The 115,343-nt window shown below is 60.1% G+C and carries 99 protein-coding genes, 1 pseudogene and 1 other annotated feature (1 of these 101 only partly in view); of the genes and pseudogenes, 27 read left to right on the top strand and 73 right to left on the bottom strand.

Annotation, left to right across the window (positions count from 1 at the left end; all coding sequences use genetic code 11):
• Positions 1-210: 210 nt before the first annotated feature.
• The 6 genes from BCM02_RS28705 to BCM02_RS28680 all read right to left on the bottom strand — a co-directional run bounded on the left by BCM02_RS28705 (position 211) and on the right by BCM02_RS28680 (position 7,163).
• On the bottom strand, positions 211-2,487 hold the full coding sequence (locus tag BCM02_RS28705; RefSeq protein WP_148932574.1) for an arylsulfatase: 2,277 nt from the start codon (positions 2,485-2,487) through the stop codon (positions 211-213).
• Between the two features lie 42 nt (positions 2,488-2,529).
• The gene (locus BCM02_RS28700; protein WP_148932573.1) at positions 2,530-3,312 is read right to left on the bottom strand and encodes an ABC transporter permease; all 783 of its coding nucleotides are present in this window, start codon (positions 3,310-3,312) and stop codon (positions 2,530-2,532) included.
• A 16-nt stretch (positions 3,313-3,328) separates the two neighbouring features.
• Positions 3,329-4,117 (bottom strand): ABC transporter ATP-binding protein, encoded by a 789-nt coding sequence (locus tag BCM02_RS28695; protein WP_148932572.1) that lies wholly within the window; start codon positions 4,115-4,117, stop codon positions 3,329-3,331.
• 223 nt (positions 4,118-4,340) lie between these two features.
• Complete coding sequence (locus tag BCM02_RS28690) at positions 4,341-5,396, bottom strand: ABC transporter substrate-binding protein (RefSeq protein WP_148932571.1); 1,056 nt, start codon at positions 5,394-5,396, stop codon at positions 4,341-4,343.
• Between the two features lie 67 nt (positions 5,397-5,463).
• Positions 5,464-5,958 carry a MarR family winged helix-turn-helix transcriptional regulator gene (locus BCM02_RS28685; RefSeq protein WP_148932570.1) on the bottom strand — a complete coding sequence of 165 codons (495 nt, stop codon included), beginning with the start codon at positions 5,956-5,958 and terminating at the stop codon, positions 5,464-5,466.
• Positions 5,959-6,371: 413 nt separating this feature from the next.
• Positions 6,372-7,163 carry a class I SAM-dependent methyltransferase gene (locus BCM02_RS28680; RefSeq protein ID WP_148932569.1) on the bottom strand — a complete coding sequence of 264 codons (792 nt, stop codon included), beginning with the start codon at positions 7,161-7,163 and terminating at the stop codon, positions 6,372-6,374.
• 381 nt (positions 7,164-7,544) lie between these two features.
• On the opposite strand from BCM02_RS28680, the gene BCM02_RS28675 reads away from it, so the two are divergent.
• Positions 7,545-8,018 (top strand): PilZ domain-containing protein, encoded by a 474-nt coding sequence (locus tag BCM02_RS28675; RefSeq protein WP_148932568.1) that lies wholly within the window; start codon positions 7,545-7,547, stop codon positions 8,016-8,018.
• Between the two features lie 18 nt (positions 8,019-8,036).
• Here BCM02_RS28675 and BCM02_RS28670 read toward each other — a convergent pair whose 3' ends face one another.
• Positions 8,037-8,744, bottom strand: a complete 708-nt coding sequence (locus tag BCM02_RS28670; protein WP_148932567.1) for a DNA alkylation repair protein — start codon at positions 8,742-8,744, stop codon at positions 8,037-8,039.
• Between the two features lie 150 nt (positions 8,745-8,894).
• Between BCM02_RS28670 and BCM02_RS28665 the strand changes: the two genes are divergently transcribed.
• The 3 genes from BCM02_RS28665 to BCM02_RS28655 are packed head-to-tail and all read left to right on the top strand — an operon-like array spanning position 8,895 to position 12,797.
• Positions 8,895-9,884: a substrate-binding domain-containing protein gene (locus BCM02_RS28665; protein ID WP_246183599.1), complete on the top strand. Its 990-nt coding sequence runs from the start codon at positions 8,895-8,897 to the stop codon at positions 9,882-9,884.
• 3 nt (positions 9,885-9,887) lie between these two features.
• The gene (locus BCM02_RS28660) at positions 9,888-11,441 is read left to right on the top strand and encodes a sensor histidine kinase (RefSeq protein ID WP_148932565.1); all 1,554 of its coding nucleotides are present in this window, start codon (positions 9,888-9,890) and stop codon (positions 11,439-11,441) included.
• Between the two features lie 3 nt (positions 11,442-11,444).
• Positions 11,445-12,797 carry a response regulator gene (locus tag BCM02_RS28655; RefSeq protein ID WP_148932564.1) on the top strand — a complete coding sequence of 451 codons (1,353 nt, stop codon included), beginning with the start codon at positions 11,445-11,447 and terminating at the stop codon, positions 12,795-12,797.
• Between the two features lie 122 nt (positions 12,798-12,919).
• Here the strand turns inward: BCM02_RS28655 and comJ are convergent, their stop codons facing one another.
• A complete protein-coding gene (gene comJ, locus BCM02_RS28650; protein WP_148932563.1) occupies positions 12,920-13,405 on the bottom strand; it encodes a competence protein ComJ in 486 nt (161 codons plus the stop codon).
• Between the two features lie 59 nt (positions 13,406-13,464).
• On the bottom strand, positions 13,465-13,911 hold the full coding sequence (locus BCM02_RS28645; protein WP_148932562.1) for a NucA/NucB deoxyribonuclease domain-containing protein: 447 nt from the start codon (positions 13,909-13,911) through the stop codon (positions 13,465-13,467).
• A 360-nt stretch (positions 13,912-14,271) separates the two neighbouring features.
• On the opposite strand from BCM02_RS28645, the gene BCM02_RS28640 reads away from it, so the two are divergent.
• Positions 14,272-15,651, top strand: coding sequence for a sugar porter family MFS transporter (locus BCM02_RS28640; protein ID WP_281288250.1), 1,380 nt, complete (start codon positions 14,272-14,274; stop codon positions 15,649-15,651).
• A gap of 614 nt (positions 15,652-16,265) precedes the next feature.
• Here the strand turns inward: BCM02_RS28640 and aroC are convergent.
• A complete protein-coding gene (aroC, locus tag BCM02_RS28635) occupies positions 16,266-17,321 on the bottom strand; it encodes a chorismate synthase (protein WP_148932560.1) in 1,056 nt (351 codons plus the stop codon).
• 101 nt (positions 17,322-17,422) lie between these two features.
• On the opposite strand from aroC, the gene BCM02_RS28630 reads away from it, so the two are divergent.
• Together BCM02_RS28630 and BCM02_RS28625 are read left to right on the top strand one after the other, a co-directional pair.
• The gene (locus tag BCM02_RS28630; RefSeq protein WP_342791373.1) at positions 17,423-18,343 is read left to right on the top strand and encodes a LysR family transcriptional regulator; all 921 of its coding nucleotides are present in this window, start codon (positions 17,423-17,425) and stop codon (positions 18,341-18,343) included.
• Between the two features lie 48 nt (positions 18,344-18,391).
• Positions 18,392-19,507, top strand: a complete 1,116-nt coding sequence (locus BCM02_RS28625) for a DUF4303 domain-containing protein (protein WP_148932559.1) — start codon at positions 18,392-18,394, stop codon at positions 19,505-19,507.
• A 114-nt stretch (positions 19,508-19,621) separates the two neighbouring features.
• On the opposite strand, the gene BCM02_RS28620 is transcribed toward BCM02_RS28625, so the two are convergent.
• Together BCM02_RS28620 and BCM02_RS28615 are read right to left on the bottom strand one after the other, a co-directional pair.
• Complete coding sequence (locus tag BCM02_RS28620) at positions 19,622-20,677, bottom strand: S-layer homology domain-containing protein (protein WP_187434457.1); 1,056 nt, start codon at positions 20,675-20,677, stop codon at positions 19,622-19,624.
• A gap of 333 nt (positions 20,678-21,010) precedes the next feature.
• Positions 21,011-22,426, bottom strand: coding sequence for an MFS transporter (locus tag BCM02_RS28615; protein WP_246183598.1), 1,416 nt, complete (start codon positions 22,424-22,426; stop codon positions 21,011-21,013).
• 156 nt (positions 22,427-22,582) lie between these two features.
• Here BCM02_RS28615 and BCM02_RS28610 point away from each other — a divergent pair, with 156 nt between their 5' ends.
• Positions 22,583-23,074, top strand: a complete 492-nt coding sequence (locus BCM02_RS28610) for a GNAT family N-acetyltransferase (RefSeq protein WP_342791372.1) — start codon at positions 22,583-22,585, stop codon at positions 23,072-23,074.
• 54 nt (positions 23,075-23,128) lie between these two features.
• Here the strand turns inward: BCM02_RS28610 and BCM02_RS28605 are convergent, their stop codons facing one another.
• From BCM02_RS28605 to BCM02_RS28595, 3 genes are all read right to left on the bottom strand, one after another.
• Entirely contained in the window at positions 23,129-23,959 is an 831-nt protein-coding gene (locus tag BCM02_RS28605; RefSeq protein ID WP_148932686.1) for a YitT family protein, read from the bottom strand.
• Between the two features lie 123 nt (positions 23,960-24,082).
• A complete protein-coding gene (locus BCM02_RS28600; RefSeq protein WP_148932557.1) occupies positions 24,083-26,128 on the bottom strand; it encodes a molybdopterin oxidoreductase family protein in 2,046 nt (681 codons plus the stop codon).
• A gap of 285 nt (positions 26,129-26,413) precedes the next feature.
• On the bottom strand, positions 26,414-27,076 hold the full coding sequence (locus BCM02_RS28595) for a PaaX family transcriptional regulator C-terminal domain-containing protein (protein WP_187434456.1): 663 nt from the start codon (positions 27,074-27,076) through the stop codon (positions 26,414-26,416).
• Between the two features lie 258 nt (positions 27,077-27,334).
• On the opposite strand from BCM02_RS28595, the pseudogene BCM02_RS28590 reads away from it, so the two are divergent.
• The 3 genes and pseudogenes from BCM02_RS28590 to BCM02_RS28580 all read left to right on the top strand — a co-directional run bounded on the left by BCM02_RS28590 (position 27,335) and on the right by BCM02_RS28580 (position 29,091).
• A pseudogene (locus BCM02_RS28590) lies at positions 27,335-28,029 on the top strand (metal-dependent hydrolase).
• Between the two features lie 427 nt (positions 28,030-28,456).
• Positions 28,457-28,744, top strand: coding sequence for a hypothetical protein (locus BCM02_RS28585; protein WP_148932555.1), 288 nt, complete (start codon positions 28,457-28,459; stop codon positions 28,742-28,744).
• A gap of 236 nt (positions 28,745-28,980) precedes the next feature.
• Entirely contained in the window at positions 28,981-29,091 is a 111-nt protein-coding gene (locus tag BCM02_RS28580) for a PEP-CTERM sorting domain-containing protein (protein WP_148932554.1), read from the top strand.
• 238 nt (positions 29,092-29,329) lie between these two features.
• Here BCM02_RS28580 and BCM02_RS28575 read toward each other — a convergent pair whose 3' ends face one another.
• The gene (locus tag BCM02_RS28575; RefSeq protein ID WP_148932553.1) at positions 29,330-30,277 is read right to left on the bottom strand and encodes a VanW family protein; all 948 of its coding nucleotides are present in this window, start codon (positions 30,275-30,277) and stop codon (positions 29,330-29,332) included.
• A gap of 26 nt (positions 30,278-30,303) precedes the next feature.
• On the bottom strand, positions 30,304-31,404 hold the full coding sequence (locus BCM02_RS28570) for a hypothetical protein (protein ID WP_148932552.1): 1,101 nt from the start codon (positions 31,402-31,404) through the stop codon (positions 30,304-30,306).
• Between the two features lie 183 nt (positions 31,405-31,587).
• Here BCM02_RS28570 and BCM02_RS28565 point away from each other — a divergent pair, with 183 nt between their 5' ends.
• Positions 31,588-32,553 carry a TolB family protein gene (locus tag BCM02_RS28565; protein ID WP_187434455.1) on the top strand — a complete coding sequence of 322 codons (966 nt, stop codon included), beginning with the start codon at positions 31,588-31,590 and terminating at the stop codon, positions 32,551-32,553.
• A gap of 74 nt (positions 32,554-32,627) precedes the next feature.
• Here BCM02_RS28565 and BCM02_RS28560 read toward each other — a convergent pair whose 3' ends face one another.
• Entirely contained in the window at positions 32,628-34,364 is a 1,737-nt protein-coding gene (locus BCM02_RS28560; RefSeq protein WP_187434454.1) for a protein kinase domain-containing protein, read from the bottom strand.
• Between the two features lie 206 nt (positions 34,365-34,570).
• On the opposite strand from BCM02_RS28560, the gene BCM02_RS36415 reads away from it, so the two are divergent.
• Positions 34,571-34,696: a hypothetical protein gene (locus BCM02_RS36415; RefSeq protein ID WP_281288249.1), complete on the top strand. Its 126-nt coding sequence runs from the start codon at positions 34,571-34,573 to the stop codon at positions 34,694-34,696.
• A gap of 57 nt (positions 34,697-34,753) precedes the next feature.
• Here the strand turns inward: BCM02_RS36415 and BCM02_RS28555 are convergent, their stop codons facing one another.
• Entirely contained in the window at positions 34,754-35,179 is a 426-nt protein-coding gene (locus tag BCM02_RS28555; protein WP_148932549.1) for a hypothetical protein, read from the bottom strand.
• Positions 35,180-35,416: 237 nt separating this feature from the next.
• Between BCM02_RS28555 and BCM02_RS28550 the strand changes: the two genes are divergently transcribed.
• A complete protein-coding gene (locus BCM02_RS28550; protein ID WP_148932548.1) occupies positions 35,417-37,330 on the top strand; it encodes a copper amine oxidase N-terminal domain-containing protein in 1,914 nt (637 codons plus the stop codon).
• Positions 37,331-37,388: 58 nt separating this feature from the next.
• Here BCM02_RS28550 and fucU read toward each other — a convergent pair whose 3' ends face one another.
• The 10 genes from fucU to BCM02_RS28500 form a co-directional block, all read right to left on the bottom strand.
• A complete protein-coding gene (fucU, locus tag BCM02_RS28545; RefSeq protein WP_148932547.1) occupies positions 37,389-37,823 on the bottom strand; it encodes an L-fucose mutarotase in 435 nt (144 codons plus the stop codon).
• Entirely contained in the window at positions 37,817-39,244 is a 1,428-nt protein-coding gene (locus BCM02_RS28540; RefSeq protein ID WP_148932546.1) for an alpha-L-fucosidase, read from the bottom strand. The genes fucU and BCM02_RS28540 overlap by 7 nt, the downstream gene beginning before the upstream one ends.
• Positions 39,245-39,722: 478 nt before the next feature.
• A complete protein-coding gene (locus BCM02_RS28535; protein WP_148932545.1) occupies positions 39,723-42,791 on the bottom strand; it encodes a peptidase domain-containing ABC transporter in 3,069 nt (1,022 codons plus the stop codon).
• A gap of 1 nt (position 42,792) precedes the next feature.
• Entirely contained in the window at positions 42,793-43,569 is a 777-nt protein-coding gene (locus BCM02_RS28530; RefSeq protein ID WP_148932544.1) for a peptidylprolyl isomerase, read from the bottom strand.
• A gap of 236 nt (positions 43,570-43,805) precedes the next feature.
• Positions 43,806-44,225: a PaaI family thioesterase gene (locus BCM02_RS28525; protein ID WP_148932543.1), complete on the bottom strand. Its 420-nt coding sequence runs from the start codon at positions 44,223-44,225 to the stop codon at positions 43,806-43,808.
• A gap of 98 nt (positions 44,226-44,323) precedes the next feature.
• Entirely contained in the window at positions 44,324-46,012 is a 1,689-nt protein-coding gene (locus BCM02_RS28520) for a long-chain-fatty-acid--CoA ligase (protein WP_148932542.1), read from the bottom strand.
• A gap of 31 nt (positions 46,013-46,043) precedes the next feature.
• Positions 46,044-47,825, bottom strand: coding sequence for an acyl-CoA dehydrogenase family protein (locus BCM02_RS28515; RefSeq protein ID WP_148932541.1), 1,782 nt, complete (start codon positions 47,823-47,825; stop codon positions 46,044-46,046).
• A 359-nt stretch (positions 47,826-48,184) separates the two neighbouring features.
• Positions 48,185-49,366: an acetyl-CoA C-acyltransferase gene (locus BCM02_RS28510; protein WP_148932540.1), complete on the bottom strand. Its 1,182-nt coding sequence runs from the start codon at positions 49,364-49,366 to the stop codon at positions 48,185-48,187.
• Positions 49,367-49,390: 24 nt separating this feature from the next.
• A complete protein-coding gene (locus BCM02_RS28505) occupies positions 49,391-51,787 on the bottom strand; it encodes a 3-hydroxyacyl-CoA dehydrogenase/enoyl-CoA hydratase family protein (RefSeq protein WP_148932539.1) in 2,397 nt (798 codons plus the stop codon).
• 323 nt (positions 51,788-52,110) lie between these two features.
• A complete protein-coding gene (locus BCM02_RS28500; protein ID WP_148932538.1) occupies positions 52,111-54,252 on the bottom strand; it encodes a heterodisulfide reductase-related iron-sulfur binding cluster in 2,142 nt (713 codons plus the stop codon).
• A gap of 447 nt (positions 54,253-54,699) precedes the next feature.
• Between BCM02_RS28500 and BCM02_RS28495 the strand changes: the two genes are divergently transcribed.
• Genes BCM02_RS28495 through BCM02_RS28485 form a run of 3 tightly spaced genes read left to right on the top strand, consistent with a single transcriptional unit; the run spans position 54,700 to position 57,096 of the window.
• Positions 54,700-55,284, top strand: a complete 585-nt coding sequence (locus BCM02_RS28495; RefSeq protein WP_148932537.1) for a fatty acid metabolism transcriptional regulator FadR — start codon at positions 54,700-54,702, stop codon at positions 55,282-55,284.
• A gap of 36 nt (positions 55,285-55,320) precedes the next feature.
• A complete protein-coding gene (locus tag BCM02_RS28490) occupies positions 55,321-56,091 on the top strand; it encodes an electron transfer flavoprotein subunit beta/FixA family protein (RefSeq protein WP_148932536.1) in 771 nt (256 codons plus the stop codon).
• Positions 56,092-56,121: 30 nt separating this feature from the next.
• Positions 56,122-57,096, top strand: a complete 975-nt coding sequence (locus BCM02_RS28485) for an electron transfer flavoprotein subunit alpha/FixB family protein (RefSeq protein WP_148932535.1) — start codon at positions 56,122-56,124, stop codon at positions 57,094-57,096.
• Positions 57,097-57,227: 131 nt separating this feature from the next.
• Here BCM02_RS28485 and BCM02_RS28480 read toward each other — a convergent pair whose 3' ends face one another.
• The 8 genes from BCM02_RS28480 to BCM02_RS28450 all read right to left on the bottom strand — a co-directional run bounded on the left by BCM02_RS28480 (position 57,228) and on the right by BCM02_RS28450 (position 63,155).
• Positions 57,228-57,782, bottom strand: coding sequence for an NADPH-dependent FMN reductase (locus BCM02_RS28480; protein ID WP_148932534.1), 555 nt, complete (start codon positions 57,780-57,782; stop codon positions 57,228-57,230).
• Positions 57,783-57,916: 134 nt separating this feature from the next.
• Positions 57,917-58,387, bottom strand: coding sequence for a hypothetical protein (locus tag BCM02_RS28475; protein ID WP_148932533.1), 471 nt, complete (start codon positions 58,385-58,387; stop codon positions 57,917-57,919).
• Positions 58,388-58,390: 3 nt separating this feature from the next.
• A complete protein-coding gene (locus BCM02_RS28470; protein ID WP_148932532.1) occupies positions 58,391-59,770 on the bottom strand; it encodes a DUF5808 domain-containing protein in 1,380 nt (459 codons plus the stop codon).
• 23 nt (positions 59,771-59,793) lie between these two features.
• Entirely contained in the window at positions 59,794-60,183 is a 390-nt protein-coding gene (locus BCM02_RS28465; protein ID WP_148932531.1) for a GntR family transcriptional regulator, read from the bottom strand.
• A gap of 190 nt (positions 60,184-60,373) precedes the next feature.
• Complete coding sequence (locus tag BCM02_RS28460) at positions 60,374-60,976, bottom strand: carboxypeptidase-like regulatory domain-containing protein (RefSeq protein ID WP_148932530.1); 603 nt, start codon at positions 60,974-60,976, stop codon at positions 60,374-60,376.
• Positions 60,976-61,113, bottom strand: a complete 138-nt coding sequence (locus BCM02_RS35490; RefSeq protein ID WP_187434453.1) for a hypothetical protein — start codon at positions 61,111-61,113, stop codon at positions 60,976-60,978. The genes BCM02_RS28460 and BCM02_RS35490 overlap by 1 nt, the downstream gene beginning before the upstream one ends.
• A gap of 483 nt (positions 61,114-61,596) precedes the next feature.
• Positions 61,597-62,730, bottom strand: coding sequence for an NADH-dependent flavin oxidoreductase (locus tag BCM02_RS28455; protein WP_148932529.1), 1,134 nt, complete (start codon positions 62,728-62,730; stop codon positions 61,597-61,599).
• 53 nt (positions 62,731-62,783) lie between these two features.
• A complete protein-coding gene (locus BCM02_RS28450; protein ID WP_148932528.1) occupies positions 62,784-63,155 on the bottom strand; it encodes a hypothetical protein in 372 nt (123 codons plus the stop codon).
• A 324-nt stretch (positions 63,156-63,479) separates the two neighbouring features.
• Between BCM02_RS28450 and BCM02_RS28445 the strand changes: the two genes are divergently transcribed.
• Entirely contained in the window at positions 63,480-64,619 is a 1,140-nt protein-coding gene (locus BCM02_RS28445; RefSeq protein WP_246183597.1) for a winged helix DNA-binding domain-containing protein, read from the top strand.
• A 156-nt stretch (positions 64,620-64,775) separates the two neighbouring features.
• Here the strand turns inward: BCM02_RS28445 and BCM02_RS28440 are convergent, their stop codons facing one another.
• Positions 64,776-65,432, bottom strand: coding sequence for a type 1 glutamine amidotransferase domain-containing protein (locus BCM02_RS28440; protein ID WP_148932527.1), 657 nt, complete (start codon positions 65,430-65,432; stop codon positions 64,776-64,778).
• Between the two features lie 151 nt (positions 65,433-65,583).
• Between BCM02_RS28440 and BCM02_RS28435 the strand changes: the two genes are divergently transcribed.
• Positions 65,584-66,519, top strand: a complete 936-nt coding sequence (locus tag BCM02_RS28435; RefSeq protein ID WP_148932526.1) for a LysR family transcriptional regulator — start codon at positions 65,584-65,586, stop codon at positions 66,517-66,519.
• A complete protein-coding gene (locus tag BCM02_RS35485) occupies positions 66,491-66,655 on the top strand; it encodes a hypothetical protein (RefSeq protein ID WP_187434452.1) in 165 nt (54 codons plus the stop codon). Before BCM02_RS28435 ends, BCM02_RS35485 begins: the two co-directional genes overlap by 29 nt.
• A 50-nt stretch (positions 66,656-66,705) precedes the next feature.
• Here the strand turns inward: BCM02_RS35485 and BCM02_RS28430 are convergent, their stop codons facing one another.
• The 6 genes from BCM02_RS28430 to glpK form a co-directional block, all read right to left on the bottom strand.
• Positions 66,706-67,680, bottom strand: coding sequence for an aldo/keto reductase (locus tag BCM02_RS28430; protein WP_148932525.1), 975 nt, complete (start codon positions 67,678-67,680; stop codon positions 66,706-66,708).
• Between the two features lie 96 nt (positions 67,681-67,776).
• Positions 67,777-68,700 (bottom strand): phosphotransferase, encoded by a 924-nt coding sequence (locus tag BCM02_RS28425; protein ID WP_148932524.1) that lies wholly within the window; start codon positions 68,698-68,700, stop codon positions 67,777-67,779.
• 156 nt (positions 68,701-68,856) lie between these two features.
• The gene (locus BCM02_RS28420; RefSeq protein ID WP_148932523.1) at positions 68,857-69,849 is read right to left on the bottom strand and encodes an aldo/keto reductase; all 993 of its coding nucleotides are present in this window, start codon (positions 69,847-69,849) and stop codon (positions 68,857-68,859) included.
• A gap of 161 nt (positions 69,850-70,010) precedes the next feature.
• On the bottom strand, positions 70,011-71,687 hold the full coding sequence (locus BCM02_RS28415) for a glycerol-3-phosphate dehydrogenase/oxidase (RefSeq protein ID WP_148932522.1): 1,677 nt from the start codon (positions 71,685-71,687) through the stop codon (positions 70,011-70,013).
• 707 nt (positions 71,688-72,394) lie between these two features.
• Positions 72,395-72,526, bottom strand: coding sequence for a hypothetical protein (locus BCM02_RS36410; protein ID WP_281288248.1), 132 nt, complete (start codon positions 72,524-72,526; stop codon positions 72,395-72,397).
• A gap of 88 nt (positions 72,527-72,614) precedes the next feature.
• A complete protein-coding gene (gene glpK / locus BCM02_RS28410; RefSeq protein ID WP_246183603.1) occupies positions 72,615-74,090 on the bottom strand; it encodes a glycerol kinase GlpK in 1,476 nt (491 codons plus the stop codon).
• Positions 74,091-74,316: 226 nt separating this feature from the next.
• Here glpK and BCM02_RS28405 point away from each other — a divergent pair, with 226 nt between their 5' ends.
• Positions 74,317-77,130 (top strand): PAS domain-containing hybrid sensor histidine kinase/response regulator, encoded by a 2,814-nt coding sequence (locus BCM02_RS28405; protein WP_148932520.1) that lies wholly within the window; start codon positions 74,317-74,319, stop codon positions 77,128-77,130.
• A 262-nt stretch (positions 77,131-77,392) separates the two neighbouring features.
• Here the strand turns inward: BCM02_RS28405 and BCM02_RS28400 are convergent, their stop codons facing one another.
• The 15 genes from BCM02_RS28400 to ilvB all read right to left on the bottom strand — a co-directional run bounded on the left by BCM02_RS28400 (position 77,393) and on the right by ilvB (position 95,922).
• Positions 77,393-78,046: a sulfite oxidase-like oxidoreductase gene (locus tag BCM02_RS28400; protein WP_148932519.1), complete on the bottom strand. Its 654-nt coding sequence runs from the start codon at positions 78,044-78,046 to the stop codon at positions 77,393-77,395.
• 54 nt (positions 78,047-78,100) lie between these two features.
• Positions 78,101-79,768, bottom strand: a complete 1,668-nt coding sequence (leuA, locus tag BCM02_RS28395) for a 2-isopropylmalate synthase (protein WP_148932518.1) — start codon at positions 79,766-79,768, stop codon at positions 78,101-78,103.
• Positions 79,769-79,845: 77 nt separating this feature from the next.
• Positions 79,846-80,102: a binding site (T-box leader), on the bottom strand.
• Between the two features lie 801 nt (positions 80,103-80,903).
• On the bottom strand, positions 80,904-82,421 hold the full coding sequence (locus BCM02_RS28390; protein ID WP_148932517.1) for a leucyl aminopeptidase: 1,518 nt from the start codon (positions 82,419-82,421) through the stop codon (positions 80,904-80,906).
• Between the two features lie 69 nt (positions 82,422-82,490).
• Positions 82,491-83,864 carry an ATP-binding protein gene (locus BCM02_RS28385; protein WP_148932516.1) on the bottom strand — a complete coding sequence of 458 codons (1,374 nt, stop codon included), beginning with the start codon at positions 83,862-83,864 and terminating at the stop codon, positions 82,491-82,493.
• A 1-nt stretch (position 83,865) separates the two neighbouring features.
• Entirely contained in the window at positions 83,866-84,282 is a 417-nt protein-coding gene (locus BCM02_RS28380; protein ID WP_148932515.1) for an ATP-binding protein, read from the bottom strand.
• Between the two features lie 472 nt (positions 84,283-84,754).
• A complete protein-coding gene (locus tag BCM02_RS28375) occupies positions 84,755-86,380 on the bottom strand; it encodes an anti-sigma-I factor RsgI family protein (RefSeq protein WP_148932514.1) in 1,626 nt (541 codons plus the stop codon).
• A complete protein-coding gene (gene sigI / locus BCM02_RS28370; RefSeq protein ID WP_148932513.1) occupies positions 86,377-87,186 on the bottom strand; it encodes an RNA polymerase sigma factor SigI in 810 nt (269 codons plus the stop codon). Before sigI ends, BCM02_RS28375 begins: the two co-directional genes overlap by 4 nt.
• Positions 87,187-87,296: 110 nt before the next feature.
• Positions 87,297-87,722 (bottom strand): hypothetical protein, encoded by a 426-nt coding sequence (locus BCM02_RS28365; RefSeq protein ID WP_148932512.1) that lies wholly within the window; start codon positions 87,720-87,722, stop codon positions 87,297-87,299.
• Between the two features lie 328 nt (positions 87,723-88,050).
• Entirely contained in the window at positions 88,051-88,599 is a 549-nt protein-coding gene (locus BCM02_RS28360; protein WP_148932511.1) for a peroxiredoxin, read from the bottom strand.
• A 138-nt stretch (positions 88,600-88,737) separates the two neighbouring features.
• Positions 88,738-89,817, bottom strand: a complete 1,080-nt coding sequence (gene leuB / locus BCM02_RS28355; RefSeq protein ID WP_148932510.1) for a 3-isopropylmalate dehydrogenase — start codon at positions 89,815-89,817, stop codon at positions 88,738-88,740.
• Positions 89,818-90,183: 366 nt separating this feature from the next.
• Positions 90,184-90,852 carry a response regulator gene (locus BCM02_RS28350; protein ID WP_148932509.1) on the bottom strand — a complete coding sequence of 223 codons (669 nt, stop codon included), beginning with the start codon at positions 90,850-90,852 and terminating at the stop codon, positions 90,184-90,186.
• 36 nt (positions 90,853-90,888) lie between these two features.
• A complete protein-coding gene (locus BCM02_RS28345; RefSeq protein WP_148932508.1) occupies positions 90,889-92,241 on the bottom strand; it encodes a sensor histidine kinase in 1,353 nt (450 codons plus the stop codon).
• Between the two features lie 267 nt (positions 92,242-92,508).
• A complete protein-coding gene (ilvC, locus tag BCM02_RS28340) occupies positions 92,509-93,501 on the bottom strand; it encodes a ketol-acid reductoisomerase (protein ID WP_148932507.1) in 993 nt (330 codons plus the stop codon).
• 190 nt (positions 93,502-93,691) lie between these two features.
• Positions 93,692-94,180 carry an acetolactate synthase small subunit gene (ilvN, locus tag BCM02_RS28335; protein ID WP_148932506.1) on the bottom strand — a complete coding sequence of 163 codons (489 nt, stop codon included), beginning with the start codon at positions 94,178-94,180 and terminating at the stop codon, positions 93,692-93,694.
• A complete protein-coding gene (gene ilvB, locus BCM02_RS28330) occupies positions 94,177-95,922 on the bottom strand; it encodes a biosynthetic-type acetolactate synthase large subunit (protein WP_148932505.1) in 1,746 nt (581 codons plus the stop codon). Before ilvB ends, ilvN begins: the two co-directional genes overlap by 4 nt.
• 502 nt (positions 95,923-96,424) lie before the next feature.
• Here ilvB and BCM02_RS28325 point away from each other — a divergent pair.
• The gene (locus tag BCM02_RS28325; protein ID WP_148932504.1) at positions 96,425-96,889 is read left to right on the top strand and encodes a GNAT family N-acetyltransferase; all 465 of its coding nucleotides are present in this window, start codon (positions 96,425-96,427) and stop codon (positions 96,887-96,889) included.
• Between the two features lie 24 nt (positions 96,890-96,913).
• On the opposite strand, the gene BCM02_RS28320 is transcribed toward BCM02_RS28325, so the two are convergent.
• The 9 genes from BCM02_RS28320 to BCM02_RS28285 form a co-directional block, all read right to left on the bottom strand.
• Complete coding sequence (locus BCM02_RS28320; protein ID WP_148932503.1) at positions 96,914-97,318, bottom strand: hypothetical protein; 405 nt, start codon at positions 97,316-97,318, stop codon at positions 96,914-96,916.
• A 425-nt stretch (positions 97,319-97,743) separates the two neighbouring features.
• Complete coding sequence (locus tag BCM02_RS28315; RefSeq protein ID WP_148932502.1) at positions 97,744-98,133, bottom strand: VOC family protein; 390 nt, start codon at positions 98,131-98,133, stop codon at positions 97,744-97,746.
• Positions 98,134-98,444: 311 nt separating this feature from the next.
• Positions 98,445-100,559 (bottom strand): methyl-accepting chemotaxis protein, encoded by a 2,115-nt coding sequence (locus BCM02_RS28310; protein ID WP_148932501.1) that lies wholly within the window; start codon positions 100,557-100,559, stop codon positions 98,445-98,447.
• Between the two features lie 226 nt (positions 100,560-100,785).
• The gene (gene rplT, locus BCM02_RS28305; RefSeq protein ID WP_148932500.1) at positions 100,786-101,145 is read right to left on the bottom strand and encodes a 50S ribosomal protein L20; all 360 of its coding nucleotides are present in this window, start codon (positions 101,143-101,145) and stop codon (positions 100,786-100,788) included.
• A gap of 59 nt (positions 101,146-101,204) precedes the next feature.
• Positions 101,205-101,405: a 50S ribosomal protein L35 gene (gene rpmI / locus BCM02_RS28300; protein WP_148932499.1), complete on the bottom strand. Its 201-nt coding sequence runs from the start codon at positions 101,403-101,405 to the stop codon at positions 101,205-101,207.
• Positions 101,406-101,432: 27 nt separating this feature from the next.
• Complete coding sequence (gene infC, locus BCM02_RS28295) at positions 101,433-101,930, bottom strand: translation initiation factor IF-3 (RefSeq protein ID WP_148932498.1); 498 nt, start codon at positions 101,928-101,930, stop codon at positions 101,433-101,435.
• A 497-nt stretch (positions 101,931-102,427) separates the two neighbouring features.
• Complete coding sequence (locus tag BCM02_RS35480; protein WP_187434471.1) at positions 102,428-102,604, bottom strand: hypothetical protein; 177 nt, start codon at positions 102,602-102,604, stop codon at positions 102,428-102,430.
• A gap of 193 nt (positions 102,605-102,797) precedes the next feature.
• A complete protein-coding gene (locus tag BCM02_RS28290; RefSeq protein WP_425466210.1) occupies positions 102,798-104,039 on the bottom strand; it encodes a glycosyltransferase family 2 protein in 1,242 nt (413 codons plus the stop codon).
• A 339-nt stretch (positions 104,040-104,378) separates the two neighbouring features.
• The gene (locus BCM02_RS28285) at positions 104,379-105,551 is read right to left on the bottom strand and encodes a glycosyltransferase family 4 protein (protein WP_148932497.1); all 1,173 of its coding nucleotides are present in this window, start codon (positions 105,549-105,551) and stop codon (positions 104,379-104,381) included.
• A 239-nt stretch (positions 105,552-105,790) separates the two neighbouring features.
• Between BCM02_RS28285 and BCM02_RS28280 the strand changes: the two genes are divergently transcribed.
• Positions 105,791-106,348, top strand: coding sequence for a phosphatase PAP2 family protein (locus BCM02_RS28280; RefSeq protein ID WP_148932496.1), 558 nt, complete (start codon positions 105,791-105,793; stop codon positions 106,346-106,348).
• Here the strand turns inward: BCM02_RS28280 and trmB are convergent.
• A complete protein-coding gene (trmB, locus tag BCM02_RS28275; RefSeq protein ID WP_148932495.1) occupies positions 106,267-107,049 on the bottom strand; it encodes a tRNA (guanosine(46)-N7)-methyltransferase TrmB in 783 nt (260 codons plus the stop codon). The two genes, BCM02_RS28280 and trmB, sit on opposite strands and share 82 nt — an antisense overlap.
• Before the next feature lie 337 nt (positions 107,050-107,386).
• Positions 107,387-107,587, bottom strand: a complete 201-nt coding sequence (locus BCM02_RS28270) for a hypothetical protein (protein WP_148932494.1) — start codon at positions 107,585-107,587, stop codon at positions 107,387-107,389.
• 649 nt (positions 107,588-108,236) lie between these two features.
• On the opposite strand from BCM02_RS28270, the gene mnmL reads away from it, so the two are divergent.
• The 4 genes from mnmL (at position 108,237) to BCM02_RS28250 (ending at position 111,253) form a co-directional block, all read left to right on the top strand.
• Positions 108,237-109,199 (top strand): tRNA modification radical SAM protein MnmL/YtqA, encoded by a 963-nt coding sequence (gene mnmL, locus BCM02_RS28265; RefSeq protein WP_148932493.1) that lies wholly within the window; start codon positions 108,237-108,239, stop codon positions 109,197-109,199.
• Entirely contained in the window at positions 109,200-109,781 is a 582-nt protein-coding gene (mnmM, locus tag BCM02_RS28260; protein WP_148932492.1) for a tRNA 5-(aminomethyl)-2-thiouridylate-methyltransferase MnmM, read from the top strand.
• A gap of 24 nt (positions 109,782-109,805) precedes the next feature.
• Entirely contained in the window at positions 109,806-110,207 is a 402-nt protein-coding gene (locus BCM02_RS28255) for a VOC family protein (protein WP_148932491.1), read from the top strand.
• Between the two features lie 77 nt (positions 110,208-110,284).
• On the top strand, positions 110,285-111,253 hold the full coding sequence (locus tag BCM02_RS28250; protein ID WP_148932490.1) for a type I phosphomannose isomerase catalytic subunit: 969 nt from the start codon (positions 110,285-110,287) through the stop codon (positions 111,251-111,253).
• 328 nt (positions 111,254-111,581) lie between these two features.
• Here the strand turns inward: BCM02_RS28250 and BCM02_RS28245 are convergent, their stop codons facing one another.
• From BCM02_RS28245 to BCM02_RS28235, 3 genes are all read right to left on the bottom strand, one after another.
• Entirely contained in the window at positions 111,582-112,637 is a 1,056-nt protein-coding gene (locus BCM02_RS28245; RefSeq protein ID WP_148932489.1) for a hypothetical protein, read from the bottom strand.
• Between the two features lie 180 nt (positions 112,638-112,817).
• Positions 112,818-113,807 (bottom strand): L-glyceraldehyde 3-phosphate reductase, encoded by a 990-nt coding sequence (gene mgrA / locus BCM02_RS28240; protein ID WP_148932488.1) that lies wholly within the window; start codon positions 113,805-113,807, stop codon positions 112,818-112,820.
• Positions 113,808-114,080: 273 nt separating this feature from the next.
• Positions 114,081-115,343, bottom strand: partial view of a B12-binding domain-containing radical SAM protein gene (locus BCM02_RS28235; protein WP_148932487.1) — the 3' portion only. It continues 543 nt past the right edge of the window; 1,263 of the gene's 1,806 nt are visible here — the last part of the coding sequence; its start codon lies off the right edge, out of view; its stop codon occupies positions 114,081-114,083.

The raw sequence follows: 115,343 nt of genomic DNA, 5'->3' as shown, positions 1-115,343 counted from the left end.
ATGCCAGGCGAATGCGCGACAGGCATTCCTTACCAATCCTTCTTATTATAACGGAAGAAGGGCAAATGATCCCGGCGCTAATTTTCCGACAGCACCCCATCGTCCGCCGCGCAAAAAAAGAGACCGCCCCGCCGTCACCGAACCGATGACCGCGAAGCAATCTCTTCTTTAACCTCTGTCTCGCACGCCGACCGGCATGCCGTTCCCGATTTACTCTGTCGCCAGCTCCACCGCCAGCTGCGATTCCAGGCTGTTCGAGTAGCCGCCTAACGTGAAAATAACGCGCTTCAGCTCGCCGCTGAACCGGAACGGCGACGCGTAGGTCTCGCTGACCGGCGTCGGATCGTTCTCCCCGACGCGGAACTGCTCCTTGGTAAAGCCAAGCACGCCGGCATGGCCGATCTTGCCTTCTCCGATGCGCGTCCCGTTCGCGTAGAGCGTCCCGACGCCCTCGTTATCGCCGGTGCGGGCGAAGCGGAAGGCCAGCGTCAGTTCGCCAACCGGCAGCGCCGTCTCGGACGTAATCGTATATTGCACGCCCCAGGCGTAGTTGTAATGGAACGTCAGCCGGTTGTGCTGCACGAACAGCGCATAGCCGCCGAACCGTCCGCCTTGGGCGACGAGCACGCCTTCTTCTTCGATCGAGGATCGGTTCACGATCGCCCGGATCTCGAACGGCTTGTTGCGGACGTCCGGCTGCTTGGCGAACGGCAGGCCGAACGAGGACGGATAGAACACGCGCTCGGTTACCGCCGGCTGCGGCGCGCCGCCCTTCGCCTTCTCCACGCCGCGCACCTTCGCCACGATCGAGCGCCCGTCGAGCGGCAGCACGCCGTAACGGCCGGCCTCCGCCCACCACAGCTCGATCAGCTCCCGCAGCTTCTCCGGATGCGCCTGCGCCAGATCGTTCGACTCGGTGAAATCCTCGTCGACGTGATACAGCTCCCACACGTCGTCGCTGAACGGCGTGTCCGGCTTGTGGGCCGCGACCGCCTTCCAGCCTTTGTGCCAAATGGCGCGGTTGCCGACCATCTCGAAATGCTGCGTCTCCTTGCGCGTCGGCTCCTCGCCGCTCGCCAGGGTATACGCCAGCGACGTGCCGTGCACCGGCTGCTGCTGCACGCCTTTGTAGACCTCGGGCGCCTGAATGCCCGCCAGCTCCAGCACGGTCGGCACGATATCGGTCACGTACGAGTATTGCGTGCGGACCGCGCCGCCATCCCGAATGCCCGCCGGATAGTGAATGATGAGCGGATCCTTCACGCCGCCGGCGTGCACGAACGACTTATACCACTTCAGCGGCGTATTTCCGGCCTGCGCCCAGCCGATCGCGTAATGATTGTTCGCCGTGTCCGAGCCGATCTCGTCGATCCGCTGCAGCTTCTCGTCCAGCGTCTCCTTGACGCCGAAGCCTTCCGCCCACGAATGGATCGTGCCCTCTTGGCCGCCCATCGCGCACGCGCCGTTGTCCGACAGCAGCACGAGCAGCGTGTTGTCCAATTGGCCGATCTCGCGCAGGAAATCGACGATCCGGCCGATATGGTAATCCGTATGCTCGAGGAAACCGGCGAACGCCTCCTGCTGGCGGGCGTACAGCTTCTTCTCCGCTTCGGGGAGCGACGCCCACTCGCGCACGTTCGGATTGCGCGGCGGCAGCACCGCGTCCTGCGGGATGACGCCGATCGCCTTCTGGCGGGCGAACCACTCCTCGCGCGTCACGTCCCAGCCTTTATCGTACTTGCCTTTGTAGCGGTCGATATATGCGTTCGGCGCGTGATGCGGCGCATGAGTCGCGCCGTAGGCGACGTACGCGAAGAACGGCTTATCCGGCGCTGCGTTCTTCTGGTCGCGGATGTATTCGATCGCCTTGTCGGTCAGATCTTCGGTCAGGTGGTAGCCTTCGGCGACCTTCTTCGGCTGCCGCACCCGGCGGCTGTCTTCGACGAGATCCGGGTTCCATTGATTCGTCGCCCCTTCGAGGAAGCCGTAATAGCGCTCGAAGCCGCGGCCGAGCGGCCAGTTGTCGAACGGGCCCGCCGCCGTATGCTCGGCCGCCGGGACGAGATGCCATTTGCCGACGGCGAACGTGTTGTAGCCGTTCTCCGCGAGCATTTCGCTCAGCAGCGCCGTCTCCTTGCTCACCTTGCCGCGCGTGTTCGGGAAGCCGTTGTCGAAGCCGGAGACGAACGAGACGCCGGCCGCGTGCGGATTGCGCCCCGTCAAGAGCGCCGCCCGCGTCGGCGAGCAGATCGCCGTCGTATGGAAATTGTTGTACCGCAAGCCGCCTTCGGCCAGCGCGTCGATGTTCGGCGTCGCGATATCCGAACCGTAGCAGCCCAGCTGCGAGAACCCGAGATCGTCGAGCAGAATGACGACGACGTTCGGCGCGCCCTCCGCCGCTTGCGCCGGCCGCGGCCAGCTCGGCACCGAATCTTCTACCGTCTTGCCGATCGTGCCGGCGAACGTTTCTTTGCTCCAACTTGTCATGAATGCGCCTCCCCTTGGAAAATGATCTTGCCTCGTCTCCCCTTACGCCTTGCGCGTCAGCGAGCCCGTGAACACGATGCCGTAGCGGTACAGCAGCTTGCGCCCGACGAAGCCGAGCAGCCGGTCGGTCGCGAAGCCCATCAGGCCGAGCGCGATGACGCCGACGAAAATCCAGTCCGTCTTGAAATACAGCCGCGCGTTCCAGATGAGGAAGCCGACGCCTTCGTTGGCCGCCATCATCTCCGCGCCGAGAATCGCCATGTACGACGTGCTCATCGCCAGGCGGACGCCGGTGAAGATGTACGGGATCGTCGCCGGCACGATGACGTGGCGCATAATTTGCCGCTCCGTCGCGCCCATGCTGCGGGCGGATCGGATTTTGTCCTCTTCGACCGCCAGCACCCCGGTCATCGTGTTGATGATGACGGTGAAGATCGTGCCGTACATGACGAGGATGATTTTGGACTGCTCGCCGATGCCGAACCAAAGCATGAACAACGTCACGAACGCCAGCGCCGGGATGAAGCGGACGAAGTTCAGGATCGGCTCGGCGAGCGCCCGCACGAAGCGGATGCGCCCCATGGCCAGACCGACCGGAATCGCGATCAGACTGCCGATCAGCCAGCCCGTGAACACGCGGTAGAAGCTGTATAGGATGTAGGTGAACAGGGAACCGTCCTTGGACAGCTCGATCGCGCCTTGCAGCGTCAGATAGGGGCCGGGCAGGAAGTCCGGCTCCGACGCCCAAGCGGCCAACTGCCAGACGATCAAGGCGGCCACCCAAGGCAGCACGCCGTATTGCAAAATTCGTTTTCCTCTGCTCATCGCGCGGTTCATCTCCTTACTCGTCGAAGTGGGATTCAATTGTGCCGAGCAGATCGAGCACGTTCGGGTCGGACAGATCTCGCGGATAGGCGAGCGGAATATCGTATAAGTCCGTAATGCGCGAGGAGGGCCCGACCGACATAATGCCGATCCGCTGGCCGAGCAGAATCGCCTCTTGAATATCGTGCGTGACGAAAATGACCGTCTTCTTCGTCTCCCGCCAAATGCGGATGAGCTCCTTCTGCATCGTCCGCCGCGTCATCGCGTCGAGCGCGCCGAACGGTTCGTCCATGAGCAGAATCGCCGGATCGTTCGCGAGCACCCGCGCCAGCTGCACCCGCTGCTTCATGCCGCCGGAGAGCTCCTTCGGGAATTTGTTCTCGTGGCCCGCGAGGCCGACGAGCGCGATGTAGCGGTCCGAGATGGCGCGGCGCTCGGCTTTGGCCACCTTTTTCATCCGGAGGCCGAACTCGACGTTCTCCCGCACCGTCAGCCACGGGAACAGCGACGCGTCCGCCTGCTGGAACACCATCGCCCGCTCCCGGCCGGGACGCTCGATCTCCTGCTCGCCGAGCGCGATCCGCCCTTCGGTCTTGCCGATGAAGCCGGCGATCATGTTCAGCAGCGTCGATTTGCCGCAGCCGCTCGGGCCGAGGAGGATGAAGAACTCGCCGCCTTTGATCGTCAGATTGACGTCCTTGATGATATAGTGCGGCTCGCGGCTTACGGCTCCCGCGCCGGCGCCGAACGATTTGCGCAAATTCTCGATCCGGATCGCGTGGGCGCCGGCTGGTTGGGTGGTCATAGTGGGGCCTCCTTGGGCTATAGGAGGTGAAAAGCTGATCCGTACAAGCGGATGCTTCGCATGAGAGCTGATCTTCCGATCGCTGTTGTTCGCGGATTCCTTGAAAGTTGAAGGTGTGGGGGGAATCCGCTCACAAAGGCGAACGCTGGCGCTTCTCCAGATTCATCTCTCTTGCTCCGCCATTTGTTGGATCATAATTTTCAAAGTCCTATAGCCCGTTTTTTTATTTATAAGTAACAAGATCCGGGAACGCTTGCTTCAGCGGCTCGAGCGCGAGCTTCTCCTTCAGGTCGTAGTCGACCTTTAGGATGCCTTTGTCCATGATGAACTGCTTCATCTCGGTCAGGTGGTCGAAGTCTTCCTGCGAGAAACCGACCGTGTACGTCAGCTGCTCGAGGTCCTTCAGCACGCCTTCCTTCGGCAGCTTCACTTCGTCGAAGGCCAACTGGGCCGTCTCTTCCTTGTGATCCTTGATATACGCGATGGAATCGTTCACCGCCCGCAGAATGCCCGCGACCGCTTCCGGATGCTCCTCGACGAATTTGGTCTGCACGACGAAGTAAGAGGAGATGCTCGCGTTTGCGTCGGACAGATCGCCGATTTTGTGCGCGCCCTCGAGGCCGAGGAACTTATCGATGAAAATGCTCGCCGCGATGACCGCGTCGATCTGCCCCTTCTGCATCCCGACCAGCCCTTCGTCCGGCGTGCTGTACGGGACGTATTTCACCTTGCTCTCGTCGATGCCGGCGGCCTCCAGATATTTGGACCAGATGTACTCGTACACCGTGCCCTTCGCGACGCCGAGACGCTTGCCCTCCAGGTCCTTCGCGCTCTGAATGTCGTCGCCCTTGGCGATGACGATCGAGGCGGAGGCGGACTCTTCCGTCTCGCGGCTGAGCGTGCTGACGATCTTGAAGTCGCCCTTGGACAACGAGTTCAGCAGCGCGTAGTCCGCCGCCGAACCGGTATCGGCGCGCTCGACGAGCATCGCGTTGATCGTATCGATGCCGTACGCGAAGTTGGATACCTCCGCCTCGATGCCGTATTTCTCGAAATACCCTTGCGCTTGCGCCGTGCGGAACTGCAGCGAGCCCGTCGCGACCGTGTCGAGCGCAAGACGCACCTTGACCGGTTCGCCCGCAGCCTCCGCTTTGCCGCCGCTCGCCGGCTCGTTCGCCGCATTGCCGCAGCCGGCAACTAGCGCGGTCGCCAGCGCCAGGAGCAGTCCCCCCGCCGCGCGGAATCCGAATCGTTTGCGTGTGTCTTTTGCTTGTCTCATCTTCTCATGTCCCCTGTCTCTGAATTTATGGCGCGGTCCGCTTGCCGTCGCCCTCGGCCTCCTCGTCTTACCGCGGTCCCTCTTGCCCGTCCAGCCGCTCGGTCAGCCCATGCAAGCTGTCGAAGAAAGGGCGCATATTATCCACGATCCGTCCGCAATACGCCAGCAGGTCGCGCAGCTCCGCTTCCTCGAAGCCGTCGAACAAGCTGAAGCGGTCGTGGTCCTCCTGCTCATGCAGCCACTTCATGAACGCCCGTCCTTTCTCCGTGATGTGCAGCAGCACGGTGCGGCGGTCATCCTCGGGTCGCGTCCGGTAGATGTAGCCGCCCTGCACGAGGCGATTGCACAGCTGCGTCGTCGCCCCCGACGAGAAATCCGTCTCCGCCGCCAATTCCCCGGCCTTCTGCGGGCCGTCCCGCAGGAGCTTACCGAGCACGACGATCATCGGCAAGGACACCTCGCCGTGAATGAGCACTTTGTCCCGCTCGCCCACGAATTTGCGTATCATTTTGCGAAAGGCGTCATCCAGTTCGTACAGCAGCAGGTTGTTTCGGTCTGTCATCGTTCCTCCTCCGGCTTAGGCAAAACAAAAAGGCTCCCGACCGCATCGAAGAGGCGCCCGCCGCCCTCGCATGGAGATGCGTCGGGGAAGCGGAAATCTTCGATTCGTCAGAAGCCATTGGTTATCCAGTAGGCCTATTCTCTTTTTGGAAAGATATTTTGTATGAAGATAAATTATCATAATAATTCCAACCTGTAAAGTAGGTATTAAATTTTGCTGACAGCGGTAGTACGCCAAAAAGGCCGCCAATCCGGCGACCTTCCTATTCCTTCCATCACCCGCGGCAATCCGCGTGCGTCTCCCTCTTACCCGAGCCGTTTCACGAGCACGACCCGATCGCCGCCTCGTCCGTCGTAATCGACGGCGACGGGCAGCCCATCTCCGCATCGCAGAGCTTTCTCCAGATCGTTCTATTAGACGGGAACGCCCACCCAATCGGATCGCCCGCCCGGCTTAACCGCCGTTAGCAGAAAACGGTGCTCCATGGTCGTGATCCCGCCTCCGCGCTCCGCCTCTTCGTGCAGCTTGCGCAGCGCGCCGAAGCAGCGTTCCACCGAGAAGCCGGGGAACTCCCACTCGATAATACGCGCGAAATAGACGAGGGCGCCGACGTCGAGGAACGTCAGCTCGGGGAAGCATTCCTCCGCTTGTTCGACCGCGAAGCCCGCCGCCTCCACCGCGCGCGCCGTCCACGCCAAATCAAATTCGGGGTCGGTCAAGCCGACGTCCTCGCCCAGCAGCGTCCGGGCTAGCTCCCTGTTGTTCCGTCCACCAACCTGCTGCGTGATGAAGCGACCGCCCGGCTTCAGCACCCGGAACGCCTCTTCGGCCGAGAACGACTCGTGCCGGTTGATGACCAGATCGAACATGCCGCACGGGAAGGGCAGCTTGTCGTCCTCGTATACCTGTCTTACCTCGATGCCGTAAGCTGGCAGCGTCCGCCGGCACAGCTCCACGTTCGGCGGATACGCTTCCGTCGCGTACGCGCGCCCGGCCGGCGGATGCAGAGAACGGAGAAACTCCCCTCCCCCGGTACCCATATCGAGCAGCGTCGTCTTCTCCCCGAGGCTCGCCTCCACGATCGCGCGATAACTCCACGGAAGCCGCTGCTCCTTCGTCCGATGTTGGATATACCCGAAGTCCCATCCTTGAAAGCCTGCCTTCTCCTCGGCTTCCCACAATGCTTTCAACTGCCGATCATTCATTCCAATCCCTCCACTTTCGGTTAAGCGTGGCCGGGAGTTGGCGCAGTCGACTGATAACACATTCCCGTCAAGCCCGGCCGCATCTGTTACCAGCTTCGCTTCGCTGCGCCGGGCCGTTATCGAGTTTCCTCGCCGCTTTCAAAATTTGCTCGCCTCTCTTTCTAGGGTTACCGCCCTTCCTCGTCGTCCGCCCATTCTTCCTCGTCGTCCGATCGATACGTCATGGAACAACCTCCTCGCAGGCGAAAGGCTTTCGTTCGAAACCATAACAAATTACGGAGCGACCCGGATAAAAATTCCTCTTTTGACAACCCTATTAAAGTAGGACTTTTGGTGTATAATAAATTGCTGTAGAATTTCGATCTTGAGGCTGATGCGAACATGCAACCGTCCAACAAACGGGCTTTCTTCCGAGTCAATCTTAAAATTCCGCTGTCGGCGCTGCTCAAGATTATCGCCGTGAGCGGCACGAAGACGGACACCAAGCATTCCCGAATCGCCATTAAAGATATCAGCGCCGGCGGGATCCGAATGCACTCCAAGCTCGATTTGCCCATTCACGTCAATCTGGTTCTCGAATTCACGTTCCAGCTGTTCAACGAACCGGTCAAGGTCATCGGGGCCATTACGCGCAAGACGAAGCTGGACGATTCGCTCTTCGAATACGGCATTCAATTTTATCTGGACGTCAACAAGGAACGACAGCTGATGGCTTACCTCAACATGCTGTCTACCCGGCTTCGCGCCCAGAACGTGCTCGGCAGCTGCAGTTTCTGCTCGGACGACGATCTCGACGAGTTTTATAACGAAGACATGAAGAACAAGCTTATCCACGGACCGGTTCCCGAGGTCTGATAAGGTTGTTCTCTTTTTTTAGCAAATGCACGTCTTCTTCTTGCGGCCGGTCTTCCCCATCGCTTCGGTCTTATCGATGTACGCGTACGCGAGCGGAACTTTGCAAGCCGTGTCGCCGAGGTTGACCGAGACCGCTCCGATCGCTTCGGCCACGCGCCGCGCTTCCGCTTGCAGCGGCAGCACGTACACGCCTACGGCGATGACGAAGCCGTTCATGACATAGCGGACGTAGTTGCGCTCGCCATGGACGTCCGCCTCGATGCGCTCCAGCATGCGCGCGATCTCCTCCAAATCCAACTCCTCGTCGGGCTTCATCGACAACCAATTGGCATAGGTGCTCCAGCCGCAGACGGCGATCAACTCTTCCGGATCTTCGATCCATTCCTTCGCCAGTTCATGTCCGTGCGGACTCTCGGCGGCCAGCCATGCGACGGTATACTCCGCGAGCATGTGCCAATACGCCTGGCGGACCCACTTTCGGAGCGTCTCCTTGTCGAGCTCTCGCGCATTGACCGTCAGCCCCGCCAAATACATCGCGTCGCTATTGCCGGATTCGTATAACGCGCGCGCCAGCGGCTGATCCTTCTTCACCGGCTTCACCAGTTTCTTCATGTCCCCGATTCGAACCCCGAAGAACGGCTCCTTCGCCCCATGGCGGAGGAAGGTGCGCTTCGTCTGCTCCGTGCCCATCGCTTCTAACTGTGCCATGACTTCCTCGTATGTCATCGTCGATCCCCTTCGGCTTTTTCTCGCATTATACCATAAGGAGGGATATCAAGGCGGACAGGCTGCGTGTTTGGGCAAGCCGCGCCGATTCGGTATAATGGCATCTAGACGATTCGCGATTATAGCGGATTAAAGGAGTGATGGATCCGGGTGGCGAACCGAATTTGGAATGCGGGCATTCTGCTCCTGTTGTTGCTGTTGGCCGCGCTGCTGCTGCAGTTCGTTCGCGCCTCCTCCGCCATCGGCGACCTGTTCCCGAGCGGCGGAACGAGCGGGACGGCCTCAATTCGCAAGCAGATTGCCCTGATCGCCCAAGAGCGGGACAACCCGTTCTGGCGTTCGATCGAGGAAGGCGCCCGGGAAGCCGCCGAGACGGCCGGCGCCGAGCTCGTCTATATGGGGCCGGCGCGCATCGATCCCTCCGAGCAAATCCGGCTGCTGAAAAAAGCGATCGCCTCCAAGTACGACGCGATCGTGCTGCAGGGGCTCGGCGGACAGACGGAATTTCGCCAGCTCATCGTCGAAGCCGCCGCCCAAGACATCCCCGTGCTCGTCCTGGATACGGACGAACCGGGGAGCAAGCGTCTCGCCTATGTCGGCACGGATAATCTGGCGGCCGGCGCGCTGATGGGCGAGCTCATCGCGCAGCGGACGGGCGGCCAAGGACGAATCGGCGTGCTAATCGGCAGCGAGACGGCCGCGAACCAGCAATTGCGCCTCGCGGGCTTGCGCAAGGCGATCGGCGCCTATCCCGGCCTGTCCGTGCAAGCCGTGCGCGCGACCGCCATCTCCCGGCTTCAAGCCCAGCGGGAGGCCGAGCGGATGCTGGCGGCCGGCGATAAGCTCGACGTGCTCGTCGGCTTCAGCGCGCTGGACGGCGAAGGCATGATGGCGGCGGCGGAGCGCCTGGGACGAACGGACGCGCTGCTGCTCGCCTTCGACGATCTGCCGGCGACGCGGGCAGGCATCGCGGACGGACGGATCGCGGCTTCCGTCGTGCAGCTCCCAAGGGAAATGGGCGCGCAGGCGATCGCGCTGCTTCGGCGCCATTGGGCCGGAGAAGACGTCGACGGCGAGCATTATACGAAGGTATACACGCTCGATTCGCTCAACGTCGATAGCTTGCCGGAGGCACGGTAGCCCATGAGCATCCGGAAGAAACTGCTGCTCTTCATCCCGCTGCTCGTGCTCCTCGCCAATACCGTCGCCTTCTTGCTGTTCGAGAGCGCCCACGTCGTGCAGGACAGCTACCGGATCCTGCTGGACCGGGTGCTCGGCATCCGGCGCTGCGCCGAAGCCGCCGAATCGCAGCTGACCGCGATGTACCGGTATCTCGCCGATCCGGCCCCCGCCGCCCGGTATGCGCTACGCCAAGCGGAAGCCGCCTCGTCGAAGGCGGCCGACGAGTTGGCCGCTTCCGCGGCCGAGCCGTTCGGCAACGAAGCGGCGTTCGTCGCTTACGGACGCTTGCTCGCCACGCTGACGGAGCAGACCTCGGCCGCGCTGACGGACGAAGCCGCCGGCGGCGAGATCAGCTTGAGCCGCTACGAGGCGGCAGAAGAGACGGCGGGCTTCATTCGCGAAGCCGGTGCGGAGCTCGTCGATCTGGAACTGGCCGCCTACGAGCCGCTCTATACGGAAGCGCAGCGTCAGAGCGAGCGGATGAACCGGCTCGGCCTGGCCGTGTTCGCCGTTCATACGCTGCTCGGCATCGCGCTCGCGCTCTGGATTTCCCGCAGCGTCTCGCGGCCGGTCGCCCGGCTCGTCGACTGGGCCGGACGCATCACGGCGAGCGGCGCGGCGGAAGTTCCGCCGCCGCCCTCCGACGCGCGCGACGAGATGGGCAAGCTAACGGACGCGTTCGGACGGATGCTCGGCGCGCTGGAGCGCTCGTCCCGCATCGAGAAGGAAGCGGCCGAGAAGGACCGGCTCGTGAAAGAGCTCGAGTTGGCCGCGCTGCAAAGCCAGATCAATCCCCATTTCCTGTTCAACACGCTCAACGTGCTGTCCAAGCTGGCGCTCATGGAAGGCGCCGACCGGACGAGCGATCTGATCGTCTCGATGTCCAGCATGCTCCGCTACAATCTGCGCAGCCTCGATCAGCCCGTGCGCATCCGAGACGAACTGGCGCACGTGCGCGAATATATCGTCATCCAGCAAGCCCGCTTCCGCGACCGCGTGCGGTTCGAGGTCGGGGCGGACGAAGCGGCGCTCGACCTGGCCATTCCCGCGCTGACGCTGCAGCCGCTGCTGGAGAACGCCTTCATGCACGGCATCGAAGGGTTGGAGCGCGGAGCCGTAATCAGCCTGCTTATCCGCTGGGACGAAGGCGGCGCGCGGATTACCGTCGCGGATAACGGCCGCGGCATGCCGCCGGAAGTGCGGGCGGCGCTGCTGCAAGCCAGCGGCGGGGAGCGCGGCGGGGAGCGCGGCGGCGAAGAGGATGAGCGTTCAGCTGAGGAGACGTTATCCGGCAGCGACGGGATCGGGTTAGTCGGCTGGACGCGACCCGCCGACAAAGTGAAGGCGGACGGGAGTGCCGGGCCTGGCTCTATCGCCTCTACCGGTCTCGGCACGCGCAACGTGTTCCGCCGGCTGCGACTTTTCTACGGGGAAGCGGGACTGGTCGAGATCGACAGCGAGCCGGCGCAAGGCACGAGAATTAAGCTGCGCATACCCGCGCGCGGGAAGGAGTAACCGATGTACCGATTATTAATCGCCGACGACGAGGCGCTCGAGCGCGAAGGACTGGAGCTGATCATCGGCAGAATGCTGCCGGATACGTTCGAGATTATCCACGCGGAGAACGGCCGCGCCGCCATCGAGCTGGCCGAGGAGCGCCGCCCGCATATCGTCTTCATGGACGTGAACATGCCCGGGATCGACGGCCTCGCGGCGCTGCGCGACATCCGCGCGCGGCTGCCGGAGACGAAGCTCGTGCTCGTCACCGCTTACGACTACTTCGCTTACGCGAAAGAAGCGCTCACTCTGGGCGTCAAAGAATACATCGTTAAGCCCGCGGGCCGGGAGCAGATCGTCGCCCTCCTGCGCCAGCTGCTCGCGGAGCTGGAACAGGATCGCCAGCGGCGAGCCGGCGAGCTGCGTCTGCGCCAGCAGGTGGCCGAGCTGCTGCCGCTGGCCGAGAACGAGCTCGCGCTCATGCTCATGGTCGACCACGTCCAGGGCATCGGCGCGGCGCGGCTGGCGGAATGGATCGACTTCCCGCTCGACGCCAGCCGCGCGTACGTCGTCGCGCTGCCGGAGAAGACGGATGCCCCGCTAACCCGCAAGCTGTACGACACGATCCGCGGCTTCGCCAAGAGCGGCGGCCAGCCGTGCCTCGTCAGCTCCGCGATCGATCGCCACATGGCCATCTTCGTGCGGGAGCAGAACGGCGCGTCCACTGGCGGCTACGCGGCGGCCAAGCGTTTCGCCGAGCAGATCGCCGAGCTGGCGCGGCGCCAGACCGGCAGCCCGGTCACCGTCGGCATCGGCTCCCGGCAAGAGGGCGAGAGCGGGCTGCGCCAGTCGTATTTCGAAGCCGTCTTCGCCTCGACCTGCTGCGCGGAAGGGACGGGCATCTGCCTCTTCGACGAGCTGCGCGAAGGCAAGGCCGACCTCCAATCGAGCGTGTTCGCGGGCGTCGGCAGCGCCGGCGGCGAGGCCGGCGGCGCCTACGTGCTCAGCGCGCTGCAGCATATCCGCGAGGAGCGCGAGCACCAGACGCTGACCGTGCTCGACAAGGCCAAGCGCTATATCGGCGAGCATTTCACCGAAGAGCTGTCGCTTGAAGAGGTCGCCGATTTCGTGCACCTGAATCCCCACTACTTCAGCAAAGTGTTCAAGCAGGGCGTCGGCGAGACGTTCATCGATTACGTGACCGGCCTGCGCATCGAACGCGCGAAGACGCTCATCGCGGATGAGCGTCTCAGCTTGAAAGAAGTATGCTTCGAGGCCGGCTACCGCGACCCGAACTATTTCAGCCGCGTGTTCAAGAAGGTGACCGGCGCTACGCCGACGGAGTACAGGAGCGGGCTTAGGGGCGCGGAATAGCCCCGCCCCGCCGGCCGGCTGCTGACGGGAGCCGCCGGCAGCGCACACCAAAAAGGCGTCGCCGGTCGAATCGACTCGCGGCGCCCTATTCGCGTTGCTTCTCCTAGCAGCCCCATGCTGCTTCAAATCGCCGGACTTGCCACCATCAGCAGCGTTTTGCCCGGGTCCAGCTCCGCGTCCCTTTTCGCGATGCGCGCCTTCGGATCCCCGCACGGCACGAACGTGAACAAGTAGCGCGTCCGGTTGCCCGCCGCTTCCGGGGGAGCGGGCACGATCTCGCACCATAACTCGTAGCTGCCCTGCGGAACATCGTAGCCGTAAGCCTCGGACAATATGCTGCTGACGATCACGCCTCCCTCTCCCGTCTCGAACGGCACGACGATCGCCCGGATCGCGCCGGGTTCCGGCGCGGCTTCCTTGCGCACCGCGACCTCGATGATGCTGCGCTCGTCTCCGATCGCGCCGAACGAAACCGCTCCTTCCCGCCACGTAAAACCTTGCCGGATATGCGCGTCGGTCCAGTCCGAGAACGGATGCTCCGTCTCCTGGTTATAGACGGTCAGCTGCGAATACGAGATCGTGAGCTCCTGCTTTGGCCACTGCTTCATGCGTTGCTCCCCCTTGAACGGATAAGCGCCCCGGCAGCCGGAGCGCCGCTCATCTGCGTTTATTCGTACGACATGACGAACTTGATGCGTTTGCCGTTGGCATACTTGGACAGTTGGTTGCCGACCCATGCGCCGGCCCCGCGGTTATCCGAGGACGGCACGTAGCGCACGTCCGCGCCATAGCCGCCTTCGGCGCACATCGCCATCGGCCATTCGTCGCGGTCGTGGCCCGACTTGGTCGGAATGCCGGCCAGCGACTCCTTCCGGTTCTGATCGGCGCCGGCGCGGTCGATCGTACAGATCGCGGATTCCCCCGCCGCGATCGCATCGCGGATATGATCTCCCGTCAGCGGATAGCGGTTGAACGGAAAATAAATGACCGCGTCGTAGGACGCCGCAGCATCCGTCTTCGCGGGCGGGAACGCCCAGAATCCCCCGGCGATTACCGCCACCAAGAGCATAAACGACACCAACGCCGTCTTGCGCCGAGCAAGAGCCTGTAACATTAAACTTCCTCCTTTGTATGCTGGAATGACGGCGCGTGGCTTGTACCATCTCGCTATGCATCGTACGCCCGGTTTATTCGGGCGGCGTTAGGGTGTTGTAGAGATTTCGTAGCGCCGCGATGAAGAGTCTGTAAACGGCCGGAGTCGCCCCTCCACCCGTCCGTACCCGACCGAGCGCCAGCACTATTTTCGCCTCCACCTCAAAATAATGCTAGCCCGCCGTCATCTCGGAAAGCGCCGCCGCGGCGACCGCAATTTATTGCGGCAACTGCCCGTAATAGTGCTGTTTATGCGCCGATTCCGCCGCGCCACCGCATGCTATAATGGCCGAGCCAGCTTAATTCGAGAGGAGTCACAACCGTGGAAGCAGCTATTCAACCTCCCGCTACGGAGCGGGTTAGCATGAAATTCGTCACGCTAGTTTCGATCGTCGCCGCGCTCGGCGGCTTATTGTTCGGCTTCGACACGGCCGTCGTGTCGGGGGCCATCGGGTTCATGGAGGAGAAGTTCGCGCTTAGCCAGGTGCAAGTCGGCTGGGCGGTGTCCTGTCTCATCGTCGGCTGCGTCGTCGGCGCCGCGATGTCCGGCGTCGCGAGCGACCGGTTCGGTCGCAAAAAGGTGCTCATCGTCGCCGCCTTGCTGTTCGTCGTCGGCTCGGTCGGCTCGGCGTTCCCGACTACGTTCACCGGCTACATCATCGCCCGCATGATCGGCGGCATCGGCATCGGGTTCACCTCGACGCTCTGCCCGCTCTATAATGCGGAGATCGCGCCGGCCAAATACCGCGGCCGTCTGGTTGCGTTGAACCAGTTGGCGACGGTGACCGGCATTTTCATCACCTACTTCATCAATTCCGCGATTGCCGGCTACGGCGATCACGCCTGGGATATCGAGAACGGTTGGCGCTGGATGTTCGGCGTCGGCGCGATTCCCGGCCTGCTGTTCCTCGTGCTGCTGTTCTTCGTGCCGGAGAGCCCGCGCTGGCTCATCAAGCAAGGCCGCGCGGCCGAGTCGCTGCCGATACTGGTCCGCATTCACGGCGAGGAGGGCGCGCGCCAAGAAGTGCTCGACATCAAGGCGTCGTTCAAGGAAGAGAACTCTTCGCTGCGCCAGCTGTTCAGCCCCGGCCTGCGCCTGGCGCTCATCGTCGGCGTCGTGATCGCGGTGCTGCAGCAGGTGACCGGCATTAACGCCGTCATGTACTACGCGCCGGAGATTTTCAAGGAGACGGGCGCCGGCACGAACGCGTCGCTCTACCAGACGATCCTCGTCGGCCTGATCAACTTCCTGTTCACGATCCTGTCGCTGTGGCTCATCGACAAAGTCGGCCGGAAGGCGCTGCTGCTCGTCGGCTCCGCGTCCATGACCGTCTGTCTCGCCGTCATCGGGATGGCGTTCCATACGGGCCACACGTCCGGTCCGCTCGTGCTAATCTTCATCCTGTTGTACGTCGCGTCGTTCGCGGTGTCGCTCGGCCCGGTCGTCTGGGTCATGCTGTCGGAGATCTTCCCGAACCGCATCCGCGGACGGGCGACGGCCATCGCCTCCATGGCGCTGTGGGCGGCCGACTACGTCGTCTCGCAATCGTTCCCGCCGATGCTCGACTCGTTCGGCGCAGCCTCGACCTTCTGGGTATTCGGCTTCATGTCGCTGTTCACGGTGCTGTTCACGTGGCGCGTCGTGCCGGAGACCAAGGGTCGGTCGCTGGAAGAGATCGAGTCGCTGTGGGCGAAGAAATAAAAGAAGGCTTGAGATAGGCGTGGTGCCGGTCTCGAGCCTTTTTGGCGTTGCGGGATTGTGGTGCTGTTGCCGTTACTTCATCACAGATAACCCGCCCCGCTTTCTCGTGTGCTACGGTTCAAGGACGACGTAGTAACCTTCCGAGGCGCTAAAACCATAACGTCCATCGTTCTCCTCTACCGATTGGATACTATCGCTTACAACAAAGATCAAGTAATCTACGATCTCCGTACACTTCTCGCATGGTTCGGCTACCCCATCCAAAACAACCTTTCGAAGTCCCTTCCTCCCGATATCGTTGCCGCCCCATTTTATCTCATCCTGCACTAGATATTCGTAATCCCATGTATCGCCAAACTTGAATTGGATCTTGATTTGGGTCTCTTGTTGACACCTGTAACAGCGGGATTGAAGAGATAGGGTATTGTACGCGCTTATTGGGAAACCCTAGCCATCGCCTATTATCCCAGCACGCCCAGGGCCGCTTACTAATTTTTACAAATAAAAGCGAATTCCCTTCTGGAATTGCGAAATTATTCTTTCTACTCTATAAATAGACGCAAAAAAAAGCCGGCCCGGCAAGCTCTCGCTCCCCAAACCGGCTCTCTTCTGTCTTAGTCGTGCAGCGCCGCCTGCCGCTTGTACATGTCCTCGAGCACGAGGCACGCCATCGCCTCGACGACCGGCACGATGCGCGGACAGATGCTCGGATCGTGGCGTCCGTGCGTCTCGATCGTTTGCTCCTGGCCGAAAATGTTCATCGTCTGCTGCGGACGCGAGATCGACGACGTCGGCTTGACCGCGATGCGGAAGACGATCTCGGCGCCGTTGCTGATGCCGCCGATAATGCCGCCCGCGTTGTTCGTGCGGTAGCCGTTCGCGTCCATCTCGTCGTTATGCTCGCTGCCGTTCATGCCCGCCGCCGCGAAGCCCGCGCCGAACTCGATGCCTTTCACGGCGCCGATCGACAGCATCGCCTTCGCCAGCTCCGCGTCGAGCTTGTCGAATACCGGCTCGCCAAGGCCCGGCTTCACGCCGCGAATGCGGCATTCGACGATGCCGCCGCAGCTGTCGCCGACGGCCGCCAGCTCGTGGATCTTGCTAATCATCCGCTCGGCCGCGACCGGATCGCAAGCGCGGACCGGATTCTCCTCGATGACGCTCTCGTCGAACGTCTCGCATTCGATGCCGCCGAGCATCTTCGTGAACGCGACGATCGAGACGCCGCGGCGCTCGAGCAGCTTGCGCGCGACGGCGCCCGCCGCGACGCGTCCCGCCGTCTCGCGACCGGATGCCCGGCCGCTGCCGCGATGGTCGCGGATGCCGTATTTCTCGAGATACGTGAAATCCGCATGGCCCGGACGGAACGCGTTCTGAATGTCGCTGTACGCTTCCGGACGCATGTCGGTGTTCTGCAGAATAATGCACATCGGCGTGCCGGTCGTTTTGCCTTCGAAAATACCGGATACGATATTGATCGTGTCATACTCCTTGCGCGGCGTCGTCACCGACGACTGCCCCGGCTTGCGGCGGTCCATCTGCTTCTGGATGTACGTCGGGTCGAGCTCGACGCCCGGCGTGACGCCGTCCACGATGACGCCGACCGAGATCCCGTGCGATTCGCCGAACGTCGTCACTTTGAATACCTCTCCGTATGTGCTGCCTGCCATTTGTTTCTTCCCCCTAAACGTCCTTTACCTGAATGGTTATGTCCATTATAATTCGGTTTAAGACATTTAAGAAATTGAAATTCAGAAGCCTTTCCATAGAGGTGATCTATATCAATCGGATGATCAGCACGGAGTGGTACCGGATTTTTCTTGCGACCGCAAAGCTCGGCAATTTGACGAAAGCCGCGCAGGAGCTGCATATTACGCAGCCGTCCGTCAGCTACGCGATCAAGCAGCTCGAGAGCACGCTGGCCGTGAAGCTGTTCGACCGCTTGCCCAAGGGCGTGTCGCTCACGACGGAGGGCCGGGAGCTGCTCGACTACGTGGAGAAATCGTTCGCGCTGCTCGAAGCCGGCGAGCATAAGCTGCGCGCACTGAAAGATCTGGCGAGCGGCGAGCTGCGCATCGGGGCGAGCGGCCCGATGATCAAGCACCTGATTCTGCCCGCGCTCGACCGGATGCGCGCCGATTATCCCGGCATCCGCATTCGCCTCTCCCAAGGCAGCACGCCGGATATCCGGCAGCGGCTGAAGAGCGGCGAACTGGATATCGGCTTCGTCCACTTGCCGCTGACCGATCCGGAGCTTACGGTGACGCAGCTGCAGACGGTGCAAGATTGTTTCGTCGTCGGTCACGCATACCGGGAATTAGCCGCGAGTCCCATGACCGCCTTGGAATTAACGCGCGTGCCGCTCCTCCTGTACTCGCCCGGCAGCAGCACCCGGCGGTTCGTCGACCAGTGGCTTGCTTCGCACGGCCTCTCCGCGGAAGTCGATATCGAGCTGAACTCGCTCGACATGCTGATCGAGTTGGCCGAGCGGGGCTACGGCGCCGCCTTCCTTACGCGCGCCTATGTGGAATCGCAGCTGGAGGAAGGAAGGCTGTTCGAGCTTCAGGTGAAGGAGCCGATTCCGCCCCGTTCCGTCGGCATCGCCATACGAGCGGAACAGTCGCTTCCGGTCGCGGCGGAACGATTTCTTGCGATGCTGGGCAGCGGATCTGAGGATAGCGAAAGAACCTGACCTTTGTTTATTGGCGTTTCCTATTCTACATAGAGAGGAATCATCGTAATGAATACCTATTATGTACAGCTAGGCATGTTGCTGGAAGAACGTATTCCAGCAAAGCAAGAGGGCTATTATATCCTGCATGTTGATGACGAACAGATTAGTTACGACTTATCCGTTCCTGATGGCATACGAATTATTACGGCTGAGGACTTCGTGCATGCTTTAGCGGAAGGATGCAAGCAAATCTTGAAAGATTTCTCTCAAAGTTCCGTAAATGAAGAGGTGTATGTTTTCGTTCTCCATCCAGAAGAGCAGTATGGTTTCTCTGTCTATCTCAACACTACGAGCTGGTTTTCTACGAACCTTTCACGATATACGGAGCCAGACTCTGATTATGTCGCTTGGATCAAGTACAACCCTGGCGATTTCGCCTTTCAATTTGGAGAGAAACATATGGGCGACTACGGTAAAGTCATCCAGCAATTCGTAACCATCGGCATCTCCAGATTCGGACATCCGGATGGCTACCCAAAACCTGGTGGAGTTTCCAGTGTACCTCAAGTAGCGTTCGAGGCAGGCATTATTGAAGAAGGTTACCAACTTCTTGCCTTGCAAGCCGTGAAGCGTCTCATTCGAGAGGAAGCTTTCGCCTCGCTCCATAAAACAAAGAATTTCATTGCCTATTCCGTCACAGAAAATGAAGATTTAGATTACGCCATAACAATTCGGCAGGCGATTGGTTCCGGATTGTTTTACGAGGTGTTTCCGCAGTTACAAATGCAAGACGATTACTGTGAACGAGAGGTTGAGAGATACCAAAAGTCTACGGTTGGCGAATGTTTGGATCACTGGATGGCCGCCGTTCACGATTCCTATTATAAGAACGTTAAATCTTATGCTTTTAGCAAGATCGAATATGGGGTCTTTCTCTCTTTGAAACGTTTTGGCAGTGACTTTGCACAAGCTGCTTTAGAACGGCTAATCGCTTTAATGGACCATGCCATATGGGGTAATGAAGAACATTATGAGTTCGAGTATTACATGCAATGCGTCCGTAGTTCCGACATTCTGACGCCTCGACTACGTAAGATGTGTAAAGAATTAGCAACGAGCATACGAAATCATCCAGGCTTTGATGACGATTACGTCATAGAATTAGGGAATCTTGCTAAGTAGCCTGACGTTAATTGCAAGTCCTTTATGTTGTGGTGAGCACAAACAAAATTGCCATATGATTACAAAAAGCCTCCGGCACGCGCTTTCCCAAGCGGACCGGAGGCTTCTTCGCATTTATTTTGTCGCCTTGATATACTCCACCGCGCCGACGAGCATGACCGCCGCTTCGGCCCGGCTCGCCTGATCGAGCGGCGCGAAACGGTTGCCCGCGCTCCCTTTGACGATGCCGGCTTTCACCGCGGCCGCGACGCCCGGCTTCGCCCATGCCGCGATTTGGTTCGCATCGGCGAACGTCGGCTGCGCGGCGGGATCCGTCGCAATGCCGGCCGCACGCACGATAATGGCCGTCATCTCCGCCCGCGTGATCAGCTGATCCGGCCGGAACGACCCGTCGGCATAACCCGATACGACGCCGGCGGCCGCCGCTTCGGCGATATACGTGCTGGCCCAGGGCGGGATCTCTCCCGCGTCGGCGAACTTCGGCGTGACGCCGTTCGTCGGCTTCAGCGCGAACGCCCGCGTGATCATCGCCGTAAACTCCGCCCGCGTCACCTTCGCCTGCGGTCGGAACGTGCTGTCATCGTAGCCCGTGATGATGCCGAGCGCGGCAGCCTTCTCGATGGACGCTTTGGCCCAATGCCCCGTAATATCCTTGAATGCGATCGCCGCGCCCGTCTTCGCCGAGATCGGAAGCGTAAGCTCCGCGCCGGCTTTCACCGTCACCGAGGTCAGGTCGCTCTTGACCAGCTTCACGTCGCCGAGCGATAGCTTCGCCGAAGCCGCCGCTTCCCCAAGCACGTCGAACGTGACGGTTGCCAGTTGGACGGTGCCGTTGTCACCCGCTTCTTTGCCGATTTTGACGTGGGCGAACATCAGTTTCCCGCTCTCCTCCGCCTTCGGCACGGAGAAGCCCGCGATCGGACTGACCGTCTTCACGTACTTCAACAGCTTCGGATCGTAAGCGACGTTCAGCTCGAAGCCGTACAGATCCGTCAAATTTTCGCCCGTGACGGTCACGGTTGCTTGTCCGCCCGCAACCGGTTTCTCCGGACTAAGCGTTAGCTTGAATACAGGCTCGCCCGCGGCGGCCATCGCCGAGAACGGCGCGAGCGCTAAACATAACAAAAGTGCGACTAACCCCAATGATACGATCCGTTTCTTCGTGCCCAAGCGAGACATCCTTTCCGTCGGTGGTATACCCTTCATAAGTTACGGTTAATGCCGGGATAGCGGTCTAATGCTGCTTGGAACCGTGTCGAAAGTCCGTCCGCCAACTTAATTATATTATTAGCTACGTAATGTATCAATAAATTGTTTGTGAAATGTAACCGCTTAATCACTTGCGTCGCAAGGCGTTGCCGAAACGGGACGCTAGTTGTGCGATAATCGCGAATGGATATACAAAAGGACCATCGGCCCCCAGTCCTATTGGCTGGTTGCTGAGCACAGCCAAAAAAGCCGCTCCTGCTGCGAACGTCAGCATGAGCGGCTCTTCTTGTTTGATTATGCGCCGTCCGTCCGCGCGGCACGGCCGGAGAAGCGGCGGACCGAGACGAACAGCGCCAGCAGGCAGATGCCCGCGGCGGTCCAGAACACGGCGTGCAGCGCGGTCAGCATCGCGCCGCTGTCCGGCTTAGCGGAAGCTTCGCCGCCCTGCCCCGTCCAATGGCCGAGCACGGACGAATAGAGCGAGACGCTCACCGCGATCCCCGTCACCATCCCGATATTGCGCACGAGCGCGTTCAACCCCCCTGCGGTGCCGAGCTTCGGCTTCGGTACCGCCCCCATGACGCTCGCATTGTTCGGCGATTGGAATAAACCGCCGCCTAGCCCGAACAGCGCCAGATGCGCGGCAAGCACCCACGCGCTCTCGTCCGCCGTCAGCGTGTTCAGCAGCGCGAATGCCGATGCGTTGATGAGCAGGCCCGCCGTCGTCAGCCAATTCGGCCCGAATCGGTCCGACAGCCGGCCGGAGATGGGCGCGATGACCGCCATCGTCAGCGGATTGACCATCATCGTATAGCCGGTCTGCTCGGGCGAGTAGCCGAGCACGTTCTGCATGTAGAACGGCATCATGACGTTCATGCAGAACAACGCGACGAACGAGAGCAGCGCCGTCGTGTTCCCCACGGCGAAGGCGCGGATGCGGTAGAGGCTGAAGTCGAGCATCGGATACGTCAGCCGCCGCTCGTATAGATAGAACGCGGTTAGCAGTAACACCGAGCCTAAGCCGCCGACCAGCGTCAATCCGGATCGCCAGCCCCAATCTTGTGCATTGGGGAGCACATACAGGAATAACACCATGCCGGTCATGAACAGCACTGAGCCCGCGTAATCGAAAGGCTCCCCTTTCTTCGCGGCCTTTGCCCTGGGCAGCAGGTACAAGCCCGCCAAGAAACCGATAATCCCGATGGGCACGTTAATCCAGAAAATCGATTCCCAGCCCAGCTGCCCGACCAGAATGCCGCCAAGCGCCGGTCCCGATAGCGAACCGAGCGATACCGTCGTGCCCGTGATCCCCATCGCCCGGCCGCGCTCGTTCGCGCCGAACGCCTCCGCCACGATCGCTTGGCTGTTGGCCATCAGACAGGAAGCGCCGAGCGCCTGAATGATCCGGGCGACGATCAAGAGCGCGAGCGAGTCAGCCAGCGCGCACATCGCCGAACCGATGGCGAAGGCAACGAAGCCGTAATTATAAATTCGGCCCCGTCCGAACAGGTCGGAAATTTTGCCCGCGATCGGCAATGTCGCGCAGATGGCCAGCAAATAGCAGGTGAGCACCCACTGCACGACATGGATCGGCGCGTCCAGCTCCGCCGAGATCGTAGGCAGCGCCACGTTGGCGATGCTGCCGTCCAGCGTCGCCATGAAGGTGCCGACCGATACGTTGGCTAGGATCAGCCACCGGTTGCGAGTCATTCGGATCCTCTCCTCTCTCAAGCCACCGCGAATCAGGTGATGGCGTAACAATGGGCCGTTTGCGCGCATCGCGATTGTCCTTGCCAATTTCGTCATTCCTCGTTACCGTTATCATCAGGAAGAGCAGAACCGATTTTAACGAAACGAGGCGTTGCGATGATGACAACCTACACGATCCGAGAAATCCAGGCAGCCGATGCGTGCGACATTTATGCGCTGAATCAAGACTTCAACCCGAATTTCCGCGCTTTCGGCGAAGAGCAGGTCAGGCGGAAGATCGACATCATTGCGAAGAAGACGAACGATAAAATCTTTGTATTTGAGCAAAACGGCCGCGTCGTCGGCTACATTCACGGCAGCCCGCACGAATTGCTGTTTGCCGATTCCCTCGTCAACATCCTCGGTTTCGTCGTCAGCGCCGAGCTTCGCAATCAGGGGATCGGCGGCCGCTTGATCGCCCATCTCGAACAGTGGGGCGAACGATCCGGCTACTCCGGCATCAAGCTCCTTACCCATCCGAGCCGAGCGGCAGCCCACCGATTCTATGAACGACGCGGCTATGTTTTTACGAAAGATCAGAAGAATTATATCAAAGCCTTCGAGAATGGCGCTAAGACACCAAAGGCCCTCAATGAGAGGGCCGAATAACACGGTCTGCCATACATCGAAATCCCCGTACGACATCGCAAGCGAGAGGTTGCCCTAACTCCAACCTTTGCCCACCACCTCGTGCGCGTCGCTGAAAATGACGAACGCTTCGGGATCGGCCTCTTTGACGATGTTCTTCAGCTTGCCCGTCTCGTTGCGGCTGATGACGCAGTACAAAATCTCCTTCGGCTCCCGCGTGTAGGCGCCTTTGCCGCTGAGGAACGTGACGCCCCGCTTCATCTGCCGCAGCACGGCGGCGGCGATTTTGTCCGGCTCGTTCGAGATGATCGTCACCGCTTTCGCCGAATACGACCCTTCCTGCACGAAATCGATCAGCCTCGCGCCGACGGTAATCGCGATCAGCGTGTACATCGCACGCTGCAGGTCGAGATAGATAAGCGACAGGACGATGATGATCATGTCGGTCAGAAACAGCGTTTTGCCGAGGCTCCATCCCCAGTACTGCCGGCACAGCAGCGCGACGACGTCCATCCCGTCCGTCATCCCGCCGTAGCGGAACACGATGCCCAGCCCGATCCCGACGAAAGCGCCCGCGTAAAGCGACGCCAGCAGCGGATCGTCCAGCTTCTTGGAGGCGAATTCGAACGCATACAGGAAAAACGACAGCGATACCGCGCCGATGATGGCATAGATGAAGCTCGTCCTCCCCATCACCTTCCATCCGATGAGCAGCAGCGGAATGTTGATTAGAAAGCTGGAGAGGCCCGGATTCCAGCCGAGCAAATAGTTCAGGATGAGCGATACGCCCATAATCCCGCCCTCGGCCAGCCCGTTGGCGATATTGAAATAATTAATGCCGAACCCCATGATCGCCGCCCCGATCACGATGGCAATGACATTGAATAGCTTGATGTTCTTCACGATCTCGCTCCTACCGGTTATGGTTCTTCTACTAAAATAACCCCGGTTAGCCGCAACTAACCGAGGTTCCCGAACTTGTAAAATCACGCCGGAGAATATCTTCCTCTTCTCCGATAGCCTTTCTCCTTACCCGACCTTCTCCACGTCCACGCGGCCGGAGAAAAAGGTGGCGCCGCCGCCCATGTCGGCGACGCGGGCCGGGGTGAGCGCGTTGAGCGTGTCGCCGCCGCGCTCCGGATCGTCGGCCCACAACCCTTGGCTCAGCACGACGCCCGGCAGCAGGTCCGCGCCGACCGCGGCGGTCAAGACGCAGGAGCCGCGATCGTTCCACACCCGGATCCGGTCGCCGGTTGCGATGCCGCGCGCCGAAGCGTCCGTCTCGTTCATGTGGAGCTTCGGCGTCTTCTCCAGGCGCACGTGCTTCTCGTTATGCGAGAACGTCGAGTTCAAGAAATTGTGGTTGGGCGCCGGGATATACAAGAACGGCAGGTCGCCGTCCTCGACGAGCGGCGTGTACGTGGGCAGCGCCGAGTAGCCTCTGCGCGCCATCGTCTCCGACTTCAGCTCGATCTTGCCGCTCGGCGTCGGGAAGCCGGTCTCGAGCAGCGGACGCACTTGGCCGCGGACGAATTGATGCTCCACGAGCGACTCGTACGTTACGCCCGCAAGCACCGGATTGCCCGAATCGGCCAGCGACTGGCGAATCAAGTCCTCGTCGGAATCGTACAGCGCCGGCTCCTCGAAGCCCATCGCCCCGGCCAACAGCCGGAACACGGCCGTATTCGACTTGCTCTCGCCGTAGGGCAGCATGACCGGCTCTTGAATCTGCACGTAGTGATGCCAATACGACGCGTAGAAATCCAAGTTCTCGTACGAGGACGTCGCCGGCAGCACGATGTCGGCATACTTGGCCGTTTCCGTCAGGAACAGCTCGTGCACGACGGTAAACAGATCCTCTCGCTCGAGTCCCTGCCGCACCTTGTTCGCATCCGGGGCCACGACGGCCGGGTTGCTGTTGTACACGTACATCGCGCGCACCGGCGGATCCAGCTCCGTCAGCGCCTGGCCGAGCAAATTCATGTTCACGCGCCGCGCCGACTTGTTCTTGCGCAAATCCGGCCGCTGCAGCGCGCGCACGTTATGCTCGAGATAGCCGCCGTTGCCTTTGATCGCGCCGCCGCCTTGATGCCGCCACGCGCCTGTCACCGCGGGCAGGCAGGCGATCGTCCGGATGCACATGCCGCCGTTGTCGTGGTGCTGCGGCCCGTTGCCGATCCGGATGAACGACGGATGCGTGCCGCCGTACAAGCGGGCTAGCTTGTAGATATCCTCGACCGACACGCCCGTGATCGACGAAACCAGCTCCGGCGTATAAGGCTTCACCTGCTCGCGCAGCTCCTCCGCGCCCACCGTATATTGCTGCAGGAACGCCTCGTCCGCCATGCCCTCCGCGAACAAAATATGCATGAGCCCCAGCGCCAGCGCGGCGTCCGTGCCCGGCAGGATCGGAATGAACCAGTCCGCCCAGCGGCCCGTCTGGTTTTTGTGCACGTCGATAACGACGATCTGCGCCCCGTTCTTGCGCGCCTTCTCCGCGAGCATGACTTGGTGCATGTTCGTGGATGCCGCGTTGATGCCCCACATGACGATCAGCTTCGCGTTCACCGTCTCCTCGGGGTCGGTGCCGACGCTGCCGCCCATCGTGTAGCCATATCCTTGCGATCCCGCCGCCGAACAAATCGTATACTCGAGCTGGGTGGAGCCCATGTAGTGGAAGAACCGGCGGTCCAACCCCTCCGTGCCGATCATCCCCATGTTGCCGTAGAACGAATACGGCATGATGGACTCCGGCCCTTCCTCGGCGATCAGCGTCTTCCACTTGCTCGTAATCGTCTCGATCGCTTCATCCCACGTGATGCGCTCGAAGTTGCCTTCGCCTTTCTTGCCGACGCGCTTCATCGGGTATTGCAGACGTTTCGGATCGTATAGCCTCTCCGCCACGTTCCGTACTTTATTGCATATTTTGCCCTGCGTCACCGGGTGCGAAGGATCTCCTTCGACCTTGACGATCCGGCCGTTATCTTTATGAATAAGCAGCCCGCATTGATCCGGGCAGTCCAGCGAGCACACCGAAGGGAATACTCCCGTCTCTTGTTCCGCAAAACGCGTCATCGTCCTCGTTCCTTCCTCTCGCCTACTGCGAAGTCATATTGGCGCTTTTCGGTGTAAATATCGCAACAATGTATCTTCTATCCTACCATATTTCGCCCCGGCAGGGCATCGTCAAAATCAGGCTGCGGCGCGCCGGAAACGGAGAACCGCGCCCCTTCAAGGAAGGAGCGCCGCCTCGGCGGTCTCTTGCCAGAGACGAAAACCAAATGGAAAGAAGGCCGCCCGCAACGGGCTGCGGCCAACCCGCAAGATACGCGGGCGATCCGTGCTAATCCGATGAAAATTTCACACGAGGAATGGATAATAGATTGAAGAACTGGGGATGAGCGTGGCGAACGTCTGAAACGAACGATACAACTCGGCGATTACGCGATGACCCATCCAATCGTCTGGAAGCAGAGCCAACGGAAGCATGGGGTCCCTAAGGCTAATCTCGCTGATCACCTCTCCGACATGCAAATAAAGGACAAACAGCTCCAAGGGATCCATCGCGCCTCTGATTTCCTTATCTAAAGCCGGCACGAATTCGTTTTGATACCACTGCCGCTTTTCCTGATACAGGCGATGGATGTCGGCCAGAGGCCAAATATCGGCTGCCCGCTCGGAGGTAATATCCCTAAACAAGATGGACGCTTCCGAGATCGTGACGTATTCATCCATGGAGGCCGCATGAATCAAGGACAACAGCTGCTTTCTATAATCCCAAGGGGAGACATATACGCCTTTATATAGTTGACCGAAGCCTAGCTGCATCAGCTGCATTCGGAATAGATCCCTTCTTTGCCGCTCCGGCTCCGGTACCTCGAAGTGCACGAAATACCATTTGCGGTTCCAGTCCACATCGTATTGCAGCGGTTTCCGGTTCACGAAGGATAGGAACTGCTCCCCTTTGTCCATTAAGGAATACAGGGAGCGCTCTTCCGCATGAATATACTCTTCTTTCTTCATTCGTGATAAAACGTTCCGGATCGACTGCTCTTTATATCCGCGCTTCGTATAAATTTGTATTAATTCTTTCGCATGCATGCAACGCTTTTTTGTCAGCAGGAAAAGTATCTGCTTCTCGATTGAAAGCATTCGGTCTTGATCTCCTCCCAGAATCCTTACTATCGTCATTTTATCTTAATTTGACAAAAAAAGAAACAAAGAATATACTCAAATCGTCGTCAATCGACTAATAACGAGTATAAGTGGGGGAGAGAACAAATGAACCTTATTTTTCACGGACACTCTTGCATTCAAATCTCGGATGGAGAGCACTCGATCGTCATCGATCCGTTCCTGAGCGGCAATCCCGTTGCCAAAGCCAAGCCGAGGACATTCAAGTTCAATACATCTTGCTCACGCACGGACACTCCGATCACACGGCCGACGCGGAAGCGATCGCCAGAGCTAACGATGCGACCATCGTCGCCACCTTCGAGCTCGCTGCCTATTATGCATGGAAGGGCTTGAAGACGATCGGAATGAACATCGGAGGAACGGTGGACTTGGGATTTGCGAAAGCAAAGCTTGTTCACGCCTTCCACAGCTCTTCCATTATCGATGACGCTACGCAAAGCATCGTCTATGCAGGCATGCCCGGTGGATTCGTCTTGGATTGGAACGGAGTTACGCTTTATCATGCCGGCGATACGTCGTTGTTCGGAGATATGAAAATGTTCGGCGAGCTTCATGATATTGATTACGCGGTACTGCCGATCGGGGATTTTTACACAATGGGACCTAAGGATGCCGTGATTGCCGCAAAGTGGCTGCAAGCAAAGAACGTGATCCCGGTTCATCACAGCACATTCCCAGGCATCGTGCAGGATACGGAAGCCTTCACCGCACAACTGAAGGAGCAAGGAATCGAAGGCCTCGCTCTCCAGCCGGGAGAACAGCTTGCGCTTGTGAAATAAAAGGCGTCATCGCGATACATATCGACTAGGATAGCACGATTCGTGTTTCGGCCGGGTTTTGGCTTAAGGAGCCGCTGATCGCAGCATAAAGCACGAAACCCGCGGCATCGCCCAAGCCACCTTCGAATTCGCGTCGCCCAGCCAAGAACAGGCGGTACAAACCGAGGAAGTTGCCGCGGCCAGAGATAAGCTTGCAGCTATCCGAGCGTCTAACCCGGCACGCTTCCGCCTTGCAATAAGCAAGTCCTCTACGCGCTGTCCGCCGAATTTGCGGCCAGCGCTTTTTTCGACAAAATCCCTCATATTTCATCCATTTACAACCGTCGTTCGCCGAGATACAATGTACTCCATGGTTTCCAAAACCCATCGAACCTCGCTCCCCGCAAGGCCGCGAATAATCCGAACCGTAGGAGAATCCACAACCCTCATGACCACCGTTTCCACTTATCTAAGCTCTCCTTACACGTACATCGCCGGCGAGAACTATTTGCTCGTCGTGGATGCCGATTACGAAGTGATCGAGCTTATTCCGTACCTCGACATGCGCTTGTCGCGAAGCGGCGCCGAGGACGCGCCGTCTTCCGCCATCGCCGTCACCTTCTGCTCGCGTCAGCAAGAGCCGTTCCTGATCGCAAGCAACGGCGAAGCCGACCTGAACGCGTTCCACGAGTCCCTGCTTGCCAAATCGAAGGGCCGCTGTCCGGCTTCCGCCTAAGGCTCCGGCCCGTTTCGCCCTCGTGTTGGGCCCATGCGGTCCCGCTTGCACCACGTTATTTGCGCCGCCGCTCGTCCCGTGACAGTCGTTTCTTTCCCGCACCGCCCTATCCCATCCCATGCGTCCCTTCCTCCTTGCCCAACATGCCCGTGAACATTACCGCCTTCCGCTAGCATAATTGGCGACTTTTTGGACAACCTCCATAGGGGTAATGTTCGATAGGAGGAGGGATTTCCATGAGCTTGTACCATTTGTATTACATTATCATCTTCAGCGTTCTGCTCGCGCTCGGCATCGGAGGCATGGCCTGGTTCGTGTTCCACCGCCGCAAAAGAAAGGCGCGCTGACCTGCGGTCCCGCATAAGCCTTCCGGTAAATCGCCGAACCCGCGCATGAACGATCATGCGCTTTTTCGCATGAACGCATTGGGGGGGCCGGCATGGACATGCCCGCATCCTTAGTATGCGACGCCCGACCAGCCCGCCCTCCCCGGCCAAAGCCGAACAAGCGCGAACCGGAACGGCGCGCGCTTGCTAGGCTTATTTGATTTGCGGCTTGGCGCGGCTTGGACGCGGGGCAGCCCGTCTACCGCCGATCGCGAAGCGGCTGCGCCTTCGCCTTGGCATGCGCGGCCGGCGTCTCCTCCGGCAGCTCCCGGGCGTTCATTCCGGGTACCTCTCGCGGCACGAACTCCATCTCGTCGGACGAGTAGAGCACGACGTATATTTTGCCGTGCACGGCGTTCGCGCGGACGAGCACCGGCTGGTTGTACGGGTTGCGGAACACGAAGTCCGGCCCGTCCCAGCTGACGGTGGCATCCCTTCCGGGGCGCACGTACGGCACGCTGCGGCTGTGCGAATACCGCGCCGATATTTCGAGCCCCGCGCGATCGGTCGCGTTGAAGAGCGTGGACGACACTTGGCAGATGCCGCCGCCCACGCCTTCCGATAATTCGCCCCGCACGATCACCGGCGCCTCCAGATAACCTTTCTCCTTCGTTCGCCTGCCAACGACCTTGTTGAACGAAAACTTCTCGCCCGGGAACACGACGGCATTGTTGATCGCCTTCGCCGCCAGCGCGATATTGTGCGCGCGATTATGATTGCGCGGGTTGAAATACGTCACGTAATAGCCGATCGGCCGGCGGCGGATCGCCGCGAGCAGCTCGCGGTCGACGCGCGCTGCGACCGGCCGCAACGGCGCTTCGACGAAGGCCGCCCCTTCCCCGTAGAAATACCGGTAGAACTGCGCGGTGAAGGCGCGCTCGTCCAGACGCCGCCCCTTCCGTTCCGCGATCATCCGGCCGTCTTCGGCGATATAGGCGTTCGTCGGCGCGACGTACGCTTTTTTGGACAATTTGGCGATCAACTGATCCATTTGATTCAAATCGACCATCGTCACGCCAGGCAGCGCGTAATCCGCCCGCTCCACGACGAGCGGCTCCGCGCCCTGAAGCGCAACGGTCATCGGCTCCGCGCTCCCGATGCTAAGCTGCAGCAGCGCGAGCAGCGCAGCCGCCCATCCCGCCTGCATTGGCGTCACCTCCCGAGAAGCCGGTCTTAGCCGAACTCGACATGTTCCATTCTCCAAGGCTGCCACGGCGCCGCTCGTCTCATGCGGAAGACGATCCGCCGCTCCTCCTTGCCGCCTTCCTTCCAAAAGATCGTCGCCCGAACGGCGCGCTCCGTCTCGAGCAAGCCCTCGTCCTCGGCCGGCGGCAGCTCGGTCAGCTGGCGCGCCGCCGTGATCGTCGCCACGTGATGTTGCATCGCGGGCAATTGCTCGTGATGGCGGCTCGGGAAGAGCATCGCCATCAGCTCTCGGTCCTTCTGGTTAATCGCCGTGAAGAACAAGGAGGCGAGCTCTTCCGGCGATGCCCCGCGGACGAAATCCGGCAGACGGCCGGCCGCCTTATGCACCATCACCTGGTGATCGTGGTCGACGCTGCGCGTTTTGTGCGTGCTGCTGCCCAGGAAATGAATACAGAAGTGGCCGCTGAAATCGTTGCCCGGGATGCCGTCGCCGCCGTGCGGCATGCCGTGCATGGAAGCGGCCAGCCGGTACCCGTCCTTGCTGACGAGAATGGCGCGCCGCTTCCAAGTCCATTTGCCATTGTAAATGAGCTTCATGACCGCGGTATCCTTCTTCGTCAGCGGCTGTACGTCGGCATGCGTGCTGCCCGCGCGCCGCTGAACGGCGAACTGAAGACCGCTCTCGAGATCGGTCACCGTGAAGATCGACTTCATCGTCAAGATTTTCGTCGCTTCTGGCCAAGACAACAACTCGCCATAGTGAACCGAGCGCAGCAGCGTCAAATAGCCCTTCAGCTCCGATCGCATACGGCCGGGCAGCTGAACGGAGACGCGTGCTCCCGGCTCGTACAGTCCGAAGTCCGGATCGACGACGTAGCGCCTCCCTTCTACCTCGAGGTACACATCCGATACCGGCTCGGGCTGCTTGGCCAATACGGGAGACTTCCCGATGATTCGCGACCATCGCCCGGTGTCGACCGGCAGCTCGGTCTCGAGCTTGGCGGTCCGCGAAATTATGACGAGCAGCCGGCCGTCCGCCTCCTTCTCCGCCGGGCTTCCGTGGGCGGAGCCGGCAAGCAGGAAGCTGGCCGCACCGCATAACAACAGGCTTTTGATCAAGCCGGACATGCCTTACCCCTCCACCCGTGTGTCGCTTGTATCCAGGTTCGATACCGCAACCGCTTCTGGTATAGGATGCCATAGGTTTCTTTTTCCTATTCGGCCTCGCCGATTATGAAAAAACATTCACGCCTGAGCGCGGCCGCTTGTGAATATACTCCATTAGAACCATTCGCAAAGGAGGCGTTACGGGTGCAGCAATTCGAATTGCAGCTGCAGAACGGCTATGGCCTGATTGCTTTCACGTCGAATCGCGGGGGAGCCTTCGCGATCTGGCTCTACCGTCCGTCCGACGGGTGGTGCGCCCCTCTCACCAGAGGACTCGCCGTAAGCGCATCCATCCCGTATTGGTCGCCCAACAAACGCAAGCTTGCCTTTATCGGAGAACAAAGCCGGGTGTACGTCGTCGACGCGCTGACCGGCGCCGTGCTGGCGCTCAATCGGATCGAATCGCACACGTTCCTCGATTGGTCGCCGAGCAGCCGGATCGTCGGCTTCGCCGTCCCGGAAGGCATTACGCTGTACGACACCGTCTCTCATCAAGCGGCCGCCATCCACCATCCCGGCGCATACGACCTGAACTGGTTCCCGAGCGGGCGGGAGCTGCTGTTCGCCGCGCCGGACGCGGACGGGAACGGGCAGCTGTACCGCGTGCGGACGGACGGCGGCGGCCTCCGGCAGCTGACGGATCAGAAGGAAGGCCCCATCCATCATGTCCGCCTATCGCCCGACGGCAGCCGCGTCCTCTACACGTACCCCGGCGCGAGCATCTCGCTCATCGCCACGCTCGAGCTGGCCACGGGCGCCGTTCACCGGCTCGAAGGCGGACCGCTGTCGAAGAACGTAAGTCCCGTCTGGTCCCCGGACAGCCGCAGCGTCGCCTACAGCGCCACCGTCTGGGAGAACGAACGTTACAGCGCGCAGATCGAGACCGACCTCGCGCAGGGCGGACGTCGCCAGACGATCGCGACCGCGAGCTGCTATGCGTCCGTCGTCAGCTGGTCGCCGGACGGCAACCTCATCGCGTACACCTCCGGCTGTCGGGAGCCCGGGGACGAAGCGACGCAAATGTGGGTGGCGGACGCGGATCAGCGGCGCGCGCCGCTGCAGATCGTGGACGGCACGGCCATTACGTCGCTGCAGTGGTCGCCGTCGTAAGGCGCTGCCAAGCGCGCGAAAAGGCTGAGACAGCTTGCCGCTGCTCAGCCTTTTGACGTTCCAACATAACCGCATTACTTCAACAAATTCAGCTTCACCGCCGCGGTGACCGCCTTGACCCGGTTGTTCACCTGCAGCTTGTCGAAAATATTCCGCGTGTGCACCTTCACCGTCTCCGGCGAGAGGACGAGCTTCTCGGCGATCTCCTTCTTGGTCAATCCGGCCGACAGCTCCCGCAGCACCTCCGTCTCCCGCTCGGTCAGCGGGGAAGGGGGCGCGATCGCCGCTCCCGCCCGCGGCTTGTCCAATCCCGGCGCGCCGCCGCCGAAATACGCGAACAGCTGATGCACATAGTGAATTTGGGAAGCGAGCATCGCGAGCACTCCGAATCGCTCCGGCTCGAAGGCGCCGGCCGTCAGCTTGTTCTCCATGTACAGCAGGCCCTGCCATTCGCCCTGGATCGTGACGGGCATGCAGAGCATCGACTTCACCCCGCCGCGCGCGACGTATCCGTTGTCCGCGAACATGCCTTCACCGGCCGCATCCTTGAGCGCGAGCGTCCGGCGCTGCACGAGCGCATATCCGACCGCTTCGGCGCAGATGTCCGCGAAGCGCTCGAGCGGCACGCCCGGCGAGTCGAACCGGCCGCCGTCGGCGATAGAGGCCGCATGCTCGACGACCGCGCCGGTCGGCGACAGCGAGAGATAACAGGCCCGGTCGGCGCCGGCGATCTCGATTAAGATCGTCATCAGCTGGCGGATCAGACGGCCGGTGTCCGCTTCCTGCGCGAACGCTTGCGAGGCGCGCATGACGGCGGCCAAATCGAGCATTTTGGCATAATCGAATCCGGCTTGCTCGGCGGAAGCCGACGGCTCGGCGTGCTCCGTCCCCGCCGGCAGCACCAAGGCTGCGGCATCGCCGGCGGACGACACGATCGGCACCGGCTGCTCGCGTAGACCCGGCTCGAACATCCCGATCCGTCCTTCGCGTTCCCAATCCGCCAGGCAGCGCTCGAGATCGGCGCGCAGCCCCCGCGCGCTCTGGTATCGCAGGCGCACCGATTTCTCCAGCAGCTTCATGACGATGCGCGCAAGCATCGGCGGTACCGGCTGCGACGGCCGATCGAGCGGCTCCGGCTTCTTCGCCATATGGGCGTGCGCCCAGCCGAGCGGATCGGCGGCGTGGAAGGGCAACCGTCCGCCCGAGAGCATTTCGTAGCAAGTGACGCCGAGCGAGTACAGATCCGTGCTCCCGCCGATCGGCTCGTTCATCCGCCCCGTCCGCTCCGGCGCCATATAAGGGGGACTGCCCTCGATCAGCGGCATGCTGCGCGCTTCCCGTCCTTCTCCGGTCAGGACGGAATGGCCCATGCCCGTCACGAAGACGCGCTTCGTGGCCGGCACGTAGATCAGCGTGTCCGGCCGAATATTCATATGCACGATATGCTGGTCATGCAGCTGCTCCAGCACGCGCGCGATTTGGATCGTTATCGATAAGAAAGAAGGCACATCGAGCGGCTGCATCTGCATATAATGCCGTAACGTCAGTCCGTGAATCCACTCGCTGGCCAGAATGAGCCCGTTGCCGCGGCGCAGCAAGTTTAGCGGCCTCAGCACGCCGGGTATATCAAGGTTACCGGCAATCTCGTATTCGTTCATCAGCTTCGCGTTCTCCAGCATCGCCCGCGGACCGTCTTTCACGAGCTTCAGCAGCACCGCTTGGCCCGACGCTTCGTGCTCCGCGCGGCATACGCGAATGAAGCCGTCCTCGAAGATGAGCTCGCGAATGAGGTAGCCTGGAATTTCAGTCATGAAGTCCCCTCCCATTCCTGCTTCCATTATACTAGGCGAACGGTCCGGGAGTCGAATCATGACGAAAAAAAGCAATATCCCGTAAGCGCGCTTTCGGCATGCGGTATACCGCCGGAATAATTTTCAGAATTGTATAGTCAATTTGGTTGATTTTTCTAAAGCGCTTACATATAATGAAAATATGAGCCAGTGAAGGAGGAATTAACATGCGTTATGCGGGTAATTTTGGCGTCGGTTTGATTTGGGGTTCGGTGCTTAGCGCGCTTCTCTGGATGTCGTTCATCGGCTGGATTCAGCTGATCAGTTCCTCCTTCGACCTTTATTTAAAGTAGAGCTCCTATATATGAAGCCGCCTCGGCCGAGGCGGCTTTTGTTTGTTTAAAGGGCCGTTATTGGCGGCCGCCGCGAGCCAAGCTTCCGCGGGTCACAAGCTTCGCTCCGTCATCGTTTGCTCCACGAGAATTTGCGCGTTCGTCGCCTCCGGAAGCAGCAGACGTCCGGCAAGGGATCGGCGGCAAGTACGCGTACGTCGCCTTGGATGCGACGCTGAACTGAATATACCGGAACGGCGCCGGTTCGATTCGCGACAGTTCCCCGTGAATCGCCAGACATACGGGCAGCGGAAGCCGCCCGCCTTCGCGCAGCGCCTCGTCTTCGACGTACAGCACATAGTCGATATCGCTGCTGCCGGCGATAACGCCCCCTTTGACCGCGGAGCCCTGCACGATCAGCCCGACGAAATGCCGCCCGAGCTGCCGTTGTATGATCTCGCTTACCTCGTCGTTGATGCGTTGAACTTCGGCCTCCAACACCATGTATGACACCCGCCTTGCTAGAATGGAAATTACGCCATCATCTCATATAGAAGGATTGCGGTCAATAGGCTTGGCGACTGAGGGTTCCGTATCAATTAACACTGCTTATTGAACGGGTCAAGCGTGACGCCGCAGGCAGAATTCCTCCGTTCGCGTGCTTCGCGCGGTCGGTAAAGGAGGATATTACCAAAACTTGCAGAAATAATTCCCATCTCACTCTACTAATGGAGGATTCGCATGAAGCTATTTCGCAAGGGACTAACGGCGGCCGTCTCTCTGCTGCTAGCCGTTTCGCCGATTCAGGCTTGGGCAGCGCAGCCGGGAGCGCCCGCGGCGCAGACGAAGGTTTATCTGAACGGCGAGCCGCTCGCCTTGGATGCGTCGCCCGTTACGCGTGGCGGCACGACGCTCGTGCCGTTCCGGCCGATTTTCGAAGCGCTCGGCATTCCCGTTACCTGGGACCCGCAGCAGCGGCAAATCACGGGACGAGGCGGGCAAACCGACATCGTCCTGAAGCTCGGCAGCCGGACCGCCACCGTGAACGGGAAGCAAGCGACGCTGTCCGCAGCCCCGGAAGCGGTGAACGGCGTCGCCTACGTCCCGCTGCGTTTCGTGGGTGAAGCGTCTCAGTATACGGTGGCATGGAACCCGGCGTCGCGGGCGATCACATTAAACCGGAAAGCCGGGGAGACGACCGGCAGCTCGCCAACCGCGTCTACGTCGACTCAATCCGGCCAACCGGACGGGCCATTATCCGAACAGAACGCCCCCGGCTGGATTAGAGGGGAAGTGCAGGGCTCAACCGGTAACACCTGGAATATCGAGCTTTGGCAAGTGCTCCCCGATGGCAGTCAACGGAAGCATTCCGAGGCCGTCACCGATACGTTAGGACGTTTCTCGTTTTCGGGTCTAACGATCGGCCAGACGTATATCGCGCAAGGAGAATGGCCGAATTCCGCCGGCTTGCGCGCCGACCGGTTCGTCTATCAGGATGACCTGCCGCCGATTTTAATGCAGGCGATGCCGAATACGGCGGTTATTCGGTTCCTGCTTCCGGACGGAGAGCCGGTCGTCAGCTCCGATATCGAGATCGTTCGCCAAGGAGGAGAGAACAGCCAACCTACGTATCACATCGAAGGGACAAGCACCTATTTGCTCACCAGCCTTCAAGTAGGAAAAAGCTACACCTTATCCGCGAATTTGGAAGGCAGTCTTTTCGGTTATACCGTTATTCCCTTCACGTTCACCTATACCGCTGGTCAAACCAACCGTTACGAGCTGCAATTGAAAGAGGCGGCCGACTCGCTTACGGGGAAAGTCCTCGACGATGCCGGCACGCCGATGCGAAACGTTCAAGCGGACTTTTACGATCAGAACGACGGGACATGGAGTCGAACGGTCTATACGAACAAGGACGGACGTTACGCCGCTAACGGTTTTCAGGACGGACACGCTTATCGCTATTTCGTTCGGCCTCCTGTACCAATGGCAGGCGAGCTCAGCCGGTATGCGCAGAACGAGGTCGTGACGTTTACCTATTCGACAAGCTTAAAAGAACTTCCGACGCAAACGATACGCCGCGTGCAGATGACCGGCACCGTCAAATCACAACTTGGAGAGCCCGTACAAGCTTTTGTCATCCTTGAAGATGCAGCCGGCAAGCAGATCGCCACGTCTCCCGCAACCGCGGACGGTACTTTCGGATTGCCCGCGCTCGTGGAAGGACAAAGCTACACGCTTACGCCCTTCCATACGGGCTCGCTATTCACCCGCGATTCGTCATCCTGGCTTGTCACATCTATTGCGACACTTGAGAAGAAAACGTTTGTTTACACCTCGTCGATGACATCCCTTGACATCACGGTGCAACTCTCCCCGCCTCTACTGGGCGGAAAGGTGCAGACGGCGGGCGGTCAAGTTGCTACCGGCGCCAAGGTGCACGTCGAATACGTGGACGGCAGCTCATCCCGCTCCTTCTCGTCCAGTTCCGGCAGCGACGGCAAGTTTTTGATAAAGACCGAAGGCCTCAAGAAAGGCAAAGCCTACGCGGTAAGCGCCGACGGCACCATGAAATCGCAGACGTACTCGTTCACGATCGAAGACAACAAAGTCGACCTGCCGATATTGGTCTTGGATACTCCCGTAAGCTAACCGCAGACGCACGAAAGATGCCCGGCTTCCGCCGCGGCATCTTTTCGTTTACGGTATGTTATTTCTCCCGAATGACGCCCTTCTTCAAAATCACGTTCCCGTACTGCGCCCGCTCGCCGGTCGCCACGATGGCATACGCCGCGCGCGCCCGTTCATAGAATGCGAACCGCTCCAAAAATCCGACCGCGATATCGGCACCCGCTCGCTCCGCGATAATGGTTCCGTACGTTGCCCAGATCGGCGTCTCCACCGTATCGCCCGCGACCTTCTCCATCAGCAGCACCGGCAGATCGACGTACTCATCGAGCGGCATGAGCGTCAGAATCGCGTCCAGCAAAGCTGGAATCGGATGGCCGTCGGCGCGAATGATCCGACGGGCGCAGCTCACTGCGGGGAAATTGGCGTCGGCCAGCACGATCTCGTCGCCATGCCCCATTTCCATCAGCGTCTTCAAGAGATCCGGGGAGAGAATGGACGGAATGCCGTTCAGCATGGGCGTTCTCCGTTGTAGACGGCGAAGGCGGACAGCGTCGGCTGCCACCGCGAGTCCGTGATCGTCAGGCGGATCGCGCGCGACGCGATCGCGTCGAAGCGGCAAATTCTTTTGCGGCCGACGACCGTTCCGGCGTACAGCGGCACCCACTTCCCGTTGGCCAACGCCTCCAGCTGGAACCGCTCGATCCGCTGACTATACCGGTACTCCTGCAGCACGATATGGTTGAACGTCGTGGACTCCGGCAGCTCGAAGACGATCTCCGCCCGCTCGGTCCCTTCCTCCGGCGCCCAATACGTATCGGGATTGCCATCCAGCATGTTCGCGGCCTCATGCCCATGCGCCGACTCCGAAGCGGATACGACCGCCCCTTGAGCGAGATCCGTTCGGAAAACGGTCCGCAGCGTCTCGCCCAGCTCCCGCAGCCGCGCCACGTCGTTCTCGTGGAATAACCCCCGGCGGTCGGGCGGAATGTTCAGCAGGAACGTCGCGTTGCCGCCGACGGACCCGTAATAGACTTGCAGCAGCTCCTCCAGCGATTTGACCCGATCGTCCTCGGACGCGTGGTAGAACCAGCCCGGACGGATCGAAGTATTTACCTCGGCCGGATACCAGATCAGTCGGTTTTCCCGCTCGACGATGGCGCGGCTGCCCAGATCTTCGTCCTGCGAATCGTAGCGCTTCGCGAACTCGCGGTCGTCCGCCTGCTGGGAGTCCGCTTGAATCTTCTCGTTGTCCCGCAGCGACGCGGGCACGACGCTCCACTCGGATTCCCGGCAGTGGCCGGCCTCGTTGCCGCACCAGCGGATATCCGGTCCGCACACCGAGATGACCGCGCCGGGCTGCAGCTCGCGCACCGTGGCATAGTAAGCGTCCCAGTCGTACTCCTGTCGCTTGCCGTTCGGTCCTTCGCCGCATGCCCCGTCGAACCAGACGCAGAAAATATCGCCGTACCCCGTCAATAGCTCCCGCAATTGCGCGACGAAATAAGCGTTGTACGCCGGCGAGTCGCCGTATGTAGGCTCGTGGCGGTCCCAAGGGGAGAGGTAGATGCCGAATTTCAGCCCGCCTCGGCGGCACGCCTCCGCGACCTCTCTCACAACGTCGCCCTCACCGTTCTTCCACGGACTGTTCTTCACCGAATGCCCGGTGTAAGCACTCGGCCATAGACAGAAGCCGTCGTGGTGCTTGCACGTGAGAATAAGTCCTTTCATGCCGGCATCCCTGCAGGCTTCGACCCATTGGTCCGCGTCCAGCTCGGCGGGGTCGAAGATGGCCGGCGACTCCGTGCCGTGGCCCCATTCCTCGTCCGTGAACGTGTTAACCGTGAAATGAACGAAAGCGTAAAACTCCATGTCCTGCAAAGCGGCCTGACGTTCGGTCGGCGCGACGAGCGCCGCGCGCTGGATGACGCTGATCATGAGCATTCCCCCAAAGTTGAGTTATCGATAACTCAAGCGGATTTGAGACCTATTATACGCGGTGGTAGCTGGCGTGTATAGGGACGATTTATCGATCTTTTTGTTCAGTGGCGCGCTGCTCGGTTACACGCGGTGACTGCGCTCGTAGCTTGTGCTGTCCAATGGTAGGCTGCGTACCGCCCTTCCGCTAGGGCTTCACATTACTTACGCAATAGCCCCCCTCTCACGTCTCGCCCAATAGTCGGCCGCACCTTACATGCCTCCACCAAATAGTCGGTCACACCGTCACACCTCACTATTGCGCCCCACCTGATTCTCTCCCCGCTCAATAGTCGACAACACGCCATCACCACGCTAACGCAAAAACAACCGCACGGCTTGCGCCATGCGATCGTCTCTCTTCTACCTACAGCCGCGCCTCTAAGCCAACAGCCCACCCGGCGCGGCGTCCCCGCAAATCCCAATGCGCTCCCGCCCGTTAAGACACGCTCTGCTGGTTCACCAAATAATGATACATCCCCTGGCGCGCCAGCAGCTCCTCGTGCGTGCCCGCTTCGGCGATCAAGCCGCCGTCGAGCACGAGAATGAGGTCCGCACCCCGGATCGTGCTCAGCCGGTGGGCGATGATCAGCGTCGTGCGGCCGCTCAGCATCTGCTCCATGTTCTGCTGGATGATCCGCTCCGATTCCGTATCGAGCGCGCTCGTCGCCTCGTCGAAGATCAGAATGCGCGGATCGTTCAGCAGCGCCCGGGCGATGACGATCCGCTGGCGCTGACCGCCGGAGAGGCGCATGCCGCCTTCGCCGATCATCGTATCGTAGCCGAGCGGCAGCGACGCGATGAAATCGTGCGCGCCGGCGAGCCTTGCCGCCCGCTCCACGTCGTCTTGCGAGGCGGACGCGCCCGCCCCGGCGGCATGCAATGCGATATTATCCCGCACGCTCGCCCGGAAAATCACCGTCTCCTGCTGCACGACGCCGACCTGTTTGCGGATCGACGCCGCGTGGACGCCCGATAGCGGATAGCCGTCGATCGCGATCGCCCCGCTCGTCGGCTCCAGCAGCTTCAGCAGCAAATTCGCGAGCGTCGACTTACCCGAGCCGCTCCGGCCGACAAGCGCGACGGTCTGCCCCGGCTGAATTTCGACGTTCATGTTTTGCAAAATCATTTTGCCGCCCCGGTAGTACTGGAACGACACGTTATCGAACCGGATATGGCCGCGGATGCTCGGCAGCGTCCGCATCAGCTCCGGCGCGGGATGCTCGGGCGTCGACTCGTACACGTCGTTCAGCCGCTCCATCGAGATGCGCGCCTCCGACAAGGTGCCCGTCATCTGCGAAATCGCCTCCAGCGCGTGCATGAACGAGGCGAATAGCACGGTGAACGCGACCAGCTCGCCGACGCTGAGCGTCTCCGCCAGCACGAACCGGGAGCCGAAGTAGAGCAGCGCCACGTTGCTGATCGCGCTGAGCAGTGCTTGGCCGGAAGTGAGCCACAGGGTCAGCCTGTTGCCCTCGAAGCGCAGCCGCAGCTGCTCGGACAGCTTCTCCAGCAGCTTGCCCCGCACGGCCCGCTCCATCGCAAGCCCCTTCACCGTCTGGATCGCGCCGATCGCCTCGACCACCTGCGTCTGCGACTCGCCTTCGGCCAGCATTTGCTTGCGGTAGTTCCGCCGCACCTTCGGCAGCAGCACCGCGTACAGCAGGACGTAGACCGGGATAACCGCCAGGGCGATCAGCGCCAATGCCGCGTTGTAATAGAACATAAGACCGCCGTAGACGAGCAGCGTCAGCGCGTCCAGCGCAAGCTGAATGCCGTGGTCGGTCAGCAGCTGGCGTACCTTCTCGTTCTCGTAGACGCGGGTGATGATATCCCCCGACGTCCGCTTCGTGAAATACGTATACGGCAGACGGAACAGATGCCGATAGAAGTTCTCCAGCATCGCCCGGTCGATTCGGTAGGCGAGCTTGCCGATCAGCAGCTGCCGGACCGCGATGCCGGCCGCGCTCGCGATCGCGAGCGAGACCATCGCCAGGAGCAGCACATGCAGCAGCTGCAAGTCGCGCGCGTCCAACACACGGTCGAAAATTTGCTGCGTCATGACCGGGAACGCGAGATAGACGAGTTCGATCAAGACCGAAAGCGCGACCGCCGGAACGAGCAGCCCCGCGTACGGCTTGAAGGCGGCGGCGTACCGGCCCCACAGACTCTCTTCGTCGTTCAAGCGCACCAGCTTGTCCGTCGGCGTAAGCGTCACGACAAGTCCGGTCCAATGTCTCGCCAGCTTCTCCAAGGTGATGTTCTCCACGTCGCCCACGGCCGGATCGGCGATGACTGCCCCGTCCGGACGGACATCATAGACGACGACGTAGTGATTGCCGTTCCAGTGGGCGATGAACGGCGTCGGCATGTCCGCCAGCTGGGCGGCCGTAATTTTCAGCCCCTTCGCCTCGAAACCAAGCGATTCGCCCGTCTCGGTGAGCGACAGCATCGACGTTCCTTCCACGCCGACGTTGCACCGTTCCCGCATCCGGTTGACGCTCGCCTGCATCCCGTAGTAGCGGGCGATCATCGTCAGGCACGTCGGCCCGCAGTCCATCTCGTTCTGCTGCATGAGCGCCGGGTATCGCTTGCGGCCGAGCCGTCTCAAGCGGTCGACAAGCTTCGGCGATGCTTCCCGCTCCGGCTCGAGCGCCGCTTCCGCGACTGCCGCGACTTCGTCCTCCTCGGCCGCCATGACCGGCATCGGCGACGCCGAATAGTGCGCGGAGATCCGGCGGATCGAATCCAGAATGACGGGGTAGCGGACGACCAGCTCGTCGAAGTCGGCTTTGGCCAGCCGGAACGCCGTTACCTCTCCGACCGCGCGAATGCTTGCTTTGCGCGGCGCGCCGGTCAGCAGCGCCAGCTCGCCGAAGAAGTCGCCCGGGTACAACCGGTTGACGACCCTGCGCTCCGCCCCGATTTCCACGTCGACCGTGCCGGACTTCAGAATATAGAAGGAGTCGCCCTCGTCGCCTTCGCTTACGAGCAGCTCGCCGGGCGCGTAGTCGCAGACGCCCAGATGATCGAGCAGCGAGCGGATCGCCGAGGAGTCGACGTGCGTAAAGACGGTCTTGTTCTTCAGGAACGCGTTCAGCGCCTCCGAAGAAATAAACTGACGCATATAATTCGCCATCACCGGGTGATTGTTCAGCACCGCCTCGAACTGCCCGCGGTTCACGCACAGCACCGTCAGCGCCGTCGACGCCCGAATCGCGATATTCGAGCGCTCGTCGCCCACCAGGCCGTGCTCGCCGAAATGCTCGCCCGGGCCAACCAGACCAAGATTGCTCTCCTTCCGATCTTCGCCGATGCCGATCTTGCGCGCCTGTCCCTCCACGATGATGTAGAACGCGTCGACCGGGGCGTCGTGCGGCACGATCGTTTCGCCCATGCGGTACCGCTCGGCCCGCATCTCGGCGGCCAACGCCGCTTTCTCCTCCGACGAGAGCAGATTGAATAGCGGCACGCGGTGCAAATAGTCGATGTTGTCCATGACGGCCATTCTACGCCTCTGCCCCTTCCCATAGCTTCATCTGAACGTCGGCCTGCGCCATACGCTGCTCCAGCATGTCCGCGAATAGAATCCCGCGAATCGTCTCGCTCGTCTCGTCGTCCCATTCAGCCGGCCGCAGCGATTCGATCAGGACGAGCATAGAGCCCGACTTCGTCTCCAGCGGGCCGAGCACGTCGCCGACCTGCCCGCCGAATACCGCCGCCGCCAGCTCCGCCCCCAGCTCGTCGCGCCCGAACTCGCCGGCGTAGCCGCCCGCCATGCGCGTCTCCTCCTCCAGCGAGAAGGCCCGCGCCAGCTTGAAGAACGGCTCGCCTTCCTCCATGCGGAAGAAGAGCTCCATCGCTTCGCCATGCTCCGCGACGAGCAGCCGCGAGATCTCGGCACGGTCGAATGATGCCCGATGCTCGTGGAAATATTTCGCGATCTCCGCCTCGCCGATCAACGTCTCCGCCAGCTTCCGCTTCACGATGCCCGCGCGCAGATAGTCCGTCACGTCGCCCAGCTGCAGACTATGCTGCCGCAGCCACTCGCTCGTCCGGGCCGCGGTATACAGCCCTCGGCGCTTGCGGTAGTCGTTCAGCGCTGCGCCGGTCTCCTCTTGCGTGGCCGCAATCCCGGCTTCCCGCGCCCATTCCGTCACGACCGCCCGCTCGATGCTCTGCTCTACCGCTTCCAGCGTATCCGACAACAGACCATGCCGGAGCAGATCGCTATAGGTAATGACGCGGTCGCCGACGCGCGCCGCTTCGCCTTGCAGTTGATCCATCCGTCCCACTTCTTTCTACCTATCGTTCCTCTTATTATAGCAAGGGGTGATGCCACGTAGTAGATAGGCCATCGACAATATCCGACCGTTGCGGAGACCATGGCACAATCTAGCGTGAAGTCGCTCAACCGCAGTCGGCATGCCAAAAAGGACGGGTTACCCCGTCCTCTCTATTGTACCGAACGCCGCGCCTGCCGCTGTATACCTCGTTGGGGGTATATTGGCGGCTGCGCGCTTCAGCCCTTGCGCTCGATCACGCGGAACGAAGCGGTCGCCAGCGACAGCAGCTTGCCGTCCTCGCCGGTCAGCCGCCCTTCGGCCGTAATCATGCGGCCGCTCATGTGCGCGATGGAGGCGGTCGCCGTGACCCTGCCGGTTCGGATCGGCGCCGTGAAATGCATGTTCAGGCTGGAGGTGACGACATCCTCGCTCGGCCTGGCAACCATCGCGATCATGCCCATCGCCGTATCGAGCAGCGACGTATGCACGCCGCCGTGCAGAATGCCGATCATGTTCAGGTGATGCTCCTTGATGTCCAGCCCGATGACGACCTCGCGCTCGTCTTGGCGGATCAGCTCGCAGCCGAGATAGCCCCAGAACGTGCGGCTCGCCTTCTCCAGCACCGCCTCGTCATACAGGCCGTTTGCCTTATCCATCCGATGCTCCTCCTTTCAGCCGTGACTGCATTGGCCGTGCATGCCGGGAGTCTTCTGCCCCGCGGCGAATCGCGAACCGGAAGCCGGCGCGGCGGCCTCTATTTGACCGTCCGCGCCCCCTCGTTCTTCTGCTCTTCCTCCACGAGCTTACGGCGCAGCACCTTGCCCGCGATCGACTTCGGCAGGCTGTCGCGGAATTCATAGATGCGCGGCACCTTGTAGGCGGCCAACCGCTCCTTGCACCACGCCTTCAGCTCCGCTTCGGTCAGCTGCGCCCCTTCCCTGCGCACGACGTACACTTTGACGGTCTCGCCGCGGTATTGATCCGGCACGCCCAGCACGACGCACTCTTCGACGGCCGGATGCTCGAACAGCACTTCCTCGATCTCGCGCGGAAAAATGTTGTAGCCCCCCGCGATGATCATGTCCTTCATCCGGTCCATGATGAAGAAATAGCCGTCCTCGTCCATCCGCGCCATGTCGCCCGTCCGCAGCCAGCCGTCCTTCAGCGCCTTGGCCGTCTCGTCCGGCCGCTGCCAGTAGCCTTTCATGACCTGCGGCCCGCGCACCGCGAGCTCGCCCATCATGCCCGTCGGCAAATCCTCCCCCGTCTCAGGATGGACGATTTTGGCGATCGTATCCGGGAACGGGACGCCGATCGAGCCTTTCTTGCGATGCTCCCAAATCGGGTTCGCGTGCGTTACGGGCGACGCTTCGGTCAGCCCATAACCTTCGATTAAGCGGCCGCCCGTAATCGCCTCGAACCGCTCCTGCACTTCATGGGGCAGCGGAGCCGCGCCGCTAATGCAGATGTTGATCGACGACAGATCGTACTCGCGAATCTTCGGATGGTTGATAAGCGCAATATACATCGTCGGCGCGCCCGGGAATATCGTCGGCTTGCGTTTGTTGATCGTCTGCAGGATTGCCTCGACCTCGAATCGCGGGACAAGCAGCATTTCGCCCCCGAGCATGACCGCCTGGTTCAGCAGGACGGTCAATCCGAAGACATGGAAGAATGGAAGCGCTGCCAAATATCGCTCTCGGCCAGGGACGACTTTGTACGCCCACAGGCTCGTCTGAATCGTATTGGCGATCATGTTCGAGTGGGTTAGCATGACGCCTTTCGATACGCCGGTCGTGCCGCCCGTATATTGCAGCAGCGCGAGATCGCGGTCGGCGTCCACCTCGGCGTGAATCGGCGAAGCCGACTGGGCGCGCAGAAATCTCGGAAAGGCATGCACCCGTCCGCCGAACTGCACGTCGCGGTCGAGGCCGTCCTTCTTCGCCTTGATCGGGTAGAACAAGTTCTTCGGGAACGGCAAGTAATCCTTGATCGACCCGACGATGACGTGCATGTCGGACATGCCGGCGACGGCGCTCATCACCTTGCGGAACAGCAGATCGAGCGTGACGACCAGCACGGCCCCGGAATCCTTCAGCTGGTGCTCCAGCTCGCGCTGCATATAGAGCGGATTGGTCATGACGACCGTGCCGCCGGCCAGCAGCGTGCCGTAATACGCGATAACGAGCTGGGGACAATTGGGCAGCATGATGGCCACCCGGTCCCCCTTCTTCACGCCGAGACCGCGGATGCCGTGGGCGAACCGGTATGCCGCCTGCAGCAGCTCGGCATACGTGACTTTCTTGTCCATGAAGCTGAGCGCCGCGTTGTTCGGATAACGGGAGGCCGATTCCACGAGGAAATCGGCCAGATTTTGCTTAGGATACGGGTAAGTCGAAGGCACTTCTTGCGGATAATGAAGGTACCATGGCTGTTGTGACAAAACCCATCACCTCTTAGGTTAAGAATCGCTCCTAGACGGAATACGATTCGGATTGGATGACGCGCGCCGCGATCTGGCGCTTAAGCTGCACGGTATTGACGGCGCTGCGGCGCGTGAGCTTCTTCAGCACGGACAGCTGGGTGCGCAGCGTATCGCCCGCTTCGATCGTCGACAGGATTTCCTTCGCCAACCCTTCGATCTCGGCGAACGCCTCGTGAATGAACACGCGCGTCATCGCGATCGCCTGCGCCGACTTGTCTTCGCCCTGCTTCTCGACAAGCTTCTGCGTGCGCAGCAGCGCGCTCTCCATCGCGAAGATCTGTATCATGATGTCGGCCAGGTTGCTCAGCGATTCCTGCTCCTGCTCGAGCTTCGGCCCGAACTTCTGCACCGCCGTGCCGCCCGCCATGAGGAAAATTTTCTTCGCCATGCCGACCAGATGCGTCTCTTCCTCCAATGCTCCTTCAAATACTTGGCCCGGGATGAGCTGCAGCAGCTCGCCCTGGAGCGCCTGCGCCTTCTGGAGAAGCGGCAGCTCGCCCTTCATCGCGCGCTTCACGAGCGTGCCCGGGATGAGAAGGCGGTTGATTTCGTTCGTGCCTTCGAAAATGCGGTTAATGCGCGAGTCGCGGTAGATGCGCTCGACTTTGTATTCTTGAATGAAGCCGTAGCCGCCGTGAATTTGGACGCCCTCGTCCGCCACGAAGTCGAGCACTTCGGAGCCGAACACTTTGTTGATCGAGCATTCGATGGCGTATTCGGCGATCGCTTTCGCCGACAGGCCGCCCGCTTCCGGCGAGTTATGGTCGATGTCCGCGAGCCCCGCGTCCATGAGGCCGGCCGTCCGGTAAATGACGCTCTCCAGCACGTACGTCTTCGTGTTCATCTCGGCCAGCTTCTTGCCGATGAGCGGGAACGAGGAGATCGGCTTGCCGAACTGGGTGCGCTCATTCGCGTATTTCGCGCTCAGGTCGATCGCTTCCTTCGCCGCGCCGAGGCAGCCGACGGCCAGCTTGTATCGGCCAATGTTCAGGATGTTGAAGGCGATAAGATGGCCTTTGCCAACCTCCCATAACAAGTTCTCGACCGGCACCTGCACATCTTCCAGAATGAGCGGACGCGTCGAACTTCCTTTTATCCCCATCTTCTTCTCTTCCGGCCCGAGGCTGACGCCTTCCATCGTCCGCTCGACGATGAACGTGCTGAAGTGCTGGCCGTCTACCTTGGCATACACGATGAACACGTCCGCGAAACCGGCGTTCGTGATGAACTGCTTCGTGCCGTTCAGCACGTAATGGGTGCCGTCTTCGGACAGCTTCGCCGTCGCCTTCGCGCCGAGGGCGTCGGAGCCGGAGGACGGCTCGGTGAGGCAGTACGCCGCGATGCGCGCGCCGCTGGCGAGATCCGGCAAGTATTTGCGCTTCTGCTCCAGCGAGCCGAAGTAGACGATCGGCAGCGTGCCGATGCCGACGTGCGCGCCGATCGAGAGCGCGAACGACGCCGCCCGGGACAGCTTCTCGCTGATGAGCGTGGAGCTGACTTTGTCGAGGCCGAGGCCGTCGAACGCTTCCGGCACGTCCGCGCTGAGCAGGCCGAGCTCGCCGGCTTTGCGCATGAGCTTCACGGTAAGGTCGTAGTCCAGCTTCTCCAGATGCTCATCCGCCGGCAGCACGTCGCGCTCGATGAACTCCGCCGTCGTCTCGGCGATCATGCGCTGCTCTTCGGTCAGGTCGTCCGCGGTGACGATGGAACGAAAATCGAAGTCTTGAATGACGAAGCTGCCGCCGACGACTTTATCGAACGTTTTATCCATAGGGGAAAACCTCCTGAAATTGGGGTGTCATAAGGTGGAAAAAGCGCCGAAACAACTCGTTCCGCGGAATAGAATGTTCTTGCGATCGCTGTTGTCCCCGGATTTATATGAATAAACGGGATATCGGTTTATATCCGGGGACAAAGGCGAGCGCTGTCGCTTCTCCAGAATCATTCATTCCGCTACACTCTTTGTTTCGCAATTCTCAACCTTATAAAGGATGTAGTTCATTGTTTTCTGAGCAGAGGTGAAGAGAAGCTTCGCGTCTTCTCTTCGAGTTGGATAGACCTTGCTTGCAGCCCATGGAGCACGCGCTTCCGTCGCTTGATTGCGACTGACGGCAAGAGCGCTAGCCGCACCTACTCCGGATACACCTCGAACACGCCTGCCGCGCCCATGCCGCCGCCGATGCACATGGAGACCACGCCGTGGCCGCCGCCGCGTCTGCGCAGCTCGTAGATGAGGCTCGCCGTCAGCTTGGTGCCCGTGCAGCCGAGCGGGTGGCCGAGCGCGATCGCGCCGCCGTTGACGTTGACTTTATCCTCGTCGAGCTCTAAAGCGCGGATGATGTGTAAGCATTGGGACGCGAACGCTTCGTTGATCTCGAACAGGTCGATCTCGCCGACGGAGAGGCCGGCTTTCTTCAGCGCCTTCGGAATCGCTTCGACCGGGCCGACGCCCATGATGTCCGGGTCGACGCCCGCGAGAGCGAACGATTTGAACGCGGCGAGCGGCTTGAGGCCTAGCTCGTCGGCCTTCTCGCGGCTCATGACGAGCACCGCCGCGCCGCCGTCGCTCATCTGCGACGCGTTGCCCGCGGTGACGCTGCCGGTCGGCTTGAACGCCGGGCGCAGCTTCGCCAGTCCTTGCTCGGTCGTGTCCGGACGGACGCCTTCGTCCATCTCGAGCACGAACTTCTTCTCCCACGCTTTGCCGTTATCGAAGCCGCGAACGCTCGTCGCGACCGGGACGATCTCTTCCTTGAACGCCCCGCGCGCCAGCGCCGCCGCGGCTTTGCGGTGGCTGTCGGCCGCGAAGCGGTCCTGGTCCTCACGGGAGATGCCGAAGCGGTCCGCGACGTTCTCCGCCGTGTGGCCCATGCCGATGTAGATGTCCGGCCGCTCGTCGACGATGACCGGATGCGGCGCCGGCTTGAAGCCCGCCATCGGCACGTGGCTCATGCTCTCCACGCCGCCGGCAATGATGATGTCCGCGCCGCCGCTCATGATGCGCTCCGCCGCGAAGGCGATCGACTGCAGGCCGGAGGAACAGAACCGGTTGATCGTCAGCGCCGGCACCGTCGACGGGAAGCCCGCGTACAGCGACATGATCCGCGCGAAGTTGAGCCCTTGCTCGCCCTCCGGCATGGCGCAACCGATAATGATGTCTTCGACGTCCTCTTTGCTCACGCCCGGCGCGCGGTCGATGACCGCCTCGAGCGCCGCCTTGCCGAGGTCCTCGGCCCGCGTGTGCACGAAGCTCCCTTTCTTGGCGCGGCCCACCGGCGTCCGCGCGACCGATACGATGACTGCTTCTCTCATGCGTTGTTCGCCCTCCTTCGGGATTTAGTTGCGAAGCGCTTTGCCTTTGGCAAGCATGTGCTGCATCCGCTGCTGCGTCTTCGGTTCGCCGCATAGGCTCAGGAACGCCTCGCGCTCGAGGTCCAGCATGTATTGTTCGGTGACGAGCGTGTTCGCCGGCACGTCGCCGCCCGCGAGCACGTGCGCCAGCTTCTTGGCGATCAGCAGGTCGTGGGCGCTGATGTAGCCGCTCTGATGCATGCCGAGCGCGCCCATCTTCAGTACCGCTTTGCCGTCCGAGCCGACGACGCGAATCTTCTGCGCCCGCGGCGCCTCGTAGCCGGCCTGCGTCAGGCGAAGCGCGGCTTGCTTCGCTTCATAGATCAGGTAGTCTTGGTTCATGATGACGCGGTCGTTGCTTCTCAGATAGCCGAGTCCCCGCGCGTCGTGCGCGCTCGTCGATACTTTGGCCGTGCCGATGTTCAGGAACAGCTCGTTAATGTGCGGCTGCAGGTCGACCTCCGAATTCGGATTCGCCTGACTCAGGCGCAGCGTCAGCTCTTTACATCCGCCGCCTGCCGGAATCAAGCCGACCCCGACTTCGACGAGGCCGAAATACGTCTCGGCGTTCAGCGCCATCTCGTCCGCCGGCAAGCACACTTCCACGCCTCCGCCGAGCGTCATCCGGTGCGGCGCCGCCACGACCGGCTTCTCGAAATGCTTCAGCTTCATCATCGTGTCCTGGAACAGGCGGATGATGGCGTCGACCTCATCCCACTCTTCGTCCTGCGCTTCCATGAGCAGCAGCATGATGTTGGCGCCGACGCAGAAGTGGCGTCCTTCGTTGGCGATGATGAGCGAGTCGTAATTCTTGCGCACTTCCTCGACGCTCTGCTGAATCATCATCAGAATGTCCGCGCCGATCGCGTTGTTCGGCGAGTGGAATTCGAGCGCCGCCACGCCGTCGCCGACGTCGATCAGGCTCGCGCCGCTGTTGCCGCGAATGACCTTGTTCTGCTCCTTCAGCGCGCGCAGCGAGATGATCTCGCGCGGCTGCTCCACGGCGCGGAACTTGCCGTCGTACGCGTAGGCGACGCTGCCCGCTTCCTTCTGGTAGAACGACTTGTTGCCCGCGGCGATCCAATCCTTCACCCAAGCCGGCACCTGCGTGCCTTCGGCTTCCATGCGCTCGACCGAACGGACGAGGCCGATCGCGTCCCACAGCTCGAACGGGCCGAGCTCCCAGCTAAAGCCCCATTTCATCGCCTTGTCGATGTCCACGATCGTATCCGCGATCTCGCCGACCTTCTCCGCCGCGTACACGAGCGTGAGCTTCACGATTTCCCAAGCGGCTTCCGCATACTTGTCTTTGCCGCCGAGCATCGCCTTCGTCTTCTCCTTGGCGCCCTTGGCCGCCTTCGCCGCTTCGAGCGAAGCCGACGCCGGCTTCTTCCCCTTGGCGTAGTCCATCGTGCCGAGGTCGAGCGACAGAATTTCACTGCCCTTCTCGCCCTTCACTTTCTTATAGAAACCGCCCCCCGCCTTCTCGCCGATCCAGCCGCGCGCGACCAGATCCTTGAGCAACTGAGACGGTTCGAACACCGCTTTCTCCGCTTCGTTGTCGACCTTCTCGAACACGTTGTTCGCGACGTGGACGAAGGTGTCGATGCCGACCAGGTCGAGCGTCCGGAACGTCGCGCTCTTCGGACGGCCCATCGCCGGCCCCGTGATCGCATCGATCTCGTCGACGGTCAGCCTTTTGTCCGCCATCACCTGCAGCGTCGCGAGCAGCCCGTACGTGCCGATCCGGTTGCCGACGAAGTTCGGCGTATCTTTGGCGACGACGACGCCTTTGCCGAGCGCGCGTTCGGAGAAGGCCGACATTTGACTCACGATCGCCGGATCCGTCTGCTCGCCCGGGATAATCTCCATCAGCTTCATGTAGCGCGGCGGATTGAAGAAGTGCGTCCCCAGGAAATGCGACTTGAACGCATCGCCGCGGCCTTCGGCCATCGCGTTGATCGAGATGCCCGACGTGTTCGAACTGACGATGGTGCCCGGCTTCCAATGGGCTTCGATCTTCTCGAGCAGGCTCTGCTTCACGGCCAAATTCTCCACGACGACTTCGATGACCCAATCCACGTCCTTGATCCGGTGCAGATCGTCCTCGATGTTGCCCGGTGTGATCCGGGAGACGAATGCGTCGTCGTACAGCGGCGAAGGCTTGATGGACGGCAGCTTGGCGAGCGCGCCGGCGGCCAGACGGTTGCGGACGGTCGGGGATTCGAGCGTCAGCCCTTTCGCTTCTTCTTCCGCGGTCAAGGATTTCGGAACGATGTCGAGCAGCAGGCTCGGAATGCCTGCGTTCGCCAGATGGGCGGCAATGCTCGCGCCCATGACGCCAGAGCCGATTACGGCGGCTTTCGAAATGTGTGCTGCCATGCGGATAATCCCTCCTGAGTGGTAATGGGTAGGTTGTCGCTGAATCTGCCGGACTCAATCGCGCCTCGCTAACGGCGCTGCCGGACCTTCGCTTGCGCTTGCAAGGAATTCTCGGCGGGTTCGCGCTGCCGTTGCAGCGGCAGTGCGATCGCCGTCATATCGGCGCTTCGGCATCAGTGTGATTGCCTATTTCGCACGATGTCGTTTTCGCATAAATCCTCAGCGAGCTCATGCTGCCGTTGCCGCGGCAGATCGATCGCCGTTAAACCGGACAGCCCGGCATCGCTCGGTTGCCTTTCCGTGCAATGCCTTTTTCCCGAACGTTAAGCCGCCCCGAACACCGCCTGCTCCAAAATCTCCGCCACGTCGCGCGCCTTCACGCGGTCGTCAGCGTCCGCAAGCTTCGTGCCGTCCTCGAGCATCGTCAGGCAGAACGGGCACGCGCTGCTGATCATCGTCGGGTTCACTTCCAGCGCCTGTTCGGTGCGAGCGAGGTTGACCCTTTTGCCGGCCGCCTCTTCCATCCACATCATGCCGCCGCCGGCGCCGCAGCACATGCCGTTCTCGCGCGTTCTGGCCATCTCGACCAGCTCGACGCCTTGTATCGCACGCAGAATATCCCGCGGTTGATCGTATACATTGTTGTAGCGCCCCAGGTAACAGGAATCGTGGTACGTAATGCGTTCATCGACGTTATGCTTCGGCGTCAGGCGCCCTTCCTTCAGCAGCTCATCCAGCAGCTGCGTATGGTGGAGCACTTCCACCCCCTCCAGCCCGAATTCGGGATATTCGTTCTTCAGCGTATTGAACGTATGCGGACATGCCGTCACGATCTTGCGCACGCCGTACTTCTGGAACGTCTCAATGTTCTCCGCGCACAGCTGCTGGAACAGCATCTCGTTGCCCATCCGCCGCGGCGTGTCGCCGGAGTTCTTCTCCTCGTTGCCGAGTATCGCGAAGTTGACGCCCGCTTCGTTCAACAGACGGACGAGCGCGCGGGACACTTTGCGGCTGCGGTTGTCGTAGGAACCCATCGAGCCGACGAAGAACAGGATGTCAAAGTCCGGGTTCTCGCGCACGGTCGGCACCGGGATGCCGCCGATCTCGCCGGTCCACTTGCTGCGGTCGGCCCGGCTGATGCCCCAAGGGTTACTCTGGCGCTCAATGTTCTGCATCGCGCGCTGCCCTTCGTGCGGCACGCTGCCCTCCATCAGGACGAGGTGGCGGCGCAGATCGACGATCTTGTCGACGTGCTCGTTGCCGACCGGGCATTGATCCTCGCAGTTGCGGCACGTCGTGCACGCCCAGATCTCCTCCTCGGTCATGACGTCGCCGATGAGCGACATCTCCTCCGGCTTCTTCTCCGACGGCTGCCACGTCTTCTTCTGCCAGTCCATCGTCGGTCCAATGTCCGTAATACCCTCGGTCTCCCAGGCCGGCATCGTCTCCGTCGCCCCGTCGGACATGTTGTGAGCGCTTCCAATCGGAAATGCGAATTCCGGCATCCATGGGGACTTGCTCGTGATCGCCGCGCCCTTCTCGGTGAGATGGTCGCGCAGCTTGACGATCATATGCATCGGCGAGAGCACCTTGCCGGTATTCGAGGCCGGGCAGACGTTCGTGCATCGTCCGCATTCCACGCAAGCGTAGAAGTCGAGCATCTGTTTCTGCTTGAAGTCTTCGATTTTGCCGACGCCGAACGATTCCGCCTCTTCGTCCTCGAGATCGAGCTTGCTCAGCTTGCCGACCGGCTCCACGCGGCCGATGAAGATGTTGACCGGCGCGGTGATGAGGTGAAAATGCTTCGACTGCGGCACGTACACCAGGAACGTCAGCAAGATAAGCAGATGCGCCCACCAGAAGATGAAGAACAGCGCCTTCGCCGCCGTAACCGACAGCCCCGCCGCAGCTGCCGCGATGAGCGACGACACCGGCGCGTAGCCGGATGCTTCATGCCCGGTCCAGACGCGATGGAAGCCGAGCGACAAGATGACCGTCAGCATCAGCGTCGAGATGAGGATAAGGACGATGGCGGGCTTCAGCCCCTTCTTCAACCGGGACAACTTCTCGCCGTAGCGGCGGTATGCCGCGTACCCCGTCGCCAGCAGAATGAGCAGCACCGTGATCTCCTGCGTCAGCCCGAACACGTTGTAACCCGGAATCGGCAGCGGATCTCCCCCGGACAAGCCGGTATAGATGAGATCGAGCGCGCCGAATTGCAGGATGATGAAGCCATAGAAGATGACCAGGTGCATGATGCCGCTTCGTTTATCCTTTAGCAGCTTCGTGTGCCCGAACGCCTGGGCGAGCAGATCGTTCACCCGGCTGCGCCAGTCGAACGGCTTCTCCGGCGGCTTGCCCAGCTTGATGTACAGGTAGCGGTGATAGACGGCCTTATAGAACAACGAAAGGGCGTACCCGACAACCAGAAGGAATGATACATAAAGCAGCACAGACAACAGCATGAGCACCCAACCTTTCTTCAGATATAAATGTAAGCCTTTACATTTACAATGTTTGAAAAAGGAACGTCCTGCATACCCGATTCGCGTATACGGTCATTCCTTCATGACCGACATGCCTGCATCTAGATAAGGTGAAGCGGTTGACGCCGTCTTGCGCGGCGAAGCTCGTTTCATTCCATTGAAGCTGATTGGTTTGCGTTCACAATCCGAAGATTGGGAATGCAGCATTCAGCAAACATGAAATACAAGAGTATCGATAAGCGTAAAACTTATGAATTCTTGTATTTGAAGAAGCGATTACCCCTCGTTCGTTCCTCTAGCGCGTGCTGCCGTAAAACTTATGCGGATAACATTGACAACGTCCTGCGGATTTCATAAGATGGATTCAAGAAAATGAATGACCATTCATTCAGTTTCTGGTTAGATCTTAACACCGAGGTGCGATTCATGACAAGTAAAAAAATGAATAAATTTGAATTGATCCTCGATGCTGCCGTCAAAGTGTTCGCCGAGAACGGGTACCATGGCTCGCAAGTGTCGAAGATCGCCAAGGAAGCCGGCGTGGCGGACGGTACGATCTATTTATATTTCAAGAATAAGGAGGATATCCTCGTTTCCTTATTCCGCGAACGCTTGGGCGAGCTTGTCGGCAAGTTCGAAGCCTCCGCCCGGGAGTCGGCGACCGCCGACGAAGCGCTTCGCCGCATTTGCGAGCTTCATTATACGGAGCTGGAGCGAAATCCGACGCTCGCCTACGTGACGCAGATCGAGCTTAGGCAGAGTTCGCTCGAGCTGCGCAAGTCGATCGGCCAGGCGCTCAAGCCGTACATCGACCTGATCGAGAACGTGCTCGTGAAGGGCATGGACGAAGGCACGTTCCGCGCCGGGCTGGACGTGAAGCTGACCCGCCTGTTGATCTTCGGCGCGATGGACGAGGTCGTCACTTCCTGGCTCATCTCCGGCCGCAAGTATTCGCTATCCGCGCAGATCGAGAATACCGTCTCGTTCTTCCTGCGCGCCCTGAAGCCTTAATTCATCCTATTCTTCAATTCGAGAGGAGCATGTCAGATGAATGTCGTCGTACTGCTGAAGCAAACGTTTGACACGGAGGAAAAAATCGTCGTTAGCAATGGGGCCGTATCCGAGGATGGCGTCAAGTTCGTCATCAACCCGTATGACGAATACGCGGTCGAGGAAGCGATCCGCCTGAAGGAAGAGAGCGGGGCGAACAGCGTGACCGTGCTGTCCGTCGGCCCTGCCCGCACCGCCGAAGCGCTGCGCACGGCGCTGGCCATGGGCGCCGACGAAGCGGTGTTGATCGAGGACGACCGCATTCCGCAGGACGAATACGCCGTCTCCGTCGTGCTGGCCGCCTATCTGAAGCAGCAATCGGCCGACGTCATTCTCGGCGGCAATTTCTCCGTCGATACCGGCGGCTCGCAGGTGGCCGTCCGTCTGGCCGAGACGCTCGGCATTCCGCATGTCTCCTCCATCACGAAGCTGACGGTCAGCGGCGGGTCCGCCAGCGCCGAGCGCGACGCCGAAGGCGATCTGGAGCGCGTCGACGTGCAGCTGCCGGCCGTGTTCACCGCGCAGCAAGGGCTGAACGAGCCGCGCTACCCGTCCCTGCCGGGCATTATGAAGGCGAAGAAGAAGCCGTTCAAGCAGCTGACACTGGACGATGTCGGCGTCTCCGCGGGCGATCTCGAAGCGAAGACCGCGCGCCAATCGCTGTCCCTGCCGCCGAGCCGCCAAGCGGGCCAAATCCTGTCGGGCGATCTCGCCTCCCAGGCCGCGAAGCTCGTCGAGCTGCTCCGCACGCAATCCAAAGCCATTTAATCCGGACGATTCCAAGGGAGGAACCCTAAGATGAGCAAAACGTTTCTGATCGTAGCAGAGCACCGTGACGGCAAGCTTCGTCAGGTCACTTTGGAAGCGCTTCAAGCGGCGGCGAGAAGCGCGCAGGACGGCGACGCGATCCACGCGGCGCTGCTCGGCGGCGGCCTGGATGCGCTGGCTTCGGAGCTGGCGGCCTATCCCCTCGCGAAGGTGCACGTTATAGAGAATGAGGGTTTAAACGCGTACAACCCGGAAGCCTATGTGCGGGCGCTGACCCCGCTGCTCGACGCGCTGAAACCGGACGGTTTGTTCCTCGGCCATACGGCGATCGGCCGCGACCTTGCGCCGGCGCTCGCCGCCAAGCTGTCGGCCGGCCAGCTGTCCGACGTGACGGCAATCGACCAAGAAGGCGGCGAGGTCGTCTTCACCCGTCCGATCTATGCGGGCAAGGCAATCGAGAAGAAGACGTTCCTCGCCTACCCGTGGGTCGTGACGGTTCGCCCGAACAACATTCCGGCGGCTGAAGCGGCGGGCGGCGGCGCGGCGATCGAGAAGCACGCGGCGGCTCCGGCGGCCGACCTGCGCACCGTCGTGCGCGACGTCGTGCGCAAGACGTCCGGCAAGGTCGACCTGACCGAAGCGAAGGTTATCGTCTCCGGCGGGCGCGGCGTCAAGAACGCGGACGGCTTCAAGCCGCTCGAGGAGCTCGCCGACCTGCTCGGCGGCGCGGTCGGCGCTTCGCGCGGCGCGTGCGACGCGGGCTACTGCGACTACGCGCTGCAGATCGGCCAGACCGGGAAGGTCGTCACGCCGGAGATCTACATCGCCTGCGGCATCAGCGGCGCCATCCAGCACGTCGCCGGCATGAGCGGCTCGCGCATCATCATCGCGATCAACAAGGACCCGGAGGCGCCGATCTTCCAGCTGGCCGACTATGGCATCGTCGGGGACCTGTTCGAGGTCGTGCCGCTGCTGACGCAGGAGTTCCGCAAGGTACTGGCGTAGCGCGAGCGTAGGCACGGGGAGTTGCGGATCTAACACGAAAGAGAGCACGTTAGCCGGAGGACTCGGTCCTCCGCTTGCGTGCTCTCTTTGGCTTATGCTCGTAAATCTCCCGCAGCTCCATTACCGACTGCCTATTCCGGGACGGCTTGCGTCAGTGCCGTAACCATGTCGCGAAGCGACGACGAGATGTCCGTATCCGTCACGCTGCCATCCGCCGCAATGATTTTACTGATGAATGGAACCGCCATCGTTGCTTTCTCCGGGATGGCTGCGCTCATCATCTGCAGCGTTAATGTAAGTGAATGGAGCGCGGTCGAGCCGCCGTCAGCGTGCGGAGAAGCGCTTAAGACGGCCGTCGGCATATTCATGAACTCACCGGAGGATACGCTCCAGTCCAGTGCGTTCTTTAAGGAGCCCGGCACTCCTCGCGCATATTCAGGCGTACAGATCACGCACGCATCCGACGCTCTTAATTCCTCCCTCCATTCTCGCACGGCTCCATCCACTTGAGCTTCGTCACCGTCTAAATCCGGACTGAAATGCGGTAAATTCGCGAGTCCGTGATGCATGCGAAACTCCGTACCCGCGGGCATCATGCTTCCGATCGAAGCGAGCAGCCGCGTATTCGAGGATTGCGCGCGCAAACTTCCGGAAATACCAAGCACGATCATGCTGCGTTGTTGCATTTATTTCACCCTCTTTCCATCGCGATACCTGCATTATAGACCCTGACACTAGTGTCAGGGTCAATCGGAACATCCCCTGCAAGTCTGCGTCTAAGGCCGACGGCTCAGTTGAAGGGAGTCTTCGCTGGCCGCGTTCATCTGACGTACTTCTCCTTCAGCACGTGCACGCAAGATAACGGGAGCTCCGCGATGCGGCTCGCGGTCTCGACATCCATTCCTTCGCGCAGCGCGATGCGAGCGGTGCGAAGTTGGTGTTTGATTTTCAGCATCCGGTCTTGGAGCAGCCCGTCCTCGAAAGCGAGGAAATCGTCGGCAACCGCCCCTTGCAGGAAAAACTCGATGGCATAGGTGCCGATCGGCTGTTCGACGTACAACAGGTTCACTGTGCAGAGCACGAACGCTTCATCCCGATTAAAGCTGTATTGCAGGGTAATCGATCGGTTATCTACGGTGATAAACTCGTCGTACAATTTGCCGGAGAATGTCCGAAGGTAGTCTTCCCTGTTCTCCTCGCGCCATCGTTTGAAGCAGCGCCAAAATCCATCTTCCGTTCGTTTCATCGCGCGATGCTCGCGCTCCCAATCCAGCAGCGATTGGTGATCCATCCGCTAACCTCCCTCACGCCCGCCCTTCAGCTCATCGAACCGCGCCTTCGTTCGAACCGGGTCTTCTTCGTTATAGTAAATATACACGCCGTCCAGCTTCATCCGGATATAGGGCGGGTTGTCGTTGAACACGTACAACCGGGCTTTGCCCAGCCCGTCGAGGCGAAAATGCCCGCGGGAATAACGGCCCGTGACCTCCCCGTTCGTCTTGACGCCGCTCGGCACGTCGTCCACGAGCTCGATACGTTCCACGTCGGATAGCTTGAAATCGTACGAATACATCGGGTACGCGATCTCCACGCGATCGTCGGCCGTAATCGTCATGGCAGGCGAGGTCAGCTCGGAGCGAATGAGCATGAACGACACGACGAGGATGACCGCGGCGGTTAGTCCGACCGTGCCCCAGGCCAGCACTTTGCCCACGTGCGTGCCGGTATTGACCGTAAAGCCGATCCCGATGCGCTTCTCGACGAAGACGCGGCGGTCATCGGGATTGTGGTACGTAAACCCATTGCCCCAATATTCGTCGTCATCGGTATACACGATGCTACCGTCATCCGCAAGCATGTCGTGCTCCAGGCGACGCAGCTTCCGGTACGCGGAATAGGTGAGCGCGAGCGGAATCGCGGCGATCAGCAGCATAAGCGCGCTCCACCAATCGCCGATCCGGTTCGCGGCAATCAGCAGGTAAATGATCCAAACGTGCGCGCTCTCGACGACGGCCAGGTTCAGCCACAAGTAGGAAAGCGTCCGACGCCGCGCTTGATTAAGCAGAACGTTCGTGTCGCTGTTCATGCTGTAGACTTTGGCTTTGCTGCGGCGCATTTGCACCGAGACGGCGAACATGACGAACGTCATAGCAAGGCCGGCGGAGGCCAGTGCGATCAGCTGCGCGTTCGTGAGGGCGGCATGGATGATTGCGCCGCTCCCGATCAGGAACGGAATCGCGAACAGCCACATTGGCGCCGAACGGCCGTTTTTTAGACGAGCCGCTCTCAGGTCGCTTTGAATCGCCCGTCTGGCGCCGACGAACCAGTCCCTGCGCCGCTTCAGCGCCAGCGTCTCCCGGAACGCTTGGCGGAACGGCATGACCATCGCCGCGATGAAGACGCCGATCCAGAGCAGGAAATATACGACTTGATACGCGGTCCAAGGCATGAGTAACAAGGTTGGCGCGAAGGCGGCCGCCATCCAGATGCTGCACGCGCGGTAGCGCTTGTTGAAGGCATGCTGTATGGCTTTCACCTCGGCGTCCTCCTTCGCGGCCGACGGCAGCGAAACCGCGAAGAGCATGCCGTTCTTGAAGCCGGCCTGCATCCTATATGCACCGGTTAACGTGACATAACAGATCAATGCGTTGACGAGCAAAATAATGGTTAGCATGGGCGACACCCCTTCCGTATTTTTCAGGTGTACCGGTACGTCATCTTGGCGAAAATCGGGGCGCACAGCGATTGGAACCGGGACGGATCGATCCCTTGGATCGCCGCTTGCGCGATGATGAGCTCTAGCTCTTGCGCCAGTTTCGGCGAGAGTTCCTGCAGGGAGTCGTTCTCCGATGGCGCGTTCACTTTGGCCCCATGCCGCCTGTCGATCACGATGTACCCTTCCTGTTTCAGGAGGGCGTAGGCTTTGTTCACCGTCATCGTGTTCACGCCCAAATCCTCGGCCAACTGACGCACCGTCGGCAGCTTCTCGCGCGGCTCCAGCACGCCGGTCGCGATGCCGACGACGATCTGATTGCGCAGCTGCTCATAGAGCGGGACGTCGCTGTCCAATTGCAGCGTTATCACCATGGTCGTGCCCCCTTTTCATTTGTATTGTTTGTATTATGTATTGTAATACAAATGAGACTTAAATGCCAGACGATTATCAGCCCCATACGGGAGAGGCCCTCTCCTGCTACTCCGCCGCGAGCTCCGGGTGAGAGGGCTTGGTTGGTGTTGTACAGGTCCGTCATCGGCCCTGGGCTAATGACTAGTCTGCTCATGGCTGTCCTTCGTTCCAGCCGGGGTTCGGCGCGATATCCGGTCCCCAGTGCATTTCCCCATCGATCTGCACGCGCTCTTCGAGTCCAAGTTGTTTGGCGTAGTAATCGAGCGTATTGAAAACCGTGAACCGGTGGAGACCGTCTGCATTCCAGGCGCGGGGCTCGCATCTGCGGCCGGCGACGATTTTGTCCAACGTCACCCGTACATCGCCTTCACCAAAGCCGTGTTGATCAACCGGCACGTCAAAAAAGATCTGCTCGCTGTAGCCTTCCGCAATGACAATCACCGTCAACATGCCCATCCGCTTGGTCGGAAACCTCGGGTCGATCAGGACGCGGACCGGCATCGTCCAATTCCCTTTCGCGTTCGACAGCCCGGTGGTGAGGAACGTGCCATCCCGATCGATGACGAGGATGCGAGCGTGCGGTACCGGGGAAAAGGAACGATCGGATACGGGCCGAATGCCATTGAGCGCGTTGACGTTAACCTGCAGCGTAGCCGTAACGGCGGGATCTCGCCCCACTGCGGCGGCTGCTACTGGTACAGTGGCGAAATAAACGATACAAGCGGCAAGAACAACGCAGCCGAGTTTATTCATTAGCCTGGCCTCCCGTCCACGACATCTTGCCCGGCCTCCCGGAGCTCGGCCTGCATCCGCATGCAGACGATGATCGCACAGACGATAGCGGACAACCCGAAACAAACAGCCAAGCTGTAAACATAAGAATGTTTCATGCGCAAACCTCCTTTTCTCCTCAGCTTGCCCTTCTACGGGCTAATGAAACGGCTCGAGAGCGCAAACCCAGTGTCGATCGCTCTCACCACTAACCTTTCGCTACGTTAATGATTTCAGCGTCGCTATCACACCCCGCCACTAACATTTCGCTACGTTAATGATTTCATTGTCGTTATCACACTCCACCACTAACGTTTCGCTACGTTAATGATTTCATTGTCGCTATCACACTCCACCACTAACGTTTCGCTACGTTAATGACCTCAGCATCACTATCGCGCTCCACCACTACCACTTCGCTCCCGCTAGTGACCTCAGCGTCACTATGGCTCCGCACCAACTAACGATCCGCTCTCATTAGCGCCCCCGTATTCGATACCACCCGCCACCTCACATCCCCGCCTACAAAAATAACCCGCCGGGTTCAGCCCGGCGGGTTATCGTCTCGCTATACTCGTTACGCCTTACTTTCGCGGCTCCGCTTACTTCGCCGTTTCCACGACCGGGAACCAACCCGGCGTATGGATGATCGCCTGCCAGAGCGGATCCGGCACGACCAACCGCGCTTGGTCGTCCTTCGTCAGCGTCGTGGCGATGTCCGCCTCGCGGCCTTCCTTCACTTTGCGCGCCCAATCCGGCTCGATGATGAGCTCGCGGCCGATCGCGACCAGCGGCGCGCCCGTCTCGAGCGCCTTGATCGCGTCGTCCGGCGTCTTGATGGAGCCAACGCCCATGACCGGCACGCGGCCAGCGACTCGCTCCACGATCCACGCGAGACGCGACTTGCTCTCGTCGGCGCCGCGGCGCGGCTTGGAGTCGAACTCCATCAGCGAGACGTGGAGGTAATCCAGTTCTTCCGCCGACAGCGCGTCGAGCAGAGCGAACGTCTCTTCCATCGTAATGCCCGGCGTCTCCTGCTCTTCCGGCGAGAACCGGTAGCCGACGGCGAATGGCTGCTTCGCATGCTCAGCCACGACGCGCTTCACTTCACGCACGACGGCCAGCGGGAATGCCAAGCGGTTCTCGAGGCTGCCGCCCCACCGGTCTTCGCGGCGGTTCGCATGCGGGGAGAAGAACTGCTGGATCAGGTAGCCGTTCGCGCCATGGATTTCGACGCCGTCGTAGCCCGCTTCAATCGCGCGGCGCGTCGTTTCGCCGAAGTCGCGAACGATCGATTCGATCTCCGCATCGGTCAGCTCGCGCGGCGTCACGCCCGGATTTTGATCCGAACCGACCGCGCTTGCGCTCACCACGTCGCCGTTCGGCACGAGCGCCGGCGGCACTTGGCGGCCGCCGTGAAAAATTTGCAGGATCGCCTTCGCGCCCTTCGCCTGAATCGCGCTCGCCAGACGGGCCAAGCTCGGGATGAATTCGTCCTTATGGCCGGCGAACTCGCCGTGGAAGCCTTTGCCGTTCTCGGTTACGAACGTGCACGCCGTAATGACGAGGCCGACGCCATCCGATCTGCGCTCGTAATAGCTCGCTTCGGCATCCGTGACGTTGCCGTGTTCATCGGAAGAGAAGTTCGTCATCGGCGCCATGACCAGACGGTTGCTCAGCTCTACGCCGCTCTTGAAACGGAAGCTCTCGAAAAGGGGTTGGTACGTTGGATTCATTGTTGGATATCGCTCCTTCTATATCGATCGCGGGCAGGTGCGCCCGTTGTTGCTTACTGGTAACGCGGAAGGTCGAGCCGGTTGCGCGTCGCGCGGAATCCCGCCCGGCCGCCGCTTGGCGCATCTTGGCGAGCGCCCTGCTTTAATCTGGCCGAAAGCTCTTCAAACCATGCCACGTCTTGGGTAGCGAGCGCGAGATCGACCAGGTCCGCGATTTGCCCTGCATCTTCCGTCTCCGCGAACGGCATGTCTTTCAGCCATTGCTCGCGCATCATCAGGCCTTTGCCGACGACCGCTTCGTTATCGGATTGAACCACGTGGACTTTCAGGGCCGCTTCCGCCTCATGGATGGCGACGATGAAGCCCTGGATCAGCTCGCCGTTCTCCGCTCTGCCTTGCACCCAATCGCTCATTTCGAATCTCATACTGAACACCACCCTCGTTTAGAGTCGGAAACCGAAACTGTAACAAATATCATTACACTTCTGTGATGAAAAAGATGAGTTTCATCCTTCGATTACCACCCACCACTTTAACTATATATTTAATAGTTACCCTAATAATATGAGTTCAAAACGTTTTTGTCAACTGGTTCCTTGCTCGGTTTGACGCCTACTAAGGATTACCCATCGCGTACTCGTGTTCAATCGATCCCGTTCAACGTGTTTCTCGATCCTCCCTGACAGTCTGTTGTCAGGGAAGACGGTCTATAATGGGGATAACAAGCAAAAGAAGAGGGGGCTTCCGAATTGGACCACATCGCAACCGGCGCGCCGCAATCGACCGACTCTGCTCGCGTCCTATCCCAACGAGCGCTTAATCGCGCCCTCCTAAGCCGGCAGCTCCTGCTGCAGCGAGCCGAGATGCCCGTATTGGACGCGCTCGGGCATCTAGCCGGCATGCAAGCCCAGAATCCGTACCCGCCCTACTACGGGCTATGGTCTCGGCTGGCCGATTTCCAGCCCGAGCATCTGGCCGAGCGGCTGCTCGACCGCAGCGCCGTACGGATCGTGCTCATGCGCGGCACGATACATCTGGTAACGGCCCAAGATTGCCTAAGGATGCGCCCGCTGACCCAGACCGTGCTGGAACGCTGGCTGCAGGGATCGGTCCTCAAGCAGCTCGAAGGCGTCGATCTGAGCGAACTCGAGGCGGCCGGGCGCGCGCTCGTGGAAGAGAAGCCCCGCACGTTCAGCGAGTTGGGTTCGCGACTAGGCGAACGCTGGCCGGGCTATTCCGCCGATGCGCTGACCGGCGTCATTCGCTGCCGGCTGCCGCTCGTGCAGATCCCGCCGCGCGGCGTCTGGGGAGAAGGCGGGCTGGCCGTTCATACGACGGCGGAGTCGTGGATCGGCGAACCGCTGGCCGAAGACGCCTCCCTGCCCGCGCTGATCATTCAGTACTTAACCGCGTTCGGGCCCGCCTCCGTGAAGGACATTCAAGTCTGGTCCGGACTCACCCGCATACAAGCGGCCGTCGATCAGCTGCGGCCCTATCTGCGCGCCTACCGGGATGAAGCGGGCCAGGAGCTGTTCGACGTTATGGAAGCGGAGCTCCCCGACCCGGATACGCCGGCCCCGGTCCGGTTTCTCGGCGAATTCGACAACATGCTGCTCTCGTACCACGACCGCTCGCGGATCATGAACGAGTCGATCAAGCCTCGGGTGTTCACGAAGAACGGCATTATCCGCGCGGCCGTATTGGTCGACGGGTTCGTCAAGGGCATATGGTCGATCGAAGAAAGAAAGGGCATTGCAAGACTTACGGTCGAGCTGTTCGGCCCGATATCCGAGACGGAGAGGCTGGACATGGAGGAGGAAGGCTGGCGGCTGCTGCAATTCGCGGCGCCGGACGCGGAGCATCACGATCTGCAGCTGTATTTGCCGTAAAACAGGATGCCGCGACCCAACGGGCATATAGCGAAAAAGCGATGGACCACCGGAAGCGCGCCGGTCATCCATCGCTTTTTTGGGCATTACATGATTTGAATCACGCCTCTGTTGCAGGGCGCGAGCGCGAACGCGAACAAGACTGTCCGTCTCCGCTTACCCCTTCAACTTCGCAATAACCGCTTTGGCCGCCTGCAAGGTCGATTGCGGGTTCTGGCCGGTGATCAGGCTGCCGTCCACCTCGACGTGATCCGCCCAGTCGGCATCCGCGACGAAGATCGCGCCGGCTTGTCGCAGCTCGGTCTCCAGCAGGAACGGCATGGCCGCGTCCAGACCGGCGGCCTTCTCTTCCGAATCGGTAAAGGCGGTCAGCCGTTTGCCTTCGACGAGGGGCTTCCCGTCGGCGCGCGTCGCGCGAACGAGGCCGGCCGGTCCGTGACAGACCGCCGCCACGACTCGGCCGCTCTCGAAGAAGTCGCGAAGCAAACGCTGCAGCCGCTCGTTATCCGGCAGATCGAACATCGTGCCATGGCCGCCCGGCAGGAAAATCGCGTCGAACCCGGCCGCGTCCACTTCGTCCAGCGCGACGGTCCGCTCGAGGAACCGGCGCGTCTCCAGCAGCTCCGGCTCGACGTCGCCCAAGCTGCTCGGATCGATCGGCGTTCGGCCGCCCAGCGGACTCGCGACCGTAACGGCGTATCCTTCTTGGGTGAAGGCGAGATAAGGCTCGGCAAACTCCGACAACCAAAGGCCCGTCTCCTTCTCCTCATTCATGCGGCTGGCGGACGTGACGACGATCAATATATGTTTCATTCGATTTCGCTCCCTTAGCTCTAATGTTTTGTGCGCTACAGGGCCAATTATAAGCGGGTGAATTTAATAAATCTAATTATATAAATTGCGCATTGTTATAAATATTTTTATACTTAGATGACAGTCCTAACGTCAGGAGCTGGAGAAACGAATGATCGATTTCGAATGGTACCGCAGCTTCATCGCGATCTACAGGCACAACTCCGTCTCCGAAGCGGCGAAGACGCGCATGATGACCCAACCTGCTATGAGCCAGCATTTGGCGGCGCTGGAGGCCGAGGTCGGCGAACCGCTATTCGCGCGCGTCTCCCGCAGGCTCGTCGCCACGGAACGCGGCAAGGCGCTATACTCCCGGCTCGCCCCCTTGATGGAATCGCTGGAGGAGACGACCGCCGGGCTCAAATCCGCGTCGCGGCCGGCCGCCAGCGTCGTCCGGATCGGCGCCTCGCTCGAATATTATCAGGAGCGCCTGCTGCCGAGGCTGACGCTGGCGGACGCCCCGCACCATACGGTATCCCGTTTCGGGACGGCCGACCAGCTGCTCGGGCTGCTGAAGGAGGACGCGGTCGAGCTGATCGTCACCTCCCAGAAGCACGCCGAGCCCGGAATCGAATACGAGAAGCTCGCCGAGGAGACGTTCGCGATCGTCGCGCCGGCGCGGATGGCCGTCCCGGAGATGGAAAATCTAAAGGAGATCGAAGCGTGGCTGACCGCGCAGAATTGGATCGCCTACGGCGCCGAGCTGCCGATTATCCGGCGGCTGTGGCGGGAGCATTTCAAGCGGCGTCCGCTCCTTCAGCCGGTTCACGTCATCCCCAACCTCCACGCCATTCTGAGAAGCGTCGAATTGGGGGCCGGGATAAGCATCGTGCCCACTTATATGCTGCAGGACGCGGGCGAGGGGGCGAGCGTTCGGCTCGTCTTCGATAGGTTGACGGTTCGCAACGAGCTGCTGATCGGCTACAAAAGCAAACGCAAGCACGATCCCAAGCTGCGCGAGCTGATCGCCATGATCCGGGAAGCAAGGGACCTAACGCAAGGGAGAGGAGATACGCAAGATGAGCAAACAAAAACAACCGGACAATAACGACAAAGAGCTAGCCTTCCTGAAGGAGCAGCTCGGGCTGGACAACCCGTCGCCGGACGAACTGCGCAGCGCGCTCAAGGAACTGGCTTCCCGCAAAGTCATTTCGAATTTCAGCATTAAAAGCAACAAGGAATAAGCCTTGTTGCTTTTTTCATGAGCGGATACGCTTCGCGGAGCCTCTTCCGATTACGACAGCCGGTACACCGCGAACGGCTCTTTATGCCGGAACGGCGCGCTCAGCTTGTCCAATTCGGCCAGCGCCGCTTCGTCCAATTCAAGCGCCGCGCTCGCGCCGTTCTCGGCGAGCTGCTCCGCCTTCGTCGCGCCGACGATCACCGTCGAGACGGCCGGCCGGCGCATGAGCCAAGCGAGCGACAGCGCGCCCGGCGTCGTGCCGAGTTCGGCGGCAAGCGCGCTCACCTGGCGACCGAGCGCAATGCGATCCTCGTTCAGGAATTTGGCGAAATGCGGATTCGTGTCCACCCGCGACCCGGCCGGCGCGTCGTCCGCCGAAGCGTATTTGCCGGTCAGGATGCCGCCCGCCAGCGGGAAGTACGGGATGATGCCTACGCCTTGATCCAGGCAGAGCGGCACCAGCTCGTTCTCCGGCGTGCGGTCCGCCAGCGAATAACTCGTCTGCGTGGAAACATACCGATTCAAGCCCAACCGGTCGCTGATGCCGAGCGCCTTCATGAGCTCCCATGCGGCGTAGTTCGAGGCGCCGATGTAGCGCACTTTGCCTGAACGAACCATGTCGTCGAGCGCGCGCAGCGTTTCCTCGAGCGGCGTATCCGGATCGAACGTATGGATTTGATAGACGTCCACGTAATCCGTCCGCAGCCGTCTCAAGCTGGCCTCCAGCTCGCGCTGGATATGGTATCGCGACGAGCCGCGTTCGTTCGCGCCTTCGCCGCGCGGCAAGCCCGCCTTCGTCGCGAGCACCGCTTCGTCTCGGCGGCCCTGCAGCGCAATCCCGATGATCCGCTCCGACTCCGTCCCCGCGTAAATGTTGGCCGTATCGATAAAATTAATCCCCATGTTGAGCGCCTGATGAATGACCTCGATAGACGTCTTCTCGTCGGCGCGTCCGCCGAATGCATTCGTTCCGAGCCCAAGCGCCGATACTTTCAATCCGCTAGCCCCTAGTTTCCGAACCTGCATCGTACTCACTCCTTCATGTCTCGACGTATAATGCGGGAAAAGGCGCTGGACCCGATGTCCGGCACCTATTCCCGCTCGATTGCGCGTCGTATTCCCTCAGCCCCGTACACCGACCTCTCTCGCCGACGCGGTGTTCGCCGCAAGCGCCCCCAACGTCTCGTCCAGCTGCGCGAGCAGCTTCGTCCGCTCCCAAGGTCCGCCGCCGCTAGCCAAATCCCGCTGAATGAGCCCCAGCATCCAGAGGGAGAACACGACCGCCGCCGCGTAATAATCCGCCCGGAGCGCCGAAGCGTCGAGCGCTTGGCCGAGCCGGGCCGCTGCGTCCGCATATGCGTCCAACAGCTGCTCCCGCCAGTTCAAGCCGGATGGACGGGGATACAGCGGATGCGACAGATCGATCAAATGATACAAGTCCCACGCGCGGTAATTCCAATGCGCATGCTCCCAGTCGAGGATGTACAACTCGCCGCGAACGCGCGCGTAATTCCCGACATGCAGATCGCCGTGCGAGAACACGAGCGTCTCGTCCGACGGGCGCCAGCCGCCCGCGATCCGAAGCGCGTCGTCGATCCCGGCCTCTGCCATGCCCCGCTCCAGCAGGAACGCCTTGAGCAGCGGCTGCTTCTCCTCCACCTCGGCGGCCATCTCCGAGACGAGCGGCTTCTGCCCTCGCAGCGGCACCGGATCGATGGGCCGATCCGCCAGCGAATGCCACCATGCCATGCGCCGGGCGGCTTCTTCCGCGAGGGCGGGATCATGCGGATGCATAAGCTCGCCCAAATCCTCGAACAGCAGCCATGTCACGCCCTCATCCGCATCGTCAGTCCATCTGTTGACCAGCTTCGGATAGATCGGCGGGAATGCGGCCAGCATCCGATCGTAGATGTCGCGCTCCCGTCCATCGCCGCCTTCGGGTTTCAAGATATACCGCGCGCCGTCCGCGCCGATGACCCGTTCGATGCGCCGGTTGCCCAGCCCGACGTAGATCGTGGTTCGTTGCTTAAAATCCGATTGCCGCATCCCATACGCCTCCGACTTTGCATGCTTGCCGTATTGATTTGCCCTCGCCTATGTACAAAACGGCGTTGCGCCTCTTAGCGGATTCCGCGCGCGGCGCCGGCCCCGTGCGGCATCGTCCCGTTGGCTGCAGGCTTCCCTTCAGATCAGGAGGATCCGCTAGATCCGCGCGTTCAAACCGCCCGACACCTCGTGCGGCACGTACGGCTCCTCGAGCGAGGCGATCTCCTCCGGCGTCAGCCGCAGCGACAGCGCCGCGACCGCGTCGTCGAGATGATGCGGCTTCGTCGCGCCGACGATCGGCGCGGCCACCGGCTGCTTCTGGAGCACCCAGGCGAGCGCCACCTGGGCGCGCGGGACTTCGCGCGCCGCCGCGATTTCCGCGACTCGCTCCACGACTTTGCGGTCCGCTTCCGCCGTCTTCGCGTACAGCGTCTTGCCGAACTCGTCGGTCTGCGAACGCTGCGTCTCCTCGCCCCACTCCCGGGTCAGCCGTCCGCGCGCCATCGGACTCCACGGGATGAGCGACACGCCTTCTTCGAGACACAGCGGAATCATCTCCCGTTCCTCCTCCCGGTAGAGCAGGTTCAAATAATTCTGCATCGAGACGAAGCGCGTCCAGCCGCGGCGCTCCGCCGTATATAACGCCTTCTGGAACTGCCACGCATACATGGAAGACGCGCCGATATACCGGGCTTTGCCGGCTTTGACCACGTCATGCAGCGCCTCCATCGTCTCTTCGATCGGCGTGTTCGGATCCCAGCGGTGAATTTGGTACAGATCCACGTAATCCGTGCCGAGCCGCCGCAGACTATTGTCGATCTCGCTCAGAATCGCCTTGCGCGACAAGCCTGCTCCATTGGGCCCCGGTTGCATTCGTCCGTGCACCTTGGTCGCGATGACGACCTCGTCCCGCTTGGCGAAATCCTTCAGCGCCCGGCCGACGACCTCTTCGCTCGCGCCCGCCGAGTAGATGTTGGCCGTATCGAAAAAATTAATCCCGTATTCCAGCGCTCGCTTGATGAAAGGACGACTCTGCTCTTCGTTCAGCACCCAAGAATGCGCGCCCCGCCCCGGATCGCCGTAACTCATGCAGCCCAAGCAGATCCGCGACACGTCCAAACCCGTCGAACCCAGCTTCACGTAGTCCATTTTTCGCCCGCCTTCCTACTTCCGTTATTTTCCTCCCCATCATAACGCAAGTTCGGGCAAGCGGCAAAAAAGGAAAACCGCGCAAGCGGCCCTCGCGCGGCATCCATTCGGTTCGAATTGCGATTGTCCTTCGAGCGCGAGGCAACTTGGGCGGTACGCTCTCATCGGCGCTCGTTCACCGCTTCTTCCGCGCGCACCGCCGCCGCGAGCTCCCGATCCAGCTCCTCCTCGCCGTCCCGCCGCTGCTCCGGCGTATAGCGCAGCTTATCCGCCATGGCGCGAATGACCGCCCCTTTATGCTTGCGAACCGAGGCGATGTCGAAGAACAGGGCGCCCGTCCGGCGGATGAGAAAATCGACCGGCTTCGCCGCGCATTCGAACTCGATCGCGTAGTGCAGCGCCGCATACATCATGGGCGGCATGCCGTAACGCGCCGCCTGCACCTTGGCGGTCGGCATCGCGCCGATGATCGCCGCGGCGTTCGTGCCGTAGCGGCGGGCGAGCCATATGGCCTCTTCCGGGTCCACGCCGGACTGCAGGCCGAGTTCGGCCATCTCGCTCAGGAACGCGGTGAATCGCTCCGAGCCCCCCATATCCCCGCCGGATATCGGCAGCGTTCGGGTGACGCACGGCCGGAACCGGCCCGTTCCTTCGGCGGCGAGCTCCTTCGCGATCCGGTCGGTCACCGTCTCGGCCATTTTCCGGTAACCGGTCAACTTGCCGCCCGCGATGGTAATCAGCCCCGAAGGGGATTGGAAAATCTCGTCCCGACGCGACACCTCCGACGGAGATTTGCCCGCCTCGTAGATGAGCGGTCGCAGGCCCGCCCAGCCGGATTCCACATCGTAGACGGTCAGCTTCAAATCCGGAAACATGAAGGCGCACGCCTTCAGCACGTAATCGCGATCCGCGTCGCTGATGCGCGGATGCGTCGGGTCGCCCTCGTAATCGGTATCCGTCGTGCCGACGTACGTCTTGCCTTCGCGCGGAATCGCGAACACCATGCGGCCGTCCGGCGTATCGAAGTAGACCGCCTGCCGCAGCGGGAACCGCTGGCAGTCGAAGACGAGATGCACGCCTTTGGTCAGCCGCAGCGTCTTGCCCTGCTTGGACCCGTCGAGCTCCCGGAGCGCGTCGACCCAGGGGCCGGCGGCGTTGACGATTTTGCGGGCGCGCACCGTGTACGTCCCGCCCCCGATCGCGTCCGCCGCTTCGATGCCGACGAGCCGGCCGTCTTCGTAGAGCAGCTTCGCCGCTTTCGCATAATTGACGATGTCCGCGCCGGCCTCGGCCGCTTTCTTCAGCACCTCGATCGTCAGCCGCGCGTCATCCGTCCGGTACTCCACATAGTAGCCGCCGCCCTTCAGCCCGGTTCGCTTCAGCAGCGGCTCCTTGCCGATCGTCTCTTCGCGGCTCAGCATCGTCCTGCGTTCCGCGCGCTTGACCCCTGCCAGACGGTCATAGACGCGCAATCCGAACGATGTCGAGGCTTTGCCGAACGTGCCGCCCTTATAGATCGGCAGCAGCATCCGCTCCGGCGTCGTCACGTGCGGGCCGTTCTCGTAGACGACGGCGCGTTCCTTGCCCACCTCGGCCACCATCCGCACTTCCATCTGCTTCAAATAGCGGAGCCCGCCGTGCACGAGCTTCGTCGATCGGCTCGACGTCCCCGCCGCAAAATCCTGCATCTCCACCAGCGCCGTCTTCATCCCCCGGGTTTGCGCGTCCAGCGCGATGCCCGCCCCCGTAATGCCGCCGCCGATGATCAGCACATCGTATTCGGTCTCCTGCATCCGCCGCAGCGTCTCCTCCCGGTCTGCCGCATGCCACCTGCCCATCGGAACCGCCCCTTTCGCCGGATTGTCGCCCGCTTTCGCGCGGACGGATCTCGTTCGTCTTCCAACCTTCTCCTTATATATACCAAAAAAGCGCCGAACCGTTCCTTCCCCCGACGCCGCGTCTAGAAAGTTTGAAGCTTCCGGGCGAAGGAGTATCGACACGATGAGGCTAGTTCGTAACTGCTGCTTGTCCCATGATCGGCAAAAGGGGGGGAGTCAGCCAAAGTCCGCTATTGGTCGAGTTGGCGCGTTCGGGCGCTCCAATAGTGGGCTATGCGCCACTATCGACTTGGCTTCCGCGCTCGGGCGCTCCAATAGTCGGATATGCGCCACTATTGACTAAGCTTCCGCGTTCGGGCGCTCCAATAGTGGGCTATGCACCACTATTGACTATGCTTCCGCGCTCTGGCGCTCCGATAGTGGGCTATGCACCACTATCAACTTGGCTTCCGCGCTCGCGTGCTCCACTAGTTATACACCACTATACATGTAAAACTAACGGGTTTATCGTGTCACCGCAACTACATTCGCACCCGATAGCGACCTCAGCGTCGCTATCGTACCTACTCCGGCAACCTTCGCACCCAATAATGACCTCAGCAGCACTATCGCGACAACCTCGGCTGCCCTCGCACTCAATAGCGACCTCAGCGTCGCTATCGTACCTACTCCGGCCGCCTTCGCACCCAATAGCGACCTCAGCAGCACTATCGCGACAACCGATCGGCTACCTCCCCCAGCATCATCAGATGTAATACCCGATCGACGCGCCACCAGTCATTGATCGCCCGGCGGTCTGGCCAGAAGCCGATCGGGAGACCGACCAAATACGCAGCCAATCCGCCACGGCTTCCCCCGCATCCTCGCGCGTCCCCCGCCAACCTTAGGCGGCGGCAAGCCTCCCCGGCCTCCCAGCCGCCGCGTCCGCTACTTGAACGCCATCGCCGCGCGGACCGCCTTCTGCCAGCCGGCGTACAGCGCCTCGGCTTCCTCGCGCGGCATCGCAGGAGCGTACACCCGATCGACGCGCCGGTTGTCGGCGATCGCTTGGCGGTCCGGCCAGAAGCCGACGGCGAGCCCGGCCAAATGCGCCGCCCCGAGCGCCGTCGTCTCGCCGACGACCGGCCGCTCGACCGAGACGCCGAGCAGGTCGCTCTGGAACTGCATGAGCAGCTCGTTGCGCACGGCGCCGCCGTCGACGCGCACGCCCGCAAGCGCCAGGCCCGCGTCCGCCTGCATCACGTCCAGCACGTCCCGGCTCTGATACGCGAGCGCCTCCAACGTTGCCCGGACGAAATGCTCCTTCGTCGTCCCCCGCGTCAGCCCGAACACCGCGCCGCGCACGTCGCTGTCCCAATACGGCGTGCCGAGCCCGACGAACGCCGGCACGACGTACACGCCGTCGGCGGACGTGACGCGCGATGCGTACATCTCGCTGTCCTCGGCGGACTTCAGCATCCGCAGCCCGTCGCGCAGCCATTGCAGCGCGGCGCCCGCCACGAAGACGCTGCCTTCCAGCGCGTATTCCACCTTGCCGCCGATGCCCCAGGCGATCGTCGTCAGCAACCCGTGCTTGGAGGCGATCGCTTGCTCGCCCGTGTTCATGAGCATGAAGCAGCCCGTGCCGTAGGTGTTCTTGACCATGCCCCGTTCGAAGCAAGCCTGGCCGAACAGCGCGGCCTGCTGGTCGCCGGCGATGCCCGCGATCGGCACGCTGTGCCCGAAGAAATGATGATCGACGATCATCCCGTACACCTCGGACGATGCCCGCACCTCCGGCAGCATCGCGCGCGGAATGTCCAGCACGGCCAGCAGCTCATCGTCCCAGCACAGGTCGTGAATGTTGTACAACAGCGTGCGGGACGCGTTCGAATAGTCCGTAATATGAACGGCGCCCCCGGTCATTTTCCAGACGAGCCACGTATCGATCGTGCCGAAGAGCAGATCGCCCCGCTCCGCCCGCTCGCGCGCCCCCTCCACATGGTCGAGCATCCACTTCACTTTCGTGCCGGAGAAATACGGATCGATCAGGAGGCCGGTTTTACGCCGGAACAACGCCTCGTGCCCATCCGCCTTGAGCGCCTCGCAAATCTCGCCGCTCTGCCGGGACTGCCACACGATCGCGTTCATGACGGGCTTGCCCGTATGCCGGTCCCACACGACCGTCGTCTCGCGCTGGTTCGTAATGCCGATCGCTTCGATCGCCTCCGGACCGACCCCCGCGTTCGTGAGCGCGCCCGCCATGACGCTGAGCACCGATACCCAAATATCGCCGGCATTGTGCTCGACCCAGCCGGGATGCGGGTAAATCTGTTGAATCTCCTGCTGCGCCGAGCCGACGATGCCGCCCGCCTCGTCGAAGACGATCGCCCGCGTGCTCGTCGTCCCTTGATCGATCGCCATGATGTACGTTTGCTTCACCCCGGATTCCCCCTCCACTGCGCATGAATACGCTTTCCATTCATTATAGCCCAGCAACTGGAACGGATGAAAGCCACGCCTCTCCCGCATCCTTAGAACTCCCCGAAAATGCTTTTTCAATCCGCTCACTTTGGGTACAAAATAAGGTATACTTAGCGAGAATTACTGGACTTTATCCCCCTTATTAGCCCAAGGAGGCTGCCAACGCATGAGTCACCCAGACGAACAGGCCTGGTTTGAGCAAGCTTATGACCGAGCCCCATTCGGGATCGGTGTTTTTATGCCGGAGGAAGGACGGTGGCTGCGCGCCAACCCCGCGTTGTGCCGGCTGCTCGGCTACTGCGAGGACGAATTGGCCGCGATCGCCGAGGCGGACCTGACCCATTCGGAAGATCCGTCCCTGACGCAGTTCCTCTTATTCGGCAGCGGTTCGGAAGCACCCGACACGGATGCGGACGCGCCGTTATCCTTACATAAACGCTACGTGCACAAGAGCGGCCGCATCGTATGGGCATCTTTGCATCTATCCATATTGGAAGAGCGGCTTCCGCCCGATCGGCCCCGCTATTTGGCGCAAGTCACCGATATCTCGGAGCACATGCAGCGCGAAGAGCAGCTGCGCGCGAGCGAATACAAGCATCGGCTGGTCGCGGAGGTGTCCCTCGACTGGATTTCAAGGCACAAAGCCGACGAGCAGGCGACGATCACCTACTCCTCCCCCGCTTGCCGGACGTTCTTCGGCTATGCGCCGGAAGAGATGATCGGCCATAGCGCGATCGGCGCCGTCCATCCGGACGACTTGGCGCACGTGCAGGCTTTTCTGGCCGAGATCGCGCACACGGAAGGCAGCCGCGTCATTTTCCGCTATCGGCATAAAGACGGCCATTACGTATGGCTGGAGTCGTCCAGCCGCTACACGTTCGGCGCGAACGGAGACGTCGACGAAATCATCGCGGTATCGCGCGATATTACGGAGCGCATCCGCGCCAACAAGCTGTTGCAGGAGAGCGAACAGAAGTACAAATCGCTGTTCGACCATAACCCGGCCGCGGTCTATTCGATGAACATGGACGGCGACTACTTGACCGCCAATCCGAATCTCGAGAAGCTGACCGGCTACACGCTGGATGAGCTGCTCGGCATGTACTGGGGACCGATCGTCGCGCCGAAGGATTTGGCCAAGACGCAGCACCATTTTGACCTCGCCAAGCAAGGCTTGCCGCAGAGCTACGATCTGACCGTCATTCACAAGGACGGGCATCTGGTCGATGTCAACTCCACGAACATCCCGATCGTCGTCGATCACGAGGTTGTGGGCGTGTTCGGCATTACGACCGACATCACGGAGCGCCAGCGGTACTTGGAGCAGATCGAGAAGCTGAGCGCCGGTTATACGCTCATCCTGAACGCCGTATCCGAGGGTATCTTCGGTCTGGACACCGACGGCAATACGATGTTCATCAACCCGGCCGGCGCGGCGATGCTCGGCTTCGAACCCGAGGAACTGATCGGCAAGCCGTACCGCGGCATTTTGCACGAGCCGTATTCGAACGCGCCGCGCCTGCTGGACGGGGAAGACGCCATTTTCCGAGTCATCCAGGACGGCCGCACCTACCACAACAAGGAATCGGTCATGTGGCGCAAAGACGGCTCGAGCTTCCTTGTCGAATACCAGGTGACTCCGATGGCGGACAAAGGCGAGGTCAAAGGCGCCGTCGTCGTCTTCCGGGACAAGACGAGCGAGCATGAGATTATGCGCGCCAAAGAATCGGCCGAACGCGCGGACCAGGCCAAGTCGGAGTTTCTCGCGGTCATGAGCCACGAAATCCGCACCCCGATGAACGGCGTCATCGGCATGACCGAGCTGCTCGCGGATACCGCGCTCGACGAGGAGCAGCGCAGCTACACGGACATGATCCGGCAGAGCAGCGCCGCGCTCATGCGCATCATTAACGAAATTCTCGATTTCAGCAAGATCGAAGCCGGCAAAATGGAGCTCCTCGACGAGCCGCTGTCCGTGCGCGAGGTCGTGGAGGGCGCCGCGTCGCTGTTCGCCCCGCGCGCGGCCGAGCGCGGCATCGGACTCGACTGGCGCATCGACGAGCGCATTCCGTCTCTGGTCGTCGGCGATGAAGGCAAGCTGCGGCAAATTCTCGTCAATTTGATCGGCAACGCGGTCAAATTCACCGAACGCGGCTCCGTCCAAGTCAGCGTCTCGCTGCATGCGTCCGCGGAACCGCACCGGCTCTACGTCGATTTCACGGTAACGGATACCGGCATCGGCATTCCGTCCGACAAGCAGCAGCTGCTGTTCCAATCCTTTACCCAGCTTCACCCGGCCATCAACCGGAAGTACGGCGGGACGGGACTGGGGCTGGCCATCTGCAAAAAACTCGTCGAGCTGATGGGCGGCCTGATCACGGTCAGCAGCAAGGAACGGGTCGGCTCGTCCTTCAGCATCACGATGCCGTTCGGCCTGCCCTCGAACGAAGCCGGCGCCGCTTCGGAGATATCGCCGCAAGGCGGGCAACGGGAGCATTACGGCGAACGCATGGCTGCGCCCGACGCTCTCGCCGATGCCGAAGATCGCACGATCGCGATGGCGAAGGCCCTGCCCGTCAAGTCTCCTCTCGCCCAGCTCCGTCTGCTCGTCGTGGACGACGTGCCGGTGAACCGGATGCTGCTCGCCACGCTGCTGCGCAAGCACGGCTGGGAGCCGGATACGGCGGAGAACGGGGCCGAAGCGGTCCGAATGGCGGCCGCCGCCAGGTACGATATCGTGTTCATGGATCTACAAATGCCGGTCATGAACGGGTTCGAAGCGACCGAGGCGATCAATCGGATGTTCGACGAGAAGCATCGTCCCGTCATCGTCGCCGTCACCGCTTACGCGCGCCGGGAAGACCGCGAGCGCTGCTTGGCTGCCGGCATGCAGGACTTCATCGGCAAGCCCGTGTTCGCGCAAGAGGTCGAGCGCGTCGTCAAGCAATGGACGCCGCGAGTCGAGAAGCAGCGGCGGTAATGCGTATGTGTTCCGTTTGAAATGGCCCGGCGCCAACGTGATTCATCCCCTAAAATAACGCGAAGGCCCTCGGCTATCCATTAGCCGAGGGCCTACCTGCGTATTGCTCGCCTGCCCTTTCACCCGGCGAATGCCGCGTGCCCGCGGGCAGTCGTTTGCCAACTCTGCCGGAATCTCCAACCCCGCAATCCGGTCCGCGGCAAAACGCCAAGAAGCCCCTGGTCCTCAAGACCAGGGGCTTCTCGCCGCTCATTCGCGTGTTTCAATCCGGAGTGTTAAAGATAAAGCTGTAATCTTCCTCGTCGTCGCCGTACCCTTCGGCAAAGCGCTCTTCCTGAAAGGGATCGCCGTACATGTGATAGCCGTGCTGCTCCCAGAAGCCCGGCTTATCCTCGGCCATGAACTCGATGCCGCGCAGCCACTTCGCGCTCTTCCAGAAATACAGATGCGGCACCACCATGCGCACCGGATAGCCGTGCTTAGGCGTCAGCAGCTCGCCGCCGTGGCGAACCGCCAGCAGCGACGTTTCGCGCATGAAGTCATCCAGCGGCAGGTTCGTCGACCAGCCCTGCTCGGCGTGAAGCATGACATGCTTCGCTTCCGGCTTCAGCCGGATTTTCTCCATGATCGTCGAGACCGCGACGCCGCCCCAGACGTTGTCGAGCCGCGACCATGTCGTCACGCAGTGGATGTCGTTCGTGAATTCGCGCATCGGCAGCTTCATGAACTCGCCGTAGCCAATCGTCACTTCTTCCTCCACCAGCCCGAACAGCCTCAGGTTCCACAACGCCATGTTGTTGTAATAAGGGACGTCGCCGTGATGCAGCACCGGGAAATTCGTCGTCAGAATCTGGCCCGGCGGAATCCGAGCCGGATCGATGTCGCGTTCTTCGTTCGCGCCATGCACGTACACCATGCGTTTCGCCTCCTCGCGCTCGCGCCCGGCGCCCTGCCGGCCGCGCTTCCAACGTTATCCCCGCTGCGACGCGATTTTATTCACCGCGCTGAACAGCGCTTTGACCGAGGAGGTCATAATGTCGACGTCAATGCCGCAGCCCCAATGCTCGGTGCCGTCTTCGGCCGTAACGCCGATGTACGAGACCGCCTGCGAGCCCGAGCCGACCGTCAACGCATGCTCCTTGTAGAGCAAGTTCGAATAGCGAATGCCCAGCTCGTTCTGGATGGCGCTGCTGATCGCGTCGAGGCGGCCGTTGCCCGCGCCCGTGAACTCGCGCGCTTCGCCGTTCACCTTCACCTTGACGACCGTCTGGAAATCGTCATGCTCCGTGAAGCGGTAATTCAGGAATTGCACCGGCGCCGCGATGTTGACGTATTCGCGGACGAAAATATCGTAGATCTCTTCCGGCTGCAGCTCCTTCTGCTCGCGGTCGGAGACGTTCTTGACCGCGTAGCCGAAGCTCTCGCGCATGCGCGGCGGCAGATCCAGGCCGTATTTCTGCTCGAGCAGGTAGCCGATGCCGCCTTTGCCCGACTGGCTGTTGATGCGGATGACGTCGCCCTCGTACTCCCGGCCGATATCCTTCGGATCGATCAGCAGGTACGGCACCGTCCAATGCTGGCAGTCGTTGTCTTCGCGCCACTTCATGCCTTTGGCGATGGCGTCCTGATGGGAGCCGGAGAACGCCGCGAACACCAGCTTGCCGCCGTACGGCTGGCGCTCGTTCACTCTCATGCGGGTGACGCGCTCGTACATCTCGATGATCTCCGTGATGTTGGAGAAATCCAGATGCGGGTCAACGCCATGCGAATACAAGTTCAGCGCCAGCGTCACGATGTCGACGTTGCCCGTCCGCTCGCCGTTGCCGAACAACGTGCCTTCGATGCGCTGGCCGCCCGCCAGGATACCCAACTCCGCGTCCGCCACGCCGCTGCCCCGGTCATTGTGCGGATGAAGCGAGAGGATGACGTTGTCGCGATAGTTCAGATGTTCGCTCATGTATTCGATCTGGCTCGCGTACACGTGCGGCATCGACATCGACACCGTCGCCGGCAGGTTGATGATGACCTTGTTGTTCGGCGTCGGCTGCCAGACGTTCAGCACCGCGTTACAGATCTCAAGCGCGAACTCGATCTCGGTGCCCGTGAAGCTCTCCGGCGAATATTGGAATTTGAAGTTGCCTTCCGTCTCGGCCGCTATTTCGTTGAACAGCTTCGCGCCGGCGATCGCGATCGCGACGATCTCTTCTTTCGACTTCTTGAACACCTGCTCGCGCTGAGCGACGGAGGTGGAATTGTACAGATGGACGACCGCGCTCTTCGCGCCCTTCAGCGACTCGAACGTCTTGCGGATGATATGCTCGCGCGATTGCGTGAGCACCTGGATCGTCACGTCGTCCGGAATCAGATTCTGTTCGATCAGCGTCCGCAGAAACGTGAATTCCGTCTCCGATGCCGCCGGGAAGCCGACCTCGATTTCCTTGAAGCCGATCTTTACGAGCATCTGGAAATATTCCAGCTTCTCCTCCAGGTTCATCGGTACGACCAGCGCTTGATTGCCATCGCGAAGATCGACGCTGCACCAGGTCGGCGCTTCGGTAATGTACTCCTTCTGAGCCCACTTCATGCTTGGCTTCGGCGGCATGAAATAACCGCGGGCATACTTCTCGACATTGTTCATGATGAAGACCACCTTCTACTGGAATTGGACCGTGCGGCGGCACGGACAAAATAAAAAAGCCTTCCGTCTCTATACTGTATAGAGACGAAAGACTGTGAAATCTTACGCGGTACCACTCTGATTCACGCCGGATTCGGCATGCGCTCAACGGATAGGGGCATGCTCCCCCATATCCTCCTGTCGTAACGGTCAGGTTCCGGCTCCGCTTACTTTACTCATTTCGGCGGGCTACTTCAAGGTGAGTTCGGATCGGCTTCGCGGCTGTTTCGCACCATCCAACAGCTCTCTGCTACGCGAGTCGCGCATTCCTACTGGTCCTCTGCAACGTATTTGAAATATTGTTGCTAATATACTACATTGCTCCACGCTTATCAAGCATATTCTGAATTTTTGAACTTGCGCGGTTTTGCCCGGAGGAACGAAGAGTTAAAGGGCTTCGCCCTTCGAGAACCCCTTCTATTCCTCCCCAAAGCCCCCTCGTTCTCGCTCCCCCTTCCCCCTCCGCCGCAATGTTGTCAGGTTAAGAAGGGCTGCGCCCCATTGACCCCACTTTTGTTGCTCCCTCCTCCCACCTCCTCCGCCGAGGAGGCTCCAAAGGGCTTTGCCCTCTGGACTCCCTTCTTCGTACAGTTACCATTGTTCGCGGTGGGCGGGTTGGCTTGAGCGGGGCTCGCTTTTGTCCTGTCGGACAATGCTTCAATGGGTTTTGAAGGCAATCATAAGCATCAGCCTGTCAACTATGGGCCACGGCTGGCTTCACCAGCCGTTTTTCCTTAACCTGACAGCATTGCCCTCCGCCGAGGGGAACCAGAAGGTTAGCATGTGCTTCCGAAGTCGTTTTTCTCCGAAAAACGTTCACCTCTGGACTCTGCTATTAAGCGTGACTCGTTACGCGGCCGTCCTTGATGTGTCCTTTCGCGATGAGCCCGCTAGTCCTTCGGACTGGCTCTTGTTCGAGCTTCGTTCGTTACGTGATGCCTTGGGGTGGTATCCTGCATGGGATATGCGCTTGATGGGGCTTCGAGCTGACCTTCGCTTTCATCCGCTCTCGCGGACTCGCTTTACTTTTCCGCAAGTCTTCTCCAAGCAAAAAAAGGAGCGGCACGCAAGCCGCTCCTTTCCTTGATCTGTGCGGTTAACCGCGAAGCAGCAGCTCCGCCAGCGTGCGCACCATGACGCCCGTGCCGCCCTTCGGCTCCCATCTGCGTTCGCGCTCGAGCCACGCCGTACCGGCGATGTCCAGATGCACCCAAGGCCGCTCTTCGGCGAACGCGCCGATGAACAGTCCCGCAATGCTCGCCGCGCCGTACTGCGAGCCTTTGTTGCGCATGTCCGCCTGATCGCTGTCGAGCTGCTTGCGGAACTCCGGGTAATTCGGCATCGGCCAGATTCGCTCATCGGCATGCTTCGAGGCGAGGATGACGTCCTGCATCAGCTGATCGTCGTTGCCGATGGCGCCCGTCGCGACGTCGCCAAGCGCGACGAGGACCGCGCCGGTCAGCGTCGCCACGTCGACGAGCTTCGTCGCCCCGCGCCGGATTGCCGTCGTCACCCCGTCCGCCAGGACGAGCCGGCCCTCCGCGTCGGTATTCGTAATTTCGACCGTCGTGCCGTTCATCATCGTAATGACGTCGCCCGGCTTGAAGGCGCGGTCGGACGGCATGTTCTCCGCGGACGGCACGACCGCGACCACGTTCACCTTCGGCTTCAGCTCCCCGAGGATGCGCATGACGCCGAGCACCGCGGCCGCGCCGCCCATGTCGGAGATCATCTCTTCCATGCCGGGCGCCCGCTTCAGCGAGATGCCGCCGGTGTCGAACGTGATGCCTTTGCCGACCAAGCCCCATACCGTATCGTTCTCTTCGTCGCCACGGTAGTGGATGACGATCATCCGAGGCGGATGCGCGCTGCCTTGACCGACGGCCATCAGACCGCCCATCCCTTGTTCGGCCGCCGTGAACTCGTCGAGCACCTCGACTTCCATATCCTCGTAGTGGCCGAGCGTGTCCTCGGCTTCCATGGCCAGCAGCTCCGGATATAGCTTATTGCCCGGCATGTTGGTCAAGTCGCGCGCGTAATTCACCGCTTCGGCGAATGCCCTGCCGCGCTCCATCCCCGCTTCCCACTGCGATGCCGCTTCGTCGCCTACTGCCGCAAGCGTCGGGACGAACGAGACCGCGCGCACCGTCTGCGCGGCCTGCTCCTTCTTCGCCGCCTTGCGCTTGTACAGCGTGAGCGCGTAGCCTTCGGTCAACGCCTGCGCCGCTTGCGCGATCGTATACGTCGATGCGCCCGCGCTTACAGCGGCCGGAATGAGCTGCTGAACGGCGGTCGCCTTCAGCTTGCCGGCTGCCTTCGCCGCCGAAGACGCCGCATCGCGCAGGCTGCCGAGCGTATCGTTCTTATGCGTAATGCCGGCATAGATGACATGGCTCGCCGGCAGCAGGCCGAGCGTCGGCAGCGCCAGCGCTTCCTTGGCGTCCGCTTTGAACAACCCCTTGGCCGCGTGGGCTCGCAGCGCGGCGTCCAGCTGCGGGTGCACCCATTCCGCGTCCGCCTGCTGCAAATCTTCCCGGTCCAGGAACGCGACGATGACGTCGTAGTCGGCCGCGCCGCGATCCTGCACCCCGTATGTAAATTGAATGGTTGCCATAATTGTTCATTCTCCTTCCGAGCAAATGCCAAAAAATCGGGTATTCTCAGCATACCCGATTCTAAGCGTTTACTCCACTAATGGCAAATAGATCTTGAAGTCCGTGCCTTCCCCGCTGCTGCTCGTCACGCGGATCGAGCCGCCGTGGTTGCGCACGATCCGGTAGCTGACCGCAAGCCCGAGTCCCGTGCCGGCTTCCTTCGTCGTGAAGAACGGGTCGAACAGCCGGTTCTGAACCGTCTGATCCATCCCCTTGCCGTTGTCGCGCACCGTAATCTCGGCATAGGATTCTTCGCGTCGGATGACGATGTCGATGCGTCCGCTCCGCTCCGCGCTGATCTCCTCGATCGCCTCCATCGCGTTGCGCATCAAATTCAGGAATACCTGCTTCACCTGCTTGACGTCCACGGACGTCGTCATCTGGTCGTCGTAGGCTTCGTACTGAATTTCGCTGCCCTTCATGAGCGCCTCGCTCTCGCACAGCATGATGACTTCCTTCAACAGGGAGCCGATATGTACGTTCTGTTTCATCGGAGCCGACGGCTTCGACGAATTGAGAAATTCATAAATAATATCGTTCGCCCGGTCGATCTCGGCGAGAATGATCCGCGCGTATTCTTCCTTCCCGAGCTGGAACAAATGCGGCCGCAGCAGCTGGATGAACCCCCGAATCGACGTAAGCGGATTGCGGATCTCGTGCGCGATGGAAGCGGCGATCTTGCCGAGCATCGCCAATTTGTCGTTCTGGTAGGCCGTCTGCTCGATCTGCTTGTACTCCGACACGTCCTTCACGCTGAACAAATAGTCGCCGTCCAGCTGATCGCCGTAGGTAATGGTGACGAGCAGATGCCGGCCGTTCGCGTCCTGCAGCTCGAAGTAGCGGCTGCGCCGGAGGACCATCTCCTTGTACACGCGAAGCACGATCCGCCTCGTGCTCTTGCGCAGCTTCGGATGCAGCAGTATGTCGCGAAGATTGCAGCCGATCAGCGTTTTGCGCGGAATATCGAACAGTCTGGACATCTGCACGTTGACGAACGAAAGCAGCCCGTCGTTATCGAAAATCGCCAGGCCGCTGTCCATGTATTGCAGGACGTTCTCGTACTTGTCCTTCACCATCTGCACCGACTGCTGTGAGCGCAGCACTTGGTCGCGCGCCGCGCTCATCCGCTCGATCGGCACCGGCTCCCGCTCGTCCCGGAACCGGAACGCCACCATCAGCTCGATCAGAAACACGAACGATCGGCTGTACAGCTTGAGCGCCTCGTCCGATTCCACGTTCGCGACCAGCATCTGCATCGATTCCTCGTGAATCGCGATAATATCCTCCGGATGAACGCCCTGCAGCCATTTGCCGATTTCCGTCGCTTCGAACAACGATTGCTCGCTGCCGCTTCTCACATATTCTGCAAGCGCCGGAAAATAGCGCTTTCGAATTGCCTGCATGCTAGCCTTGCTCCTCTCCTGCCGCATAAACCGGGAAATCGACGCGCCAAGGGGCTAGCCATTTCCGAAACTGAATCACGTAGCCGCGAGCCGGATCCCATGCCGCCACCATGTCGTCGACGAGCGGGCGCGCCCACTCGGCCGAGATCCGCTCGCGCCCCCGGTAATGATCGTAGACGCGAACTTCGAGTCCCGGGACTCCGCCAGCTTCCCCTTTGCACCGTTCCATTTTACGAATGACCATATGGCCCTTCTCCGGAAATTGAATCAATTTGAGCGCAAGCTCCGAGATCGTGTACGCAATAATCGTCTGATCGACCAACCCGAATCCGATGCGCGACGCGATTTCGCGCCCCCTCCGACGCGCGTGTATCGCATCCGCCCATTCCCGAATGTGGAAAATTTCCACGAGCCCCATCGCCTCCGCCTGAACAATTGCCGTTACGCTATGCCCGTACATGGATGCACTTACAAATAATGATAGTAACTGCGTCTTCGCTTTGCAACCGAAGAGATTGTCGAAAAACGCCGCAAAACGCTCCGGCCAAAAGGAGTTTAGCCGGACTTGAGGGATACTAAATGACCGTCAGAAGAGATGAAACGGCACACGTACGGACAGCCCTAAGGCTTATGCCACGCTCCTATAATACCAATAATAGGGAATTAACCCCAATAATTACTCTTCCTTAACGTGATCTACCCTCGTTTGTCTGAAAATCCCGGTCACGAGCGTCAAGTGGTACGTACAGCCATTGGGAGTACGGCCCCATCCGGTACGGACAGCCGTTGGGCGCATCCGACGGCAGCCACAGTCTTAAACGGCATGCGACAAGGCGCGGAAGCCATGCTCCCGCGCCTTGTCCCGACTTCCGGCTTCGCGTCATCGCCGGCTAATTGTCGTCCTTGCTCCCTCGATTGTTGTCGTTGCGGTTGCCGTTGTCTTTATCCGAACCGCGCTCGCGTTCCGACTTGGACGCGCCTTGCTCCCGATTCTGTTGTTTCGTCTGCCCGCGTCCTTGACTCTTGTCCGAATCGGAATCGTCCTTGTCATCGTCTTCGTGCTGCGATTTTTCGCTTTCATCGTTATCGCGCGCGTTCGTCTTGCCGTTGCTCGCTTTTTCGTTCGCATTGCCGTTATTTTTGGTACCGCTGCCGCCATTGCCCTGGCTCGCTTTGGTGCCGCTTGCTTCATTATTCTTCTGCGCCGCCGAGGCGGAACCGCCGTCATGACGGCCAGTAGAGGCGGTTTTGCCGCCCTGCTGCCCGTCCTGCCGGTTCGTATCGTTATTCTCGTCGTCGCGGTCGTCATCATCATCGTCGCGATTGTCGTTCCGATCTTCTTTACGATCGTCGTTCCGATCGTCGTTCCACCGCTGCGAATCGTTGTCGTCCTCGCGATCTTTCCACTTGTTTCCGTTGCTGCCATTGCCGTTCGCCTTGCCGGATGCCTGACCCGAACCCGGCTGAACCTGCTGCGCCTTGTCGCCGGCGCCCTGCGAGCCTGCCGCAGGTTTGCCGTTATTCTTGGCCGGCTCGGCCGGCGTCTTGCCGCCTGCGGCGGAACCGGCGGAAGAAGCATTCTTCTCCGGCTTGCCCGCCGCCGGTTTCGTCGGCGTTGTCGCCTTCTCTTTGCCGCGCTTCGTTTGAGCTTCGGCCGCGAGCGACTTCAGCTTCGTCTTGATCGACTTTTTGTCAATCTTCGTTTCGCCCGACGGCTGTTTCTCTTTCGCGCCGATCACCTTCTCCACGCCGCCCAGCGCTTTGGCCGTATTATGGATGGATTGATGCTTCAACGCCTCCAAATCGACCTCCATGCCTTCGCTTTTCGCCAGCAGGTAGAACGCCATCTTACCCGAGGAGACGCCGCTTTGCTTCGCTTCTTCCCGCACTTCCGCCGGAACGCTCAGCGTGGACACCTTCACCGCGTCCGCTGCCGGAGCGGTCTCTTTCTTCGCGGCCAACGTTTCCTTCACCGCTGTTTGCACATGCTCGGTCAGCGTATCCTCGTACGCCTCATTGCCTTTCACGAGCACGCTCGTGATGAATACGTCGCCTTCCGCGCTATCGAAATAATGGGCGTCGCGGGCACGATCCGTTATCGCGGCGGCCACCGTTTCGGCGGGCTGGCCTTCGTATTCAAGCCCCTTGACCAGCTTGGCGCCGTCCGAGTTGAGCGGATGCAGTTCCATGACCCGTTCCTTGCCGTCGATGCCAAGTTCCACGCTCGGATTAATATCCATCGTTAAATAGGCTGCCACCGCGGGTTGCGGCGACGCTACTCTCACCAGCCATGGCGTTAGAAGAAGCAGCATGATCGCGGCCGCGGCGGTCGCCACCCCATAGCGGGATTTGGCGCCCCAAGCGCGCTTGCGAGGTAACGGCAGGGTTGCCTCTTCCAGCCGGATCTCGTCGCCGACCTGCACGCCCTCGCCCGCTTGCACCTTTCGAAACTCACCGTCCGGCGTCATGATAACAGCGACATTGTTCCGAATTTCCATCACCACTGCCCGGTTCATGCGCTTCCTCCTTTCATTGTGCTGACGCTTGCGTCATCTGGTTGCAAATGTTGCAGATAACCTTGCAGATGCGGAAAATCCCCGACCCGCAGCAAAGCTAGGGCAATAATGTATTTCCGATTGCGCTCGATCGTCTTGCGCGACACGCCGGCCATCAAGCACAGCTCTTTGATCGGCATCTTGCCGCTTGCGCCGAGCGCGCTCATAAGCGTTGGCGTGTCCGCCAGCATGAACGCGATTGAAGCGAGCAACCTGCGCGAATCCGCGTGCTTGGGCGACAAATCGGGCAATTCGGCGAAGCTTATGTCATACCTGCCCAGGCAGGTGTTATATTCGGCGATCTCGAGCCGCCTCGCGTCGCTCTCCCGCTGCATTTCGTAACGGGCCATCGCCTCGTTGCGCTCTACCGGATTAATCGTCTGCTCGTCCTCGTCGAGCGCGTCGAAAGCGCTTGTCGGCACGCTGCCCGCATGGCGCTGCTCCTTGCGCACGAAGTCGATGAGCCTGCGGCGGATGACCGTGTCGGCAAAGCCCAGGAACGATCTGCCGGCTTCGGGCGAGAACTGATTGATGGCTTCGTCGAAGGCGCTGAGCGCTATGCTGAATTCATCGTCGTATTGGGGGTTCACATATCGTTTGCAGAACCGGCTCGTCACCTTCGCAATATAAGGTTCGTACGCGGCGATAAAATCGTCGCGGGAAGCATCGCCCGCGCGGATGCGCATGACGATCGCCTCGGGTGTTTCCTGTTCGACTGCCGCCCGGCTCTGCTTGCCGAAAAAGCGTTTAAACAGTACTAGTAGCAACCGCTCCACCTCTTAATCAATAGTTTCGCAACCGCACTCCGTATTGAGGGGGCCGGATCTGAGAAGTCATAAAAAAATGAAAGCCTCCTTGGCTAAGGAGGCTCAATCGCTTAACAATAACCTTCCGAAGTACGGCGCTGACGCAGCTTCATCTTCCGCTGGCCGAGCACCCCGAGCCGTTTCTTCAGTTCCGCCGCCCAAGCCTCGTCTTCGATCTGGGCCGCGAAGCTGAGCAGATCCAGCGCCATGTCGATTTGGTTGGAGACGACATCGAGCGGATCTTCGTTCTCGTTATTCACGCAATTTTCAAACAACGCAAGGCCGTCTTGCTCGACGTATTCGAGGAAATCCACCTCGGAAGCGCCGTCGCCGTGCGCGTATTCCGCCAGGATCTCGTATTCGTTCTCAATCCCGTGGTGAATCTCGACTCTGTGACATACCGGACAAAAAAGAATCGGAACGTTATGAATATGCGTCCGGAAGTGCTTCAGCGTCCCGTTCGTTCCTATCATGCTAGCACCGCAGCAAAAGCTCATATGTCTATCTCCCTTCTAGTACCGTCTATATTTGTAATATCGGTCCGCTCCGTCGTTTAGTTGATAAGAGCCGATCTTCCAATTTCATGACTGGTGCAGCAAGGTGGGCGCGTCTGTTCGCTATGAGACTTGCCTATCATACCGGATAGCGGTCCGCTAGCTTCTTATAACGTATTCGCGGTGAGCTAGCCTAATTCCTGCTTTCGCCGAAAGCCCGGCAAGGTAAAATGCTTTGTGTCGTCTTGAAGCGGCGGCGCGGGCGTATGAAAAGAAGAAACCGGCATCCTGGGAAGGATGCCGGTTTCTTGGGCTTGAACTACAATAGCTACTATTGAGCAACCAGGTGTTTGTCGCCTGGCTTCCAGTTCATTGGGCACAGACCGCCGGATTGCAGAGCTTGGAGAACGCGAAGCGTCTCTTCTACGCTGCGGCCAACGTCGTTGTGGTTGACGACTTGGTATTTCAGTTCGCCTTCTGGATCGATGATGAACAGGCCGCGCAGAGCTACGCCCTCTTCTTCGATCAGAACGCCGTAATCGCGAGCAACCGTCTTCGTGATGTCGGCAGCAAGCGGGAAGCTCAGCTGGCCGAGGCCGTTGTCGGCAACCGGCGTGTTGATCCAAGCGCGGTGGCTGTGGATGGAGTCCACGCTGACGCCGAGGATTTCCGTGTCGAGCTTCTTGAACTCTTCGGCAGCCGAGGACAGCGCCGTGATTTCAGTCGGGCATACGAACGTGAAGTCCAGCGGATAGAAGAACAGCACGAGCCATTTGCCTTTGTAGTCGTTCAGGGATGCTTTACCGAAAGTTTTGCCGTCGCCGGAAACGGTCTCCATTGCGAAGTCCGGAGCCGGACGTCCTACCAAACGTTGTGTCATGAGTAAGATTTCCTCCTTCTAATACGTAACATTTCTTTACCTGCGTCACGGTGAGTGACTTTCGAATAAATGGTACCACTACATTAGAATAGAGTCAAGATAAAAGCGATTCGTTAACAATAATAATTATAATTTGAATCATTTCACCATTGCGGCAACGATCAGATCGCCCATTGCCGTCGTGCCGATTGCCTTGCTCTTGTCCACGGCGATGTCGCCCGTGCGGTGGCCGGCGTCAAGCACGTTCTTCACGGCGTCTTCGATCACTTGCGCCGCTTCGTGGTAGCCGAACGACAGACGGAACATGAGCGCGACCGACAGAATCGTCGCGATCGGGTTGGAGATGCCTTGACCCGCGATATCCGGCGCGGAACCGTGTACCGGCTCGTACAGGCCGAAGCTTCCTTCGCCCAGCGACGCGGAGGACAGCATGCCGATCGAACCCGTCAGCATCGCCGCTTCGTCGCTCAGGATGTCGCCGAACATGTTCTCCGTCACGATGACGTCGAAGCTTGCCGGACGGCGAAGCAGCTGCATCGCGCAGTTGTCGACGAGGACGTGCTCCAGCTCGACGTCCGGATATTCCGGCGCGATCCGGTTCACGACTTCGCGCCACAGGCGGGACGTCTCGAGGACGTTCGCTTTGTCGACCGAAGCCAGCTTCTTGCGGCGCGTGCCCGCGATCTCGAACGCTTGGCGGACGATGCGCTCGACTTCCGTCACGTTGTATACGCATGTGTCAACCGCTTCTTCGCCATTCGCGCCTTCGCGGCGGAACTTCTCGCCGAAGTAGATGCCGCCCGTCAGCTCGCGCACGACGATGAGGTCCGTGCCGTCGAGCACTTCAGGCTTCAGCGTGGACGCTTCCTTCAGGCAATCGAACACGGTAGCCGGACGGATGTTCGAGAACAGGCCAAGCGCTTTGCGGATGCCGAGCAAGCCCGTCTCCGGACGAAGCTCCTTCGAGTTGTTGTCCCATTTCGGGCCGCCCACCGCGCCAAGCAGCACGGCGTCGGCTTTCTGACAGATCTCGAGCGTCTCTTGCGGCAGCGGCGTGCCCTTCTCGTCGATCGCGATACCGCCGAACAAGCCGTGCTCCGTCTCGAACTGGTAGCCGAACAGCTCCTCGGTTTTCTTCAGTACTTTCAGCGCTTCGCCAACTACTTCCGGTCCGATGCCGTCACCTGCGATGACGGCGATTTTTTTTACGTCAGCCATTATGTTTCACTACTCCCTCTGTTTTCATTCCCGGCCTGCTTGCATTCGCTCGGGTCATCGGCCGCTAATTCGGCTAATTGATTACGATTCTCACTCTATCCATAGTTGTACCATATTTGCTTCGATCCGACCAAGATATGAAAGCTATCGCTTTTATAGGTTTTGCGTATAAGGCAAGCGCGCTCGTGCGTTCAGCTAGGTAAGAGAGCGGGAAGCTCCGCCCCCCGCTCTCTCGCCTGCCTATTTTTTTACCTTCAAAGAAGTCCGGCGAGAAGATGCCGGAGAGTCGATTATCAGAGAAATCCGAGGACAGCAGCGAGTGAAAGCCCATTTTCGACCGCAGGCAGCTTGCTTTTCATCGGACTTCTAGAACAACCCCTTGTCCTTCGCCCGCTGCGCCGCGTCTTTGCTGCTCTTCGCCCCGATCTTGCGCAAAATGTTGTTCACGTGATTCTTGACGGTACGCAGCGACAGGAACGACTTCTCCGCGATCTGACTTTGGCTGTAGCCCTCGTGAATCATCGACAGCAGCTGGACCTCGGCCGGCGTGACCAGACGTTTGAACTTGTCCGTCTCGTATTCTTGCTCGACCGACTTGAGACGCCGGAATTCTTGCAGCATGAGTTGCGCCGCCGCGGCGTCGATCGCCGAACGGTCGGCCGCCGCCTGGCGGACCGCCTGCGGAATCGCGGTGAAGTCGGACTTGACCAAATAGTTGACCGCGCCCGCCCGGAACGCCTCGACGACGAACTCCCGGTCCTCCATCGACGTCAGCATGATGACCCGCGCGCCCGTGGCGGCCGGCAGCTCGCCCGCAAGCTTCAGTCCCGCCGGGTTGTCCGCCATCATTATATCGAGCAGAATGACGTCCGGCGCCGTTTCCATCGCCAAGCCCAGCGCCATATCCGGCCCGTCCGTGCTGGCGACCACCTCGATGTCCGCTTCGCTCTGCAAGTATGCGACCAATCCTCTGCGCCAATCCGGATCGTCCTCCACGACCATGACCCGAATCGCTTCCTTCCGCTGTCCTTCCATCCCTGTGCCCCCTGCTGCTCTTGTCGCTTGCGCTCGTTAGTTCTGCTTCTTGATTCGCGGAAAATGAAACATCACGCGCGTGCCCTTGCCCGGTTCGCTCTCGATCCGCAGCTCGCCGCCCTGCCGGTTCATCAGCTGATAGCAGTAGGCCAGCCCGAGTCCGAAATTCATGTTTTTCCCGCTCTTGGTCGTATAGAAAGGCTCTACCACCTTACGCAGGTTCTGCTTGTCGATGCCGCCGCCCGTATCCCGGATCTCGATCGTGCTGCCGCGCTTGGCGCTGCGGACGCAGACGTGCAGCTCGCCGCCGGCCGGCATCGCCTCGACCGCGTTGTTCAGCACGTTGCCGATCGCTTCCAGCGTCTGGGCCGGATCGGCGTCCGCTTCGGCCGACTCGTCGAGCTCCGCCGTTATCGAAATCCGTCCTTCTACCGCCGGCGCGAGCGACGCGGTCTGCAGACGGACCAGCTCGGCCAAATGGACGCGCTGCGTCTGCAGGCGAAGCTCCTGCGTCCGGTCGTGCACGCTGCGGATCATCGCCTCGATATGCTGCGCGGCGCTGGCGATGACGCGAATATCCTCGCGCAGCTCGGCATTCGACTCGCTACCCGCCGCCCGTTCGATTTTGTCGCTGAACAGCTTAATCTTGCCGATGTCGTTCTTGATCGCATGATTGAGCATCGCCGTCCCGCTCGTGATCGCCCGAAGCGAGTAATCCATCCTGCGCCGCTCGATGAGCAGCTGCACGCCGAGAAAGCCGAAGTTGAACAGCGACACGATGAAAATGACGAACGCGATCGCGATCGGCCATACGTTGTACACCCACATCCGGTACACGCCGAATAGCGGCATGACGTAATTCATCGTGACGGCGATGAGCAGCGCCGGCACCACCGCCGCGGTCACGACGAGATGCGCGCGCCGCTCCGCCGGATTCATCCCGCGCTTGCGCAGCAGCAGAAGCGTTCCCGCGGCGGTGTAAGGCAGCGCCCATATCGCCAGAATCCCGTAGTGCACCGGCACTTCCTCCGCGATCGGCAACGTCAGCATGAAGCCGATCGGCGCCAACGCGGCCAGCGGCAGCCACTTCGCGACTCGCTGCGGCAGCGCCTCTCGGTTGTACGCGGCCGAGAAACAGAGGAACGCGTACGTCAATCCGTAATAGCTGGTCCACGAGCAGCCGCGCTGCACGTTCCGGATCATCGCTTCGTCCGCCGCGCTCATGCCCGCCTCGACTGCCGCGAGAATCCAGCCTTCCATCACCGCCGCGAATGCCCCGGTTCCTGCGCAGAACGACAGCAAGCTAAGCCAGCGCACGGCCGCGCTGCGCCGATTCGAGACGATCAGCAAGACAGCCGTCACCCATAGCGCGAACCATACAAAAAACATTCCGCTTACGCCCCCGTGTACATGTCTAGTTTTACCAACATTATAGCATGGGAACCTGAGGCAAAGGAGACGGATTTCGCGCGATGCGGCGAAGGCCTGTCATCTTTTTTGTCATCGGAAGCAATCGTGCGAAGGCATAAAGAAAGCCGTCCCGCGAGGCGGCGTTCCCGGTGTTCCGGTTCGCGTGGGCCTCGTGGGGCGGCTTAAGGTCGGCCTGCGCCGGCGGACCGGTAGCATAGCCTATGATCCGTCTGGATGGACGGTCGATTACTTCTTGATCCAGTGCATCAATTCGCGCAGTTGACCGCCAACTTGCTCGATCGGATGCTCTGCTTCGCGGCGGCGGGTAGCCGTCATCATCGCTTTGTTCGATTGGTTCTCGAGGATGAAGTCGCGTGCGAAACGGCCGGATTGGATGTCGTCCAGTACCGCTTTCATCGCTTTCTTCGTCTCGTCCGTTACGACGCGAGGACCTGTAACGTAGTCGCCGTATTCAGCTGTGTTGGAGATGGAGTCGCGCATCGAAGCGAGACCGCCTTCGTACATCATGTCAACGATCAGCTTCAGCTCGTGCAAGCACTCGAAGTAAGCCATCTCCGGCGCGTAGCCAGCTTCAACCAGCGTCTCGAAACCTGCTTTAACGAGTGCCGTAGCACCGCCGCAAAGTACGGCTTGCTCGCCGAACAGATCGGTTTCGGTTTCTTCGCGGAACGAAGTTTCGATAACCCCTGCACGCGTACAGCCGATGCCTTTTGCGTATGCAAGGCCGATTGCTTTTGCGTTGCCTGTAGCGTCTTGCTCGATCGCGATCAGACCAGGAACGCCGAAACCTTCCACGTACGTACGGCGAACCATGTGGCCCGGGGATTTAGGAGCAACGAGCAGAACGTCTGTATCTTTGCTAGGCACGATTTGGCCGTAGTGAACGTTGAAGCCGTGGGAGAACATCAGAGCTGCGCCTTTTTTGAGGTTTGGCTCGATTTCTTCTTTGTATACTTTCGCTTGCGTTTCATCCGGCATCAGGATTTGAACAACGTCAGCGACTTTAACCGCTTCAGCAACGTTCAATACTTCGAAACCGTCGTTTTTCGCTTTGTCGGCGGATTTACCCGGACGCAGGCCGATGATAACTTTCAGGCCGCTGTCGCGCAGGTTTTGCGCTTGTGCGTGGCCTTGGCTTCCGTAACCGATAACCGCGATCGTTTTACCTTGCAGAACGCCTTGGTCTGCGTCTTTTTCGTAGTAGAGTGTAACTGCCATATCGAATGATGCCTCCTTTAGTTTAACCCTTTTGAGCGGGTGTTGAAGGGGAAGCCGCTAGGAGCCGCTTCTTCTCTGCGGTTCGTTGCCGCATTACAGCGAAAGCTTGTCTTCCCGCTTGAACTCCCGCCCAAAACGGGCGGTAAGTCCGTTGATCCGTGCGACTGTCTGCTTCTATCGAGGTGTTGCCTTATGGTCTGGCGTTGCCGCGGATCATCGCGGTGACGCCGGTGCGGGAGAGCTCGCGGATGCCGTACGGCTTCAGCAGCTCGATCATCGCGTCGATCTTCTCCGTGTCGCCGACGACCTGCACCATCAGCGTGTGCGTGCCGATATCGACGACCGATGCGCGGAACGTCTCGACGACGCCGAGAATCTCGGGGCGAACCGCCGGCTCCGCGTTGACCTTGATCAAGGCCAATTCGCGGGCGACCATCGGATTCGCGCTCAAATCGATGACTTTGATGACGTCGATCAGCTTATACAGCTGCTTCGTCACCTGCTCCAGCGTGCTATCGTCTCCCGTCGTGACGATAACCATCCGGGACAAGCCGGCTTCTTCGCTCGTCCCGACGGTGATGCTCTCAATGTTGAAGCCGCGGCGTCCGAACAAGCCGGATACGCGCTGCAGAACGCCGGGCTGGTCATTCACAAGAACGGCAATCGTGTGCTTCTTCATTCTTCATCCCCCATTAACATCTGGTCGATCGTGGAGCCCTGCGTCACCATCGGATAGACGTTCTCTCCCTTGTTGACGACGAATTCGACGACTGCCGGACCCGGGTGATTCATCGCTTCGATCCAGGCTGCGCGCGCTTCTTCCTTGTTCGAGGCGCGGAAGCCTTTGACGCCGTATGCTTCGGCCAGTTTCACGAAATCCGGGCTGCCTGCCAGGTCGATGTGGCTGTAACGGTTATCGTAAATGAGCTCTTGCCACTGGCGAACCATCCCGAGCACCTGGTTGTTCAGAATCGCGACCTTGACCGGAATGTTGTTGATCGCGCAGATCGCGAGCTCTTGCGCGCACATCTGCATGCCGCCGTCGCCGTTGATCGAGACGACCGTCCGCTCCGGGTGCGCCATCTGCGCCCCGATCGCCGACGGGAATCCGAAGCCCATCGTGCCGAGACCGCCCGAGGTGACCCAGGAACGAGGCTGGTTGAACTTATAGTACTGCGCGGCCCACATCTGATGCTGGCCGACGTCCGTCGTGACGATCGCTTCGCCTTTCGTCTCCTCGTGAATCATCTCCACGACCCACTGCGGCTTCAGCACTTCGTCGGAATCCTTGTAGCTATAAGGCTTCTCGGCCTTCCAACCGGCCAACTGCGCACGCCATGCGTCGGCGTTCGCCGCCCACTTCACGTCCTTGTTCGCGATCTCGAGCACCGTCTTCACGTCGCCCACGATCGGGATGTCCGTCGGCACGTTCTTGCCGATCTCGGCCGGGTCGATGTCGATATGCACGATCTTCGCGTGCGGCGCGAATCCCTTCAGCTTGCCCGTCACGCGGTCGTCGAAGCGGGCGCCGATGTTGATCAGCAAGTCCGCGTTCTGGATCGCCATGTTCGCCGTCCACGTGCCGTGCATGCCCGGCATGCCGAGCCACAGCTCGTTGCCGCTTGGGAAAGCGCCCAGTCCGAGCAGCGTCGTCGTGATCGGAATGCCGGATTTGGTGACGAACTCGAACAGCTCTTCGTGGCCGCCGGAGTATACGACGCCGCCGCCTGCGAGCACGAGCGGGCGTTCCGCCGTCTCGATCGCCTTGATCAGCTTGTCGACCTGCTGCTTCTTCGGCGTAACCGTCGGGTTGTAGCCGCGCAGGCTTACTTCGCTCACCGGCTGGAACATGGTCATCTCCGCCGATACGTCCTTCGGAATATCGATGAGGACCGGACCTTTGCGGCCGGTGTTCGCGATATGGAACGCTTCGTGGATGATCCGCGGCAGGTCGGCCGCCTTGCGGACGAGATAGCTGTGCTTCGTGATCGGCATCGTGATGCCCGTAATATCCGCTTCTTGGAAAGCGTCCGTGCCGATCAGCGTCGTGGCGACGTTGCCCGTGATGACGACCATCGGCACCGAGTCCATGTAAGCCGTCGCGATGCCGGTGACGAGGTTCGTCGCGCCCGGACCCGACGTGGCGATACAAACGCCGACTTTGCCGCTGGCGCGAGCGTATCCGTCCGCGGCGTGGATTGCGCCTTGCTCGTGACGGGTCAGGACGTGATTGAAATCGGAGAACCCGTGCATCGCGTCATAAATGTACAACACCGCGCCGCCCGGATAACCGAACACGCACTCGACACCTTCCAGCACCAAGCTCCGGAGCAAGATCTCAGATCCCGATATGACTTCGGGTTTCTTCAGCTTCTCGATGATTTCCTCTTTCGACTTTAACGTTGCATTTTGCGCGACCATCAGTCGTCCTCCTCTCTTGAAAAACCAAAACAAAAAAGCCCTCCGTCTCCAGCAGCCCGCTCTGCGAACTGCTAGGGACGGAAGGCTATCGCTTCCGTGGTACCACCCATGTTTGTCATCCGCCTCGCGGCGAATAACCTTAACAAGTACGTCTGCAAGCATTGCGCAGATCGCACCCGGCACATTAACGCGTGCCTCGCGATTTCCCCTAATAGGACGGCCGGACAGGCGCGTATTTTCAGGGAAACAGCTCCGAGGTGAGCTCGTTGGAAAGGGATTCTGGCGACGGTTGCAGCAGATCCGTCCGCTCTCTGAACAAAAGAGCCCTTAACACTTCGTCCTCATCATTGCCGATAGAGTATTAACTTGTTGATTATTATATGCTCACCGATTCGGTTCGTCAAGGACTCGATTTCGCGCAATTCGAAAAAGTGAGTATTGCGGAGCAAGCACCGCAATTCGCCCGCATACATACGATACAACAACCCATGCAGAAAGCGGGATGATCGCCATCGCTCTCATACGGCCAAGACGCCCCCGGACGGATGACGCCGAAATCATCCGCCTCATCCGCACCGAGCTGATGCCGCTGTCGCATACCGCCAACCCGAACGACGCGAAGACGATCCGCGAGCTGCCCAAGCGTCTTCGCCAAGGCGTCACCTTCGTCATTTCGCGCAAAAAAACGAGCATGCCGCTCGGATTCCTTCACCTGTACGTCATCGGTGATATCCTCCAATACGACATGCTCGCCATTCATCCCGACCATCGGGGCAAACATTGGGGCCGGCTGCTCATGGCACACGGCGAAGCGTACGGCCGTTCCAAAAATTGTACCCTCGCCCGGCTGTTCGTCGATAAAGGCAACGACAAAGCGCACTTCCTTTATCAAAGACTCGGGTTTACGACCGTGCGCTACTACGACTTCATCCGCTGCTACGAAATGACCAAAACGCTCGCCCCTTAACGCCGAAGCGGTCTATGGACCGGCTTAGAACAGGCCCGGATAACCGCCGTAAGGACCGTACGGACCTGGACCGTACGGTCCGAATCCGGCTCCGCCGAACTGCTGGTCACAGCATGGGCCGTCGAACCCCGGGCCGACGCCGGGGCCGAACCCGGGACCGAAACCCGGCCCGAAACCGCCGCCGAAACCGCCGCCAAATCCGGCTCCCCAGAACGGCAGCGTGCCGATCGCCAGCAAATCGAACAGCACCAACGGCAGAATCGCTTTCGTTTTCACTTTTTTGCCTTTGTCCTTGCCGACCGGTTTCAAAAAGAGTTTATTATTCGAAACGCGGACAAGCTTGCCGGAAGCGACCGAACCGTCTTTGCGAACGGCATAAACCGTTTTGCCAACCAATTTACGAGCTTGCTCTTTGGTGACGCGCTGCATGAGCGTTTCCCTCCCAAGGATATGGACTGCCAAGCCGCTCTCCGCCGGGGGACAAGAGTGGAGAGCGAAGCTCAGTTGTCCTATATCCTATTCAGCGCGCTTGCCGCCGGATTGTATCTTTGTCACGCGAACAAGAACCTAAACACGCTCGACATATGTACACTATAGGTGGACAACCGTCTATTTGAAGGATGCGAGTTTCTCTCCGCATGCTGCTTATTTGGCTCGCTCCATAGCCCTCCGGCTGCAGCTGCGTCCCGTTCCAAACGCCGGTTGCTTCTAAATAGTATCCTGGTTAAACGAAAGAGCGACGTTGCTTCGTTCATGTCAATGGAACATCTAGAACGGGAGCAAGTCGGCTCCCCCCATCCGAGCGATCCGTCCGCGGGAAGAAAGACGAGCTGGCATTGAGCCCTCATCCCGCCTCACATTCGTGATCGGGCAGCGTTCAGCTCGATGATATTATGGTCCGGATCCAGCAGGAAAATTTGGGCAAAGCCCGTGATGCTGTCCGGCTTGGCTCTGTATTTCAAACCGTGCTCGTTCAACCAATCGATCGCCGCTTCATATTCCGGAACGCGAAGCGCGAAATGCCCGTCTCTTGTATCGATGCCGCCCGCCCTTCGTGTCTCCCCGTCGTGGACAATGAGATGCAGCTGTTGGCCGTTCTCTCCAATCGCGAACCACGCGCCGGGAAAATCGAACGGCGGCCGCGGAATCTCCTTCAAACCGAGAATCTCCCTATAGAACGTTTTGGCCCGGGCAAGATCCGTGACTGGTATGCTTACATGGTGATAGCCGGTTGTCAGCAGCATGGTTTTCTCCTCCTCTTGTTTCGTTTGCTCCACCTTATTGTAACATTGGTTATTGGTTTTCTTGCGCCGGCTTCCCTCGGAGGGCGAAATAGCTGGCGCCGGCTTTTAGCGGCGACGGGCGTTTCGTTCCGGATAAGCGGATTGGTTTGCGTTCACAATCGCAAGATTGGGAATGCAGCATTCTGCGAACATGAAGCGGATTGGTTTGCGTTCACGGTCGATAGACCGAGAATGCAGCATTCCGCATATAAATTCTTGTATTATGAAAAAAACGGCTTGAATGGTTGTCCATTCAAGCCGCTATCTTGCCCTTAATCAATCTTAAACTTGCGCACCATCGCCTGCATCTGCTGCGCGTGCTGATTCAGCTCGGACGCGGAGTTCGAGATTTCCTCCATCGCGGCCAGCTGCTCTTCCGACGACGCGGACATCTCTTGCGCGCTGCCGGCAGAAGTCTGCGAGACGCCTACGATCGTTTGCATGGAGGCGTTCACTTGCTGCGTTCCCGCCGAGAGCTGTTCGGCCGCGGCCGTAATCTCCCGCACCTGATCCGCCACGCGCTGAACCGAACTTTCGATCCGATTGAAGACGACGCCCGTCTTCTCGATGATCGCGATGCCGCTCTGTACCTCCGCGTAGCCGCCGTTCATCGCCGAGACGGCCTCCTGAACGGAAGATTGAATGAGCGCGATGATCGAGGCGATCTGCGCGGTCGACTGTTGCGACTGCTCGGCCAGCTTCTTCACTTCGCTGGCTACGACGGCAAAACCTTTGCCATGCTCGCCCGCCCGAGCCGCTTCGATCGAAGCATTGAGCGACAATAGATTCGTCTGCCTTGCGATTTCGCCGATGACTTCCACGATATGACCGACTTGCTTGGAGTGTTCGCCGAGCGAATGCACGACTTGCGCCGCTTTGGTCGTCGCCAGATGGATCGCGTTCATTTGGCCGACCGCGCTCGTCATGGCTTGGCTGCCTTGGCTAGCCGCCTCTTCGGCCTCCTTGGAAGTGTCCGCCACGTCCGACGCGTTCTCCGCGATGCGCTCGATGCCGATCGACATCTCTTCCATCGCCGTGCCGGTCTCTCTCGCCCCTTTGAGCTGCGATTCCATGCCCGACGCGATCTCCTGAATCACCTGGGCGTTATGGTGACTCATTTCAACGGAATCCTTCGCGGTCGAGGTCAACAGATCCGAAGCAGCGGTCACTTGGGCAGCCGTTACCAGATTCCCCTGTATCATCGTTCGCATCGCTTCGTTCATCCGGTTGAAGGAAACGCCCACTTCCGCCAATTCGTCCCGGGTTTCCAGATGGAGGGTTTGCGTCAGATCGCCATCTGCCATCGAAGAGGCCGCCTCCGACAAACGATCGACCGTGACTTGCACCGAACGGTAGAACGCGAGGAAAACGTACAACAGTACGAGAATAATCAGGACAAGCACAGCGCCGATAAGCTGAATCAGCCGCTTGCTGTCATCGATCCTATCCTGCAGCCGCTCCAACAACAGTTCCGTGTCGACTTCCATCATCGCGTAGCCGGCATTCATCGCGTCCGTCGCGATCTTCAGATAATCCTGGGTCGTGATCGTAAATTTAGCCGGCAGCATCAAATTCGTGTCGAGTTTAACCAAAAATCCGGTAATCGCCTCGTTCATCGCACGAGTAGGCTGCTCCATCTTGCCGCGGTTCCGGTCGGATTCGGCGATGAGAATCGCCATGCTGCGGTTAATTTCCGCGAGCCCCGATTCGACCATCCGCACGGTCGGGAAGACCCATTCTTTCTCGCTGGAGGCAAATTCACCCCGTGCGGTGGCCCGAATGCCCGTGACGCGCAGCTGCCCCAAATTCTCGATCAGCCTTGGCATCAAATTGACGACGCTGTTGGAGAGGTAATATTCCTCGAGATGCGATTCCAAGGTTAGCCCCGAATCATCGGATACCTCGACCATCAGATCAAGCGTTTGCCCGATCAGACCGCTATGTTTATCGATCGCTTGCGTGTCTTTCAATTTAGGCAGCGCGTTCAACAGCGTCTCCCAGAACTCCTTCAGATCTTCCATCCCCTGAGTCGCCGGGAGGTCGCTTGCATAATCCGACCGGGCCGCATCGAGCGCCGCGATCGCCTGCTTCACGTCCGCCTGCGCCGCCGTCAACTCCGCCTGGGGCGACCCGTTGACCACTTGAGCACGGTGCCGCTGAACCGCGGCAATAAATCCGTTCAGTTCCTTCATGTAACGAAGTCCGTTCCGCTCCGAGCGCGCAATGTCGATTTCTTGCTGCTTCGTATTCAACACATACACGCTTAAAATGGACATCGGCAGCAGCACAATGAGTCCGATTAACAAAAACTTCTGCCAGTACTTCATCAAGTTGATCAGTTTGACAGCTGGACGAAGCGCCCCCCTGTACAGTCGCATGATGCTCATGATGTTCCTCCTCTACCGTTATACATCCATGCCTAATGGATTACATCGGTAGAACAACGTGCATTCGTTAGGCGTAACCCCCTAATACTTACTGGAAACGGACGCTTCTTCCCAGGTACGGCGGGCTGGATGGGAAGGGGCTGAATAACAAAGAAAGGCCAAACAGAATAGTCTGTTTGGCCTTTCTTCCGCCAAGGCGCGATGCCTTGGCGATATGCAACGCATACTATGCGTTTACTTTTTCTTTTGCTACCGCTGCGAGGGAGTTGAACGCGTTGATGTCGTTCACGGCCAGGTCAGCCAGCATTTTGCGGTTTACTTCCACGCCGGCTTGTTTCAGGCCGAACATGAATTTGCTGTAGGACAGACCGTTTTGGCGAGCTGCCGCGTTGATACGAACGATCCACAGTTTGCGGATGTCGCGTTTTTTGTTGCGGCGGTCACGGTATGCGTACATCAGGGATTTCATGACTTGCTCTTTTGCTGTTTTAAACAGGCGATGCTTCGAACCGAAGTAACCTTTCGCGAGCTTCAAAATTCTTTTACGACGACGTGCGCGGACGAAACCGCCTTTAACTCTTGCCATGAGTAGAAACCTCCCGAGTGTTGTTTATTGCGTATTTGGAATCCGTATTCGCGTACGGACTATTTCAGGTTTGCAAGACCTTGTTGAATGCGGCGAACGTCGCCTGCAGCCATGAGCGGCTGGCCAGCAAGAACGCGCTTCTGACGGCCGGATTTACCGGAAAGCAAGTGGTTGCGGAACGCTTTGTAGCGTTTCACTTTGCCAGTACCCGTAATTTTGAAACGGTCTTTCAAACTGCTGTGCGTTTTCATCTTAGGCATGTGATGATCCTCCTCAAAGAATTATGCTTAGTTGTTGGTTTTTGGTGCCAAAATCATGATCATGCTTCGACCTTCCAGCTTCGGCACACGCTCGACCACGCAAATGTCCGCGACTTCCTTCTGAAGCCGGTCCAAGATACGTTGTCCGATGGCAGCATGTGTAATTTCACGACCGCGGAAACGGACGGAAGCCTTCACCTTGTCGCCTTCGCCGAGGAATTTCACGACGTTGCGGAATTTCACCTGGTAGTCGTTCTCCTCGATGTTCGCGCGGAACCACACTTCCTTCAGATCGACGATCTTCTGATTCTTGCGCGCTTCTTTCTCTTTCTTCTGTGACTCGTAACGGAACTTGCCGTAGTCCATAATGCGGCATACCGGCGGTTTCGCGGTCGGAGCAACGTTGACGAGGTCCATGCTAGCGTCGATCGCCATTTGAAGCGCTTCGCGGAACGGCGTAATGCCGATCTGTTCGCCTTCCGGTCCTACAAGGCGTACTTCCCGAGCCCGAATCTCGTCATTGATTTGATGTTCTCTGCTAATAACCTGCCACCTCCAAAAATAATGTGCATCTATAGCGCCCGCGGGCGCGGCTGCAAATAAAAAAATGCGGGCCCCTAGCGGACCCGCATTCCATTAACCAAGATCGTAGTCGTATCAATCATCGCTCGTAAGCGAGGACACTTCCATTCCTAGTCGCGAACCAGTCGGCCAAGCCGAGTAGGTGAGAAGCGGGTGCTTCTGCTTGCGCGTATTCATTTTGTTTCGTACCGACATAATATAGCATGGCTTGGCAGTGAAAGTCAATGCCGGAGTTTCGAGAGTAAAACTCGGGAGGCCACTCTTGGCTCGTGCTATTGGCTTTTGCTTTTGAATCTCGTGCCCAAGCGCGAAGCGGGGCACCCCAATGCAGCGGAGGTTTCTCGGCTGTAAGCGACTTTTGTCGCCGTGTTCTTCCCGTAGCGGGGACCTAATCCAGGAACACGGCAGACAACGGGAGCGTCACCGAGACAACCGGAGCCTTATTCGTTCGCCCGGTTCACATACTCGTTCGGAACCTCGTCGCCTTGGGAATTGTTGTTTTTGACCTGCGCTTTGCGTCCGTTGCGGAACTCCCCGCCGTGCACGTCGTTCTCGCGCTGGTCGTTGTTGTCCGTGTGGTCATGGCTGTTATGGTTGTAGTTCACGTTGTTGCTCATCGCATCATTCACCTCTTTCGCGCCTCGCGCGCGGAAATCGCCTGTCAGGCGTGCCGTCCTAGCGTCTGCCGGAAGAGGGAGAATTATGCGCGCGCCGGAGACGATCGGAGCTGCCGCAGATTGTTATTCTCGGCATGGACAGGAGTCCATGGCTTAGAAAAAGGACCGCTCGGATGAGCGGCCCTTGCGCGTGCTACACTTGCTTGCTCTGTACTTCCTCGAGCCGGATCACGCGCGTATGCTGCGTATGGCTCCACTGCTTGTTGTTCTGCGTGAAGAACGCGTAGAACGTAATCGGCAGCCAGGAGAGCTGGAAGAAAATCATCGAGATGAGATGGCCGTACATTTTCGGCGACTTGATGCCTTCCAGCGCCATGACGAGCGGGAACATCAGCGCGGTGAGCGTAAGCGATACGATCGCGATCCAGCTTGGCAGGTAGCCGTAGATCGAGATGAACGCGTTGTCCGCCGGGATGACGTTGTCGATCCAAATCATCGCCGTCAGCACGAAGCCGACCAGCGTAGTGTACGCGGACATCGTGTAGATGGCAGCGTCGAACTTGACGAAACTGCGCTCCTTGATGCTCGCCCAGATAAGCGGGAAGAAGTAGTTGCGCGCGACCGTGAAGTGCCCCTGCATCCAACGCAGACGTTGGCGTGCCGAAGCTTTGAACGTGAGCGGCTTCTCGTCATATACCTTCGCTTCGAAGTTCAGCACCGGATGGACGCCGCGTTTGACGCAGCGCATGGAGAACTCCAAGTCTTCGACGAGGCTCGTCGCGCCCCAGCCCATTTCCTTCATCAGGCCGGTCTCGAAGCACATGCCCGTGCCGCCCAGGAAGTTCGCCATCCGCAGATTGCGGCGTGACAGCTGCCATAGGCGATTGCAGTACCAGTACGTGATGCCGTACGAAGCCGTAACCCAGGAATCGTCCGGATTCTTCGTATCCAGATACGCCTGAATGACTTGGTGGCCGTCGCACAGGTCGTTGTTCATGTGAAGCAGGAAGTCGGTATTGACCAGGTTATCGGCGTCGAACATGACGATCGCGTCGTATTGGCGCGGCATCGCCCACAGTTCCTTGAGCATCCACTCGATCGCGTGGCCTTTGCCCCGCAGATGCGGGTTGTTCCGTTCGCAGGCGTGGACGCCCATGCTGCGCGCGATCTCCGCCGTATTATCCGTACAGTTGTCGCAAATGACGAAGACGTCGTACAGCTCTTTCGGGTAATCGAGATTTTTGAGGTTGTCGATCAGCGCGCCGACGACGGCCGATTCGTTGTGGGCCGCGACGAGCACGGCGAATGATTTTTGCGGTGCATGCTTCAGTTCCTTGCGTTTGCGCACGATGCCAAACAGCGCCAGCACGAATTGATAGACGCCGACGAAAGCGAGAATCACCTGAAGCGCGATTAAAATAACGTTGATGATCATATTCGGTTGTTGCCCCCTTAAGACCCCTTTTTTTGCGATACTCTCTCTGTTTTGTATGCGAGATGAACGCATGCCCCTTATAACCCGATCAGGCAACCGCGGCGTCTGTTTGTTTTAGCCACGGCCATACTGATTTTCCACACATTGCATTCGTTTGTCAAAAGCCCAAAAAGCGCTTGTACAGGCGTTTGAGCGAAGAAAAACGGTTTCAAGTCTAGTCCACGCTCGCGATTCCCTCGTTTTTCGGCCGCTCACCCGGTTTTTCAGCCAATTATGGAGAAAACTTCAGGCTTTGTATGGTAAACGACCCGCGCATTAAAAAAGTTTCATCTTCGCGCGTCAACGGGTGTGACGAATCGATGAACGTCCGGGCGCCGCCGCCTCCCGGCACGCTTCCAGCAATCGTCCGAAAATATCGTCCCACGATTGGCTCCGGGCGTGCGCCATCCCTTGAATCGCCATGCCGGCCCTCAGCTGCGGGTCCGCGTGAAGCAGCGTCAGCGCGTCGGCGAATGCCTCCGGGCTAGCGGGATCGCACAGGATGCCGGTCGACATCGGCTCGACGATGTCCGCCACGCCGCCGCTCGACGCGGTTACGACGGGCGTTCCGCAAGCCATCGATTCGAGCACGACGTTGCCGAACGTCTCGGTCGGCGACGGGAACAAGAAGACGTCCGCCGCGGCGTACCACTGCTGCAGCTGTTTCGGCGGCGTGAATCCGAGAAAACGCACGGGCAGCCCCATCGCGACCGCCTGCTCCTTCAGCCCCTGGGCGGAAGGTCCATCGCCGGCCATGACAAGCTGCGCATCGGGACATGCGCGCTCCCGAAATAACGCGAAAGCCGCCAGCGCGGTCTCGACATTCTTCTCCGGGGCCAGTCTTCCGGCATATAACACGACGAAACGTCCCGGCTCGATGCCGTGCGCCGCCAGCAATCCGCTTCGATCGACAACGGGGTGAAACAAGCGAGCGTCGATGCCGCGCGGCCATATGGTAAGCCGATGATCATCCCACCCCCTGCCGAGCAGCTCATTCCGGGTTGATGCGGAAGGCACGAATATGCGGCTTGCATCCTGGTGAAACCAATTCAGATATCTCCATAACATCTTAACCATCCATTGCAAATTGTAAAACGGCAAATAGCGGTCAAAATGCGTGTGGTACGAGGCTACGAGCGGGATGTTGTATTTGCGCGCGTAATGAATGCCGCATAAGCCGAGGTTAAACGGCGTGGCCACGTGAATAAGGGTCGGCTGAAATGCCTGCAGGGCGCGCCGGATGTGGCGCGGGTTCGGGAGCGCCAGCCGGCACTCCGGATAGAGGTAGAACGGCAAGCTCGCAAAGCGCTCCACCGCCGAAGGCGCGGGTTCGCCCGCGCTTGCCGCCGGATCCGGGGCAAATACCTGCACGGGGATGCCTTGACGTCTCAAGTAATCGGCCCATCTGCCAAGCGTCCGTGCCACGCCGTTCACTTCCGGTTCGTACGTGTCCGTGAAAATCGCCAGCCGCATATGCATCGCCTCCGCCTGCCGGTCGCTTCGGCGCGCCTGTCGGCACCCGCCTCAAGTCCCGGACTTCGAGTTTGGCTTCAGCTTAAAAAACCTGTGTTTGCGCTGCATCAAGCGAGTGCGAATGAATCGTTAATATGGGATTCGCAAGCCGTTGACACGGCGCGAACATTGAACCGGTAGAATGGGGATAATCGGGCGCCGGATGCGCCGCCTGAATGCGTGTTGCGGAGGGATGAGGGATGCAAACAATGGTGGCTTGGCTCAGGGGCAGGGAACACGCCCTGCTGGCTTGGGCGAATCGCAGACCGATAAACCGGATGATGGAACGCATGCTCGGAAGGTGGCTTGGCACGATAACGCACATGGGCGGAGCCAGCTTCACGCTGATCTCCGCCCTGTTGGTGGCATGCTTGGCCCCCGCCCCCTGGGGGGCGGCAGGCGCTCAAAGTCTCGCAGCCGTCGCGCTCAGCCATCTGCCGGTCGCGCTCGTAAAACGCAAATTCCGCCGGCTGCGGCCCTATCAGAAACTGCCGCACCTGCATTGCGCGGCCAAACCGCTGCAGGATCCGTCGTTCCCGTCCGGCCATACGACGGCGATCACCGCCTGGCTCGCGCCTTGGCTGATGGCGGACGCGTCGCTGCTGCCCGCCCTGCTGCCGGCCGCGCTGCTGATCGGACTGTCCGTCGCCTGGTCGCGGATGTACTTAGGCTTGCATTATCCTTCCGATGTCGCGGCCGGCGCCGTGCTCGGCTCGTCTACCGCCGTGCTCGTCTCTTCGCTTTGGTCGTTCTTCTGAGCTTCGAGTTTCGCCTTGCGGTGCGCCGCCAGCGCTTCCGCGCCGATGACGACCTCCACGCGGTGGATGTTATTGCCGCGTTCGACGAATTTGGACTCGTATTCGGTCAGCACCAGATCGTCGCGAATCTCGTCCTTATGCAAATGAAGCGAGATGTTGCGCATCACCAGCTCCATGTCCGCGAAGCTGTTCAGCGAGAATTCGAACAACGACAGCGAGTCGGTCTTAAAGTGAATCTCGCCGCGCTCGTTCAAAATCTCCATATACTTAGCCACGAAACGCCGATGCGTCAGCCTTCTGCGCGCATGCTTGGCCTTGGGCCACGGGTCGCTGAAGTTGAGATGAATGCGCTGGATCTCGCCCGGGGCGAACATCTCCTCGATGCCTTCGATATTCACGCGCAGCAGCGCCAGATTCGGCGGCGAGTCTACGCCTTGCTCGGCCCAAGCGTTACGCGCCTTCTCGCTCGCCCGGCGGATCAGCTCGTCATACATGTCGACGCCGATGAAATTAATGTGGGGATTGCGCACGCTCATCTCGCTGATGAATTTGCCCTTCCCCATGCCAAGCTCGATATATATCGGATTATCGTTGCCGAAAAATTCGCGCCAGCGTCCTTTATGCGGCTTCGCATCCAGCACGCAAAGATCCTTTTGGTTCTCGATCGCTTCCAGTATTCCTTTTCTTCCTCTAAGACGCATTGTCGATTGATTCCTCCATCATCTATAAGTACGTGTTCAAAAAGTCGACCATTCAGCACCGAGAAGGTGGCGGGATGGCGAAGAAGGAGGAGCGGAGTTTAGGCTTTAGGCTAACCTAAATGAGCACCGGACTTCAAGCCTGAACGCCAGATTCGATGCCGCGTTACACCTTGATTTACTTCGTGATCAATTGGCGACTTTTTGAACTTCCTCTATAAGCATAAGCTAGTCCTTATTGTGACAGGTGGGACAGGGGCTTGTAAAGGTTCGCGCGCAAAAGATAAAAAGCCGCCGGCGCGCTGCCGGCGGCTGAATCCGCATGCTTCTTAATCGGATGTTAGTTGAGCATTTGGCGCGGCTGACTGCCGCCTTCAATGTCGTACTTCTCTTCGAGCACGGAGTTGAGCTTCTTGCGCGCGGACACCTCGATGTTGTGGTTGCCGTGAAACCGGATGCCTGCAAGCGCCATCAATTCTTTCATCGTCAGCTCTACCGTTACCTTCTGATCGCCTTGCGGAATTTTCACTTGTCCGTTCATTCTCCATCACCTCATGCGGTTTTATAGTGACAGTATTTCCAGAAAACCGACTTGCTATGACAAGGGTAGGAATGGTGGCGAAATGCTTGTAAGTATTGATCTGTCGCACTTTTAAGATAACACATCATGTAAGGTTAAGCAAGAGATATTTTCCAGATGGGTCGCCTAAATTATACCCTCCCCCTACCCCCTCCGCCGAGGGGGATCCGAGGGCTCCGCCCTCTGGACACCCGTTTCGTGCGGGTTCGCTTGTTCGCGGGTGGCGGGTGATTTCGAGTTGGCACGCTTTTGTCCTTGCGGACAAAGCTTACGCTCGAGGAGGACTTAGAAAGCTGGGCACAACCCTCAGGACGTGGATGCCTTGGGTGGTTGGCGGTGCTTCGTCGGATTAATGGCGCTGCGTGCTTGGACTCGCTTGTCGGCCGGGCCGCCAGGCTGACGTTTTCTGAAACATTGCCCTCCTTGCTTTGCTCGAAGGGAGGCTTCGGGGCACCTTGGTTCCAAGGTACGCCTTGCCTTTAGGAATGAAAACCGGGATTTCCCGCAAAATCGGGACTTTCCAACCACCCAAATCCCCCGGCCGTTCATAGCCTTTGCCGGTTTTTTTCGCTACAATGGTGATTAACCTCGATGTATAGGAGTCTGAATCATGCAAGCTAGGGCGAAAGCCGATTTGATCGAGCCCCTGATGTGGAGCGATAAACGGTTCCACACGTGGAATTACGAGATGCGCGAGCAGTTTCACGGCAAAGTGTTCAAGGTAACGCTCGACGCCGGGTTTACGTGTCCGAACCGTGACGGGTCGATCGCCAAGGGCGGCTGCACGTTCTGCAGCGCGCGCGGGTCGGGCGACTTCGCCGGCAGCCGCCGGGACGATCTCGTCACGCAATTCAACGCGATCCGCGACCGCCAGCATCAGAAATGGCCGGACGCGCAATATATCGGCTACTTCCAAGCCTATACGAATACATATGCGCCGGTCGAAGAGCTGCGCGAGTATTACGAGACGATACTGGCGCTGCCGGGCGTCGTCGGCTTGTCCATCGCGACCCGGCCGGATTGTCTCCCCGACGACGTCGTCGATTATTTGGCCGAGCTGAACGAGCGGACGTATCTGTGGGTAGAGATGGGGCTGCAGACGATTCATGAGTCGACCTCTGCCCTCATTAATCGCGCCCACGATACCGCATGCTATCTCGATGCGGTCGAACGGCTGCGGGCACGCGGCATCCGCGTGTGCGCCCATATTATTTACGGCCTGCCGCAGGAGACGCGCGAGATGATGCTGGATACTGCCCGCGCCGTCGCCCGGATGGACGTGCAGGGCATCAAAATCCACCTGCTACACCTCATGCGCAAAACGCCGATGGTCAAGCAGTACGAAGCCGGCCTGCTTCGCTTCCTCGAACGGGACGAGTACGTCGACTTGGTCGTCGATACGCTGGAATTGCTGCCGCCGGAGATGATCGTGCACCGGGTGACCGGCGACGCGCCGCGCGATCTGCTCATCGGGCCGATGTGGAGCACCAACAAGTGGGATGTGCTGAACGGGATCGACAAAGAACTGCGGCGCCGCGACACGTGGCAGGGCAAGCTGCGGGAGGTGAAGTAAATGGGCTTCCTCTCCGTACTCAGCATGGCCCATCGCCTCGTCCAGGAACGGGTGCAGCCCGGCGACGCCGTCATCGACGGCACGTGCGGCAACGGCGTGGACACGCTTTTCCTCGCCGGGTTGACCGGACCGCGCGGTACCGTCTACGCCTTCGACGTGCAGGAGCAGGCGATCGCGCGAACGCGGGAACGTCTGGCTCCGCTCGCCGAGGAAGGGCGTATGCCGAGCTTGCGCGCCGTCCTGGATAGCCACGCCCGTATCCGGGAGCATGTCGAACCGGCTTTGCATGGCAAGGTTGGCGCGGCGATGTTCAACTTCGGGTATTTGCCGGGGGCCGATCCGTCCGTCATCACGCAGACGCGCTCGTCGATCGACGCGCTCGAAGCGGCGCTCGGCGTTCTTCGGCCGGGCGGCATCGTCACCGCCGTGCTCTACCCCGGCCACGAGGGCGGCGACGCCGAAGCGGCGGCGATCGAAGCCTGGGCGTCGGCCTTGCCGCAGGTTGCCGCCCAGACGATGCTGTACCGAATGGCGCAAAAACCTACGGCTCCTTATTTAATCGCGGTAGAAAAAAGAACTTAATTTCATAGAGGAGGCGTTCGCGCTATGGCAGTTCGCAAATTGGAGCATGTCGGGCTAATGGTCCGCAACATTGAGAAATCCGTCACGTTTTATACGGAGGTCGTCGGTCTTGTCTATCAATACGCCTTGACGCACACGAACGGCGTCATTCGCCTGGCCTTCCTGGCCGGCGCGGAATCGGGCGACACCGAGCTGGAGCTGATTGAAGGTTACCAGGACGAGCTGCCGGCGGAGGGACGCGTCCACCACATCGCCTTCACGGTCGATGACGTGGAAGCCGAGTTCGCGCGTATCCAGGCGTTGAACGTACCGCTGCGCGACACCGAGATTACGACGCTGCCTAACGGCGCCCGGTACTTCTTCTTTTACGGACCCGACGGCGAGTTTCTGGAGATGTTCCAGCCCGCTCCGCAACCGACCGTTTAGACGCGCCCAGCCCAAAACGGGTACGCTTTACATACGGGCAACAGATAGAGAAATCATGGGATGAGGAGAGATTGACAATGGTACAACCGTATCCGCTGCAATTTAAACCGGAGATGAAAGAACGCGTATGGGGCGGCCGCGCCCTGGAGAATTTCGGCCTGGAACTGCCGGAAGGCGCCATCGGCGAAGGCTGGATGATCGGCGATCACCCGAACGGCACGACGAAGGTCGTGAACGGCGAGCTGGCCGGACTCGGGCTGGACGTGATCCGAGAGCGATACGGACGCGAGTTTTTCGGCACGAACGGCTTCTCGGCGAAAAACGGACGTTTCCCGCTGCTCATCAAGCTGCTCGACTGCAATGACGACCTGTCGATTCAAGTCCATCCGACCGACGATTACGACCGCCTGCCGGAAGGGGAGCTGGGCAAGACGGAAATGTGGTACATCCTCGACGCCAAGCCGGGCGCCAAAATCATCTATGGCCTGAAAGACGGCATCGGCCGCGCCGAGCTGGCCGCCGCGATCGAAGAAGGCCGCGTCATGGACGCGCTGCAGGAAGTACCGGTCGAAGCGGGAGACGCGTTCTACATCCCGGCCGGCACGGTGCACGCGCTCTGCGCGGGCGTCGTCGTCGCGGAAATACAGCAGAACTCCGATACGACCTACCGCGTGTTCGACTACAACCGCCCGGGGCTGGACGGCAATCCGCGCGAGCTGCACGTCGAGGACTCGCTCAACGTGACGGCGTACGAAGGCGCCGGCGCGACGCGCATGAAGACGGACGGCCTCGGCGCGAACGAGTGGCTATCCATCGCCTCTTCCCCGTATTTCACCGTCGACAAAGGCGTCGTCCGCCGGCCGTGGCAGCAAGCGACGTCGCCGGAGAGCTTCGTCATTCTCGTCGTGGCCGAAGGAACGGGGAAGCTCGGCTGGACCGGCGGCTCGCTGGACGTCAAAGCCGGCGAATGCTTCCTGCTCCCGGCGAACCTCGGCGGCTACGAGCTGGATGGCGAAATGACGGTGCTGCGCAGCGTGGCTCCGTAAGGGAGCTGCCGAGCGGCGACATTTCGCAGTCTTTGGGAACATCCTAGTCGGAAAAGGAAAGCCTCGGATTTCGCGTCATGCGGAATCCGAGGCTTTTTTGAAATATAAGAATTCATAAGTTTCCCGCCTATAAATCACCTTATATTTCTCCGGAACGAAACGCGCATCGCCTCAAAGACGGCGATAGCCGTTTCGCCTTGGGCATGTGCTTGTTGAGGATGCGGTGCATGAGGAAGGTTCATCGGACCCAAGCTCTGACTGTCGGCGCGCGCCCTGCACGTTCGCCGGGACTACGCGCGGCGCGGGATATGGCCGGCCGAGACGCCTGCTAATTCCGCACGTGCGGCTCGTAATCCGGGAGATGCCGCTTCAACTCTTCCACGAACGCGCGCGGCTGGTCCATGGCGAGATAGATTTTGTCGGCCTTGCTTGGCAAACCGAGCATCCCCTCCACCTGCCGCAGCCCGGCAAGTTCAATTCGGACGTTCGGCGGCTGGAGGAAGGTCGCCCCTTCGGCCGAGGCGCGCCTCTCCCGGCGATCAATCTGAAATTCCGACGCCGCTTGAGCGGAGGCGATTACGGCGAGCGGGATATCCGCCTGCAGCTTGAGCCCGTAGCGGATGCGCAGCGTGCCGCCGGCGATCGTAACCTTTTGAAGACGGGAAGCCCGGTAGTCGGCGACAAGCAAGATCAGCAGCCAAAGATTAAGGAGGGAGGTCACCCAGGCGGCGATGTCCGACCAAAGGCCGATCAGCAGGTGCATGGCCGCCGTATCCGCAAGGACGATAACAACGAACGTGATCGTCGCGGCCAGGCTGCCCTCCCCGTAGGTGAACGCGGGCGGATGGGGCTCCTCTCTCCGTTTGCTTTGGTTGCGCCCCCAGGAGAAGAACGCGTAATAGTACATGATCGTTTCATGCCGAAGCAGCGCCTTCACTCCCCCATCGCCGATATGCCGACGAAAGACGGCGCGGATCGCCTCCGCTCCGTCCGTTTCGCGCCGACGCTCTTCTCGATAGGCGCAAACGATGCGCCAGGCGAAACGCGTCTCCACCGCGATGATCGCGATTTCGAGCGGCAGCAGCACGGCCTCGAACAGCCATACGGCGTCTCTCGTCTGCGGCGGCAGCATGAACCAGGCCGCGAGGAGCGCAACCGCCGCGGCGGGAAGAACCGTCTTCCATCCGCCGCCCCGCCGGCGCACGACCAGGAAGTAGTATAGGAGGGGCACCGTCAACGCGGCGTCGAACAGGACGCCGAACGCAACGAACGGCCGATCGTCCGCCGCGGACGCGCGAATGGCGAACCAATCCGCGAGCAGCACCAGACACGCCGCCGTCAGAAACCCGAATAATCGCCCTCTCGAAACGCCGATCATCGTCATGCGAATCGCCTCCTCTTCGAATAAAGGCGGTCGAAGCCGCCAAGTCCGTGCATTCGTTAATTTGGGAGTATTTTCTAGTTAGATTATAACTCGCGGTTGCCTGCGAAGCTGTGAAGAAAGCGTGTATTTTGGTCCGTCGCATAAAAAAGGAGCCGACCTCGCGGTCAGCCCCTGTATATCCTATTTCAAAATCGCTTCGATGCGCGCCAGCTCGTCTGCCGAGAATTCGAGATTGTTCAGCGCCGCGACGCTGTCTTCGACCTGACTCACCTTGCTTGCGCCGATCAGCGCGGACGTGACGCGTCCGCCGCGCAATACCCAAGCCAGCGCCAGCTGGGCCAGCGATTGCCCGCGGTTGGCCGCGACGTCGTTCAACTGACGCAGCTTCTCGACCAGCTCCGGCGTAATGTTCTTCTCGTTGAGGAACACGGACGCCCCTGCCGCGCGAGAGTCGCTCGGAATGCCGTTCAAGTATTTGCCCGACAACAGTCCCTGCGCAAGCGGACTGAAGACGATGCTGCCTACGCCGCCCGCGTCCAGCACGTCCTGCAGCCCGCCTTCGATCCAGCGATTGAGCATGCTGTACGACGGCTGATGAATAAGGATCGGCGTACCTAGGCGATTGGCGATCTCGATCGCTTGCGCCGCTTGCTCCGCGGAGTAATTGGAGATGCCCGCGTATAGCGCTTTGCCCGAACGGACGATGTGGTCAAGCGCGCCGATCGTCTCTTCCATCGGCGTATCCGGATCCGGACGGTGATGGTAGAAAATATCGACGTAATCCGTGCCGAGCCGCTTCAAGCTTTGGTCCAGCGAGGAGATCATGTATTTGCGCGAGCCCCACTCGCCGTACGGGCCTTTCCACATGTAGTAGCCGGCTTTCGTCGAGATGATCATCTCGTCGCGGTACGGCTTGAAGTCGGTCGCCAGCACGCGGCCGAACATTTCTTCCGCGGAGCCCGGAGGCGGTCCGTAGTTATTCGCCAAGTCGAAATGCGTGATGCCCAAATCGAACGACCGGTGCAAAATCTCCCGGCCCGTCTCGAATTTGTCTACGCCGCCAAAATTATGCCAAAGTCCGAGCGAGATGGCCGGCAGCTTCAGTCCGGAACGTCCGGATCGGTTATACTTCATCGTTTCGTAGCGAGCTTCGTTTGCTTGATATACCATGGGCTACCTATCGCTCCTTATCCTGTGCCAGACAGGTCGAATATAAAGCTACTAACTCTCTCATTCTACACCTGTGCAAATCGGTTGCACAATGAAGCGGTTGGCATTATTTTATGCAAATTTGGCGGACGGGCGGCTGCGGGAGGTTGGAGCGTTAGCTTGAGCGGTTATTCGGTGAACGGCTAAGAGCGCGCCTCGCGGCACGCTCTTCTGCTATCGATTCCGTATTAGGCTACGCGCCTCACAACGGCGGCGTGGCGTGAACGCTGAAACTTACGCCAGCGACTGCTCCGCCTTCGCCAGGCGCAGCAGATGAGGCTTCGCCGCGCCGCCGTATAGGACGATCAGCAGCGTGTCCGCATCGGCGCGCACTTCGCCGGTCGCCAGGAAGGCGGCCAGATCGAACGGCAGCCGCTCGATGACGGCGTGCTTGTGCAGCTCCTTCTCGCCCAAGCCCAGCGCCGCGAATTCGGCGGAGACGTCCTGCGGACGATCGGCCAGCCGCTGCATCCAGCCGTTCCAGACCGCCTTGTCCATCGTGAAGTCCCACCATACTTTGCGCGGCTTGTAGTTGTGGTTCAGGAAGTAGTCGTACTTCATGAGCCCCAGCACGACGTCCGGGTTCCACGGCAGGCCGGATTGGGAATCCCGCCATTCGCCCGCGCCTTCCTGCAGGAACGCCCATAGCCGCGAGAACAGATCCTCGAGCTGATGGCCGATCTTCTGCCAGCCGCGCCCTTCCCAGAAGTCGCCGAACTGCTGGAAGAAATCGAACGGCGACGGGAAGACGCGCTCCACAAGGTAGAGCAGCGCATGATCCATCCGGTGCGCGTTCCAATACTTCTCGAGCACGTCCTCGACGCGCTTGATTCGCACGATGTCGCCGAACGGCAGCAGGTCGTTGCTCAGCATTTCGTACGGCGCGCGCTCCTGGTACTTGTAGCCGTATTTGTCCGCGTCGATCCGCATCCCGGTGCCGCGCAGCATCTTCAGGAAGCCCAGCTGCAGCTCCTCCGGCCGAAGGGCGAACACGTCGTTGAAGGTTTTGCGGAACGTATCGTAATCCTCATGCGGCAACCCGGCGATCAAGTCGAGATGCTGGTCGATCTTCCTGCTGTCCTTCACCTTCGTGACGGTGCGCACGAGCTTCGTCCAATTCTGGCGGCGCTGCACCGCTTCGTTCGTCGGATCGTTCGTCGACTGCACGCCGATCTCGAACCGGAAGACGCCCGGCGGCGCGTGCTCGGCCAAATAATCGAGCACTTCCGGACGCATAATATCGGCCGTGATCTCGAATTGAAACACGCAGCCCTGATGGTTCTCGATCAAGAACTTGAACATCTCCAGCGCGTAATCCCGCTTGATGTTGAACGTGCGGTCGACGAATTTGATCAGTTTCGCCCCTTGGGCGATGAGGAACAGAATATCCGCCTTGGTCCGTTCGATATCGAAATAACGGACGCCGACCTCGATGCTCGACAAGCAGAACTGGCAGCTGAACGGACAACCGCGGCTCGTCTCGAAATAGACGACGCG

Source organism: Paenibacillus methanolicus (genome assembly GCF_008124765.1).
GTDB classification, from domain to species: Bacteria; Bacillota; Bacilli; order Paenibacillales; family Paenibacillaceae; genus Paenibacillus_Z; species Paenibacillus_Z methanolicus.
This window is presented reverse-complemented; position numbering and strand designations above follow the sequence as displayed.

Excerpts from the sequence above, each read along its gene's own strand:
- BCM02_RS28540 (WP_148932546.1), bottom strand. The coding sequence starts at position 39,244 with ATGATCAGCGTCATCCAGCGCGCGGCGCTCGTCGCGCCGACCGAACGT.
- BCM02_RS28360 (WP_148932511.1), bottom strand. The coding sequence starts at position 88,599 with ATGACACAACGTTTGGTAGGACGTCCGGCTCCGGACTTCGCAATGGAG.
- BCM02_RS28415 (WP_148932522.1), bottom strand. The coding sequence starts at position 71,687 with ATGGGCAGGTGGCATGCGGCAGACCGGGAGGAGACGCTGCGGCGGATG.
- BCM02_RS28675 (WP_148932568.1), top strand. The coding sequence starts at position 7,545 with ATGCAACCGTCCAACAAACGGGCTTTCTTCCGAGTCAATCTTAAAATT.
- BCM02_RS28535 (WP_148932545.1), bottom strand. The coding sequence starts at position 42,791 with ATGGCCGTCATGGACAACATCGACTATTTGCACCGCGTGCCGCTATTC.
- BCM02_RS28310 (WP_148932501.1), bottom strand. The coding sequence starts at position 100,559 with ATGAGCATCATGCGACTGTACAGGGGGGCGCTTCGTCCAGCTGTCAAA.
- BCM02_RS28400 (WP_148932519.1), bottom strand. The coding sequence starts at position 78,046 with ATGGTGTACGTGCATGGCGCGAACGAAGAACGCGACATCGATCCGGCT.
- BCM02_RS28495 (WP_148932537.1), top strand. The coding sequence starts at position 54,700 with ATGACAAGTAAAAAAATGAATAAATTTGAATTGATCCTCGATGCTGCC.
- ilvB (WP_148932505.1), bottom strand. The coding sequence starts at position 95,922 with ATGGTCGCGCAAAATGCAACGTTAAAGTCGAAAGAGGAAATCATCGAG.
- BCM02_RS28290 (WP_425466210.1), bottom strand. The coding sequence starts at position 104,039 with ATGATCATCAACGTTATTTTAATCGCGCTTCAGGTGATTCTCGCTTTC.
- BCM02_RS28285 (WP_148932497.1), bottom strand. The coding sequence starts at position 105,551 with ATGCGGCTGGCGATTTTCACGGACACGTACGAACCGGAAGTGAACGGC.
- BCM02_RS28510 (WP_148932540.1), bottom strand. The coding sequence starts at position 49,366 with ATGAGAGAAGCAGTCATCGTATCGGTCGCGCGGACGCCGGTGGGCCGC.
- BCM02_RS28390 (WP_148932517.1), bottom strand. The coding sequence starts at position 82,421 with ATGGCAACCATTCAATTTACATACGGGGTGCAGGATCGCGGCGCGGCC.
- BCM02_RS28245 (WP_148932489.1), bottom strand. The coding sequence starts at position 112,637 with ATGACGATGATCGGCGTTTCGAGAGGGCGATTATTCGGGTTTCTGACG.
- BCM02_RS28525 (WP_148932543.1), bottom strand. The coding sequence starts at position 44,225 with ATGGATAAGGCAAACGGCCTGTATGACGAGGCGGTGCTGGAGAAGGCG.
- BCM02_RS28505 (WP_148932539.1), bottom strand. The coding sequence starts at position 51,787 with ATGGCAGCACACATTTCGAAAGCCGCCGTAATCGGCTCTGGCGTCATG.
- BCM02_RS28450 (WP_148932528.1), bottom strand. The coding sequence starts at position 63,155 with ATGAGATTCGAAATGAGCGATTGGGTGCAAGGCAGAGCGGAGAACGGC.
- BCM02_RS28475 (WP_148932533.1), bottom strand. The coding sequence starts at position 58,387 with ATGGATCACCAATCGCTGCTGGATTGGGAGCGCGAGCATCGCGCGATG.
- BCM02_RS28465 (WP_148932531.1), bottom strand. The coding sequence starts at position 60,183 with ATGGTGATAACGCTGCAATTGGACAGCGACGTCCCGCTCTATGAGCAG.
- BCM02_RS28250 (WP_148932490.1), top strand. The coding sequence starts at position 110,285 with ATGGTACAACCGTATCCGCTGCAATTTAAACCGGAGATGAAAGAACGC.
- BCM02_RS28660 (WP_148932565.1), top strand. The coding sequence starts at position 9,888 with ATGAGCATCCGGAAGAAACTGCTGCTCTTCATCCCGCTGCTCGTGCTC.
- BCM02_RS28460 (WP_148932530.1), bottom strand. The coding sequence starts at position 60,976 with ATGAATAAACTCGGCTGCGTTGTTCTTGCCGCTTGTATCGTTTATTTC.
- BCM02_RS35490 (WP_187434453.1), bottom strand. The coding sequence starts at position 61,113 with ATGAAACATTCTTATGTTTACAGCTTGGCTGTTTGTTTCGGGTTGTCC.
- BCM02_RS28615 (WP_246183598.1), bottom strand. The coding sequence starts at position 22,426 with ATGACTCGCAACCGGTGGCTGATCCTAGCCAACGTATCGGTCGGCACC.
- BCM02_RS28440 (WP_148932527.1), bottom strand. The coding sequence starts at position 65,432 with ATGAAACATATATTGATCGTCGTCACGTCCGCCAGCCGCATGAATGAG.
- BCM02_RS28480 (WP_148932534.1), bottom strand. The coding sequence starts at position 57,782 with ATGCAACAACGCAGCATGATCGTGCTTGGTATTTCCGGAAGTTTGCGC.
- BCM02_RS28625 (WP_148932559.1), top strand. The coding sequence starts at position 18,392 with ATGAATACCTATTATGTACAGCTAGGCATGTTGCTGGAAGAACGTATT.
- BCM02_RS28705 (WP_148932574.1), bottom strand. The coding sequence starts at position 2,487 with ATGACAAGTTGGAGCAAAGAAACGTTCGCCGGCACGATCGGCAAGACG.
- ilvC (WP_148932507.1), bottom strand. The coding sequence starts at position 93,501 with ATGGCAGTTACACTCTACTACGAAAAAGACGCAGACCAAGGCGTTCTG.
- BCM02_RS28580 (WP_148932554.1), top strand. The coding sequence starts at position 28,981 with ATGAGCTTGTACCATTTGTATTACATTATCATCTTCAGCGTTCTGCTC.
- trmB (WP_148932495.1), bottom strand. The coding sequence starts at position 107,049 with ATGCGTCTTAGAGGAAGAAAAGGAATACTGGAAGCGATCGAGAACCAA.
- mnmL (WP_148932493.1), top strand. The coding sequence starts at position 108,237 with ATGCAAGCTAGGGCGAAAGCCGATTTGATCGAGCCCCTGATGTGGAGC.
- BCM02_RS28470 (WP_148932532.1), bottom strand. The coding sequence starts at position 59,770 with ATGCTAACCATTATTTTGCTCGTCAACGCATTGATCTGTTATGTCACG.
- BCM02_RS28455 (WP_148932529.1), bottom strand. The coding sequence starts at position 62,730 with ATGAATCCAACGTACCAACCCCTTTTCGAGAGCTTCCGTTTCAAGAGC.
- BCM02_RS28380 (WP_148932515.1), bottom strand. The coding sequence starts at position 84,282 with ATGGGGCTCGTGGAAATTTTCCACATTCGGGAATGGGCGGATGCGATA.
- BCM02_RS28610 (WP_342791372.1), top strand. The coding sequence starts at position 22,583 with ATGATGACAACCTACACGATCCGAGAAATCCAGGCAGCCGATGCGTGC.
- rpmI (WP_148932499.1), bottom strand. The coding sequence starts at position 101,405 with ATGCCTAAGATGAAAACGCACAGCAGTTTGAAAGACCGTTTCAAAATT.
- BCM02_RS28570 (WP_148932552.1), bottom strand. The coding sequence starts at position 31,404 with ATGTCCGGCTTGATCAAAAGCCTGTTGTTATGCGGTGCGGCCAGCTTC.
- mnmM (WP_148932492.1), top strand. The coding sequence starts at position 109,200 with ATGGGCTTCCTCTCCGTACTCAGCATGGCCCATCGCCTCGTCCAGGAA.
- fucU (WP_148932547.1), bottom strand. The coding sequence starts at position 37,823 with ATGCTGAACGGCATTCCGTCCATTCTCTCCCCGGATCTCTTGAAGACG.
- BCM02_RS28280 (WP_148932496.1), top strand. The coding sequence starts at position 105,791 with ATGCAAACAATGGTGGCTTGGCTCAGGGGCAGGGAACACGCCCTGCTG.
- BCM02_RS28490 (WP_148932536.1), top strand. The coding sequence starts at position 55,321 with ATGAATGTCGTCGTACTGCTGAAGCAAACGTTTGACACGGAGGAAAAA.
- BCM02_RS28350 (WP_148932509.1), bottom strand. The coding sequence starts at position 90,852 with ATGGAAGGACAGCGGAAGGAAGCGATTCGGGTCATGGTCGTGGAGGAC.
- rplT (WP_148932500.1), bottom strand. The coding sequence starts at position 101,145 with ATGGCAAGAGTTAAAGGCGGTTTCGTCCGCGCACGTCGTCGTAAAAGA.
- BCM02_RS28685 (WP_148932570.1), bottom strand. The coding sequence starts at position 5,958 with ATGACAGACCGAAACAACCTGCTGCTGTACGAACTGGATGACGCCTTT.
- BCM02_RS28690 (WP_148932571.1), bottom strand. The coding sequence starts at position 5,396 with ATGAGACAAGCAAAAGACACACGCAAACGATTCGGATTCCGCGCGGCG.
- BCM02_RS28515 (WP_148932541.1), bottom strand. The coding sequence starts at position 47,825 with ATGGATAAAACGTTCGATAAAGTCGTCGGCGGCAGCTTCGTCATTCAA.
- BCM02_RS28500 (WP_148932538.1), bottom strand. The coding sequence starts at position 54,252 with ATGCTGTTGTCTGTGCTGCTTTATGTATCATTCCTTCTGGTTGTCGGG.
- BCM02_RS28255 (WP_148932491.1), top strand. The coding sequence starts at position 109,806 with ATGGCAGTTCGCAAATTGGAGCATGTCGGGCTAATGGTCCGCAACATT.
- BCM02_RS35480 (WP_187434471.1), bottom strand. The coding sequence starts at position 102,604 with ATGAGCAACAACGTGAACTACAACCATAACAGCCATGACCACACGGAC.
- BCM02_RS28405 (WP_148932520.1), top strand. The coding sequence starts at position 74,317 with ATGAGTCACCCAGACGAACAGGCCTGGTTTGAGCAAGCTTATGACCGA.
- BCM02_RS28695 (WP_148932572.1), bottom strand. The coding sequence starts at position 4,117 with ATGACCACCCAACCAGCCGGCGCCCACGCGATCCGGATCGAGAATTTG.
- BCM02_RS28435 (WP_148932526.1), top strand. The coding sequence starts at position 65,584 with ATGATCGATTTCGAATGGTACCGCAGCTTCATCGCGATCTACAGGCAC.
- BCM02_RS28325 (WP_148932504.1), top strand. The coding sequence starts at position 96,425 with ATGATCGCCATCGCTCTCATACGGCCAAGACGCCCCCGGACGGATGAC.
- BCM02_RS28550 (WP_148932548.1), top strand. The coding sequence starts at position 35,417 with ATGAAGCTATTTCGCAAGGGACTAACGGCGGCCGTCTCTCTGCTGCTA.
- BCM02_RS35485 (WP_187434452.1), top strand. The coding sequence starts at position 66,491 with ATGAGCAAACAAAAACAACCGGACAATAACGACAAAGAGCTAGCCTTC.
- BCM02_RS28270 (WP_148932494.1), bottom strand. The coding sequence starts at position 107,587 with ATGAACGGACAAGTGAAAATTCCGCAAGGCGATCAGAAGGTAACGGTA.
- leuA (WP_148932518.1), bottom strand. The coding sequence starts at position 79,768 with ATGAACAATGTCGAGAAGTATGCCCGCGGTTATTTCATGCCGCCGAAG.
- glpK (WP_246183603.1), bottom strand. The coding sequence starts at position 74,090 with ATGGCGATCGATCAAGGGACGACGAGCACGCGGGCGATCGTCTTCGAC.
- BCM02_RS28315 (WP_148932502.1), bottom strand. The coding sequence starts at position 98,133 with ATGCTGCTGACAACCGGCTATCACCATGTAAGCATACCAGTCACGGAT.
- BCM02_RS36415 (WP_281288249.1), top strand. The coding sequence starts at position 34,571 with ATGCGTTATGCGGGTAATTTTGGCGTCGGTTTGATTTGGGGTTCGGTG.
- BCM02_RS28530 (WP_148932544.1), bottom strand. The coding sequence starts at position 43,569 with ATGGATCAACTGCAAGGCGAAGCGGCGCGCGTCGGCGACCGCGTCATT.
- aroC (WP_148932560.1), bottom strand. The coding sequence starts at position 17,321 with ATGGCAGGCAGCACATACGGAGAGGTATTCAAAGTGACGACGTTCGGC.
- BCM02_RS28560 (WP_187434454.1), bottom strand. The coding sequence starts at position 34,364 with ATGACTGAAATTCCAGGCTACCTCATTCGCGAGCTCATCTTCGAGGAC.
- BCM02_RS28700 (WP_148932573.1), bottom strand. The coding sequence starts at position 3,312 with ATGAGCAGAGGAAAACGAATTTTGCAATACGGCGTGCTGCCTTGGGTG.
- BCM02_RS28680 (WP_148932569.1), bottom strand. The coding sequence starts at position 7,163 with ATGAATGATCGGCAGTTGAAAGCATTGTGGGAAGCCGAGGAGAAGGCA.
- BCM02_RS28645 (WP_148932562.1), bottom strand. The coding sequence starts at position 13,911 with ATGTTACAGGCTCTTGCTCGGCGCAAGACGGCGTTGGTGTCGTTTATG.
- BCM02_RS28420 (WP_148932523.1), bottom strand. The coding sequence starts at position 69,849 with ATGGACTACGTGAAGCTGGGTTCGACGGGTTTGGACGTGTCGCGGATC.
- BCM02_RS28485 (WP_148932535.1), top strand. The coding sequence starts at position 56,122 with ATGAGCAAAACGTTTCTGATCGTAGCAGAGCACCGTGACGGCAAGCTT.
- comJ (WP_148932563.1), bottom strand. The coding sequence starts at position 13,405 with ATGAAGCAGTGGCCAAAGCAGGAGCTCACGATCTCGTATTCGCAGCTG.
- leuB (WP_148932510.1), bottom strand. The coding sequence starts at position 89,817 with ATGGCTGACGTAAAAAAAATCGCCGTCATCGCAGGTGACGGCATCGGA.
- BCM02_RS28670 (WP_148932567.1), bottom strand. The coding sequence starts at position 8,744 with ATGACATACGAGGAAGTCATGGCACAGTTAGAAGCGATGGGCACGGAG.
- BCM02_RS28655 (WP_148932564.1), top strand. The coding sequence starts at position 11,445 with ATGTACCGATTATTAATCGCCGACGACGAGGCGCTCGAGCGCGAAGGA.
- BCM02_RS28600 (WP_148932557.1), bottom strand. The coding sequence starts at position 26,128 with ATGACGCGTTTTGCGGAACAAGAGACGGGAGTATTCCCTTCGGTGTGC.
- BCM02_RS28430 (WP_148932525.1), bottom strand. The coding sequence starts at position 67,680 with ATGCAGGTTCGGAAACTAGGGGCTAGCGGATTGAAAGTATCGGCGCTT.
- BCM02_RS28595 (WP_187434456.1), bottom strand. The coding sequence starts at position 27,076 with ATGAAGAAAGAAGAGTATATTCATGCGGAAGAGCGCTCCCTGTATTCC.
- BCM02_RS28375 (WP_148932514.1), bottom strand. The coding sequence starts at position 86,380 with ATGAACCGGGCAGTGGTGATGGAAATTCGGAACAATGTCGCTGTTATC.
- BCM02_RS28385 (WP_148932516.1), bottom strand. The coding sequence starts at position 83,864 with ATGCAGGCAATTCGAAAGCGCTATTTTCCGGCGCTTGCAGAATATGTG.
- mgrA (WP_148932488.1), bottom strand. The coding sequence starts at position 113,807 with ATGGTATATCAAGCAAACGAAGCTCGCTACGAAACGATGAAGTATAAC.
- BCM02_RS28320 (WP_148932503.1), bottom strand. The coding sequence starts at position 97,318 with ATGCAGCGCGTCACCAAAGAGCAAGCTCGTAAATTGGTTGGCAAAACG.
- BCM02_RS28425 (WP_148932524.1), bottom strand. The coding sequence starts at position 68,700 with ATGCGGCAATCGGATTTTAAGCAACGAACCACGATCTACGTCGGGCTG.
- ilvN (WP_148932506.1), bottom strand. The coding sequence starts at position 94,180 with ATGAAGAAGCACACGATTGCCGTTCTTGTGAATGACCAGCCCGGCGTT.
- BCM02_RS28365 (WP_148932512.1), bottom strand. The coding sequence starts at position 87,722 with ATGAGCTTTTGCTGCGGTGCTAGCATGATAGGAACGAACGGGACGCTG.
- BCM02_RS28585 (WP_148932555.1), top strand. The coding sequence starts at position 28,457 with ATGACCACCGTTTCCACTTATCTAAGCTCTCCTTACACGTACATCGCC.
- BCM02_RS28575 (WP_148932553.1), bottom strand. The coding sequence starts at position 30,277 with ATGCAGGCGGGATGGGCGGCTGCGCTGCTCGCGCTGCTGCAGCTTAGC.
- BCM02_RS28555 (WP_148932549.1), bottom strand. The coding sequence starts at position 35,179 with ATGGTGTTGGAGGCCGAAGTTCAACGCATCAACGACGAGGTAAGCGAG.
- BCM02_RS28345 (WP_148932508.1), bottom strand. The coding sequence starts at position 92,241 with ATGTTTTTTGTATGGTTCGCGCTATGGGTGACGGCTGTCTTGCTGATC.